Here is a 112,797-nt window from a genome sequence, read left to right on the forward strand (position 1 = left end):
AGGCGATCCGCGAACTCTGTCAGCGGGTACTCTGGATCGAGCGGGGCAAATCGATCATCTGCAGCGATGCAGAAACCGTGATCAGCGGCTACCACGAGACTGTTCGCCAGGCGGTACGTGAAATGCACAAGGCCGAACGAGAGCGCAAGGCCGCTCAGCAAACGCTCGAAGTCCAGCAGTAAAAGCCGGCGGGCTCAGTGATGCCCGCCGCCGTTCTGCTCGAAAGTCTCGATCAGCGCCACCTGCATCCGCGAATGCACGCGGATGAACCAGCGCCAGAACACCGCGATCACCAGCGCGGCGATCAGCGCCACCACCACCAATAGCTCGCCCGGCGGCAGGATGCTCGAACTGAGCGCCGCCAGCAGCAACATCATGCCGCCCAGCGACAGCAGCGGGATCAGCTCGGAAATCACCCGGCGCACGCGGGCCGTGTGGCGTCCGGCGCTCTCCGCCTTCACTCCCATCTCCGCCAGCAGCATCGCCAGCGCCTTGAGCTTGCGGTAGGCCGCGATCAGGAACGGCAGCGAGAGCAGCAGTGCAGCGCCCCAGATCAGCGCCTTGTGCAGCGCTTCGGGCTCGACGAACTGCGCCAGCCATTGGCCGATCTGGCCGGCGAAGAACGCCAGGGCGAAGAAGATCGCGATCACCAGGGTGAGGTTGACCCCGACCTGCAGCAGGATGCGCCGGATCATCCCGGCGAGGATCGCCTTGTCGCCGCGCGGCTTGATGCTGCGCAGCCACTCACCGTACAGGCTGAACACCCGCACCATGGGCGAAGGCAGGCTGCGACCCAGGTACAGCGCCAGCGGGTCGGCGGAACGGATCAGGTAGGGCGTCAGCAGGGTGGTGATGGCCGACACACCAACCACCACCGGGTAGAGGAAGTCGCTGGTCACACCCAGGCTCATGCCCAGCGCCGCGATGATGAAGGAGAACTCTCCGATCTGCGAAAGGCCCATGCCCACGCGCATCGAAGTGCGCCCGTCGTTACCGGCGATGAAGGCGCCAGCGCCACAGGAAATCAGCTTGCCGGCCACGACCACGAAGGTGATCACCAGGATCGGCGCGGCGTAGTCCACCAGGACCTTGGGGTCGATGGTCAGGCCGATGGCGACGAAGAAGATCGCGCTGAACATGTCGCGCACCGGCTCCATCAGGCGTTCGATCTGGATCAGCTGACGCGACTCAGCCATGATCGCGCCGATCAGGAAGGCGCCCAGGATCATGCTGTACTCCAGCTTCACCACCAGCAGGCAGAAGCCGAAGCACAACCCCAGCACCGTCACCAGCAACATCTCGTTGCTTTCGAATTTCGCCACGTAGGCCAGCAGGCGCGGCACCAGCAGGATACCGACGACCAGCGCGACGACCATGAACAGGCTGAGCTTGCCGACCGTGGAGAACACCTGGTCGGCCTCCACCGTGCCGCTCACGGCGATGCCGGAAAATAGCGCGATGATGCCGATGCCGAGGATGTCCTCGATGATCAGCACGCCGAAGATCAGCTGGGCGAAGCGCTCGTTCTTCATCTTCAGGTCGCCCAGGACCTTGATGATGATGGTGGTGGAGGACATCGCCAGGATTGCGCCGAGGAACAGCGAGTCCATGGTGCTCCAGTCGAACAGGCGGCCGATCTCGAAGCCGGCCCAGATCATCAGGGTGATTTCCAGGAACGCGGCGATGAACGCCGTGGCGCCGACCTGGAACAGCTTGCGCAGGGAGAACTCCAGCCCCAGGCAGAACATCAGGAAGATCACCCCCAGCTCGGCGAGGGTCTTGATCGTTTCCTCGTCGTGCACCAGGGCGAACGGCGGGGTGTGCGGACCGATGATCACCCCGGCAATGATGTAGCCCAGCACCACCGGCTGCTTGAAGCGATGGCAGAGGATGGTGACGAAACCGGCGATCAGCATGATCACCGCGAGGTCCTGGATGAAGTCGATGGCATGCATGGTCGGCGGTCCTCGCGGCGTGGGGTCAGGGGATCGCGCGGCTGACGGCCTCGCTCAGCGAAGCCTACCATCCGAGTCCTCCGACAGGCGGCTCTGAAAAAATCAGTAACAGACTGATTTGGAAAGGGATTCAATCGCCCCCATATCAAGGATCGGCCCGCAACCTGTGGGCAACAGCACGAAACAAAATCTGGCTGGCCCTCATGCAGCGCCGCCTGCAACATGACGTGCGTCGTATACCAACCAAGAGAATGACAACGATGAAGCGCTTTCTCAGCCTTGCCATGGCCTTCTGTGTCGCCGTGACGCTCAGCCTCGACGTCAACGCCGCCAAGCGTTTCGGTGGCGGCAAGAGCATGGGCTCGGCGCCGAGCCACCAGACCCGCCAGGCGCAACCCGCCGCCACCCCGAATTCCCCCGCCGCCGCAGGCCCGGCTGCAACCGGTGCCGCCGCTGGCGCTGCCGGCGCGGCTGCCAAGAGCGGCGCTTCGCGCTGGCTCGGCCCGCTGGCCGGCCTCGCCGCCGGTGGCCTGCTCGCCTCCATGTTCATGGGCGACGGCTTCCAGGGCATGCAATTCCTCGACATCCTGATCATCGCGCTGATCGCGTTCATCGCCTTCCGCTTCATCGCCTCCCGTCGCCGCCAGCAGCAGGGCAACCAGCCCGCCATGGCCGGTGGTCATGCGCCGATGCAGCGTGAAATGCCGGCCGCTCCGCCGTCGATCTTCGGCGGTGCCTCGCGCCCGGTGATGGACAGCCGCCCGGTGATCAACGCACCGAGCTGGTTCGACGAGACCCGTTTCGTCGGCGCCGCCCGCGAGCACTTCATGTCCCTGCAGCAGCACTGGGACGCCAACGAGATGGACAAGATCGCCGAGTTCGTCACCCCGCAGATGCTGCAGTTCCTCAAGCAGGAACGCGCTGACCTGGGCGACGGCTACCAGTCCACCTACATCGACAACCTCGACGTGCAACTCGAGGGCGTGGACGACCAGGCCGAGAAGACCATCGCCACCCTGACCTTCAGCGGCGTGTCGAAGTCCTCGCGCTTTGACCAGGGCGAGCCCTTCAGCGAAAGCTGGCGCATGGAGCGTGCCCAGGGCGAGAACCAGCCCTGGCTGGTCGCTGGCATCCGCCAGAACTGATCCTGCGCGTGAAGAAAAAGCCCGGCGATTGCCGGGCTTTTTCGTTTCCGTCGCCCACCTCGGCGGCGCAGTACAGCACTTCCCTCGGGCCCGCCGCTCGTCCGGACGACGCCCACGCAGTGGTCTTGCGCGGATGGCCGGCTACTACTGTATAAAGCGCGCCAACCGTCGAATGTAGAGAGGCCCCGCCTGTGGAAGATGTGATCGAGAAGTTGCGTGAAGTGAACGAGCCGGTGCCGGTCCCGCTGGAGTTGCCGGACGAAGAACTGCTGGTGGAGATCGAGGAAGAGCTGCTGATCGGCATTCCGTCGGAATTCCGCGAATTCCTCCTGCAGGTCAGCGACGTGATCTACGGCCGCCTGGAGCCGGTCACCGTGACCGATCCGCAGTCCCATACCTACCTGCCGGAAGTGGCCGCCGTAGCCTGGGCCAGTGGCCTGCCGCGCGAGCTGATCCCGCTCTGCGCCGATGGTGACGACTACTACGCGGTTGCCGAGGACGGCGAGGTGATCCTCTGGGCCGACGGCGAGCTCACCGAGGAAACCTGGGACTCCGTCTGGACCTGGGCACGCGACGTATGGCTGGATACTTGAAGCCCGGTGTCGGAATTTCCTGAAACTTCCATGGTCACACAGGCAACCCAGCGTACCTCCAGCCCTTGCTGCCCGGGCGGGTACGATGCCCCGTGGAGAAACTATGAAGTTGAAAGCCTTGTTCACCTGCCTGTTGCTGCTCGGCCTCGCCGGATGCGCCGACAAGGCCGTGGTGACGCTGCAGGACGGCAGCGAAATCCTGGTGAAGGATCACTCCGACTACGACAAATACAATGACTACTACGAATTCGAACAGCTCAACGGCGAGACGATCCTGATCAAGAAGGACAACGTCCGCTTCATCAAGACCCCGTGAAGGGCGCCCTAGCGCGCCCCGAGCCTTCCCCCGCTTTCCAGCTCCAGCAGGTTGAGCAGGTACTGGCCGCAGTAGCCCAGGTCCTGTTCGATGGCTTTGCGCGCGCCCGTGCCATCGCCTCGCTCCAGCGCCTGCAGGGTGTCTTCGTGGAAGTCGTTCAGGCGCAGCGACAGGTCGGCCTCGGTGAACAACCGGTTGAAGAAGGGCCCGACCTGCAGCCACAGCGCCTCGATCATGCGCAGCAGCGTGGGGTTGCCGCAGGCACGGTAGAGCGTCAGGTGGAACAGGCTGTTGGCTTCCAGGTAGCCGTGGACATCGCGGGCGTTCAGCGCGGTTTCCATGCGTTCGGTGCAATCGCGCAGCACCGCCATGTCGGCGGGCTTCAGGTGCCTGGCTGCGTCCTCCACCGCCAGTCCCTCCAGGGATTGCCGCACCTGCAGGATCTGCAGGTAGCGCTCGCGGGTCATCACCGGCACCCGTAGCGATCGCTGCGGCTCGCCTTCCAGCGCGCCCTCGGCCACCAGGCGTTGCAGGGCGGCGCGAACCGGCATCGGGCTGGTGCCCCACTCATCGGCCAGGTCGCGGATCTTGAGCCGCTCGCCGGGCTGGAAGCGCCCGCTCAGCAGGGCCTGGCGCAGGTTCTGGTACAGCTGTTCCTGAAGGTTGTCGGCCATCGTGAATCACTCCCGGCCGGCCGGCGGTGCCGGCAGTTGGGCGAAGGTCAGGCTGCAGTCGTGCTTCATCTTGCTTATCCCTTGTTCTCGATCAGACAGTTGCCGCCATCCACCACCAGCACTTCGCCGGTGATGTAGCTGGCTTCGGGCGAGGCCAGGAAGGCGATGGCGGCCGCCACCTCCTCCGGTCGCCCGGAACGGCCGAGCGGCGTGCGCCGTCCGGCCTGTATTTCTTCTTCGCTGCTGGAGCCGGTGGCGATCCAGCCCGGCGCCACGCTGTTCACCGTCACCCCGCGACGCGCGACTTCCAGCGCCAGGCCCATGCTCATGCCGAGCATTCCGGCCTTCGCCGCACTGTAGGCGGACTCGCCTGGATTGCTGGCGCGAACGCCGGTGGTAGAGCTGACATTGACGATGCGCCCGTAGCCGCGCTCGAGCATCCCCGGCAGCAGCGCGCGGGTGAGCAGGAAGGCGCTGGTCAGGTTGCGCGCCAGCGACAGGTTCCAGGTCGCGAGGTCCATCGCGGCCAGTTCGGCGAAAGGTTCCGGGCTGCCCTGCATGGCCATGCCGGCGTTGTTCACCAGCACGTCTACCCTTCCCCATTGCTCCTGGGCCCATTCGGCCAGGGCCCGAACGTCGTTCTCGTTGGTCAGGTCGGCGAGCAGCGCGCGGGCCTCGAAGCCCTCGGCGCGCAGCTCGTTCGCCCGCTGCAGGACGCGCTCGCTGCTGGCCGTCAGCAGCAGTTTCACGCCATTGCGCGCCAACCGGCGGGCGCTGGCGAAACCGATGCCGGACTCGCTGCCGGCGCCGCTGACCAGGGCAACCTGGCCGGCCCAAGCGGACTCATTCGTGACATCTTTCATGGGCATCTTCTCGTTCTGTGATCACAGAATTCGTTACAGGGCAGATTATCAGGCAGTTGATCCGCTGTATTGACATTTTTGTGATCACAAATGGAAGATGTGCGAAATAACAAACGAGGTGTGCAACATGACCGCCAGCGGAATCGCCCAACAGGCCGTGGATCTCTTCACCGCCCGCGAGCGCCAGCGCTTCCTGGAACAGAATCCCAAGTCCGTCGCCCTCGCCAAGCGTGCGCACCAGTCGCTGTACGCCGGTGTGCCGATGCACTGGATGGCCGACTGGTCCACGCCCTGCTCGCTGTTCGTCGAACGCGCCCAGGGCGCCCGTTTCTACGACGTGGATGGCCATGACTACGTGGACTTCTGCCTGGGCGACACCGGCAGCATGTTCGGCCATTCGCCGGCGCCGATCGCCCGCGCGCTCGCCGAACAAGGCGCCCGCGGCCTGACCACCATGCTCCCCGGCGAAGATGCCGTGGTCTGCGGCGAACTGCTCGCCGCGCGCTTCGGCCTGCCTTACTGGCAGGTGACTGCCACCGCCACCGACTCCAACCGCTACGTGCTGCGCTGGGCTCGCGCGGTGACCAAGCGCAAGACCCTGCTGGTGTTCGACGGCTGCTACCACGGCACCGTCGACGACGTGATGGTGCGCTACCGCGATGGCGAGACCGTGCACCGCTCCGGCCTGGTCGGCCAGGCCTATGACCTGACCCAGCACAGCCGCTCCATCCCCTTCAACGACGTCGAGGCGCTGGAAGCCGCGCTGGCCCAGGGCGACGTCTGCGCCCTGCTGTGCGAGCCGGCGATGACCAACATCGGCATGGTCCTGCCCGATCCGGGCTTCATGCAGAAGTGCCGCGAGCTGACGCGTAAGTACGGCGCGCTGCTGATCATCGACGAAACCCACACCATCTCCACCAATATCGGTGGCTGCACCCAGCTGTGGAACCTTGAGCCGGACTTCTTCGTGGTCGGCAAGCCGATCGCGGGTGGCGTGCCCTGCGGCATCTTCGGTTGCAGCGCAGAGATGGCCGAGCGCATGGCCGCCTCGCGCAAGAGTGCCCAGGAAGACAGCCACGGGCACGGCCACAGCGGTATGGGCACCACGCTCTCGGCCAACGCCCTGGCCATGCACTGCATGCGCGCCAACCTGGAGCAGGTCATGACCCAGGCGGCCTACGACCACATGCTGCCGCTGGCCAAGCGCCTGGCCGACGGCTTCCGCCGGCTGATCGCCAAGCACGACCTGAAGTGGTCGGTGACCGAGCTGGGCGCGCGCAGCGAGTTCCAGTTCTGCCCCGTCTCCCCGCGCACCGGCGCCGAGGCTGAAGCAGCCTTCCATGACGAGCTGCAGATGGCACTGCACCTGTACCTGATCAACCGCGGCATCCTGATCACGCCGTTCCACAACATGACGCTGTGCTGTCCGGACACCACCGCCGAAGACGTGGATCGCCTGATCGCGACGCTGGATGCCGGCATCACCGAGCTGCTGGCGATTCCCGGCGCACGCGGGGCCTAAGCGCATAGAACCGTAGGGCGGATAACCTGGAACAGGTTATCCGCCGTCCGTTGTGTTGGCGGATAACGCTGACGCGTTATGCGCCCTACGTGAAACCCTAGCGCTGGCGAAACGAATCGCGGACAAACTCCGCTCTCGCAGTAAAGAGATTACGGCGCCCCGCGCCACCGAGGACCACCATGCAATTCGCCGATCGTCAGGAAGCCGAAGCCTTCCTCGCCGCCCACCCGGACGTGCGCAGCATCGAACTGTTCATCATCGACTCCAACGGCATCCCGCGCGGCAAGCTGCTGCACCGCGACGAGCTGCTGGCGATCTACGACAACGGCCGTCCGCTGCCCAGCTCGATCCTCGCGCTGACCGTGCAGGGCGAAGACGTCGAAGGCACCGGGCTGGTCTGGGAAGTGGCCGACGCCGATTGCTGGACCTACCCGCTGCCCGGCAGCCTGACCCTGCAACCCTGGCGCGCCAGCCCCACCGGCCAGTTGCAGGTCAGCATGCACCCGACCCAGGGCCTGCCCGCCACACCCGCCGACCCGCGCCAGGCGCTGAGCCGCGTGGTCGACCGGCTGAAAGCCGAAGGCTTCCACCCGGTGATGGCGGTGGAGCTGGAGTTCTACCTGCTGGACAAGCAGCGCGACGCCAATGGCCGCCCGCAGCCGGCGGTGCAGATGAACGGCATCCGCCCTGAGGCGCCGCAGGTCTATGGCGTCTATGAGCTGGAGCAGCTGCAGCCGTTCCTCGACGACCTCTACGCCGCCTGCGAAGTCCAGGGCCTGCCGGTACGCACGGCGATTTCCGAATACGCGCCGGGCCAGGTCGAGCTGACCCTGGAGCACCGCTTCGACGTCATGCAGGCCATCGACGAAGGCGTGCGCTACAAGCGCCTGGTGAAGGGCGTGGCGAACAAGCACGGGCTGCAGGCCTGCTTCATGGCCAAGCCGTTCGGCGACCGCGCGGGCTCCGGCATGCACCTGCACGTCAGCCTGGCGGATGCCGAGGGCAACAACCTCTACGCCAGCGAAGACATTCACGGCACCCCGCTGCTGCGCCACTCCATCGGCGGCATGATGGCGCGTCTGCTGGACTCCCTGGCGATCTTCTGCCCCAACGCCAACTCCTTCCGCCGCTTCCAGGCCAACAGCTACGCGCCACTGGCCAAGAGCTGGGGCGTGAACAACCGCACCGTGTCGTTCCGCGTGCCCGGCGGCCCGGCCAAGAGCCGGCACATCGAGCACCGCATCTGCGGCGCCGACGCCAACCCGTACCTCGCCGCGGCGGCGATCCTCGCGGCCATCCACGAAGGCATCCGCGAGCAGATCGATCCGGGCGCGCCCATCGTCGGCAACGGCTACGAGCAGGCCACCGAGTTCCTCCCCACCGACTGGCTCACTGCGCTGCGCGCGCTGGAGTCTTCCACCTGGGCGCGCGAAGCACTGGGCGAGGAGTTCCTCAAGGTGTTCCTGGCGATCAAGTGGGAAGAGTTCCGCCAGTTCATGGGCGAAGTCGGCGAGCAGGACTGGCGCTGGTACCTGCACCACGCGTGATCGCAGGCCGTATCGGCAAAGACGAAACGGCTCTTGTAGGAGCGAGCTTGCTCGCGAACAAGCTCCAACGCTGATGCGTTCGCGAGCAAGCTCGCTCCCACAGGGACAGCAACCCTCGATGCCTCCGATCCGCTCACCCGCCGACACGCAAAAGACTTACGAAAAATTTACCCTGCCAGAGTGAAGATTCTGGTCTTTTCTTGGTCAGTAGTTCCACGGGGCGCGGCTGAGCGTTTCCGTGGTCAAAGCGGCGCCGCCGGTCTGCCTGCCGGCCGCCGTTCCCTCTCAGGCAGGGAGAACCCGTAGACAATGAGCACTCCTGTCGTACTGATCACCGGCGCCGCCGGTGGCCTCGGAAAAGCCATCGCCAAACGTTTCGCCCAAAGCCACTGGCGCATCGCCGCCACCGACGTGGACAAAGCCGGCCTGCATGCCCTCAATGCCCAGGTCCCGCTGGACGCCAGCGCCGTTGCCGACCTGCGACGCTCCGACAACTGCCACAGCCTGGTCTCCGACATTCTCGCCCGCACCGGTCGCCTCGACGCCCTGGTGAACGCCGCCGGTGTCTGGCGCGAAGGCCCGGTAGAAGACTTCAACGAGGACGACTTCGACCTGGTCATGGGCGTGAACCTCAAGGCCGCGTTCTACATGTGCCAGGCCGCCACGCCGTACCTCAAGGAAAACCACGGCTGCATCGTCAACATCTCCAGCGATTCCGGCCGCCAGGCCTATCGCGGCTCGGCGGCCTACTGCGCAAGCAAGGCGGCGCTGACCATGCTGACCCGCACCCTGGCGCTGGAACTGGCCGAGCAGAAAGTCCGAGTCAACGCCATCTCCCCGGCCGACATTGCCACGCCGATGCTCGACTACCAGGCCGAGCGCTACGGGCAGGGCAATCCGGACGGCTACAAGCGAGCCCTGCTGAAGGATTATCCACAGGGCAAGGTGGCGCGCTTCATCCGTCCCGAGGAAGTCGCCGAACTGGTCTGGTACCTGTGCAAGCCGGAATCCGAGGCCATCACCGGCGCGGACCTGGCCATCGACTTCGGCCTTTCCGCCGGGCGCTGAACCGGCCAACAAACGAACGGGCGACCAGGGGTCGCCCGTTTTCGTTCGAAGCGTTGATCGAACGGCGGATGCACCGCTGGCGAAGGGTCCACTGGCGCCGCTGGCCAATCAGGGATATAGAAAAAACTGTGTCGCCAGCCGCACTCCGGTTGTCCAGAGTGAGGCCCTTTCCTTTTCCCAAGATGATTCCGAAGAGAATTCCATGGAACCTGGCAACCACCAGCTCAGCATGACCGTCCTGATGACCCCCGACATGGCCAACTTCTCCGGCAATGTCCACGGAGGCACCCTGCTCAAGTACCTCGACGAGGTCGCCTACGCCTGCGCCAGCCGCTATGCCGGCTACTACGTGGTGACACTGTCGGTGGACCAGGTGATCTTCCGCCAGCCGATCCACGTCGGCGAACTGGTCACCTTCCTTGCCTCGGTGAACTACACCGGCCGCACCTCCATGGAGATCGGCGTGAAAGTGGTCACCGAGAACATCCGCGAGAAATCCGTGCGCCACACCAACAGCTGCTTCTTCACCATGGTGGCGCTGGACGACGACCGCAAGCCGATCGAGGTGCCACAACTCGACCCACAGACCAAGGACGAGAAACGTCGCTTCGCCCAGGCCCAGCAACGCCGACAGATTCGCCAGGAGCTGGAACAGCGCTACCAGGAGCTTCGCGACGAATAAGCGACGTTCACGACATTTCCTGAAAAGAAATCCCGCGTGTCGCGGAAATTTCCCAATGCGTCAACAGGTTACCCTTGCGTGAAAGCAAGGTAGGAATTCATTACTACGCCTAAACTTTTCACACGCGGGTTTGCCCCCGTGACCCACCGTCGAGCGACCCGGTGCTGATACGCAGTCCGGTCGCTCCCTGAGTGCCCGGAGCCCAGACCATGCATCACACCCCGCTACTGACCACCCTCGCCGTCGGCTTCGTGCTGGCCTTCGTCCTCGGCGCCCTGGCCAACCGCCTGCGCATCTCGCCACTGGTGGGCTACCTGCTCGCCGGCGTACTGGCCGGCCCCTTCACCCCCGGTTATGTCGCCGACCAGGCGCTGTCCACGGAGATCGCCGAACTGGGCGTGATCCTGCTGATGTTCGGCGTCGGCCTGCACTTCTCGCTCAAGGACCTGTTGTCGGTAAAAGCCATCGCCATTCCCGGCGCGGTGGTGCAGATCGGCGTCGCCACCCTGCTCGGCCTGGGCCTGGCCTGGATGATGGGTTGGAACTTCGGCGGTGGTCTGGTCTTCGGCCTCGCGCTGTCGGTGGCCAGCACCGTGGTCCTGCTGCGAGCGCTGGAGCAGCGCCAGCTGATCGACACCAAGCGCGGGCGCATCGCCATCGGCTGGCTGATCGTCGAGGACCTCGCCATGGTCCTCACCCTGGTCCTGCTGCCGGCGCTGGCTGGCTCGTTGGGCGGCACCTCCGACGGTGGCGACGGCGGCCTGCTGATGCCGATCCTGCTGACCCTGGGCAAGGTCGCCGCCTTCGTTGCGGTGATGATCCTGGGCGGCCGCCGCTTCGTACCCTGGGTACTGGAGCGTGTCGCGAAAACCGGCTCGCGCGAACTGTTCACCCTCGCCGTGCTGGCCATCGCGCTGGGCATCGCCTATGGCTCGGCGGTGATCTTCGGCGTGTCCTTCGCCCTGGGCGCCTTCTTCGCCGGGATGATCCTCAACGAATCCGAGCTCAGCCACGAGGCGGCGGAAAACTCGCTGCCGCTGCGCGACGCCTTCGCCGTCCTGTTCTTCGTCTCCGTCGGCATGCTGTTCAACCCGGCGATCCTGATCCACGAGCCGCTGCCGGTGCTGGCCACCTTCCTGGTGATCGTCTTCGGCAAGTCGGTGGCGGCCTACGTCATCGTGCGCATGTTCGGCCACCCCAACAGCACCGCGCTGACCATCGCCGCGAGCCTGGCGCAGATCGGCGAGTTCTCCTTCATCCTGGTCGGTCTGGGCGTGACCCTGAACCTGCTGCCCGAAGCCGGCCGCGACCTGGTGCTGGCCGGGGCAATCCTGTCGATCCTGGTCAACCCGCTGCTGTTCATCGCCATCGACCGCCTGCAGGCGCGCCAGGAGCAGAAGGCCGAGAACGACCCCGGCGTGGTCCAGGTGGAGGCGCCGGATCTGCCGCCACCGGTGCTGGAAGAGAACCACGCCATCCTCATTGGCCACGGCCGCGTTGGTGCGCTGGTCAGCGAGCGCCTGCGCAAGGACAAGGTCCCGGTGGTGGTGATCGAGGACAAGCGCGAGAAGGCCGCCGAACTGCGCGAGCACGGTCTCTGCGTGGTGGTCGGCAATGCCGCCAATCCCGACGTCCTGAACCAGGCCAACATCACCTCGGCGCGCTGGCTGCTGATCGCCATCCCCAACGGCTTCGAGGCCGGGACGATCTCCAGCCATGCGCGGGCGATCAACCCGAACCTGGATATCATCGCCCGCGCCCACTTCGACGCCGAGGTGGACTACCTGGAGCAGAACGGTGCCAACCTGGTGATCATGGGCGAGCGGGAAATCGCCCGCGGCATGGTCGAGCGGGTCGAGCGCGAGGACGCCACCACGGCGCCCAGCGACGACCACCTGCCGCAGTCGGCCTGACGCCATGCTGCGCCGGCTCTATGACTGGACCATGCGCCTGGCGGGACATCCGCGGGCAGAGCTGGCGCTGGGCGGGGTGACCTTCGCCGAGAGTTCGTTCTTCCCCATCCCACCGGACGCGCTGCTGGTGCCGATGGTCCTGGCCAACCGCGCCAAGGCCTGGCGCTATGCGGCGATCTGCATCGTCAGTTCGGTGCTGGGCGGTATCGCCGGCTACTTCATCGGCCTGCTGCTGTTCGAAACGGTGGGCCAGGCGATCCTCGTCTTCTACGGCCTGCAGGAGAACTTCGCCGAGGTCGCCGAGCGCTACAACGAGCTCGGCTGGCTGATGGTGCTGCTGGGCGGCGGCTTCACGCCGCTGCCCTACAAGCTGATCACCCTGACCAGCGGGGTGACCCAGCTGGACCTGGTGCTGTTCATCGCCTTGAGCGTGGTGGCGCGCACCCTGCGCTTCGCCGCCACCTGCGCGCTGCTGTTCTGGGCCGGCCCGGCACTGCGCGAAGCCATCGAGAAGCGCCTGGGGCTGGCGTTCGGGCTGCTGACGGCGATGGTGGTGGGCGGGTTGCTGCTGGGCAAGTACATGCTCTGAACCGCTCTTCGTAGGAGCGAGCTTGCTCGCGAACCGCCCAACGCCCAGAGCCACCGGTAAATCAATTCGCGAGCAAGCTCGCTCCTACAGGGGAAGTACGGCGAGCTGGACATGCCCTCACCCCAGCTTCACCGCCTCGAACTTCACCCGCGGGTGGGCGATGCGATCCTGCGCGCGCACCAGCTCCAGCTCGTAGCTGCCGCAGGCCTGGGTTTCCAGCAGCACCTCGTGCACGGCGGCGGCGCAGAACTCGAAGGCAGTGCGCAGATCATCGCCCAGCAGCAGGCGGGCGAGGAACAGCCCGGATGTCAGGTCGCCCACGCCCACCGGCTGGCGCGGGAAGGCCAGCAGCGGGCGGCGCAGGTGCCAGGTCTCGTCCAGGGTCACCAGCAGCATTTCGAAGGCGTCCGCCGGCTTGCCGGGGTAGTTCAGGTGCTTCACCAGGATCGCCTTCGGGCCACGCACCAGCAGGCCACGGGCCATCGCCGCGCAGTCCTCCAGGGAGGTCGGCTGGCGGTCGCAGAAGCTGTCCAGCTCCAGTTGGTTGGGGCACAGGTAGTCGGCCACGGCAGCAGCCTCGTGGAGCAGGAACTCGCCGACTTCCGGGGCGACGATGCAGCCCTTCTCCGGATGGCCCATCACCGGGTCGCACAGATAAACGGCGCGCGGGTTCACTTCGCGGATGCGGCGCACCACTTCGAGGATCGAGCGGCCCTGCGCCGCGCTGCCCAGGTAACCCGAGAGCACCGCGTCGCAGTTGCCCAGTTCACCGATGGCGGCGATGCCATCCACCAGCGCGGGAATCTGCTCCGGCGGCAGCACCTGGCCGGTCCAGTGGCCATACTGGGTATGGTTGGAGAACTGCACGGTGTTCAGCGGCCAGACGTTCACCCCGACGCGTCGCATGGGGAACTCGGCAGCGCTGTTGCCTGCATGGCCGAAGACGACGTGGGACTGGATGGCGAGAACGTGGGGAGTGCGCGGCATAACGGTGTCCTGCTACAGAATGGGGCAGTATGGGGCGCAATTCACACGCTGTGAACATCCGCCCCTCGCCGCCCGACGGCGGAGTGAGTAAGCTGGTGCGCCGATTCCGAGGAAGCCGAAGTGGACCTGGGCAATCTTTTCATCTTCATGCTGGTCATTGCCGGCGCCGCCTGGTGGTGGCGTGCCCATGGCATCCGCGAGCGCGCCCTGGCCCTGGCCAAGCAGCACTGCGCGCGCGAGGGGGTGGAGCTGCTCGATGACGCCATGGCCCTGCAGCGCTTCCGCTTCCAGCGCGACGGCCGGGGCAACCTGCGCCTGGCCCGCGAGTACGCGTTCGAATTCACCGCCACCGGGCAGGAACGCTACGCCGGCACCATTGCGATGTTCGGCCAGCACCTGGGCCGCGTAGAGCTGGCGCCGTTCCGCATGGAGCCCGAGCCGCGCATGCCGGTTTCCCCCGTCGCCACCTTCCATCCCGCCGCGGCTCCGGTGGATGAAGAGATCATCGATGCGGTGTTCGACGACACCCCGCCGCCAGCGCGCCCCAAGGGTGAGGTCATCCGCCTGGACGAATGGCGCCGCGCGCACCAGGACAAGAAAGTCGGCGACTAGAGCTGCACGCGGATCTTCTGCCAGTGGTCCTCGGTGGCATAGGTCATCGCACGCCGCAGAACCCGGCAGCGCAACCGATGCCAGAGCCCTCGGCGGCGCCGCTGGTTGCGCCGGCAGGCCTCGAACAGCCAGTCCGGATCGAAGCCGTCCCACACTCCCGCCGTCGTCCAGGCGTTGCTCCAGACCACCGGCGCCACTTCCAGCCGGTAGATCGCCTCCAGCTCTTCCACGGTCAGGCCGCTGATCGCCAGGGTGCCGGCGATGGCTGCGAGGTCTGCTGCATCCAGCTCGGTGTCCAGCCACAACTCGGACAGCGCCAGCCAGACGGACTCGCGGGCCGGGTCGTTCATTCGTGGCCCAGCAGGAAGCGCGAGACTCGCTCGGCGCTCTCCTCGGGGAATTCCTGCATGAAGCAGTGGCCGCCGTCGACGCACTGGCCGCTCACCACGGTGTTCGAAGCACACCAGCGCGCCACGGACTTGGGCACGAAGGGATAGGTGCGCTCGCCGAACAGTACCTGGGTCGGCGTCACCACCTTGTTCAGCGTCGGCCACAGGCGCTTGGGGAAGGAACTGAAGATTTCCGCCTCGCGGCTGGGCCGGCATTTCAGCTCGACACCGGCCTCGGTACGCTTCATCGCGTTCTCCACGTAGGCCCAGAGCGCATCGTCGGTCCAACCCTTGAAGATGCCGCGACCGTGCAGGCCGGCGTAGGCCGCTTCGCGGTCCGCCCACTGGCTGCGCCGCGAGCGCGCCTTCTGCACCATGGTGCGGCGCTTGTGCAGGCCGAGCACTTCGGAGAGCGCCATCACACCGATCATCGCCGGGGTGAAGAGCACCGGGTCGAGCAGCACGGCGCGACGGAACAACTCGGGATGGCGACCGAGGATCAGGCTGCTGAGCACGCCGCCAAAGCTGTGCCCTGCAGCGTAATGCGGCACGTCGCCGAATACCGGGTTGCCGGCCTGGAAGGCCTCCACCGCCATCTCGGCGTTACGGTTCCAGCCGTGGAAACGCCCGCCATGGTCACTGTCGCCATGGCCCTGGACGTCGCACAGCCAGAGGTCGAAATCCTTGGCCAGCACCTTGAGCATCGGCTCGTAGGCGCGGCCGCAGAAGCCATTGCCATGCAGGAAGTGCAGCAGCGGCTTGCCACTGGGCTCGCTGCGCCAACCGCGCAGGGTGAAACCGGCGGACCCTTCGTGGGTCCAGGACGACAACTGCATCGAAGCTCTCCATCGGGATGCGGCAGTTTAGCGAGGCAGCGGGGCGCCGGACCAGCGCGTGGTCATGCTATTGTCGCCGACCGTTGGTCGAACACCGTCGAACATGTCGCCTGCCCGCCCTCTTCGCCTGCTGCTGATCTGCCTGCTCCTGCTGGCCGGGCTGGTGCTGTCGGTATTCTGGGCCGGCGAAAAGGCGCGGCACCGCGCGCTATTGGCCGAGGCAGAAGCCGCCCACGAACAGCTCGGCCTCTATGCCAACTCCCTGCACACCCTGATCGAGCGCTTCCGCAGCATCCCCGCCGTGCTGGCGCTGGACCCGGAACTACGCGCGGCCATGCGCGGCCCGGTGACCGGCGAGCTGCAGCACCGGCTCAACCTCAAGCTGCAGGAAATCAACGGCGCGGCACGCTCCTCGACCCTGGAGCTGCTGGACCACACCGGCCTCGCCGTGGCCGCCAGCAACTGGAACCTGCCGGTCAGCTACGTCGGCCACAACTACGGCTTCCGCCCCTACTTCCGCCAGACCATTGCCCAGGGCGCCGGGCGCTTCTACGCCGTCGGCGTGACCAGCGGGATTCCCGGCTACTTCCTGTCCAACGCCCTGCGCGACGACGACGGCCGCTTCCTCGGCGCCATCGTGGTCAAGCTGGAGTTCCCCGACCTGGAGCGGCAGTGGAGCCAGACCCCGGACGTGGTACTGGTGAGTGACAGCAAGGGCGTGGTGTTCCTCGCCAACCACCCGCGCTGGCGCTACCGCGAACTGATGCCGCTGGACGCCGTGGCCCGCGCCGAGATGGCCGACACCCGCCAGTACCACAAGCAGCCACTCAGCGCGCTGCCGCACCGGACGCTGGAAACCCTCGGCGAACACGCGCGCATGGTCCGCGTCGACGGCCAGGACATCAGCGGCGACTACCTCTGGCAATCGGTCGGTCTGCCGGAAGACGAGTGGACCCTGCACCTGCTGCGCAATCCCCACGGCGTGCAGTCCGACGTCACCAGTGCGCGGCTGGCCGCCGCCGGCGTCTGGCTGGCGCTGGTGTTCCTCGTGCTCTGGCTGCAACAGCGCCGCCGCCTCGCCCGCCTGCGCCAGCGCAATCAGGAAGAGCTGGAGCGTCTGGTCGAACAGCGCACCGCCGCCCTGCGCACCGCCCAGGATGGCCTGGTACAGGCCGCCAAGCTGGCCGCGCTGGGGCAGATGTCCGCCGCGCTGGCCCATGAGATCAACCAGCCGCTCACCGCCCAGCGCATGCAGCTGGCCAGCGTACGCCTGCTGCTCGACGCCGGCCGCCAGGACGACGCCCGCGCCGCGCTGGTGCGCGTGGATGAACTGCTCGAACGCATGGCCGCGCTCACCGGCCACCTGAAGACCTTCGCCCGCAAGACACCCGGCGGCCTGCGCGAGCGCATCGAGCTGGGCCACGTCATCGAACAGGCGCTGCAGCTGCTGGCCGTGCGCATCCGCAGCGAGGGCGTGGAGATCCATCAGCACCTCGACCTGCCCGCCTGTGTGCTGGGCGACGCGATCCGCCTGGAACAGGTGCTGGTCAACCTGATCCGTAATGCCCTGGACGCGGTGGCCAGCAGTGACCGGCCACGCATCGAGCTGACCCTGCGCCGCGAAGACGACCAATGGTGCCTGGAGGTGGCCGACAACGGCCCGGGCATCGACGACGAACACCTGGCCAGCGTCTTCGACCCCTTCTTCACCACCAAGCCGGTGGGCGAAGGACTGGGCCTGGGGCTGGCGGTATCCTATGGCATCGTCCACGAACTCGGCGGGCGCCTCGGCGCCGCCAACCAGCCCACCGGCGGCGCGGTGTTCCGCCTGAACCTGCCGGCCGCCAGCGAAGAAAGAAGACCATGAGCGAGACCATCCTCTTCGTCGACGACGAAGCCGCCATCCGCGACGCCGTGCAGCAGTGGCTGCAACTTTCAGGCTTCGAAGTGCGCCTGTGCAGCAGCGCCGACGAGTGCCTGAAAAGTGTCTCCCGCGAGCTGCCCGGCGTAGTCATCAGCGATGTGCGCATGCCCGGCACCGACGGCCTGGCCCTGCTCGAACGCCTGCAGCAGATCGACCGCGACCTGCCGGTGATCATGGTCACCGGCCATGGTGACGTACCCATGGCGGTACAGGCGATGCGCCAGGGTGCCTACGACTTCATCGAGAAACCCTTCACCCCCGAACGCCTGCTCGACAGCCTGCGCCGCGCCCTGGAGAAACGCCGGCTGGTGCAGGAGAACCGCCAGTTGCGCGAACAGGCGGCGCTCAAGGACCAGATCGAATCGCGGCTGCTCGGCGTCTCGCGGCCCGTGGAAACCCTGCGCCGGCAGATCATGGCGCTGGCCGGTACGCCGGTGAACGTGCTGATCCGTGGCGACACCGGCAGCGGCAAGGAGCTGGTCGCACGCTGCCTGCACGACTTCGGCCCGCGCGCCGGCAAGCCCTTCGTCGCGCTGAACTGCGCGGCGATCCCCGAGCAGTTGTTCGAGACCGAGCTGTTCGGCCACGAAAGCGGCGCCTTTACCGGCGCCCAGGGCAAGCGCATCGGCAAGCTGGAGCACGCCAACGGTGGCAGCCTGTTCCTCGACGAGATCGAGAGCATGCCGCTGGCCCAGCAGGTGAAGCTGCTGCGCGTGCTGCAGGAGCAGCAGCTGGAGCGCCTGGGCTCGAACCAGAGCATCAAGGTCGACCTGCGGGTCATCGCCGCGACCAAGCCGGACCTGCTCGAAGAAGCCCGCGCCGGACGCTTCCGCGAGGACCTGGTGTATCGCCTGAACGTCGCCGAACTGCGCCTGCCGCCGCTACGCGAGCGCCGCGAGGACATCCCGCTGCTGTTCGAGCACTACGCGCTGCTGGCCAGCGAGAAGTTCGGCCGCGAGGCCGCGCCGTTATCGGCCAGCGAACTGGCGCGCCTGCTCGCCCACGACTGGCCGGGCAACGTGCGTGAACTGGCCAACGCCGCCGAGCGCCACGTGCTCGGCCTGGACCGCGCCGAGCTGCCGATCGAGCCCGCCGGCAACGGTCTGTTCGAACGCATGGAAGCCTACGAGGCCGAGTGCATCCGCCAGGCACTGGGCCAGTGCAAGGGCGACATCAAGGCGGTGATGGAGCTGCTCGGTCTGCCGCGCCGCACCCTCAACGAGAAGATGCAGCGCCATGGGCTGAGCCGCGGGGATTACCTAGGCGAGGACTGAACCAGCTGCTCGGCGAAGAACCAGCCGGTGCACCAGCGCGCCAACGGCCAGAGTAGAGCCAGCAGCAGGATCGACGGCGGCAGCAGGTAAAGCGGCAGGCTGCTGGCGTTCAGCGAGTTGTAGGCGGCAAGCGCCACCAGGACCGATACCAGCCCGATAGCCACCCCCCACATCGCCAACAGCACTAGCGCGCAGGCCAGCACGCGACCGGCGGCGAAGCGCGAGACATTTGCCGGCAAGCGCTGGCGGATGGCCGTGAAAACAATCCCGAAGGGCAGCGCGCAACCAACCAGCAGGAAGACCGGAACCCAGCCGGTAGCACCAATATATCCCCAGCGCGAACTGTAACTGAGGGTCGAGACCAGCTTATAGGTCAGCGCGATAAAGCACAGCGCAACACCCAGTGCCACCTGCCAGGAAGGCAATGTCAGCGACTGGCCCGGCTCCAGCAGATCCGAATGTCGACCGGCCCGGCGCAACAGCAGCCACAGTGGAAGAAGGCAACCCAGCAGCAGGCTGGCCAGCCCGGAGACCTGGCCATAGGCGAGCATCCAGAAATTGCCTGTGATGGACTGCTCGGCCCATTGAATGTACGACTGACTTGCGTAGGCAATGATAATGCTCACGATCAGCGAGCAGAGCAGGTAAAGCCCCACGAACCCCACCAGCAAACCTGCCTGCGGCCGAAAGCGTGCTACCCCCTGGCGCTCACGCTGATGCTGCACCAACAGCAGGACCGCCGCCGTAGGGACGAGCATGCCGCCCATCCAACTGGACAGGCGGAAGGGCAGGAGCTCCAGCAACTGGTCTCCCATACTGCCCATGACACCCATCAACTGAACGGCATTGCTGCCGAAGAAGATAATCGCCGCCGCCACGACCATCGCGGCGACAAAGTGGAACGGCTGGTTCGTCGCCGACTTGACGGGGGCGGAAGGCGCGGCCAGGTCGGCTTGAGGGGTGGCGAAGGGGTTATCAGTGGTCATCTCGGCATCCTTGTCGAATCCGGCCCTGGGCACGGAGTGCGCCCAGCCTACCAGCCCGCCTGCGCTTTTCCAGCGGCATAAAAAAAGGCCGCTGGAAACAGCGGCCTTGAGACGGACGTCGATCTGGAGCAATCAAGAATCGGCGTCGGGAAGCTTGCCGGCGGTGAGGCCGGTAACGGCGCTGCTCGAAAGCCGCGCTGTTGGGTCAAGTATATTGACCGATAAGACAGGAATACAGCTCACCCGCAGCGAAAGACTGTTACAGCTTCTGTAATAGTCCTTGTCCCGGTAGCGGAAACGCAGGCAAAAAAACGCCGCATATCTTATGCGGCGCAAGGTGTTGAGAAGCCCGGCTCACGCTCCGGACCTCCCGGGGGAAGCGGCCGATCAGGAATCGGCGTTGCTGCCAGCGGCGGCCTTGGCGGTCTGCTCGGCGGACTGGGCCTGCTGCTGGGCAATCACGGCTTCGTTGGCCTTGACCATCTTGTCGGTCATCAGGCGCGATTCTTCGGCGAAGCTCAGCTGAGTGAAGGACAGCGAGCAGAGGGACAGCAGGGCAGCAACATAAAGAGAACGGGACATGACGGTGATCCTTTCTGAACACCCGGTTGGTCGGGGTTGTTGAAAGGTTACGGCGCAACAGTGGATCGAAAAATAGCTAGCTAACCAACAAAGCATTGCCTAAAAAGCAACAATCCGCGCCGATCGTCCGAGAATGCCGACATAGAGCGGCTGCGACGACCCGCCACGCTAGCCCTTTGCCTTATGCCCAGTTGACGGGATCGTTGAGCGCTGCTTCGTCGTCCTCGAAGACCCGCGGCAGCTCCGCCTTGAGAAACTCGACCCAGGTGCGGATCTTCGCGTCGAGGAAGCGCCGCGACGGATACAGCGCATAGATCTGCCGCACGTGCAGGCTGTGCCGGGGCAGCACGCGCACCAGTGAGCGGCGACGCAGCGCGGGCGCGGCGACGTAGCTGGGTAGCAGGCAGATACCCATGCCGGCGGCCGCAGCACCGGTCAGCGCTTCGGCGACGTTGACCATGAAGGTGTCGCGCGGGCGGATCACGCTTTCCTCGTTGCCCTCCTCGAAGGCCCAGCCCTCGGGGAAGGTCGGGTCCTGCAGGCGCAGGCACTGGTGCTGGTGCAGGTCTGCGACACTGGTCGGGGTACCGCGCCGCTTGAGGTATTCGGGGCTGGCACAGAGCACGCTGTAGATCGTGCCCAGGGTCTGGGCGACGAACTCGGAGTCGGGCAGCTCGCGGTCGCGGGTGATCACCACGTCCTGGCCCTCTTCGAGAATGTCCGGCTGGCGCTGGGCCAGGGTCAGCTCGATGTAGACCTCGGGGAAGGACTCGCAGTAGCGCGAGATCAGGGGGATCAGATGCTGCTGGCCGAGGCCGGTGAGCGAATGCACGCGCAGGCGGCCGCGCGGCTTGAGATGCGCACCGCTGGCTTCGGCCTGGGCTTCATCGACATCGGCGAGAATTTCCCGGCAGCGCAGCAGGTAGCGCTCGCCGGTTTCGGTCAGCGCCAGGCGCCTTGTGGTGCGGTGCAGCAGACGTGCTTCAAGCTGGGCTTCGAGGTCGGAGACCACGCGGGAGACCTGGGCTGTGGATAGCCCCAGGGCGTTGGCGGCGGCGGTGAAACTGCCGGCATCCACCACCCGGACGAATGCCCGCATCGCGTGAAGTACGTCCATGCTTCCCCCTGCCTGTTGATCTTGTCGTAGGCGCCTGTAGGAGATGACAACCATTGTTGTCCGCGCCGCAAAACTGAATCGCAGTATAGGGTCGTTTTTTGCCGATTGTTACCACGTATAGTGCCGGACAAGTCGCTGCAGCAACGTTGGGCATACCAGGCTCATCGTACGGCCGCCGATACACCAATCGACGGCCCTCTCCCCCGCGCATACCTGGCTGCAGCGACTGACTCTTTCTCCAGGGGCGGCCATCTTCGGATGACCGCCCTTTTTCGTTGCTGGCCAGAGCAACGGAGCCGAGCCGGATGGTGTAGGAGCGAGCTTGCTCGCGAACAGGTCAAACGGCGGCGCCAAAGTTGAGCGGTTCGCGAGCAAGGGCTGGGCGCCCCCTCGGTCCTACAGAAAGCCGATCAGCGCGGCAGCGGGTAGAGGCGCTCGTCGAACTGATCCAGGCGCACGAACTCCAGCGGCGTATCACTCTCCAGGTTCTGCAGACGGTCCTGGTACTGGCGCAGGAAGTCCTGGCGCGCCTCGTTGCTGATGTAGGGCACATGCCAGGCCACGAAAGGCGGCAGCACGCTCATGCCGGTGTAGGCCAGGGTGCCACGCAGGATCGGCCGCAGCATGTCCTCCAGCGGGCCGTGGATAGCGCCGTCGCCGAACATGTGATCGCGCCCGCCGAGGGTCACGCTCACCAGCGCCTTCTTGCCGGCCAGGCCACCCTGGTCGTAGAAGCGCTTGCCGCCGTAGCAGATGCCCGAGACCAGCACGCGGTCGAACCAGCCCTTGAGGATGGCCGGCGCGGAGAACCAGTAGATCGGGAAGTTGAAGATCACCAGGTCCGCCCAGAGCAGTTTTTCCAGCTCGGCCTGGATGTCGGCGGCGATGGTCTTGGCCTTGGCGCCTTCGCGCTGTTCCAGGGCATAGACCAGGTACTCGGGGTTGGCGCGGGCGCCGAAGTCGGCGGCGCTGGCCACCGGGTTCCAGTTCATCGCGTAGAGGTCGGAGACCTGCACCTCGTGGCCCTGGCCGCGCAGGGTTTCCTCGGCGAGCTGGTACAGCGCGGTGCTGAAGGATTGCGGCTCGTTGTGGGCGTGGACGATCAGTACGTTCATGTCGGGTCCTGAATGGTCGGGTATTGGCGCTGGGCGTTGCCCTCTCCCTAACCCTCTCCCTGAAGGGAGAGGGGACTGGCCGGTACGAACGGGAATTCCCGTGCTCGCCGGCCAACTCCCTTCCATCCGGAAACTCCGAACGGCTCCCTCTCCCGCTGGCGGGAGAGGGCTGGGGAGAGGGTGCTCTTCAGTCGCTCAGAGTTGAATGGCCTTGAGCTCGACGAACTCGTGCAAGCCCTGCTCGCCCCATTCGCGGCCGTTGCCGGACTGCTTGTAGCCACCGAAGGGCGCACGATAGTTGAAGGCACCACCGTTGACGAAACATTGGCCGGCGCGTATCTGCCGGGCGAGGCGCAGGCCATCTTCGCGGTCGCCTGCCCACACGGCGCTGGACAGGCCAAACGGCGAGTCGTTGGCGATGGCAATCGCCTCGGCCTCGTCGGCGTAGGGAATCAGGCAGAGCACCGGGCCGAAGATTTCCTCTCGGGCGATGCGCATCTGGTTGGTCACGCCGGCGAAGATCGTCGGTTGCACATAGTGCCCGCGCTCCAGGTGAGCCGGGCGCTCGGCGCCACCGCAGACCCGCTGCGCGCCCTCATCCTGGCCGACGCGGATGTAGTCGAGCACGGTGCGGCGCTGGCCAGCCGAGCACATCGGGCCAAGGAAGCTGTCTGCGTCCAGCGGGTCGCCCATCTTCAGCACGAGGGCTTCGACGCGGGCGATTTCCACGGCTTCGGCATAGCGATGGGCCGGCAGCAGCATGCGCGTGAGCGCGGTGCAGGTCTGCCCGGAGTTGATCATCACGTCCTGCACGCCGTGGCGCACGGCGGCGGCCAGATCAGCGTCGGCGGTGATCAGGAACGGCGACTTGCCGCCCAGCTCCAGGCACACGCGCTTGACCGTCGGTGCTGCCGCTTCGGAGACCTTCACACCCGCGCCGGTGGAACCGGTGAACGACACCATGTCCACATCCGGATGCCGCGCCAGCGCTTCGCCGACCTTGGAGCCGGGGCCGCTGACCAGGTTGAACACACCGGCCGGCAGACCGATGGCGTGGACCATGTCGGCGAGCAGGAAGGCGTGCAGCGGGGTGTCCTGGCTCGGCTTGACCACCACGGTGCAGCCGGCGGCGAGGGCCGGGGCGAGCTTGCCGATAAGCTGGTGCAGCGGGTAGTTCCAGGGGTTGATGAAGGCGCAGACGCCCACCGCTTCCTTCACCACCAGCGAGTTGCCGACCTCGCGTACTTCGTCCATGTGCGCGGCCATGGCGGCGTAGCTTTCCAGGCCCTCGATGGGCCCGTCGACCTGCACCATGCGGCACCACTGCACGGGCATGCCCAGCTCGGCGGTGATCAGCCCGGCCATCTCATCGGCGCGGCTTTTCAGTTGTTCGGCGAGGGCACGGATGTAGCCGGCGCGGACGTGGGAAGGCGTCTGCGACCAGGCCGGGAAAGCCCGGCGCGCGGCGTCCACCGCGCGGTTCACGTCACCTTCGCCACCCAGGGGAACGCGGCCGACGCATTCCTCGGTGGCCGGGTTCTGCACCTCGGCCATGCCCTGCCCTTGCGGCACCACCCAGGCGCCGTCGATGTAGAGCTGCGTACGATCATGCATAGCGTTTTTCCTTGAGCAATTCGGCAGCGCACAAGGCGATGCGGCGGCAGGCTTCGCGCAGCGGCTCGGCGCCGAGCACCAGGCCCAGGCGGATGTGCCCGGCGGCGCTGGGGCCGAAGGCTTCGCCGGCCAGTACGGAAACGCCGTGGCGGTCCAGCAGCACATCGGCGAAGTCCTGGGCGGAGAGCCCGGTGGCGCGGATATCCACCATCACGAACATGCCGCCGTCCGGGCGCAGGGCGCGCACGCCGACGCAATCAGCGAGGCAGTCGAGCACCAGGTCGCGGCGCTGGCGATAGGCCTCGCGCATGGCTTCCAGTTCCGGCAGCTTCGCTTCCAGCGCGGTGCAGGCGGCGTCCTGGATGAAGTCCGGTGAGCCGTAGAGCATGCACAGGGCGAGGTTTTCCAGGTGCGCGCAGAGTTCCTGCGGGCCGACCACCCAGCCTACTCGCCAACCGGTCATCGCATGGGATTTCGACAGGCTGTTGAGGGTCGCAGTGCGCTCGGCCATACCCGGCAGGCTGGCGGGGCTGATGTGCTCGCCGTCGAACAGCAGCTCGCTGTAGACCTCGTCGGAGATCATCCACAGGTCATGCTTCACGCACAGCTCGGCGAGCTTTTCCCAGGTGCCCCGGGGCAGGCTGGCGCCGGAGGGGTTGTGCGGGCTGTTGATCGCCAGCGCGCGGGTGCGCGGGGTGATCAGTGCGGCGACATCCTCGGCCTGCACGCGGAAGCCGTGCTCGGAGCGCACCGACACCGGGATGACCTTGGCGCCACAGGCACCGAACACCGCTTCGTAGGTGACGTACATCGGCTCGGCGACGATCACCTCGTCGCCCGGATTGAGCACGCACTGCGCCACGGCATACAGCGCACACTGGGCGCCGGCCAGCACGACCACGTCATCGGCGGTGACCGCCTGGCCACTGCGCTCGCTGTGACGACGGGCGATGGCTTCGCGCAGCGAACGCTTGCCACGCACATCGGCGTAATGGGTGTTGCCGGCCAGCAGGCTGTCGATGGCCGACTGCACGATGGGCACCGGGGTATCGAAGTCCGGGTCGCCTACCGACAGCAACAGGATGTCGTCACCCTGCTCCATTCGCGCCAGGGCACGGTAGTGGATGTCCCAGGCGGCGGCGCCGTCGCCGGCGATGCGTTGGGTGAAATTCGAATAGCGCATGGGGAACTCCTTGCGGCGCCGGGACCTGTGCGGCCCCGGCGAGTACGACGGGCCTACTTCGCGCAGGCGTGTTTCAGCTCGATCAGGGTCACGCCCGGATGGGCGAAGCCTTCGCGCAGGTCGCGCTCCAGTTCGTCCAGGCTCTGCGGCTGGCGCATCTCGCAGCCGTAGGCACGGCCGAGCAAGGCGAAGTCCGGATTGCGCGGCAGGACGCCGATGGGCTCGATGTCCAGGCCGATCATGTCGTCGCGGATCTGCCCCAGCGCATCGTTGTTCCACAGCAGCACCACCAGCGGGCTGTCCAGCTCTTCGGTGGCGGTGGCCAGTTCCTGCGCGGTGTAGAGGAAGCCACCGTCGCCGACCAGCACCAGGCCGGGGCGCTCCGGCGCGCCGAACTTGGCGCCGATGCCGGCGGGCACGCCGTAGCCGAGGGTGCCGTAGCCGGTGGGGTGCAACCAGCCGCGCGGGGCCTTGCTCGGGTAGAGGTAGTTGGCGGTGTAGGCCAGCTGGGTCATGTCGCTGGCGATGAAGGCGTTGTCCGGCAGGACCTTGGCGATGCGCTGCAGGATCGACTGGTGGATGCGTTGCAGCGGCGCGTGGCCGGCTTCGATCTGCGCACGCAGTTCGGCGATGCGCGACTGCGCTTTCGCCGCGTCGCGGGTCGCGCTGGGCAGCGCAGCTAGCAGCGCCTGCGCGGTGGCCTTCGAATCGCCCAGCAGCGCCACGGCACTCGGGTAGAAGTCGTTGAACTTGCGCGAGTCGATATCGACGCGGATCACTTCGCCGCTGACCGGCAAGCGGTCGCGCCAGAAGTCGGTGTCGGCCATCTCGGTGCCGATGGCGAGGACCACGTCGGCCTCGGCGATCGTGTCCCAGCCGGCCTGGGTGCACAGGGTGGCGCCGGCGGACAGCGGCGCTTCCGGCGCCAGCAGGCCCTTGCCGGCAACGCTGGTGAACAGCGGCGCGGCCAGGCGCTCGCTCAGCGCGGCCAGGGCATCGGCGGCGTGCAGCGCACCGCCGCCGGCGATGATCATCGGACGCTGGGCAGCCTGGAGTTTATCCACAGCCTGCTTGAGCGCATCGGCGCTGGGCTGGCCACGGCCGGCACGGCGTACCACTTCATTGGTCCAGTCGCGAGCGACGGGGTTGGCGAGCACATCCAGCGGCACGGAGATGTGCACCGGGCGCGGGCGCTCGCTGTCGAACACGGCGTAAGCACGGGCGATCAGCTCGGGCAGGTCCTCGGCGCTCAGAGCGACGGCCGAGAACGCGGTGATCGGCGCGGTCATGGCGCGCTGGTCCTGGGTCTCGTGCAGGCAGCCCCAGCCCTTGCCCAGGCTGGCGGTGTGGTTGACGCTGGAGATCACCAGCATCGGAATCGAGTCGGCGTAGGCCTGGCCGATGGCGGTGGCGGCGTTGGTCACCCCCGGGCCGGTGATGATGAAGGCCACGCCCGGCTTGCCGCTGACGCGCGCATAGCCGTCGGCCATGAAGCCGGCGCCCTGTTCGTGGCGGGTCAGCACATGGCGGATGCCGCTGCCGGGCAGGCCGCGGTACAGCTCCAGGGTGTGTACACCGGGAATGCCGAACACGGTGTCGACGCCATAGTTGGCCAGCAGGCGTACCAGGGCCTGGCCGCCGGTGAGGTTCTTGTTGTTTTGCATGAACGATCTCCCGAACTGTTCTTCGGCGGATAACCGCAAGCGGTTATTCGCCCTACTCGTTGGGGCCTACGCCGAGTGTCCGGCGTGCGCCGCTTTTGCTCCCTCTCCCTTCAGGGAGAGGGGGACGTTCGTGTACTTTCTTCAACGCCCAGCACTGAAGTTCTTTTCGTAGGACCGAGGGGGGCGCCTAGCCCTTGCTCGCGAACAAACCCCGCTGCGGGGCATGGTTCGCGAGCAAGCTCGCTCCTACAGGTACGGTCATTCAGCGGTGCGGATCAGTGCATCCACCGCCACGGCGCCTTCGGCGTCCGCCAGCAGCGGGTTCACGTCCAGTTCCAGCAGGGTGTCCACGTGCTCGCAGGCGTAGTCGGCGACGGCGCGGATGGCTTCCACCAGCGCTTCCAGGTTCACCGGTGCGCGACCTCGGAAGCCGGTGAGCAACGGCGCGCTGCGCAGGCTCAGCAAGGCGTCGCGGATCGCCGCGTCGGTGGTCGGCAGCAGCAGGCTGCGGCTGTCCTTGAGCAGCTCGACGAGGATGCCGCCGGCCCCCAGCACCAGTGCCAGGCCGAAGCCGTTCTCGCGCTTGATGCCGACGATCAGCTCGGCCAGTGGCGGATTGGCCATGCGCTCCAGCAGCACCTGGTCGAAGGGCACGCCAGGTGCGTGACGGGCGATGTTCTCGCGCATGTCGAACAGCGCGGCTTCCAGCGCCGCCTCGTTGCGCAGGTTGAGTGCCACACCACCGGCCTCGGTCTTGTGCGGCAGCTGCGCACTGACGACTTTCAGCGCCAGCGGGAAGCCGACATCGGCAGCCGCTTCGCGGGCCTGGGTCGGGGTGCTCAGCGCGGCGCGCGGCAGCGGCAGGCCGAAGGGTTTCAGCGCCTGCTTGGACTGCCACTCGTCCAGCAGCCGGCCTGCACCTTCCAGGGCCTGCGGGCAGAGCGGTACCAGCGCGGCTTCGCCACGGGCCAGCAGCGCTTCGCGGCGCTGACGGTAATGGGCGATGCGGCCCCAGGCGGCGAGTCCGTCTTCCACGCCTTGCAGCGCGGCGACGCCGTGGGAGTGCAGCAGTTCGCGGGCATGTTTGGGCAGCAGCTCCGGCAGCGCGGAGGCGATGAAGCCGACTTTGCCGTGACGCTCCAGCGCGGCGCAGTACAGCTCCAGCAGCAGGTCGCACTGCGGGCGCTCGCCGGTTTCCTCGCCGGGGTAGTCCAGCACCAGCAGGGCGGCGTCGGCTTCGGTCTGCAGGGCGCTGTCGAGCATGCGTTGCAGAGCTGGGCCGTCGCCCCAGATGGCGGTGGTGAAGTCCAGCGGGTTAGCGATGTTCGCGTAGTCCGGCAGCACCTGCGCCAGCTCGGTACGTTGCACGTCGACCAGCTTGGGCAGGCTCAGGCCGTTGCGCTCGGCGTAGTCGGCGATCAGCCCGGCGTCACCGCCGGAGCAGGCCAGCGCAGCCAGGCTCGGCCCGGCCGGCAGGTTGCCGCAGGCGGCCGCCTTGAGGGTTTCGATGAAGCTCACCGGGCCGCTGACGCGGATCACCCCGAGGCGATCGAACAGCGCGTCGTACAGCGCATCGGAGCCAGCCAGGGAGCTGGTGTGGCTGAGCGCGAGTTCCGCACCGATCTCGGAGACGCCGGTCTTCAGCGCGATCACCGGGATGCCTTTCTGCAGTGCCTTGAAGGCGGCGCGGGCGAAGCCGGGAACGTTCTTCAGGCCTTCCAGGTGCAGGCCGATGGCGGTGACGCGCGGCTCGTCGAGCAGCACGTCCATCAGTTCGGCCACGCCCAGTTGCGCCTGGTTGCCCACCGAGGCCATGTAGGCGATGGGCAGCGAGCGGTCGCTCATGGACAGGTTGTAGGCAAAGTTGCCGCTCTGGGTGAGAACGGCCACGCCCTTCTCGACGATGTGCCCGCCATGGGCCACCGGCCACAGCGCGGAGCCATGCAGGTAGTCGAGCAGGCCGTAGCAGTTGGGGCCGAGCAGGGCCATGTCACCGGCGCTGGCGAGCAGGCGGCGCTGCAGCACTTCACCCTCGGCACCGGTTTCGGCAAAGCCGGAGGCGTAGCAGATGGCGCCGCCGGCATCCTTGGCGGCCAGCTCGGCGACGGCCTGCAGGGTCAGGTCGCGGTTGGTGGCGACGAATACCGCATCCGGCCCTTCGGGCAGCTCAGCAACGCTGCGCACACAGGGCACGCCTTCGAGTTCATCGTATTGCGGGTTGACCAGCCACATCGGCCCGGCGAAGCCACCTTCGGCGCAGCGCTTGAGCGCGCGCGCCATGCTGCGGCCACCGATGAAGGCGACGTGACGGGGGGCCAACAGGCGCTGGAGGTTTTCTCTTTTCATGTCGGGTCTCGATACGGGGCTATGCCCTTTCCCCCAGCCCCTCTGACTGGGCGCCCCCCGTGACGGGAGAGGGGAGCTTCCGGGGTCATCCTTTGGCGCACGGTGTCTGCCCGCGTGCCGAATCGCTCTTGCCCCCTCTCCCTTCAGGGAGAGGGCTGGGGAGAGGGGCTTTCAACACCAGCCGGCCTTCCCCGAAAAGCGCCGAGAATCAGCGCAGCAGTGGACGTAGCAGTTCGCGGGAAATGATGTGGCGCTGGATTTCCGAGGTGCCTTCCCAGATGCGCTCGATGCGCGCGTTGCGCCAGATGCGCTCCACCGGGCCTTCGTCCATCAGGCCCATGCCGCCGAAGATCTGCACGGTTTCGTCGGCAACCTTGCCCAGCACTTCGCTGGCGAACAGCTTGGCCATGCCGGCTTCGCCGTCGGTCATGCTGCCGCGGTCCATCTTCCAGGCGGTGTGCAGGGTCATCAGCTCGGCGGCGCGAATCTGCGTGGCCATGTCGGCGAGCTTGAAGGAGATGCCCTGGTAGCTGCCGATGGCCTGACCGAACTGCTTGCGGTCGGCCGACCATTGCAGTGCCAGGTCCAGCGCGCGCTGGGCCTGGCCCACGCAGTTGGCGGCGACCATCACACGGCCGGCGGTGAGCCAGGCGTTGGCCACTTCCCAACCCTTGTCGACTTCGCCCAGGACCTGGGAGGCCGGCACGCGGCAGTCGTCGAAGAAGATTTCGTAGGTGTGGTAGCCCTTGTTGCTCACGCATTTCGGGCCGCGGCGCACGGTCATGCCGGCGGTGCCCTTGTCGACCAGGAAGGCGGTCACGGCGTTGCGCTTCTTGCCGTTGCGCTCGAAGGTGTCGGTCACCGCGAAGACGATGGCGAAGTCGGCGTGGCCGGCGTGGCTGATGAAGTGCTTGGAACCGTTGATCACGAAGTCCTCGCCGTCACGCACGGCGCGGGTCTTGATCGAGTTGGCGTCGGAGCCGGCGCCCGGCTCGGTGAGGGCGAAGCAGTCGATCTTCTCGCCCTGCACCACCGGCAGCAGGTAGTTCTGAATCTGCTCGCCCTTGCAGGCCATGAGGATCTTCGAGGGGCGCGCGACGAACACGTGCAGGGCCCAGGAGACCTTGGACAGTTCGCGCTCGACCAGCGCCTGGGACAGGTAGTCCAGGCCGCCACCGCCGACTTCCTCGGGCATGTTGAAGGCGTAGAAGCCGGCCGCCAGGGCCTTGCCGCGAATCTTCGCGGCCAGCTCCGGAGACACCGCGTCGGCGCGGTCCACTTCTTCCTCGTAGGGCAGCAGCTCTTTCTCGACGAAAGCCTTGACCGCCTCGACGAGCATTTCCTGTTCTTGGGTCAGTTGGAAATCCATCACATCACCTGCAGCCGTCAGCGGCCTTTGAATTGGGGGGAGCGTTTCTCGGCCACGGCGCACAGCGCCTCGGCGGCATCTTCACTGCGGCCGCAGAGCAGGCCGGCAGCCTGTTCGGCTTCCAGCTGCTGGGCCAGGGTGCGGCTGGCGCCTTCGCGGATCAGGCGCTTGGTGTGGCCGAAGGCGTAGGTCGGGCCGGCAGCCAGACGCGCGGCGAATTCACCGACGTGGGCCTGCAGCTGATCGTCGGCGACCACTTCGCCGACCAGGCCTGCGTTCAGCGCGCGTTCGGCGCTCCACAGCTCGTCGAGGAACAGCAGGCGCTTGGCCGCTTCGCCGCCGATCAGACGCGGCAGGTGCCAGCTGGCGCCGGCATCCGGGCAGTAGGCCATGCCGGTGTAGCCGGCCTTGAAGCGCGCGGAGGCGCCGGCAATGCGGAAGTCGCAGCACAGGGTCAGGTCCATCCCGGCGCCGACAGCGGTGCCGTTGACGGCGGCGATGGTCGGCTTGTCCAGGCTGTGCAGGCGACGCATCAGGGCGTGGGCGGTTTCGGTCCAGCCGTAGGTTTCCAGCTCGCCACGCGCTTCGGCCTCGGCCCATTCGGCGAGGTCGGCGCCGGCGCAGAAGCTGCGGCCTTCACCGGTCAGCACGATGACGCGTACGACCGCATCGGCCTCGTAGGCATCGAGCAGGGCCAGCAGGTTCTTGAGCGTGGGGACGTCGAGCGCGTTGCGCTGCTCGGGGCGGTTCAGGGTGATCCAGGCGATACCGTCCTGGACCCGGCTGAGCGGGGATGGCTGAGTCATGCTGCCCTCGTTCTTGTAGTCGTTTGCTGAGGCGGATGAAGCGTTGGAGCCAATACTAAACACTTGTTCAGCAAGCCGGCAATCCACCCGAATGGGTGGCTTGTAACGCCCTGCCTATCGACGGGAAGGCCGCGCGGCGCGGGGCTGAGGGGTTTTGCAGGGAATCACGGGCGGGTTTGTTACAACTTCGAACAATCGTTCAGCAGTATTGGCGTGAGGCAATGCTCGCCAATGCAGGAACCGTAGGATGGTGTGAAGCGAATCGATACCCATCCTACAAAGCTCGCTCCTACGCAAAGCGAAAAGCCCCGCGAGGCGGGGCTTCTCCGGAGCGGAAGGGCTCAGCCGATGCTCGGCACTGCCTCATCCATCAACACTTGCCCACGCTTGCGCTTGAGCACGTAGTACGCCAGGTAGCAGGCCGCCATGAAGCCGAAGCCCCAGTACAGCGACGGACGCTGGGTCGGGTCCAGGGCGAGGAAGACGAACAGCGAACAGCAGATCGCGATGCACGCCAGCGGGATCAGTGGGAACAGCGGCGCTGCGTATTTCAGGTCGGCCACAGTGCCGCCCTTGGCCATGTGCTCGCGGCGGAAGCGGTACTGGGCGTAGGCGATGACGATCCAGGTAACGGTGCCGGACATCCCGCTCACCGCCATCAGCACCATGAACAGGGTGTCGGCGGCGACGATGCTGGTCAGCAGCGACAGCAGGGCGAAGGCGAGGCTGATCAGCAGCGCATAGAGCGGCACGCCGCGGGCGCTGAGTTTCGACAGCTTGCGTGGCGCCATGCCGGTCTTGGACATGGCCCAGAGGATACGCGTGGAGGCGTACAGGCCGGAATTGCCCACGGACAGGATGGCGGTGAGGATCACGAAGTTCATCAGGTCGGCGGCATAGGGAATGCCAACCCTGTCGAATACCTGCACGAACGGGCTTTCCATCAGGCCGGCCTGCTTCCACGGCACGATGCAGGACAGCACGACAATCGCCAGCACGTAGAAGATCAGCACGCGGAACACCACGTTGCGCACGGCGCGCGGGATGCTCTTTTCCGGCTGGTCGGTCTCGCCGGCGGCGACGCCCATGATCTCGCAGCCCTGGAAGGCGTAGACCACCGTCATCATCACCGCGAACACCGCGGACAGACCGTTGGGGAACAGGCCGTCGCTGACCAGGTTGGACAGCCCCGGCGCGGCCGCGCCGTCGTTCAGCGGAATGGCGCCGAAGATCACCAGCACCCCGACCACGATGAAGCCGAGGATGGCCGCCACCTTGATCCCGGAGAACCAGTACTCGGCCTCGCCGAAGGCGCGGGTGGCCAGGGCATTGAGGGAGAACAGCACAACCACGAAGAAGCCCGACCAGAGCCAGATCGGCACCTCGGGGAACCAGCGGGTCATCAGCATGCCGGCGGCGGTGAATTCCAGGCCGACGGTGGAAGCCCAGCTCATCCAGTAGACCCAGCCGATCATGAACCCGGTGGCCGGGCCGATAAAGCGCGTGGCGTGGGCCTGGAAGGAACCGGAGACCGGCATCTGCACCGACAGCTCGCCCAGGCAGACCATCACCAGGTACATCAGCAGGCCGGCGACCAGGTAGGCGAGGATGGCGCCCATCGGGCCGCCGGAGCCAATGGTGACGCCCGAGCCCATGAACAGGCCGGTGCCGATGACACCGCCCAGCGACAGCATGAAGATGTGGCGGCTCTTGAGCGCGCGGGTGAGCTGTATCTTCTCGCCGCTACCGGCGTGATGGGTCTCAGACATGGCGCACCTCCAGGGAACGGCGGGCGCGGCTGAGCGGAACTCTACGTTGGATCATTATTGTTATCTCCAATCAATCAGAGGCCGTGGCTCGGGCACGGATGCCACCGGATTATTGGAAGACGATGTAAGACGGGGTTGTTCGCCAGGATCGAAGTTGTAGAAAGATGTAAGGATTTTGTGCAGACCGCGTGGGACGCTGCTTTCAGCACTTATGACTCTCGTAGGGCGCATAACGCGCCAGCGTTATCCGCCGCCGCAGATGGCGGATAACCTGTTCCAGGTTATGCGCCCTACGGCTGTTTACTCTTCAAGAGTTCAGCGGCAACCGCCCTCTCTTGCTTCAGCTTTTCCGTCCAATCAGCCAGCGAAGCCCCTGCCAGCGCCGCCGCCTCCAGCTCACCCAGGCAATCCCCCAACCCGCGCAGGCCCATGGACCGGCAGCTCCCCGCCAGCCGGTGCGCCAGGCTGGCGGCCTCCACCGCATCGTCCTGGCGCAGTGCATCCAGCAGCAATGGCCATTGCTCATCCAGCAGCTTCCATAGGCTGGCGAGCAGCTCGTTCAGCTTGTGCTCGCCCAGCAGACGACGGTGGGTCTCCAGAACCTGATGATCCAGCGGTCCCTTTTCCACCGCCTCGGACGGCGGCTCCCAGGCCACGCCGGCCAGCGCAAGGCGCAGGTCGTCGAGGCGCAGGGGCTTGCCCAGTACGCCCTGCATGCCGGCCTCGAAGTAGCGGCGGACCATGCCCGGCTGCACGCTGGCGGTGAAGGCATGGATCGGTGTGGTCGCATTCAGTCCATCGGACTGCGAACGGATTGCGCGACACAGGTCGAGGCCGGTCATCCCTGGCAGGTGCATGTCCAGCAGGATCAGGTCGAAGCGCCGCGCCGCAGTCAGCGTCAGCGCAGGCTCGGCGTCATCGGCGAGCTGCACGCGATGGCCGTCGCGCTCCAGCAACGCCTGGGCGACTTCGCGGTTGAGGGCGACGTCCTCCACCACCAGCACGTCCAGGGCCGGCGCCTGCTCGACGACCATGCTGGAGTGCGCCACCACGCCCGGCGCCAGCACGATCTCGAACCAGAAGGTGCTGCCCTCGCCCTCCAGGCTTTCCACGCCGATCTCGCCGCCCATGGCTTGCACCAGCCGCTTGCTGATCGCCAGCCCCAGCCCGGTGCCACCGTAGCGCCGCGCCACCTCGTCGCTGGCCTGGGTGAAGCGCTGGAAGATCCTCTCCTGCTGCTCGGCGGAAAGGCCGATACCGTCGTCGGTCACGCTGAAGCGCAGACGCTGCCCGGCCTCGCTGCTCTGCAGTAGCGCGACCTCCAGCAGCACCTCGCCCTCCTCGGTGAACTTCACCGCGTTGGCCAGCAGGTTGCTCAGCACCTGGCGCAGGAACTGCTCAGCGCCCCGGCAGGCGTCCTGCACCTCTGAATCGACGCGCAGGCGCAGGCAGGTGCCGTTGTCCTCGGCACGCGGCTCCAGCAGGGTCACCACGTCGTCGAGCAGGCGGCGCAGGGAGAAGTCCACCGGCTCGGGCTGGCTGGCGCCGTCTTCCAGCTTGGCGAAGTGCAGCACCTCGTTGAGGATCGCCAGCAGCCCTTCACCGGCGGTGGACAGTGCTTGCAGACGGCGCCGGTCCTGCTCGCCCATAGGCGCGGCGCGCAGCAGTTCGGCCATGCCGAGGATGCCGTTGAGTGGCGTGCGGATCTCGTGGCTCATGGTGGCGAGGAAGCGGCTCTTGGCGCGGTTGGCGGCCTCGGCTTCCTCCTTGGCGCGGCGCAGGCTGGCGGTGCGCCGCTCGACCCGCCGCTGCAGTTCGTCGCGCTTGCTCTGCAGGGCCGCGCGGTCGGCTTCGCGCCGGCGCAACTCGGCGCGCAGGGCTCGTCGCAAGCCGTCGAGGGCATCGGCCACGGTGTCGATTTCGTCCTCTTCGCCTGAGCGTTTTTTAGCCAGCACCAGCTCGGTGCCCAGGTCGCCGCCGGTGAGCCCGCGGACGAAATCGGCCATGGCCCGCAGGTGGCGGGTGACCAGGCTATGGAACAGCCAGCTCAGCGCCACCGCCAGGCCGCAGAGGAACACCCCCATCCACAACAGGCTGGCGAGCCCGCCATGGAGCAGGCGCAGATAGACGGCGCCGAGGTCGATGCTGATTTCCAGCTCGCCCAGCTCGCGGCGCTCGCCATCCGGTGGCTGGAAGGCCAGGGAGTAACGCTCGATGCGGAAGGGCCCGCGCGGGTCGTCGGCGTCCTGCACCAGGTTGAAGTCGGCGCTGCGCAGGCGCACCTGGGCGATGTCGGGGAAGTCGGCCAGGCCGTGCAGCTGCACGTTCAGCTGTTCCTGGTTGAGGTCCCATAGGCTGCGCTCGAAGCTGGCGAGGTATCCGACACGGATCAGCTCCAGGCGCGTATCGATGTCGCGCATCTCGCGGCGATACTCGAAGTACAACTGCACGGCGCTGGCCAACACGGTGAAGCACAGGCTGAACAGCAGCACCCGCAACAGCAGGCGCCGGGCCAGGCCGCCGGGCAGCCTCAACGCGGCACCCCGTCGCCGGCGTGCATGGCGCGGTAGTCGTGCTCGCTCTGTTCCAGCCAGCGGGCGACGCTGCCGTCGTCCACGCGTTTCTTCAGCAGCGCGTCGATCTCGTCCATCCGCGCGGCCAGCGGCGAATGGCGGGAGACGGCAATGCGCAGGTAGTCCACGGTGAGCGGCCTGGACAGCGCGAAGATGTCCTGCCCACCGGCCAGTTGCTCGGCGAACAGCGTGCCGGTGCGCCGTTCGTGGGCGATGAAGTCGATGCGCTGGCGGATCAGCTTGCCGAAGTTCTGGCGACTGTCGGAGACCCATTCGACGTTGCCGTGCTCGGCGACGAAGCGGTCGAATTCCGGCCCGTAGCTCTCGCCGAACAGCAGTCCACCGCGGTAATGGCCTAGGTCGCCCAACTGGTCGAAACGCACTGGCTTGTGGCGGTTGTAGAAGATCGCTACTTCTTCGCGCAGCACCGGCACACGGGAGAACAGCAGGCCGTCGTCGCGCTGCGGGGTCTGGTAGGCGAGCACCACGTCGACGCGGCCTTCGGCAGCGTCCAGCAGGCAGCGCTTCCAGTTGCCCAGCACCACGGTCTTCACTTCATAGCCCAGCTCGCCGAGCACGCTGCGCACGGTTTGTGGCGCCAGACCGCGCACTTCGTGGCCGTCGCTCCAGGAGATGGGTGGGTAGACGGGGTAGTCGCAGTAGCGGATGGGCTGGGCGGCCTGAACAGCTGTGCAGAAGATCAACGTGAGCAGGGCAAGTACATGCTGCAAAGATCTGTGCGGCGATTGCCCTCTCCCCAGCCCTCTCCCTGAAGGGAGAGGGGGCAAAAGCCGTTCCCGCGCGAGGCTGAAGAATCGTTGCAACACGCTCACGGCAAGATGCATTCAGGCGTCGGCGGGCGTGGCGGTGAACAGGTATCCCGCGCCGTGAATGGTGATGATCAGCTCCGGCTCGGCCGGGTCATCGCGCAGCTTGCGGCGCAGGCGGCCGACCAGCACGTCGATGGAGCGATCGTTGGGCAGCCACTCGCGGTTGCGGATCTGGTCCATCAACTGGTCACGGCTCAGGGTGTGGCCGGTGTTGCGCAGGAACACGCCGAGCAGCTGGAATTCACCGTGGGTCAGCGGGGTTTCGCTGCCATCGCGGTCGATCAGGCGGCGGCGGTCCGGGTCCAGCGTCCAGTGGGCGAAGCGCTTGTGGTGCTGCCGGCTGCCCGGCGCGGCTGTGGCGGCAGGTTGGCGCGCGTGGCGCACGCGGCGAATCAGGTTCTTCGCGCGGGATACCAGTTCACGCGGGTTGAGCGGCTTGATCACGTAATCGTCGGCGCCGCATTCCAGGCCGACGATACGGTCGATGTCATCGTTGCGCCCGGTGATCAGGATGATGCCGACCTCCGAGCGCACGCGCAGCTCGCGGGTCAGGGTCAGGCCGTCCTTGCCGGGCAGGCGGATGTCGAGCATCACCAGGTCGACGGGCTGCTCGGCCTGCTCGGCTTCGACGAGCGTTGCCTCGGCCTGTTCGGCGGTGCCGGCGCAAAGCACGTCATAGCCTTCCTCGCCGAGGTAAGCCTGGAGGAGCTCGCGAATCACCGGATCGTCGTCGACGATCAGTACACGGGAAGTCATCGCAATACCCTGCTGAGGCCACCGCTCGTGGCGGGGCCATTCTTGTTATGCGTGGAGGTAGAGCTGTAGGAACTGTCCTGCAGATGGCGGCAGGTTACCGCCCGCTGAACAATCGATCAACAGACTCCCGACGCCCGACAGAAGCGCTGCCGACCGCCGTACTGGAGGCCATCCACCCAGGCTTCGCAGATCTGCACGCCCTGCTCCGGGGTGAAGGTATTGGGATTCAGACCGGACTCCAGCCACAGGCCGTCGAGCAAGGCGCTAAGGGCGATGGCGGCCAGCTCGGCATCGAAGTCGGCCCAATCCTGCTCCGTCGCCAGCTCGTTCAGCGCCTGCGCCAGCAACGCGCGGTACTCGCCGTAGGAATGGTCGTGGGCCTTGTTGATTTCCTCGGCCGTCTTCACCGCGCCCCAGAACGCCAGCCAGGCATCCAGCAGTTGCGGGTCGAGCAGTTCGGCGCAGAACGAGGCGCGAAAGAACGCCGACAGTCGCGCACGCGCGTCGGGCGCCGCTTCGGCGATGGACTCGCGCAACAACTGCATGACCCGCCCAGTGACAGTCAGGTACGCCTCGGCGACCAGTTCGTCCTTGCCCGAATAGTGGTGGTTGATCAGCCCCACCGAAACCCCGGCCTCGGCGCAGATCTTGCGTATGGAGGCTCCCTGGAAGCCATGGCGTTTCAGGCACGCGAGGGTGGCCTCGATCAGCAACGCCTTGCGCTGCTCCGGCTCCAGCCGGGTAAAGCGGACTTCCTCGTTCATGCCTGGCTCCTCAGGTTTCAGGTGGCCAATCTGAACGATTGTTCGATTAGGCGCCAGTACCTACCCGTTCGGGGAATGGTCCGGGCACCGCCCCTGGTCGAGAGTGGCTTCATCCGCGACAACTCCAATTCATAAGAAAACCAAAGGTGGGACTGACATGCAGAAAACGCTCGCAGCAGTACTCAGCGCGGCGCTGGCGACCTTGCCGGCACTGGGTCACGGGGAGGAAGCCGAAGGTGCGAAGACGCTGCGGCTGTACAACTGGACCGACTACATCGGCGAACACACCATCGCCGATTTCGAGAAGGAAACCGGAATCAAGGTGGTCTACGACACCTTCGATTCCTACGAGACCGTGCAGGGCAAACTGCTGCCCGGCCGCTCGGGCTACGACCTGGTGGTGCTCAACGCCGCCCTGGTGCCGCCGCTGCTCAAGGCGGGCGTATTCCAGCCGCTGGACAAGACCAAGCTGCCCAGCTGGAACAACCTCGATGCGGACGTGCTCAAGCACCTGGACCACTACGATCCGGGTGTGAAGTATTCGGCGCCCTACACCTGGGGCAGCAACGGCATCACCTACAACATCGACAAGATCAAGCAGCGCATGCCCGACGCGCCCATCGGCTCGCTGGCGATGCTGTTCGATCCGAAGATCGTGTCGAAATTCGCCGATTGCGGGGTGACCATCATCGACTCCCCAACCGACGTGATCCCGCTGGCCCTGACCTACCTCAAGCGCGACCCCAACAGCGCGCTGCCCGAGGACCTGAAGGCCGCTCAGGACCTGCTGCAATCGATCCGCCCGTACATCCGCAAGTTCGACTCCACCAGCTACCTGAACGGCCTGGCCAACGGCGACCAGTGCATGGCGATGACCTGGTCCGGCGACTACGCCACCGCCCAGGCCCGCGCCGACGAAGCCGGCGCCAAGGTCAAGCTGGGCTACTTCGTGCCCAAGGAAGGCTCGCTGATCTGGTTCGACGACTTCTACATCCCGGCCGACGCGCCGCACGTGGCAAACGCCCACAAGTTCATCGAATACATGCTGCAGCCGAAGGTCGCCGCCGGCGTCGCCGACTACATCCGCTACGCCTCGAGCAACGCCGCCGCCACCCCGCTGCTGGCCGCCGAGGTACGCAACGACCCGGCGATCTACCCCGACGCCGAAACCCGCGCCCGGCTGTTCACCCAGAAAGTGCAGAACCCCAAGGCAACCCGCCTGATCACCCGTACCTGGAACGCGGTGAAGACCGGGACCTGATGGATCGCCAACCACATGCCCCGGTCTGAGCGCCGGGGCACGGGGAGAAGGCTCTCCCCACCACGAATAACCGAAAGTCCGAGGTACAGACGATGACCACCACCACCCCAGCCTACTTCGCCCAGTTCAACGACGAGCAGCTGGTCGCCGCCGACAAAGCCCACTACATGCACGGCTACCACGTGTTCGACGACCACCGGGTCAACGGTGCGCTGAACATCGCCGCCGGCGAGGGCGCCTACATCTACGACACCAAGGGCAATCGCTACCTGGACGCCGTGGGCGGCATGTGGTGCACCAACATCGGCCTGGGCCGCGCGGAAATGGCTGACGCCATCGCGGAGCAGGTGCGCCAGCTGGCCTACTCCAATCCCTTCTGCGACATGGCCAACGTCACCGCCATCCAGCTCTGCGAGAAGCTCGCGGAACTGGCGCCGGGCGACCTCGACCACGTGTTCCTCACCACCGGCGGCTCCACCGCAGTGGACACCGCCTACCGCCTGATCCAGTACTACCAGAACTGCCGCGGCAAGCATGAGAAGAAGCACATCATCAGCCGCGTCAACGCCTACCACGGCTCGACCTTCCTCACCATGTCCCTGGGCGGCAAGGTCGCCGACCACCCGGCCGAGTTCGACTTCCTCAAGGACGTCATCCACCACATTTCCTGCCCCAACCCCTACCGCGCCCCGGAAGGGATGACAGAAGGAGACTTCCTCGATTTCCTGGTGAAGGAATTCGAAGACAAGATTCTCGAACTGGGCGAAGACAAGGTCGCCGCCTTCTTCGCCGAGCCGATCATGGGCTCGGGCGGCGTGATCATTCCGCCCAAGGGCTACCACCAGCGCATGTGGCAGGTCTGCCAGCAATACGACGTGCTCTACGTCGCCGACGAGGTGGTGACCTCGTTTGGCCGTCTCGGCGCCTTCTTCGCCTCCGAAGACGTGTTCGGTATGCAGCCGGACATCATCACCACCGCCAAGGGCCTGACCTCCGGCTACCTGCCGCTGGGCGCGTGCATCTTCTCCGACCGCATCTGGAAGGTGATCGGCGAGGCCGACAAGGGCCGCTGCTTCGCCCACGGCTTCACCTACAGCGGGCACCCGGTGAGCTGCGTCTCGGCGCTGAAGAACATCGAGATCATCGAGCGTGAGAACCTTCTTGAGCACGTGAAGGACGTCGGCGGCTACCTGGAGCAGCGTCTGCAGGAACTGGCCGGCCTGCCGCTGGTAGGCAGCGTGCGTTGCCAGAAGCTGATGGCCTGCGTCGAGTTCGTCGCCGACAAGCGCAGCAAGGCGCTCTTCCCCGAGGAGCTGAACATCGGCGAAAAGATTCACCTGCGTGCCCAGGCCAAGGGCCTGCTGGTGCGGCCGATCGTGCACCTGAACGTGATGTCGCCGCCGTTGACCATCACCCGTGAGCAGGTCGACGAGATCGTCGACAAGCTGCGCGAGTCGATCCTGGAGGCTGCCGAAGACCTTCAGCGCAGCGGTGATTACGCGGGGCACTGATGATCGATCCGAGGATTTTGCCTACACCCCGGCAGCCCTTTATGCTGCCGGACATGAGCGAATCTCAGGCACTGAGCGAAACGTCCGACGCACCGGCCCTGCATGCCTGGCATGCAGGGCTGGCGCGCGCCTTGGCCAGCGTCGGCGAAGTCGTCTTCGTCGAACGCCTGGCCGACGCCCTGGGCTGCCTGGTGCCGGTGGAGTCGGTGATGCTCGGCCTGGAACAGCGCGGCCAGCCGCCGCAACCGCTGTACCAGCGCGGCGTCCACCCGGAACACCACGAAGCGCTGGTCGACCGCTACTACGCCCGCGGCTACCTGCTGGACCCCTTCTGCCTGGCCATGGAAGACGGCCTCACCGAAGGTTTCTATCCGCTGGCCGACATCGCCCCGGACGACTTCTTCGCCAGCGAGTACTACAAGACCTACTACCTCAAGTTCGGCTGCACCGAGGACTGCCACTTCATCATCGACCTGGGCGAAGCGCGCAAGGTCTCGCTGTGCCTGTACCAGGGCGAGAGCGGCGCGCGCTTCAGCGAAACCCAGCTGGACCTGCTGGCCACCGCCCTGCCGCTGGTGCGTGAGCTGTTCCGCCAGTTCGAGCGCAATGGCGGGCTGGACCTGCTGCTGGCCGGGCGCGGCGTGAAAGTCAGCGTGCAGGACGACCAGGCGCCGCTGAACCGGCACATCCGCGCCGCCTTCATGAATTTCGGCGCCGACCGGCTCACCGAGCGCGAACGGGAAATCGCCCACCTGCTGCTACGCGGGCATTCGGTGAAGTCCAGTGCGCGGGTGCTGGATATCTCCCCTGAAACCGTGCGCATGCACCGCAAGCACCTCTACACCAAGCTGGCGATCAACTCCCAGGCGGAGCTGTTCTCGCTGTTCATCGACTGGCTGACCGGCGACGCCAGCGCTGCCTGACCCTTGCTTTGCAGGATGGGTGGAGCGCAGCGATACCCATGCAGCTGGTGTCCGCAATCGATGGGTATCGCTACGCTCCACGCCATCCTACGATTCCAGCTTGTCGACGGTGCCTTCCCCCCTCGCTCCTACAATCTCGATACCGTTGCATGCGGCAGCGCGTCCGGAAATCTGCCAACCTATGGCGTTTCCCGCAGTCTGACCCGTGCCCCACCACCAGGAGAGCTCCCCGATGTCCCGACGCTGGCTACCCGCCTTGCTGTTGGCCGCCGCCCTGCCACTGCACGCCGCCGAATCCAAACCCACCTACGGCCCGGAACTGGAGCGCTTCAACTACTCCTACCCGGTCGGTCACTACAGCTTCGCGTCCCAGGGCCACCACATGCACATGGCCTACATCGACGTGAAGCCCAAGAAGCAGCCCAACGGCCGCACCGTGGTGCTGCTGCACGGCAAGAATTTCTGCGCCGGCACCTGGGAAACCACCATCGCTGCCCTGAGCGACGCCGGCTACCGCGTGGTCGCGCCGGACCAGATCGGTTTCTGCAAATCCACCAAGCCCGAGCGCTACCAGTACAGCTTCCAGCAGCTGGCGACCAACACCCATGCCCTGCTGGAGCACCTGAAGATCGGCAAGATCACCCTGCTGGGCCACTCCACCGGCGGCATGCTCGCCACCCGCTACGCACTGATGTACCCGCAACAGGTCGAGCAGCTGGCGATGGTCAACCCCATCGGCCTGGAAGACTGGAAAGCCCTCGGCGTGCCCTACCGCACCCCCGACCAGTGGTACGAGCGCGAGCTGAAGACCAGCGCCGAGAGCATCCGCCAGTACGAGCAGGCGACCTACTACGCCGGCCAGTGGAAACCCGAGTACGACAAGTGGGTGAACATGCTCGCCGGCCTGTTCAACGGTGCCGGTCACGAGCGCGTGGCGTGGAACTCGGCGCTGCTCTACGACATGATCTTCACCCAGCCGGTGGTCTACGAATTCGGCCAGCTGAAGATGCCGACCCTGCTGCTGATCGGCACCAAGGACAACACCGCGATCGGCAAGGACATCGCCCCGGCCGAGCTCAAACCCAAGCTGGGCAACTACGCCGAACTGGGCAAGGCGACTGCCAAGGCCATCCCCAACGCCACCCTGGTGGAGTTCGACGACATGGGCCACGCGCCGCAGATCCAGGACCCGAAGCGCTTCCACGAGGCGCTGCTCAAGGGGCTGGCGGACCTCAAGCACTGACAGCCCCGAGCCATCCGGGTAGTCCGTAGGATGGCGTGGAGCGCAGCGATACCCATCAATTGGCGTGCAACCACCGCATGGGTATCGCTGCGCTCCACCCATCCAACAAGTGCGCTCCAGCGCGGACGCAGCCCCAACAAAAACGCCGGCTCCCCTCACAGGGAGCCGGCGTTCTTGATTCAGGCGAGAATCAGCCCAGGTTCTTGCCCAGCAGCGCGTGGTACAGCTCGCTGTCGCCGAGCACGCCGACCACGCGGCTCTGCTCCTGCAGCACCAGCTTGTGGCCGGTCTGGTAGCGAATCTGCAGCGCGTCGCGCATGCGGATGTTGACGTCCACCAGGGTCGGCTCGTGCTTGAGCTTCTCCACCGGGTCGCCCGGGCGCCATTGCTGCAGGTCGATGATGTTGCTGCCCTGGCGCGCGGTCTTGATCTGGTTCGATTCGGTCAGGCCCAGCCAGCAGTCGCGGCCCTGGTCGAAGCACACCTCGTCGGCCTGGCGGCGGCACTGGTCCAGGCCACGCATCAGGCTGGAGCCGCACAGCACGTTGAGCGGGTTGGTGTGAGCGACGAAGGTGCGCACGTAGTCGTCCGCCGGGCTGAGCACGATTTCCTCGGGCTTGCCGTGCTGGATGATGCGGCCGTCCTTCATGATCGCGATGCGCGTGCCGATCTTCAGCGCCTCGTCCAGGTCATGGCTGACGAAGACGATGGTCTTGTGCAGCTGCCGTTGCAGCACCAGCAGCTCGTCCTGCAGCTGCTGGCGGATCAGCGGGTCCAGCGCGGAGAAGGGTTCGTCCATCAGCAGGATGTCGCCATCCATTGCCAGCGCGCGGGCCAGGCCGACGCGCTGCTGCATGCCGCCAGAAAGTGAATCCGGACGCTTGTCGCGCCATTGCGACAGGCCGACCAGTTCCAGCTTCTCGTCGATCACCTTCTTCCGTTCGTTGGCCGGGCGGCCCTGCATTTCCAGGCCGAAGCCGATGTTCTCGGCCACGGTCAGCCAGGGCATCAGCGCGAACTTCTGGAACACCATGGCGATGCGCTTGGTACGCATGGTCTTGAGCGCCGCCGGCGAGCAGTTGGCGATGTCCACCTGCTGGCCTTCGTGCTCGATCAGCAGCTTGCCGCGGCTGACCCGGTTGAGGCCGTTGATGCAGCGCAGCAGGCTGGACTTGCCCGAGCCCGACAGGCCCATCATCACGCAGATTTCGCCGCGGTCGACGTCCAGGCAGGCATCCTCGACACCCAGCACCTGGCCGGTGCGCTTGAGGATTTCCTCGCGACCCAGGCCCTGGTCCAGCAGCTTGAGCGCTTCCTTGGTGTGGGTGCCGAAAATCACATCCACATGTTCGAATCGAATCGCCGACATAGTGCTTACCTCCCCCGCAGCGAACGTTGCTTGCACACCCGGTCAAGCAGGATGGCGAGCAGGACGATGGCCAGACCGGCCTCGAAGCCGAGGGAAATATCCGCGGTGTTGAGCGCGTTGACCACCGGCTTGCCGAGGCCGTCCGCACCCACCAGCGCGGCGATAACCACCATCGACAGCGACAACATGATGCATTGGGTGATCCCCGCACCGATGCTCGGCATGGCGTGCGGCAGCTCGATGCGCGTCAGCAGTTGCCAGCGCGAGCAGCCGAAGGCCTTGCCGGCGTCCATCAGCTCCGCCGGCACGTCCTGGATACCCAGGCAGGTCAGGCGGATGGGCGCGGCGATGGCGAAGATCACCGTGGAGATCAGGCCTGGAACCACACCCAGGCCGAACAGCGTCAGGGTGGGGATCAGGTAGACGAAGGTGGGCACCGTCTGCATCAGGTCCAGCAGCGGCCTGAGTCCTGTGTAGAACCAGGGCTTGTGCGCCGCCAGGATGCCCAGCGGCACCCCGATGGCGATACACACCACCGTGGCGAAGATCACCTGCGCCAGGGTCTCCATGGTCTCCTGCCAGTACCCCAGGTTGAGGATCAGCAGCAGCGAGGCCAGGGCGAATGCCGCCAGGCCCCAGCTGCGCTGGATGTAGAACACCAGGAAGACCATCAGCGCGATCAGCGCCAGCGGGTTGAACCAGAGCAGGCTGTTGGTGACGCCGTGGATGAGGAACTCGAGAGTGTCGGAAATCTTGTCGAACACCGACGCGCCATGTTGCGTGAGCCAGTCGACGAAGGCGGCGATATGCTCGCCCAGCGGTAGCTTGTGGTCAGTCAGAAACATAATGCGGGCCCATCAGAAGCTTGAGGAATCGGCCAACGGCAATTACTTCGCGAATGCCACCTTGGCTGCCGCCAAGGCCGGTTTGCCGTCACGGGTGGTCACGCCGGCGAGCCAGGCGTCGAGCAGTTCCGGATGGTCCTTCAACCAGGCTTTGGCCGCCTCTTCGGGCTTCTTGCCCCCGTTGAGCACGGCGTCCATGAGTTTGTTTTCCATGTCCAGGGTGAAGGTCTGATTGCTCAGCAGCTTGCCGACGTTCGGACATTCCTGGGTGTAACCCTTGCGCACGTTGGTGTAGATGGTCGCGCCGCCGTAGTTGGGGCCGAACACGTCATCACCACCTTCGAGGTACTTCATCTTGAAGCGGGTGTTCATCGGATGCGGTTCCCAACCCAGGAACACGATCCACTGGTTGCGGCGGTCGGCGCGGCCAACCTGCGAGAGCATGCCGGCTTCGCTGGACTCCACCAGCTTGAACTTGCCCAGGTCGAACTGGTTCTTGTCCAGCATGCCCTGGACCAGGCGATTGCCGTCGTTGCCCGGCTCGATGCCGTAGATCTTGTTGCCCAGCTTGTCGGCGTACTTGGCGATGTCGGCGAAGGACTTCAGCCCGCCGTCGTAAGCGGCCTGGGTGACGGCCAGGGTGTACTTGGCGCCCTCGAGGTTGGCTTTCACCGTCTCCACCGAACCGTTGTCGGCGTAGGGCTTGATGTCGTTGGCCATGCTCGGCATCCAGTTGCCGAGGAACACGTCGAGGTCCTTGTTCGCCAGCGACTTGTAGGTCACCGGCACGGACAACATGGTGACCTTGGTGGTGTAGCCAAGCGACTCGAGCACCTGACGGGTAGTAGCGGTGGTCACGGTGATGTCGGTCCAGCCGACGTCGGAGAAGCGTACCGTGCCGCACGACTCAGGTTCAGCGGCCTGAACCGCCAGCGGTGCGCAAACGGACACAGCAGCCAGCAGCAAAGACTTGCAACCATTCATGAGCGTACTCCTCTGCGGGGTGGGGCGCCGGCGCTGCCCACAGTGGGGCGCGGCGGTCTGAATTATGAGTGGGACCTCGGGGCGCAGGTCCTTTTGTTGTCATTTCGTAAACGATCATGGAGCAGGAAAATTTCGTCGCCTACCGGGTGGGTCGCATCCAGTGCAGGCGAAGTCGTATTCAGCACCAGCCATGTCGCATCCAGTGGAAAGGCCCGGTTCCAGCGACTTCCAGAGGCCCGGATCATTCCATGGCGGCGGTTTTCTGGCCCCCTGGCGCCACGCCCGATGTGCTGGGAGCGACACCCTGCAGCCAGCCGTCGAGCACCTGCGGGTTGGCCTTCAGCCAACTCTTGGCGGCCTGGCGGGGATTGCGTCGCTCGTTGAGCACCGCATCCATCAGCTGGTTCTCCATCGCCAGGTCGAATTTCAGGTTCTTCAGCAGCCGCGCGACATTCGGGCACTCCTGAAGATAGCCTGCTCTGACGTTGGTGAAGACCGTCGCACCGCCATAATTGGGACCGAAGTAGGAATCCCCTCCCTCCAGATAGTTCATTTGGATTCGGGTATTCATCGGATGCGGCTCCCAGCCCAGGAACACGATGGGTTGCTTCAAGGCCCCGGCTCGCTTGACGTAGGCCAGCATGTCCGCCTCGCTGGATTCCACCAGTTTGAAGTCGCCCAGGCCGAAGGCTTTTTCCTTGATCATCTTCTGGATCAGCTGGTTGCCGTCGTTGCCCGGCTCGATGCCGTAGAGGCGTCCACCCAGCTGTTCCTTGAATTTTGCGATATCGGCAAAAGTCTTCAGGCCCGCCTCATACGCGTAGCGCGGTACCGCGAGGGTGTACTTGGCGCCCTCGAGGTTGGCACCCACCGTTTCCACCTGGCCCTTGTCGGCGAAAGGCTTGATGTCGTTCGCCATGCTCGGCATCCAGTTGCCGAGGAACACATCGACCTTCTTCTCCGACATCGCCTTGTAGGTGTCCGGCACCGACAGCCGGACCACTTGCGTGCGGTAGCCCTGGTGACTGAGCACCAGGCGGGTCACCGCGGTGGTCACGGTGATGTCGGTCCAGCCGACATCGGCGAAGCGCACCACGGTGCAGGATTCAGGTTCGGCGGCGCGCACGGCGCCCGGTAGTACCACGGATAACGCCAACAGCGACGACACAAGACTCTTCATGAGACCAGCCTCTGACTGCGGAGAATGGGGGTGGATACGGGCGAACGTGGCCGTTCGTCGGTGGCGGATCATGGAACAGCGCAACCGCCTGCGCCTATCGACCGGTCGTGGTTCGCAGCGCTCGCGTCGTAAAGAGGCAAGCTTTCGTCGGCCCCGGAACAGGAGGCCTGGCGCCCTGCACCGACGGGATGCGCAGGCGGCGTTATTGGATACGGCTGCGTCGCCGATGGACGCAGCCGGCGCCGAACTTGAGTCGATGATGGCCGGGCATCGCGGGCACAGGGACGTGCCTATCCCCCTCCCCATGGACGTGCAGCTCGCCCGGAGTCCGGCATGGCAATCAGTGTGTTCGACCTGTTCAAGATCGGTATCGGCCCTTCCAGTTCGCACACGGTCGGCCCCATGCGCGCCGCCGCGCTGTTCGTCGGCGCCCTGCGCGAACGGCAGATGCTCGAACGTACACACCGCGTGGAAGTGCGCCTGTACGGCTCGCTGTCCGCCACCGGCGTCGGCCACGGCACTGACCGTGCCGTGATCATGGGCCTGATGGGCGAATGGCCGGACCGCATCGACCCGCGCCAGATCGAACCGCGCATGGCCGCGCTGCGTGAGTCCGGCGAACTGCTGCTGGCCGGCAGCCGTGCGATCCCCTTCGACTGGGTCCGCGACATGCGCCTGCTCGAGGAGAACCTGCCCTACCACCCCAACGCCATGCGCCTGACCGCCATCGAAGGCGACCACGTGCTGCACAGCGACACCTACTACTCCATCGGCGGCGGCTTCGTGGTCGACGAGGAACAGGCCGCCTCCGGCAGCCTCGATACCGACAGCACCGTGCTGCCCTACGACTTCGCCAGCGCCGCCGAACTGCTCATGCTCTGCCGCCGCCACAACCTGCGCGTGTCCGAGCTGATGTTGGCCAACGAGCGCATGTGGCGCAGCGAAACCGACATCCGCGAAGGCCTCAAGGTCATCTGGCAGGCCATGCGCGACTGCGTGAACAACGGCCTGAGCCAGGAAGGCATCCTCCCCGGCGGCCTCAACGTGCAACGCCGCGCCGCACGCCTGCACCGCAGCCTGCAGGACATCGGCAAGCCCAACGTCATCGGCTCGACCCTCTCCGCCATGGAATGGGTCAACCTCTTCGCCCTCGCGGTGAACGAGGAAAACGCCGCCGGCGGGCGCATGGTCACCGCGCCCACCAACGGCGCGGCCGGCATCATCCCGGCGGTGTTGCACTACTACATGCGCTTCAACCCCGATGCCAGCGACGACGACGTCACCCGCTACTTCCTGGCTGCCGCCGCCGTCGGCATCCTGTGCAAGAAGAACGCCTCTATCTCTGGCGCCGAGGTCGGCTGCCAGGGCGAAGTCGGCTCAGCCTGCGCGATGGCCGCCGCGGGCCTCGCCGAAGTGCTCGGTGCCTCCCCCGAACAGGTGGAGAACGCCGCGGAGATCGGCCTGGAGCACAACCTCGGGCTGACCTGCGACCCGGTCGGCGGTCTCGTCCAGGTGCCCTGCATCGAGCGCAACGCCATCGCCGCGGTGAAGGCCATCAACGCCGCGCAAATGGCCCTGCGCGGTGACGGCCAGCATTTCATCAGCCTCGACCAGGTGATCCGCACCATGCGCAACACCGGTGCCGACATGCACGACAAGTACAAGGAAACCTCGCGCGGCGGATTGGCCGTCAGCATCATCGAGTGCTGACCCGCAATCGACCACGCGCCTTTCGGCGCGCCCCCCGATGGCGCAAACGGAACACCCGTCCCGACGACACACAGGGCGTTACCGTTCCGGGCACAGCACCGCCAGTCGCGTGACCGGCGAGTGCTACCAAAAACCCCAGGCCACGATCCATGCGTATTTGCGACCTTCGAGGCGTCGCAATCCGGGCCTGCAAAAACGGCATTCCCATGCCGTTTTCTTTTTTAATTGAACGCCCATTCAACCTAGGCACGGCATTTGCCTTGCTATTGGGTAGCGAGCAATCAGAGGAATAGCCCCGGGCGATCCCGGAGCGAATTTCCCGACAGAAGAACAAGCATAAGAAACGCCTCCAGCGAGGCGACTGTGACTAGCGTGAGGTGACTGAATGAACGCGTTCAACCCCGGAGTTCCCCCGCAAAACCGAGCTCCGCAGTCCATCGGCTTCCTGCTGCTGGACAACTTCACCCTGATCTCCCTGGCCTCCGCGGTGGAACCGCTGCGCATGGCCAACCAGCTCTCCGGACGCGAACTCTACCGCTGGCACACCCTGAGCCTCGACGGCCGCCAGGTCTGGGCCAGCGACGGCTTGCAGATCACCCCTGACGCGGCCTGCGACAGCGCCCCGCAAATGGACACGCTGATCGTGGTCGGCGGCGTCGGTATCCAGCGCAGCGTCACCCGCGAACACACCACCTTCCTCCAGGCCCAGGCGCGCCTGGGTCGCAAGCTCGGCGCCGTGTGCACCGGCAGCTGGGCCCTGGCCCGCGCCGGCCTGCTCGACGGCTACGACTGCTCGGTGCACTGGGAATGCCTGGCCGCCATGCAGGAAGCCTTCCCCCGCGTCGCCATGAGCACCCGCCTGTTCTCCATCGACCGCAACCGCTTCACCTCCTCCGGCGGCACCGCGCCGATGGACATGATGCTGCACCTGATCGGCCGCGAGCACGGCCGCGAGCTGTCGGCGGCAATCTCCGAGATGTTCATCTACGAGCGCATCCGCAACGAGCAGGACCACCAGCGCGTGCCCCTCAAGCACATGCTCGGCACCAACCAGCCCAAGCTGCAGGAAATCGTCGCGCTGATGGAAGCCAACCTCGAGGAGCCCATCGACCTCGACGAACTGGCGGTCTACGTCAACGTCTCGCGCCGCCAGCTCGAGCGCCTGTTCCAGAAGTACCTGCACTGCTCGCCGTCGCGCTACTACCTGAAGCTGCGCCTGATCCGCGCGCGCCAGTTGCTCAAGCAGACGTCGATGTCGATCATCGAGGTCGCCTCGGTCTGCGGCTTCGTCTCCACGCCGCACTTCTCCAAGTGCTACCGCGAATACTTCGGCATCCCACCGCGCGACGAGCGCCAGGGCCAGCCCATCGGCCAGCCGGTCATGGTCATGCCTATCCCGCAGGACCTCGCCCTCATGCCCAACTCCTCGGCCATCTCGGCCCTCAGCCAGGCCCAGGGTGAATCCACCTTCGCCAGCGTACGGGTGCTCTGAGCCCGAGTTGCCGGGAAACGAAAAGGGAGGCCCGTGGCCTCCCTTTTTCATGCCTGTGACGCATGACTCCCCATCATTCAGATTCGTCTGAATCGCAAACCGTCCCGAATCCCGCAGTCTCCGAAGGGCTCGCCAGCATCCTTCGGAATCACGGGACACATGGACACCGCCCTCGACTACCTGGCCCAGCAAACGCGGGAGCTGTACCGCACGGCCATCGAACTGGACTACTCGCGCCTGACCGGCATCCAGTTGCTGCGCCAACTCGAACGCCTGCGCCCACAGATCTTCGACGTCAGCCGCCACCTCACCGAACTCTTCGGCGAGCACTCCAGTGCCCTTGAACAGGCGCGGGCGGACAAGGCGGAAAAGCTCATCCTTGCCCTCCACCGACGGCTGCTCAGCGGCTACTGGTACCTGTTGCGCACCCGCCGCGCCGAGCGCAAGACCGCTGCCCTGCTGATGCAACGCATGGTGCGCAGCCTGCAGGAAATCCACTGCAACTGCCTGCAGAACCATCACTCCGCCCCGCCAGGACTGTGGAGCCTGCTGCACCAGGTCTACGGGCGCGCCCTGAAGCTCGAAGTCCAGCACCTGCCCATCGATGACGGCGAAGCTTTCGAACCCCAGAGCCAGACCATTGCCGGCGGCTACCTGCACTGCCTGCTCATCGCCGGCTCCCGGCCGCTGGAGATTCCCGCGCAATACCTGCCGGCGCTGATCGAATCGACCCAGGTGTTCGCCTCCGTCGTGCATGTCCAACCGGAACGACCTGGAAGTCGCTGGCGACTGGAGCGAGAAGACGACCATCCGTTTCTTGATCCCGACGTCGCCGGCCGTGAGGGCGGGCTCGCCCTGGTGCTTGATGAACTGCGGGACATGCTCAAGCGCTTCACCGCCAGCAGCGAGGGTGGCGCAGCCTTCGACCTCAATGCCCACCTGCTTGCCTGCTGGAGTGAGGCGGAGCCCGACGCCGAGCCCTGGCAAATCTGCCTGGGCTTCCCGGCACTGCTTGCGCACCTTGGCATCACGGACGACACCCAACTCGACGCACGCCACTTCGAACGCCAGCAAGAAGCGAGCGATGTCTGGTCCCAGCACTCCGGCGGCCGTGGCGGGTTGGACGAAGTGGTCGCGCACTCGCAGGACATCGAATTCAGCCGCCCCGCACTCAAACCCAATCTTCCACCCGTCCTGCCACTGGTACAGCCTCGTACGACAGGCCAGCACTTCAGTGGACGCTGGGAAGACTCCCCCCCGCCTGCGGTCGGCGAACTGCTCGGCATCCGCCTTTCTCCCAGGAGTTCCTGGCAGCTGGCAAAAGTGGAAAGCCTCCACCTGCTCGGCGGCGATCACTATGAGTTGCGCGGTCGCTGGCTATCCTCGCAGCCGCGTCCCTGCCGCCTCAGCCTGCGCAGCAAGCTGCAGGAAAGTGCTCCCCGCCATGCCCTGCTGCTGCCCGAGGCGAACGAGCTACGCGTGCTTTGTCCGACCCTGCCGCTGGACGCGGGCCGAAAGGTCACGGTGGAAGACCAGGGCCGACGCTACCTGGCCCTGCTGGGCGACCCCATTGGCGACAGCTTCCCGCTCATCCCGCTGGAAGTAGCCGCCGACCTGCACTGAGCGATCACAAGGGCTTGGGCACCAACGCCGGCAGCAACTGCCGGGAGATCGCCTCGCGCACGGCGGGCAGCAGGGTCGCGTTTCCAGCGAGCATTTCCTCCACCAGGTGGCGCAGCGCCAGCGAACGCTCCGGCGTCAGGCCGCGCACAGCGTACTCGCAGGCCTGCTCGGCGGTGATGCCCGGCGGCACGGCGAAACCCAGCGCTTGCAGGCGTTCGCGGAAATCGTCCTGGTCGATCAGGTCGGCGTGCATCATCGCGGGTCTCCTTGGGAGCGGCAGGGGTCTGCATCGATTCTGGTAAGCCCCGAGGAGCGCGGCAAGCACCTGTCCGACAGAATGTCCGCGGCGGGCAAGCGCAGGTCGTTTTCGGCTAACCGAGACGGCGGCACGACGCGCAGACTGGATTCCATACCCCGCAACCGGCACCGGCGCCGGTTGCAGGGCCTCGCACACTGAGAGCCCGAATCGGCTCGATTTGTCCCCTGCCGCGCGTCGGGCGCCGCAGGGGATTTTTTTGTCCAGGTGAAAGCGAAAGGGTAGGAGCGAGCTTGCTCGCGAACAGGCTATCCGGCGACTCCATCGCTGGGCGGTTCGCGAGCAGCTCGCTCCTACAACGCCTGGCCCAGACCGGAAAGGTCAACGCCCGCGCTGCAACACCAGGATGCGCGACAGCAGTTCGTCGCGGTCGATGTAGCAACCCTGCAGGTGCCGTTCGCCGCTGGCCGGGTCGAACGCGGTGCGGGCGTGCAGGGTGCGGCGGTTGTCGAAGCACCACATCTGCCCGGCACGCAGCTTCTGTTGCAGGCGGAAGCGCGGATCGCGGGTCAGCGAGAGGAAGGCGCGCCACGCGTGGTACAGCGCCTCCATGCGCTCGGCCGGTGCGTCGAAGGGGCCGCGCAGGAAGTTGGCGATGCGGATTTCGCTGATCTCGCCCCGCGCGTCCAGCGCAATCACCGGCGCCAGGCAACGGTAGTCGCTGCGGCGGTCCTTGTTGCGGAATTCGATGGGCATCTCGCAGAGCGTGCGGAAGTCTTCCGGCGCTTCGTCGCGCAGCGCCTGGGCGATGGCAAAACCGTCGACGAACACGCTGTCGCCGCCGTCGGCGTTGTTCACCAGGCAGTGCAGGAATTGCAGGCCCGGTTGCAGCTCGCGGGTCGGCAGGTCGGTGTGCAGCGGCAGGTTGAAGGCGGTATAGGCGTTGCTGTCGGCGGCGGCGGCCTTGGACTTCACGTCGAACAACACGCCGAAGTTGGTCTCGCGGATGAAGGCGATGCGCTGGGCGATGCGGTGCAGCGAGCCGGGTGCGGTGGGCACGCCATCCACGCGACTGAGGCCGAGGTCGCGCAGCGCGAGCATCCACTCCAGCAGCGCCGAGTCGTCCTCCATCAGCTGGTCGTGCTGGAACACCGGCACTTCGAAGTCGCGGCGCCAGACGCGAGTGGTCTGATGTGCGGCCAGGCGTTCGGCGCGGGAGTCATCGTCATAGGCATGGGCACGCAGCCAGCCCGGGTCGAATTGGCTGCGGTGTCCATCGCTCCAGTGCACACACAGGTAGCCCAGTTCGATGGCGGCCCGCTCGGGGGCGAGGTCGGCGGGCACGTCGATGATCTCCAGCACCTGCTCACGGGTAACCGCGTAGACGCATTCGCCGCACGGGCAGTTGTCGCGCAGCCATTGGTGATGGAAGGGGCTGACCCGGCCGTCGTCCCAGACCAGGTCGAGGCGGTCTGCCTGCGGACGCAGCGAGGTCAGCGCGGCGGTCTGTGGATAAGTGCGCCAGTCGGCGATGGTGGGACGTTCCAGCGTCGTTTCCATGCTCTTCTCCTTGTCAGCTCAGGCTGCGGCGCAGGGCCGCGATCAAGGCGCCGCGCAGGGCATCCACTTCCGCCACGCGACGAGCGCGCAGGCAGCCATGGACGAGGCCGGCTCCGGGGAAGTAATCCACGGCCACGCCCGCTTCACGCAGGCGGTCGCGGTACAGCGCGCCGTCGTCGCGCAACGGGTCGAACTGGGCGACGGCGATGAAGGCCGGCGGCAGGCCGCCGAGGTCCTCGGCCAACAGTGGCAGCGCCAGCGGGTCACGCCAGTCGGCAGGGCGCGAAAGGTAAGCGGCGAGGTAGTCGTCGACGGCGGCGCTGGTCATCAGCGGCGCGTCGGCGCAGGTGGTGCGCGAGGGGGTGTCGAGGTTACCCAGCGCGGGGTAGATCAGCGCCTGGCTCAGTGGCAGTGCTTCACCACTGCCGCGCAGGGCCAGGCAAAGCGCGGCGGCGAGGTTGGCGCCGCCGCTGTCGCCGGCCACAGCGATGCGGGACTTGTCCACAGGCTCACCGAGGCCGTCCTGGTGAATGCGTCGCCAGGTGTCGAGGCAATCGTTGAGGGCGGCGGGATAAGGGTGCTCGGGCGCCAGCCGGTAGCTGATGGCGACCACCAGTGCGCCCAGCTCGGCAGCCAGGGGAATGCAGATCATGTCGTGGCTGCGGGCGCTGCCCAGCACCCAGCCGCCACCATGGATGTAGAACACCGTGGGCCAGCCTTTCGCCGGCGGCGCGCCTTCAGGCCCGTACAGACGCAGCTCGACCAGACCTTCGGGGCGAATGTCGCGGACCCGCAGGCCCGGCGGAACCGATGGCGCAAACGCCGCCGCCATGCGCTCGTAGTTTTCCCGCTGGGCATCGAGCGTCGGGCCAGCCAGTGGGTGAGCCTCCGTCTCGGCGACGAAGGCCTGCATCGCATCCGACAGCGGATAGCGCCGGTTCATGCCGCTCAGCCCGGCAGGCCGATGACGCGGCCAACGTAGTCTGGACGCGGCAGTGGACGATGGGCTTCGGCCAGCGCCAGCACGCGCTCGAGCACCACGCCTTCGAAGGGTGCCGAACGCGCACCACCCTCGAGATTCACGTGCAGCAGCATCTGCTCGCTGGCGGCCAGGGCGAGGTCTTCGCCGGCGCGGTGCAGGCTGTGGAAAACGTGCAGGCGCTTGCGGTCGTGGGCGATCAACTGGGTGCGCACTTCGACCTTCTCGCCCTCCTTCACCTCGTGCAGGTAGTTGAGATGCACTTCGAGGGTGAACAGGGAGTCGTGCGTCGCGGCGCGATGCTCAGCGTCGAGGCCCAGATGGTCCATCAGGGCGTCGGTGGCGTAGCTGAACAGCAGCAGGTAGAAGGCGTCGCGCAGGTGGCCGTTGTAGTCGGTCCACTCGGCGAGGATGGGGGTTTCGCAGGTTTTCAGGGCGTGCATGGTTTCGCGTCCGTGATGCCCTCACCCCAACCCTCTCCCAGGGGGAGAGGGGGTGGTTCGGAGCAGGTGGTGAACCGTGAGGTTAGTCGGCGAAGGCGAAGCCGTGTTTCGACTTGGTTTCCTTGATGGCGCCGAGCACTGCCAGCAGGCAATCGTCGCGGTAGCGCTCCAGCTCGGCGATGCTGCGGCTGCCCTGCTGTTCGCTGGTGCCTTCTACCACGCGGTCGATCAGGGTCTCGGTCAGTTCCGGGGCCGGCAGGTAGGTCCAGGGCAATTGCAGCGCCGGGCCGAACTGGGCCATGAAGTGACGCATCCCGGCGTTGCCGCCGGCCAGGGTGTAGGTGAGGAAGGTGCCCATGAAGGACCAGCGCAGGCCGGCGCCGAAGCGAATCGCATCGTCGATCTCGCCGGTGCTGGCGACGCCGTCGTTGACCAGGTGCAGCGCCTCGCGCCAGAGGGCTTCGAGCAGGCGGTCGGCGATGAAGCCGGGGACTTCCTTGCGCACGTGCAACGGCCGCATGCCGAGGGATTCGTAGACCCGGATCGCGGCCTGCACGGCTTCGGGCGCGGTCTTCGCACCGCCCACCACTTCCACCAGCGGCAGCAGGTACACCGGGTTGAACGGGTGTCCGACCACGCAGCGCTCGGGGTGCGTGGCGTCGGCGTAGAACTCGCTGGGCAGCAGGCCCGAGGTGCTGGAGCCGATCAGGGCGTTGGGCTTGGCGGCGGCGCTGATCTTGGCGTGCAGTTCGCATTTCAGATCCAGGCGCTCGGGGGCGCTTTCCTGGATGAAGTCGGCATCACGCACGCACTCCTCGATGGTGGCGACGAAGCGCAGGCGATCCTGCGCAGCGCCAGGGGCGAGGCCGGCCTTTTCCAGCGCCGGCCAGGCATTGGCGATGCGCGCGCGCAGCGCGGCTTCGGCGCCGGGTGCCGGGTCCCAGGCCACGACGTCGAGGCCATGGGCCAGGGCGCGGGCGACCCAGCCGCTGCCGATGACGCCGCTGCCGAGGGCGGCAAAGGTTTTGATTTGGGTAATGAAGGACATGGATGGCTCCAGCAGGAATGGGGGATTACCTGTAGGAGCGAGCTTGCTCGCGAACCCGCCCAGCTCTTGAGCGGCCGGTTGACTCTGTTCGCGAGCAAGCTCGCTCCTACGAAGGGCGTGGCGGTCAGTTCGTACGGTGAAATCAGCGCGGCTTGAGGTTCATCTTCCTGCGCCCCTCGGCCGGGGTCAGGGCACGGCCGCCCAGGCGCTCGATGATCTCGATGGCGCGTTCGACCAGTTGGCCGTTCGTGGCATGCACGCCGCGGTCGAGCCAGATGTTGTCTTCCAGGCCGACCCGCACGTTGCCGCCCAGCAGCATCGCCTGGGCGACCATGGGCATCTGCGAGCGGCCGATGCCGAAGCCGGCCCAGGTCAGGCCGTCGGGGATGTTGTCGGCCATGGCCTTCATGGTGGTGGTGTCCGCCGGGGCGCCCCACGGGATGCCCAGGCAGATCTGGATCAGGGGGTCTTCCAGCAGGCCTTCCTTGAGCATCTGTTTGGCAAACCAGAGGTGGCCGGTGTCGAAGATCTCCAGCTCGGCCTTCACACCCAGCTCGGTGATGCGCTTGGCGCCAGCGCGCAGCTGGGCGGGGGTGGAGACGTAGATGAAGTCGCCGTCGCCGAAGTTCAGGGTGCCGCAGTCCAGGGTGCAGATTTCCGGCAGCAGTTCCTCGACGTGCTTCAAGCGCTCCAGGGGGCCGACCAGGTCGGTGCCGGCACCGAACTCCAGGGGTTGCTCGCCCTGGCCGATCTGCAGGTCGCCGCCCATGCCGGCGGTGAGGTTGATGATGACGTCGGTGTCGCTCTCGCGGATGCGCTCGACCACTTCGCGGTAGAGGTTCACGTCGCGGCTGGGCTTGCCGGTCTGCGGGTCGCGGACGTGGCAGTGGGCGACGGTGGCGCCGGCCTTGGCAGCCTCGATGGCGGCGGCGGCGATTTCCTTGGGGGTGACGGGAATGGCCGGGTGCTTGCCGACGGTGTCGCCGGCGCCGGTCACCGCGCAGGTGACAATGACTTCGTAATTCACGGTGGCAGTCCTTCTTCGGGTCGAACGAACCCACTGCGCGCCGGGCGACGCGCAGGGAGTTGCTGGGAGAGGGTTACTTGAGCGAAGCCTGGACGGCGGCGAAGCCGTCCTTGCCATCAAAGGTGGTCACGCCGTCAAGCCAGGCCTTGAGCGGCTCGGGGTTCTGTTTCAGCCAGGCCTTGGCGGCGTCCACCGGCTGGCTGCGGTCGAGGATCGGCACCATCACCTGGCTGACCTGCTCGCTGCTGAACTTGAGGTTGTGCAGCAGCTTGGCGACGTTGCCGCACTGCGCCTGGTAGCCGCCGGCAGTCATGATGGAGACGGTGGCGGAGCCTTCGTCGGGGCCGAACACGTCGTCGCTGCCGGTGAGGTACTTCATGTCGATCTGCAGGTTCATCGGGTGCGGCTTCCAGCCGAAGAACACCACCCACTGCTTGCGCTTGATCGCGCGCTTGACCGCGGTGAGCATGCCGGCCTCGCTGGACTCGACGATCTGGAAGCCCTTCAGGCCGAACTTGTCGTCGGCGATCATCTTCGCGGTGATGCGGTTGGAGCCGCTGCCGGGCTCGATCAGGTAGATCTTGTTGCCCAGCTTGTCCTTGAACTTGGCGATGTCGGCGAAGGTCTTCAGACCGCCGTCGTAGACGTAGGTCGGCACGGCGTAGGTGGACTGCGCGTCGGGCAGGGTCGGCGGGGTGATGACGTCGATCTGCTGCTTGTCGAGGTAGGGTTTGGCCACCGGCTGCATGGTGGGCTGCCAGTAGCCGAGGAAGACGTCGAGCTGCTTGTCGGCCATGCCGGCGAGGATGATCTGCTGCGAGGCGCTGGTCTGCTTGACCTTGTAGCCCAGGCCGTCGAGCACGGCTTCGGCCACGGCGCTGCTGGCCACGACGTCGGTCCAGTTCACCGTGCCCATGCGCACGTTCTGGCACTGGGCGGGCTCGGCGGCCCAGCTGGTACTGGCGACGAGCATCAGCGCGGCACAGCCGAGCGCTTGGATCGATAGCTTCATGACTTCTCCCTCAAGGCCTTTGCGGCGTTGGTTATCGTTTTTGTAGGTCATGGCCCTCACGGGGGCTGAAGAACAAATTACCCAGGCGGCGCCCCGGAGAATCGCACAGCGGCGACCAGCTCTTGCACAGCAGCGACCTCCCCGATTGCCAGGGCGACATCCATGGTTCATAAGCAAGGGCAGGCTGCCACGACGCCGCCCTCCCATCGCACGGTACTCGCCATGTCCCAAGACTTCTGGTTCCTGCTGTTGCCCGGTTTTTCCGTGATGGGCTTCGTCTCCGCGGTGGAGCCGCTGCGGGTAGCCAACCGCTTTCGCAGCGAGCTGTACCGCTGGCACCTGATGAGCCTGGACGGCGGGCCGGTGCTGGCCAGCAACGGCATGTCAATGAACGCCGACAGCGGCCTGGAGGCCTTGCGCGAAGGCGACACGCTGCTCGTGGTGGCCGGCTTCGAACCGCTGCGCGCCTGCACCCCGGCACTGCTGCACTGGCTCAAGCGCCTGGACCGCGACGGCGTGACCCTGGGCGGCATCGACACCGGCAGCTTCGTGCTGGCCGAGGCCGGCCTGCTGCAGCGCCAGCGCTGCACAGTGCACTGGGAGGCGCTGGACGCCTTCCGGGAGACTTATCCACAGGTGCAGGCGACCCAGGAACTGTTCGAGATCGACGGACCGCGCATCACCTCCGCCGGCGGCACCGCATCCATCGACCTGATGCTCGACCTGATCGCCCAGGCCCACGGGCCGGAACTGGCGGTGCAGGTATCGGAGCAATTCGTGGTCGGGCGCATCCGCACCCGCCAGGATCACCAGCGCCTGCAGGTCGCCAGTCGCTATGGCGTTTCCAACCGCAAGCTGGTGCAGGTGATCGGCGAAATGGAGCGGCATACCGAGCCGCCGCTAACCACGCTGGAGCTGGCCGAGCGCATCCAGGTGACCCGGCGCCAGCTCGAACGGCTGTTCCGCCTGCACCTGAACGACACGCCATCGAACTTCTACCTGGGCCTGCGCCTGGACAAGGCCCGGCAACTGCTGCGTCAGACCGACATGAGCGTGCTGGAGATCGGCGTGGCCTGCGGCTTCGAGACGCCCTCGTATCTGTCACGCAGCTATCGGGCGAAGTTCGGCGTATGTCCGAGCCAGGATCGGGTGGGGTTGCGCAAGGTGGCGGGCAATTCTGGAGCTGTGGCCAAGAGCCCCTTTCCCCAGCCCTCTCCCTGAAGGGAGAGGGAGTAGTCCCAGCCGGCTGACACCCAGGTTTCATCCTGCACCGAACGGTCCCCTCTCCCTTCAGGGGGAGGGATCGGCGTAACACCGGCAGCAGGAGCGTTCTCAGGAGCACTTGGCAATATCTGTGGGATCACCGTCATTTACCCATCCGCCGGCCGGGTGGAGGATGGGCATCAGGTTCCTCACCCGCTAATCCAGGAGACCACCATGAGCGAAGCCCGCCCCCCTCTGCCGCCCTTCACCCGCGACACCGCCATTCAGAAAGTCCGTCTCGCCGAGGACGGCTGGAACAGCCGCGATCCCCACCGCGTCTCGCTGGCCTATACGCCGGAGAGCCGCTGGCGCAACCGCGCGACCTTCGTCCAGGGCCGCGAGCAGATCGTGCAGTTCCTCACCGCCAAGTGGGTGCGCGAGCAGGAATACCGACTGATCAAGGAGCTCTGGGCTTTCACCGACAACCGCATCGCCGTGCGCTTCGCCTATGAATGGCACGACGACTCGGGCAACTGGTTCCGCTCCTACGGCAACGAGAACTGGGCGTTCGACGAGAACGGCCTGATGTTCGAGCGCCACGCCAGCATCAACGACCTGCCGATCAGCGCGGACGAGCGCCTGTTCCATTGGCCGCAGGGGCGCCGGCCGGACGATCATCCGTCGCTCAGCGACCTGGGCCTGTAGGGGCAGATATCCACAGGAGTACGCCTGTGGCACACCGTAGGATGGCGTGGAGCTTGCGATACCCATCGATTGCCGGTTGGGCCGTTGATGGGTATCGCAAGCTCCACCCATCCTACGAATGAGTTTCCCGGTGGCTGTGGGAGCGAGATTGCTCCTACGAAGAGCCGTAGGACGCATAACGCGCCAGCGTTATCCGCCGCAAAGAGCCGGCGGATAACCTGTTCCAGGTTATTCGCCCTACGACTTCGCTATCAGGCTGGCACGGCGTGGGCGGGAGCCGCTGCATGCTCGCGGCTGTCCTCCAGGATCATCGCCGCCGCGCGCTCGCCGAGCATGATGCAGGGCGCGTTGGTGTTGCCGCTGATCAGTGTCGGCATGATCGACGCGTCCACTACGCGCAGGCCCTTCAGGCCGTGCACGCGCAGGCGCAGGTCGACCACTGCCATCGCATCCTCACCCATCTTGCAGGTACCCACCGGGTGGAACACGGTGGAGGCGTATTCGCGCAGGTGCTCCAGCAGTTGCTCATCGGTCTGTACCTGCGGGCCGGGGAGCATCTCGGCACCACGGATACTGTCGAATTCCGGCTGGGCAAGGATCTTGCGCGCCAGCTTGACGCCCTCCACCAGCACGCGGCCATCCTCCTCGTTGGCGAGGAAGTTGTAGTCGATCTCGATGTCGCCACCCGGCTTCACACGCAGTTCGCCGATGCTTTTCGGACGCAGTACGCACGTGTGCACGGCATAGCCATGGCCCCACTCGAACAGGCGGCCACGGTGGCTGCGATAGCCGGGCACGAAGTGGAACTGCACGTCGGCCAGCGAATCGGCCAACGGCGTACGCGCGAATCCACCGGCCTCGACGTAGTTGGTGGTCAGCCAGCCCTTCTTCGCCAGCAGGTACTTGAACGGCGAGAGCAGGATCTGCGGCAGCGAGCCGAGGGAGAAGCCCAGGCTCAGCGGGCTCGGCGAGCGCACGGTGACCAAGCCATCGAGATGGTCCTGGAGGTTCTTGCCCACGCCCGGCAGGTCGTGTTTCACCGGGATGCCGGCGGCCTTCAGCTCGGCAGCCGGGCCGATGCCGGAAGCCAGCAGGATCTGCGGCGAGCCGAGGGCGCCGGCGGTGAGGATCACCTCGCGGCGCGCCAGCAGGCGTTCGCCGCTGCGCAGTTCGAGGCCGGTGATGCGCTCGCCTTCGAGCAGCAGGTGGCCGACCTGGCGGTCGGTCAGTACGGTGAGGTTGGGGCGCTGCAACGGCGCGACGAAGGCGCGGTAGCTGCTCAGGCGCTTGGCATCCTTCTGGGTCACGTTGTAGATGCCCACGCCCTCGAATTCGCGGCCGTTGAAGTCATCGTTGCGGCGCAGGCCCAAGTGGGCGGCAGCCTTGATGAACAGGTGCGACAGCGGGTTGGGGTCGCGCGGCTTGTCCACCACCAGCTCACCGAGGGTGCCGTGCAGCGCCGGGTCCTGGCCGAGCAGGTTGCGTTCGGATTTCTTGAAGAACGGCAGCACGTCCTTCCAGCCCCAACCGGGGCAGCCTTCGGCCTCCCAACGGTCGTAGTCGGAGGCGTGGCCGCGGATGTAGATCATGCTGTTCATCGAGCTGGAGCCGCCCAGGGCCTTGCCACGCGGGCAATGCAGCGAGCGGTTGTTCAGGCGCTGCTGCGGCGCGGAGTAGAAGTTCCAGCTGAACACCTTGCTCTTGTACAGCGTGATGGTGCCGGCCGGGGTCTGCACGCGCGGGCTGGCGTCGCTGCCACCGGCTTCCAGCAGGCAGACGCGCACGGCCGGGTCGGCGCTCAGGCGGTTGGCCAGTACGCAGCCGGCAGAACCGGCGCCGACAATGAGATAGTCGTAGGTGGAGTCGTTGGACATGGGGTTTCCTTTGGTCCTTGCGTGAATGGCAGAACCCCTCACCCCAACCCTCTCCCGATGGGAAAGGGGGCCGAACGGTGCTGCAGCGAATCACCGCATCGGCCGGCGCCCTGCAGGAGGCGCCAACCGGCGGCAGGTCAGTGCGCTTCTTCCAGGTCGTCGTGGAGCAGCCCGAGGATTTCGCGCTTCATCTCGATGAACTGGCGGTCCATGACCATGTCCAGCGAGCGCGGGCGCTCGATGGGCACGTCGAGGATGCGTTTGATGCAGCCCGGCCGCGCGCCCATGACGTAGACGCGGTCGCCCAGCAGGATGGCCTCGTCGATGTCGTGGGTGACGAACACCACGGTCTTCTTGCTGTGGTCCCACACGCGCAGCAGCAATTGCTGCATCTGCATGCGGGTCTGGCTGTCGAGGGCGCCGAAGGGCTCGTCCATCAGCAGGATCTGCGGGTCGTTGGCCAGCGCGCGAGCGATCGCCACGCGCTGCATCATTCCGCCGGAGAGCTGCTTGGGATAGTTGTTCTCGAAGCGGCGCAGGCCGACTTCGTCGAGGTAGTAATCGACGATCTCGCGGCGCTCGGCCGCCGGCATGCCGCGGCGCTTGAGGCCGAATTCGACGTTCTGCCGCACGGTGAGCCAGGGGAACAGGGTGTAGCTCTGGAACACCATGCCGCGATCGGCGCCGGGGCCGTCGACCAGCTGGCCGCCGACGTAGATGTCGCCTTCGGTGGGTTCGGCCAGGCCGGCGGTGAGGTAGAGCAGGCTCGACTTGCCGCAGCCGGAGGGGCCGACGATGACGGCAAACTGCTGGTCCGGCACCTCGAAGGAGACGTTCTCCAGCGCGCTGAAGGTGCCGCCCTCAGGCGTGCGGTAGCGCAGGCTGACGTTCTCCACCCGCAGGCGGGGCGGAGTACCGGGTTGCTGACCGGTCACGGCTGGTTCTTCCTGCTTGATCGCTACTGCGCCCATGACGCCACCTTCAGTCGGATGAATCGGAACAGTTGGTCGGTGATCAGGCCCAGCAGGCCGATGATGGCGATCGCCAGGAAGATCACGTCGACCTGGAAGCCGCGCATGGCCTTGAGGCTGATGTAGCCCAGGCCGCTGGAGGCGGCTACCAGCTCGGCAACCACCAGGTAGGTCCAGGCCCAGCCCATGGTCACGCGCAGGGTGTCGAGTACGCCGGGCAGCGAGGCCGGGCCGAGTACGTGGAGGACCACGTCGCGGCGGTTGCAACCCAGGGTGTAGGACGCGTTGACCAGGTCCTTGGCGACGCCGCGGGAGACGTCGGCGATCATCACCAGTTGCTGGAAGAACACGCCGAAGATGATCACGGTGACGCGCTGTTCCAGGCCGATACCGATCCACAGGATGAACAGCGGTACAAAGGAGGTCACCGGCAGGTAGCGGATGAAGTTCACCAGCGGTTCGAGGAAGGCCTGGACGATGCGGAAGCTGCCCATCAGCAGCCCCAGCGGCACCGCCACCAGCGAGGAGATGATGAAGCCGATCATCACCACCTTGACGCTGGCCATCACGTGGGTGGCGAGGGTGCCGTCACTGGCCAGGCGCACGCCGGCCGCGAGCACCGCGTCCGGGGTGGGCAGGAACATCGCCGGCACCACACCGCCGTAGGAAAGCCCGGCCCACAGGCCGAACACGAGCAGCCAGCACAAGGTGCCGGCGGACCAGACCAGTTTCAACGGCAGGTCGACCTTGGGCGTCAGGCAACGGCTGAGCCAGGATTGCGAACGACGAGGCATCGCGGATTCCTCCAGGCGAGCGGCGCCAGGCCGCCCGCGGGGACATAGAGTGAGACGGTTACTCGGAAACGAAGCGCGGATCGACCAGGTCGTCGTAGCTGACTTCCAGGCGCTTGCCCTGCAGGCCGCTCCAGGTCTCGTTGGCGAGACGGATCAGACCCTTGATGTCGCCGGGCTTTCCGGGGGTACCGATGAGCTGCTCGCTCATGGCCTTGTCGTAGAAGCGAACGCCCTTGGCGGCTTCGGCCAGGGCCTTGGGATCGGAGAGGTAGCCGCCGACGCCCTTGGCCATGATCGCGTAGGCCTCGTCCGGGTGCTCCTTGGTGTACTGCACGGCCTTGTACAGGCCTTTCACCAGGGCCTTCACGTCCTCGGGCTGCTTCTCGATGACGTCACAGTTGAGGGCGACCACGTCGACGATCACGCCGGGGGTAGTGGAGCTGTCCACCAGCACCTTGCCCTGCTGTTTTTCGCGTACCAGGGAGAGGTGCGGCTCCCAGGTCACGGCGGCGGGTACACGGCCGGCAATGAAGGCGCTGGCCGCGTCATCGGCGGTCATGTTCTGCACCTTGATGTCGCTCATGTTCATGCCAGCGTGCTTGAGCAGGTAGGCCAGCCAGAACTGCGAGACGGAGCCTTCGTTCACCGCCACCTCCTGGCCCTTGAGCTGCGCCAGGCTGGTGACGTCCTTGCCTACCAGCACGCCGTCGCCGCCATGGCTGTCGTCCAGCGCAGCCACCGCCTTGAAGCAGAACTTGGGCCGGTACTTGAGGATTTCGTCGATGGTGGAAGCGGAGCCGGAGAGCTGGCCGGAAGCCTGGGCTGCCATGTACATCGAGGCTTCCTCGATGGTGGTCAGCTGCAGGTCCAGGCCCTGTTCCTTGAAGTAGCCCAGGTCACGGGCGAGGTAGAGGGTGCCGTAGCCGACCCAGGTGGTGTGGCCGATGGACAGGGTGCCGGCCTGCGCGCCGGAAACGGCGGCGAGAGCCAGGGCAGAACACGCGATGGAACGCACGAGCAAGGACTTGATCATGAAGCACTCCCACAGCCGTTTGGCTTTGTTGTTGATTTACTGCGGCAGTGGCCAGGAGGCCGGTAAAACCGGGACATGCGCGGCATCGAGCTCTATGGCTCAGCGCCTGAAGGCTTTGTCTCGCGACATGTCTGACAGACCGATGGTGGCCGAAGCGGGAGGCTCGGAAAATTATTAAATATGTCGTTGCGCCATAAGAAAAAGCTGCCTTGCGGGCGAAAGTGCACCAGCATGGCGCAAGAGAGAACTCGAACACGCGCGAGGCCCTTCCGGCTGCACTATCGTTGATCGCAGCTCTCTTCCAGGAAGGTCCCATCATGGCTCTACGCCCCACCCTGTCTGCCCTGGCACTCGCCATCGGGCTGTCGCTGCTACCGACTTACCCACAGGCCGCCGACGTCCAACCGCCCGCCACCGCCGCCCAATTGACCTGGCCCCGTGATTTCGCCCTGGGTGAACAGCATGTGCAGATCTTCCAGCCGCAGATCGAGGACTGGGACGGCACTCGCATGAGCGGCCGTGCGGCCATCGCCGTCGGCGCCGCGAAGGACGCTCCCACCTATGGCGTGGCGCAGTTCTCCGCTGCGGCGGCCATCGACAAGGCCAGTGGCCTGGTGCAGCTCACCGACCTACGCATCGACAAGGTCGAAGTTCCCACCTCCCCGGACAGCGCCGGCAAGGTGCGCGATGCCCTGGTGGCGCGCTTGCCCAAGGATGGCCTGACGGTCTCCCTCGACCAGTTGCAGGCCAGCTACGCGGTGAACCAGCAGTTGGACAAGCTGCGCCACGTCGAAGTGAAGAACGATGCGCCACAGATCCTCTTCGCCAGCACCCCAACCGTGCTGGTGATGATCGATGGCCAACCACAGTGGCAAGCCCTGACGGGCAGCGACTTCGAGCGGGTTATCAACAGCCGTGTGCTGCTCCTGCGCGACGCCCAGGGCAATCACTACCTGAACGCCGCCGGCAACTGGTACACGTCCCAGGCGCTGGACGGCAGCTGGCTGGTGCTGAGCCAGCCGCCGAAGGCACTGGTCAGCGCGCAGCAACTGGCGCAGAAAGCCGGGCCGGTGGACGCGCTGCTGCCCAAGGATGGCAAGCAGCCGGCGAAGGCGCCGGCGGTGCTGGTCGCGACACAGCCCACCGAGCTCATCGTCAGCGACGGTACCGCGCAGATGCAGCCCGTGGACGGCGTCAGCCTGCTGACGATGCAGAACGCCGATCACGCGGTGTTCGTCGACCCGACCCACAACACCTGGTACGTACTGGTGTCCGGCCGCTGGTTCAGCGGCCCCGGCGAGAAAGGCCCATGGACCTACGTGCCGGGCAAGGACCTGCCCGCCGACTTCGCGAAGATCTCGGCCAAGGACCCGAAGGCCAACGTACTGGTTTCGGTCCCCGGCACACCGCAAGCCAAGGAGGCCGCCATTGCCGCGAGCATCCCGCAGACCGCCAGCGTCTCGCGCAGCAAGACGACGCTGAAGGTGAACTACGACGGCGCACCGAGCTTCCAACCCATTTCCGGCACTGCCCTCAACTACGCGGTGAACACGCCGACACCCGTGATCGAGGTCGCGGCCAATCAGTTCTTCGCCGTGAGCAACGGCGTCTGGTTCGTCGCCCCCAGCGCCAACGGCCCCTGGCAGGTAGCGACCGAAGTACCGGCGGCGATCTACGGCATCCCGCCCAGCTCGCCGGTCTACTACGTGACCTACGTGCACATCTACTCGGTCACCCCGCAAACCATCGTGGTCGGCTACACGCCGGGCTACCTGGGTGTGGTGGTCAACAGCGACGGCACAGTGGTCTACGGCACCGGCTACACCTATCCCGCCTACGTCAGCAGCACCGTTTACTATGGTTATCCACCGACCTACGGCTACGGAGCGGGCTTTGCGGTGGGCGCGCTGACCGGTTTCGCCTTCGGCTATGCCGCCGGAGCCTGGTGGGGCTCGCCGGAACCCTACTGGGGTCCGTACTGGGGCCCTTACCCGGCCGGAGGCTGGAGCTACACCAACATCAACCAGGCCAACTTCTACGGGCGCTGGGGTCAGGGCACCGTCACCCACGCCTATGGCTACAACGGCTGGACCGGCACGCAATGGCAAGGCAGCTCCGCCGCCGGCTACAACCCGCGCACCGGCGCCCGGTTCGCCGGCAGCCAGGGAGCGGCGTTCAACCCCTATACCGACCAGGGAGTGGCCGGTCGGCGTGGCGCCTACGCCAATCCGTCCACCGGCATGTCTGGAGCTGGGCGCAGCGGCGTGGCGTACAACACGGACAGCGGTGACTTCAAGGCCGGCCAGCAAGGCATCCAGCACAACGCCCAGACCGGTCGCACCACCATCGCCGAGCGCGGTGTCTCCGGCGACGTGGATGATGGTCGCGGCAGCTACGACCACAACAACCAGGGTGTCAGCTACAACCGCCGCACCGGGAACGCCGTGGCCTGGAAGAACGGCGACGTCTACGCCGGACACGACGGCAACGTCTACCAGCACACCCAGGATGGGGGTTGGCAGCAGCACACTGACAATGGCTGGCAACCGGTGCAGCAGGACCGCAGCGAAATGCGCAGCCAACTCGACCAGCAGTGGCAATCGCGCCAGACAGGTCAGCAGCGCTTCGGCGAGACCCAGCGCCAGTGGGGTGGCGGCGGCTTCGGCGGCGGTCATTTCGGCGGTGGTCACTTCGGCGGAGGCGGCTTCCGCCGCTGACGCTGTGGACAAGGTTTTCCACAGCGCTGGTCGTTGTGGAAAACCGCTGCAAGTCGGGCAATAAACTTATCCACACGCCTTGCCCTTCCCCGCACGCGCTCGGCAAGATGCCCGCTCCCACCACCATCGCGGGGTTGCCGTGACCGCTCTGTTCCAGGCCCTCTGGCCGTTGTTCGCGCTGATCGTCGGCGGCTTCGTGCTGCGCCGCAAAGGCTTTCCCGGTGACGCCTTCTGGCCGGCGGCAGAGCGACTCAACTACTTCATCCTGTTCCCCGCTCTGCTCGCCAGCAGCTTGGCCAGCGCCCCGCTGAACGACCCCGGCCTGGCCCGCCAGGCGCTGGCGGTGATGCTGGGCCTGGGCATCGCCTGGATCGCCCTGTTGCTCGTCAAGCGCCTGCGAGGCTGGAACGCCGCGCGCTTCGGCGCCATCGCCCAGGGCGTACTGCGCTTCAACACCTACCTCGGACTCGCCGCGGTCGGTAGCCTTTACGGCAAGCCGGGGCTGACCTTGGCCGCGCTAATGCTGGCACTGATGGTACCGACGGTGAACGTGATGTCGGTATGGGCACTGACCGCCGAGCGCGGCATCAGCCTGCGCTCGCTGCTGCTGCCCATCGTGAAGAATCCGCTGATCCTTGCCTGCGTGGCCGGCGCCCTGCTCAACGTGACGGGTATCGGCCTGCCGGGCGGCACGGACCGGCTGTTCAACCTGCTGGCCGTGGCCAGCCTGCCACTGGGCCTGCTCTGCGTGGGCGCGGCACTGCAGCCACAGGAATTGCGTGCGGAAGTGTCGGCGCTGGGCTGGAACTGTGCGGTCCGCCTGCTGGCCATGCCGCTATTGGCCTTCGCCATCGCCCGCCTGCTGGCCCTGCCGGCGCTGGAAAGCGCGCTGCTGGTGCTGTTCTTCGCTTTACCCACAGCTCCGACCGCCTATGTGTTGACCCGCCAACTGGGCGGCGAGAGCGGGCTGATGGCCGGGATCATCACCCTGCAGACGCTGCTGGCCGGCGCCAGCCTGCTGCTGGTGATGGGCCTCATCCAGATGCTCGGGTGATCGTCCGCATAACCACCGTCCGGTCCTTGAATACCGGCAATGCACTCAGGACTGTCACCGCCTTTCTCAGATGACTGATGCCACGGGCAGCGCGGCCAGCAATGGCGAGATCAATGGCCCCTGCCTGGAAGCGGCGCTCAGGCAATCACGCCAGCAGTCCCCCATCGCCAATACAGTGATCCACAATGGGTACAGGCGATCCTGATGTGGTCGATCAACTGACCCGACGCCAGCGTTTTTCTCCCACGACGAGGCAACACCGTGCGTAGATGGCTGATCCTGCTGGCTCTGGTCGCTCCTCTGTCGTGGGCCGCGAGCGTGACGAAGGAATTTATCTTTGCCGGTAGCGACTACTTCCATCGCTGGTCCCAGGAGGATCAGCATGAATTCACGCCACAAGGCCAGGAGGACCTGGCGAAGTGGCAGGACATGGTCACCCTGCACCGCTATGAGGCGGCCAGGAACGCCGAGCAGATGGCGGCAGTGGCCAACGCTGTACTGGACAACTACCAGCAGCGTGGCGCGATCATCCTCAAGGTCGACGCCAGCCCCGCCCGGGGCAGCCAGCCCGCGGTCTACTTCATTGCGGCCGTGTTCCCGCAACCGAGCTTCATCGAAGCAGTGTTCACCCGCCTCAAGCTGGAGAACGGCACGGGTACGGGGGTGATCTACTCCCACAGGCTCTACGGCAAGGCAACTGGCGACAGCATGAGCGCCTGGCTCAAGGTCAACGCCACCGCGAGGGAGAACGACCTGATGGACTGGCAGCCGCCAGCCAAGGCTTTCCAGCGTCGCTGAGCCCGGGTCCCCCCGGTGTCGCATCGATGGGTATCGCTGCGCTCCACACCATCCTGCAATGCACCCCCGCTGCCAGCCCGGCGATGATCGGAAGACGGTTATTCACACCGCTGGCCTGGGCTTCACGACTTACCCACATGACCCTGTCATCCGTTCGCGAGCAAGCTTGCTTCTACAGCAAAGTCCCGTCGATCAGCGGAAATCCTGCCGAAAGCCTGCTGAAAGCTTGACCCCCTAGCATCGCCGCCTCGGTCCTCCCGGCCGGACCTGCGTTCGCGCAGCGTACAAAAACAACAATCGGTGATCGCTCATGCCCCGCTTCCTGTCTCTACCCGCCCCGACTCCGTCCGCACCACGCGTGCTTATCCACAGCCGCTGCTGAATCCCCCGCGCCGACCCGGAGTTATCCCCATGCTGACTTTCCTCGCCTTCGCCATGGTGGCGACCTTCATGTTCCTGATCATGACCAAGCGTCTGTCGGCGCTGATCGCGCTGATCCTGGTCCCGATCGCCTTCGCCCTGCTCGGCGGCTTCGCCAAGGGGCTGGGGCCGATGATGCTGGACGGCATCCGCACCCTGGCGCCGACCGGCGTGATGCTGATGTTCGCCATCCTCTACTTCGCCATCATGATCGACTCCGGGCTCTTCGACCCGGCGGTGCGGCGCATCCTCAGGCTGGTGAAGGGCGACCCGCTGAAGGTGTCGATGGGCACCGCCGCGCTGGCGATGATCGTCTCGCTGGACGGTGACGGCTCGACCACCTACATGATCTGCGTGGCCGCCGTACTGCCGCTGTACAGCCGCCTGGGCATGAGTCCGCTGTTGATGGCCTGCCTGATCATGCTCTCCAGTGGCGTGCTGAACATGACGCCCTGGGGCGGCCCCACAGCCCGCGCGGCCAGTGCGCTGCATGTGGACCCGGCAGACATCTTCGTGCCGATGATCCCGGCCATGCTCGCCGGCATCGCGGCGATCTTCGGCCTGGCCTGGGTCTACGGCAAACGCGAGCGCGCACGCCTGGGTGAGCTGCACTTGCCCACCGACCACGAGGCCATGGCAGAGGTCAGCGTCTCGCAGTTCCCTGAGGCGCGTCGACCGAAGCTGCTGTGGTTCAACGCCGTGCTCACCGTGATCCTGATGGGCACCCTGATCGCCGGACTCCTGCCGATGCCGGTTCTCTTCATGATCGCCTTCGGTATTGCGATGATCGTGAATTATCCCTGCATCCTGGAGCAGAAGAAGCGTATCGGCGCCCACGCCGAGAACGTCCTCGCGGTGGTTTCACTGATCTTCGCCGCCGGGGTGTTCACCGGAATTCTCTCGGGAACGGGGATGGTCGAAGCCATGTCCAAGAGCCTGCTGGCGGTGATCCCGCCGGCGCTGGGACCGTACCTGGCGACCATCACCGCGCTGGTGAGCATGCCGTTCACCTTCTTCATGTCGAATGATGCTTTCTACTACGGCGTGCTCCCGGTACTCTCCCAGGCCGCCGCGCAGTACGGCATCACGCCGGTGGAAATGGCCCGCGCCTCCATCGTCGGCCAACCGGTGCACCTGCTCAGCCCGCTGGTGCCCTCCACCTACCTGCTGGTGGGCCTGGCCAAGGTGGATTTCGGCGACCACCAGCGCTTCACCCTCAAGTGGGCCGTGCTGGTGTGCCTGGCGATCCTCGCCGCCGCGCTGCTGCTGGGCCTGTTCCCCCTCTTCAACGACTGACCTCGAGACCCAAGTAAATGGAATGGCTGACCAGCCCTGAAATCTGGATTGCGTTCTTCACCCTGACTGCCCTGGAGATCGTCCTGGGTATCGACAACATCATCATGATTTCCATCCTGGTCGGCCGCATGCCCAAGCACATGCAACCGCGCACGCGCTTCTTCGGGCTGGCGCTGGCGATGGTCACGCGCATCCTGCTGCTGCTCTCGATCACCTGGGTCATGCGCCTGACCGCCGACCTGTTCCACGTGTTCGGCCAGGGCATCTCCGGGCGCGACCTGATCCTGTTCTTCGGTGGCCTGTTCCTCCTGTGGAAAAGCAGTACCGAGATCTTCCATGGCCTGGAAGGCGAGGACGAAACCGAGGGCGAACCCAAGAGCGTGATGGGCGGCTTCATCGGCACCATCATCCAGATCGCCATCATCGACATCGTGTTCTCGCTGGACTCGGTGATCACCGCCGTGGGCATGGTCTCCAACGTGCCGGTGATGGTCGCGGCCATCGTCGTCGCGGTCATGGTGATGATGCTGGCGGCCGGCGCCATCAGCGACTTCATCGACCAGCACCCGTCGCTGAAGATGCTTGCGCTGTCCTTCCTCATCGTGGTCGGCACCGTGCTCATCGCCGAAGCCTTCGAAGTCCACGTGCCCAAGGGCTATGTCTACTTCGCCATGGCCTTCTCGCTGGCGGTGGAAGCGCTGAACATCCGCATGCGCACCGCACGTGGGAAGAAGGACGCGGACCCGGTAAAACTGCGCAAGGACATTCCGGGCCAATAGTCCACAAGCGCTACCCACAGGCGCACTGTGGAAAAACAAAAGCCGGGCTTTCACTGCCCGGCTTTTTATTCACAGCCCTTTTTATTCACCATTGATCGGTTTCAAGGCCGTGCGACTGGCTCCGGCCAGTTCAGCACGCCCTTGTCGCTGAAGCGCACCGTGCCGAACAGACCACCCGCCAGCTTGCCGTTGATCTCGTAGGGCATACCCTGGCGCGGCGGGCCCCCCGACAGACCCCAGGCCTGGCGGAAGGCGGAGAACGCCGAGATGCTCACCGGAACACTGATCACTTTTTCGCCAAAACGCGGCACCTGCCCGCTGGCGTCGCTCACTCCGCTGGCCAGCGGCTGGCCGTTCACCGACAGGTCCAGGGCGATGCCGTTGTAGTCGATGGCCTGATCATTGGGATTCTGCACCCGCAGTTTGACCGTGAAACGCGCCTCCATGCCCTGCCCGGTCGCAGGCTCCAGGCCGACCAGATCAATGCGCAGCGGGTCGCGTGTGCCGAACAGGCTGCTGCAGGCGCCAAGCGCCAGCAACAGGGCTATCAGGGTGATACGGCGGGCCAGGGCCATGGCTTCTCCTCGTCGATTCACTTCAGGGTAGCCGGGCGCAGGCGCCACACGGTGTTACCCACATCGTCGGCCACCAGCAGGCCGCCGAACTTATCCACAGCGACACCGACCGGCCGGCCCATGGCTTCGTCCTGGTCGTTGACGAAGCCGTCGAGCACCGTCACTGGCTGGCCATTGGGCTTGCCGCCGCCGAAGGGGATGAACACCACCTGGTAGCCGCTGCGCGGCTTGCGGTTCCACGAGCCGTGCTGGCCGATGAACACTCCGCCACGATAGCGCTCCGGCAGCAGGCTGCCCTGATAGAAGGCAAGGCCCAGCGAGGCGGTGTGCGAACCGAGGGCGTAATCGGGCACCAGCGCCTTCTCCACCATCTCCGGACGCGCCGGCTCGACGCGTTTATCCACATGCTGGCCAAAGTAGCTCCAGGGCCAACCGTAGAAGCCACCATCTTTCACCGAGGTCATGTAATCGGGCACCAGGTCATTGCCCAGTTCGTCCCGCTCGTTCACGGCTGTCCACAGCGCGCCCGTGTTCGGCTCCCAGTCCAGACCGTTGGGATTGCGCAGGCCGGAGGCGAAGACGCGCACACTGCGGTTGGAGAGATCGATCTGCAGGATCGCCGCGCGGTTCTTCTCGGCATCCAGGCCGTTTTCGCCGACATTGCTGTTCGACCCGACCGTGGCGTAGAGGTAGCGGCCATCGGGGCTGGCAAGGATGTTCTTGGTCCAGTGATGGTTGATCGGGCCACCCGGCAGATCGACGACCCTTTCCGCCGGTGCACTGATGGTCGTTTCACCGACCTTGTACGGGAAGCGCACCACCGCGTCGGCATTGGCGACGTACAACCAGTTATCCACAAGGGCCATGCCGAAGGGCGAGAACAAGCCTTCGAGCAGCACGCTGCGCTGCTCCGGCACGCCATCACCGTCGGCATCGCGCAGCAGGGTGATGCGGTTGGCGCTGGGCACCGACGCCCCTGCCTTGGCCATGACCTTGCCGGCGACCCAGTCCTTCAGTCCGCCGGATTCCTCCTTCGGCGGTGCCGAGCTTTCCGCCACCAGCACATCGCCGTTGGGCAGTACGTAGAGCCAGCGCGGATGTTCTAGCTGGTCGGCGAAGCGCTGCACTTCCAGGCCTTCGGCCGGGCGCGGCATCTGCCCCGCAGGCCAGCCAGTGGCGGTGGCAATGTTGACGGTGGGCAGAACGCTGCTCTGGGGTTCCGGCAGCTGTGGTTGCGGCCCGGTGCCGGCAGTGAACGGCAGCGCCGACTTGTCACCGCAACCGGCGACCGCCAGTGCAATCAGGAGGGGGAACGACCCACGCATACGACTTCTCCTCGGCCTGTGATGCATTTATGTCGGTGACCGCTTCTTTCAGCGAATGGTTAGGCAGTCTAGACATATCCGCCTGCGATTCCGTGCGAAATAACCGATGCGAAGGCTCTCGCGACCGCTGTTGATCGGCTTTACTCACAGACAGGAATCCCGGCAAATCAGAGATTTGGCGAACCCTCAGGGAAGAACGAGGGTCTACCATGACAGTCTTGTGACAATCGCCTGAATGCTGCCGTGTCCTTCTCGGCCCTCCGCGCTGTCTGTACGGAGCCGCGGGCGAGGTCGTTACAGGGTCCGTCGACGGACGCTCCGCCCACGGACCCGTTTGCGTGCAAGGGGGCCCGACATGCTCAAACTGCTCGATCTGCTCTCTGCCGTAGCCCTGTTGGTGTGGGGCACACACATCGTCCGCACCGGTATCCTCAGGGTCTACGGCAGTAACCTGCGAAAAATCCTCAGCCGCAGCGTGGAAAAACGCCCGCTGGCCTTCGCCGCCGGCATCGGTGTCACCGCCCTGGTGCAGAGCAGCAACGCCACGGCGCTTCTGGCGACGTCCTTCGTTGCCACCGGGCTGATGGCCCTGGCGCCGGCGCTCGCGATCATGCTTGGCGCGGACGTCGGAACGGCGCTGATGGCGCGAGTACTGACCCTGGACCTGTCCTGGCTGTCACCGCTGCTGATCTTCTTCGGGGTGATCTTCTTCCTGGGCCGGCAGAAGTCGCGCCTGGGCCAGCTCGGCCGGGTATTCATCGGCCTGGGGCTGATCATCCTCGCGCTGCAGCTGATCGTCGCCGCCGCCGAGCCGATGACCCAGGCCAAAGGCGTGAAGGTGCTGTTCTCCAGCCTCACCGGCGACGTGATGCTGGACGCCCTCACCGGCGCGCTGTTCGCGATGATTTCCTACTCCAGCCTGGCCGCCGTGCTGCTCACCGCGACGCTGGCGGCCTCCAAGGTGATCTCGCTGAAGGTGGCGCTATGCCTGGTCATTGGTGCAAACCTGGGCAGCGGCATCCTGGCGATGATCAGCGCTTCCTCGCAGAATGCCGCCGGCCGCCGCGTGGCACTGGGCAGCCTGCTGTTCAAGGTTGCCGGCTGTGCCCTGGTGCTGCCGCTGGTGGGCCCGCTGGCCGACTGGATCGACCACTGGCAGTTCAGTACCGCAGAATTGGTGATTGCCTTCCACGTGCTCTACAACACCACCCGCTGCCTCGCCTGCCTGCCACTGACCGGGCAGATGGCAGCCTTCTGTACCCGCGTCATGCCAGACCGCCATTCGCCCGAAGACATAGTGCGGCCGCGACACCTCGACCCGGCGGCGCTGGACACACCCAGCCTGGCGCTGGTCAACGCGGTGCGCGAAACCCTGCGCATGGGCGATATCGTCGAGCAGATGCTGAATAACCTGATGCAGGTTATCCACAGCGGCGACCCGCTACTGGGCAAGGAGATCCGCAAGCAGGATGACGACGTCGACGCGCTCTACACAGCGATCAAACTGTACCTGGCGCGGATGCCCCGCGAGGACCTGAGCGAAGCCGACAGCCGCCGCTGGGCGGAGATCATCGAGCTGGCGATCAACCTCGAGCAGGCCGGCGACATCATCGAACACATGCTCGGCGCCGTGCAGGACAAGAAGACATCGCGCAGCCGTTCCTTCTCCGACAATGGCCTGGAAGAGATCACCGTGCTCCACGGCCAGCTGGTGGCCAACCTGCGCCTGTCCCTCTCGGTGTTCCTCAACGGCGATCAGGAAGGCGCCAAGCGCTTGCGCCGCGCCAAGCAGCGCTTCCGCCTGCAGGAGCGGCGGTTCGCCCACTCCCACGTCGACCGCCTGCGCCAGCAGGTGGTGCAGAGCATCGAGACCAGCTCGCTGCACCTGGATCTGATCAGCGACATGAAGCGCTTGAACTCGTTGTTCTGCGCCATCGCCTATGCTGTTCTGGACAACCCGGATGCCAGCGGTTCGGCAATCGGTGAGCCTGTGGAAGACGAGGACTTCGTCGAGCGCGAAGTCGAGGCGGTACGGGATCACCAGCGGCCGGCTTCGCCCGGCTCCAGCGCGACGGGTTGATGGCCGAAGGGCCTGAGCGAAGGTTCCATCAGAACGTTCGCTCAGGCCCTACAAAGTCCTGATATCACGACGCCCAGGGTTCGGGCAGAATCCGCCGCCATGGAAGCATGCACTCAATCCCAACGCCCCCCCTCGGTCAGCGCCAGCCTGACCCAGGCCATCCTGCTGGCGGCTGTGCGTCTCGGTCTGAACCGCGACGCGCTGCTCGCTGCCAGCGGCATTCAGGAATCCCAGCTCAGCGACCCGGACGCGCGCATCGACTTCGCGCTGCAGGAGCGGATGTGGCAGGTGATCCAGACCGACCTCAAGCATGACGAACCCGGCCTGGCCATGGGCCGTGCTCTGTCGCCGGCATCCTTCAGCGCGCTGGGTTACCTGCTGCAGTCGAGCACCACGATGGGCGACGCTCTCGAATCGGCCATGCGCTACCAGCGCCTGGTCGGCGAAGGCGGCCAGGTCGCCATCGAGGCACAAGCCGAGGTCATCTGGGTGGCCTACCGACCGCTGAACCCCGAACGGCCCGCCACCCGCGCCCGTGCGCTGGCGCTGCTGGGTTTCTGGGCACGCCAGCTCAAGGCCCTGCTCAGCGGACTGCAGCTGGCCGGTTGCCGCTTCATGCACCGCCAGCCGGAAAGCCTCGCGGACTACGAAAAGGCCTTCGACTGCCCGCTGCAATTCGACGCGCCGGACTATGCCCTGGGTCTACCCCGGGCGCTTATCGACGCTCCGCTGCCACAGGCCAACCCACCGCTGCGCGACCTGCTGCGCCAGCACGCAGAAGGATTGCTCGCCCGGCTGCCCAGCGCCAGCATCAGCGGCCGGGTCGTCGCCCTGCTCGGCGAGCAGCTGACCCGTGGCGAACCCGGGCGCGCCGCCGTGGCCAGTGAACTGGGCCTGAGCGAACGCACACTACAGCGCCGGTTGGCGGAGGAAGGCAGCAGTTATCAACAGTTGCTGGCCGATACTCGCCGGCAACTGGCGGAACGCTACCTGGGGGAAGGCAACCTGCCAGCCACGGACATCGCCGCCCTGCTCGGTTACTCCGAGCCCAGCGTATTCTTCCGCGCCTTCCGGCACTGGACAGGACTGACACCGGGCGAGTATCGCCAACGGCGGCGCCAGTCCGAGAACTGACGGGCACTGCCAGGAGCCTGTCACAGGCTTTTCAACAGACTTGTCTACAGGATTTCCACAGTGTTGGAATCAGCCGTGCGGGCCCCGCGCGGCAAGGTAGGCCAGGAACGCCTCGCGGCTGGAATAACGCGGCTCATAGCCGAATTCTTCCTTCAGTCGGCGGTTGTCCAGCACCGGCCGGTAGCGCAGGTAGTCCACCTGCTCGGGTCCGAAACGCGACAATCCGAGCGGCTTGAGCAGCCCCAACCCTACGCGCATCAGGCTTGCCGGCATGGGCCGGTAGGGTTTGTTGAGCAGGCCGGCGATCTCGCGCATGGACAATGCGCCATCGCCGGCGAGGTTGTAGATGCCCTCGCTACCGCGCTCCAGTCCCTGGCGAATCACGTTCACGACGTCCTGGTCCCAGATGAATACGAAGCGGCTACGGTGCCCTAATACCCCCATCAGTGTGGGGCGGGCGAAAAGTTCGGCCAGCGGGTTATGCACACGTCGGCCAAGGATGGTGCCGGGCCGCAGAATAAGTTGCTTGAGTTGTGGATAACGCTCCCGAGCATTGGCCAGCAGCTGCTCGATTTCCTGCTTGCAGCGAGCGTGGAGCAGATGTGGATGGCCACGCAGCGGGTGCGATTCGTCGATCCATTCGGCATTGTCGCGGTGAAACCCGTAGGCGGCGCCGGAACTGGTCACTATCAGTTGCTGAACGCCAGTGTCCCGCGCTGCTTCGATCAGTGCGCGGGTACCGCCGACTTCGATGGCGTGGCGCTTCTGTGGCGTCATCTCCCGTGGCGGATTCACGACTGCGGCCAGGTGCACGATCGCATCGGGCTTCCAGTGCTCCACACAGGCCCGCGTATTGGCGGCCACGCTCAGGTCCAGCGTCACCGGTTCGATGTTCGGCCGCAGGCCCTGGGACTTGATCCGTTGCATATCGGCGGCGATGAGCGTCCAGTCCAGGTGCTGGACGGCAAGCTCGTTGAGCAGGCTCTGACCGAGAAATCCCGCCGCGCCTGTGATCAGGACACGCATGTGGCCTCCAGATCGCTCGGCATGGAGCGAACGACGGGTCCGTTGATCGGGGTGATGAATGGAGCGTAGTTCCACTGCGCCAGCACCGACAGTGACCACACAAGCCAGCTCCGTGACCAAAGATGCCACCCGACCAAGGTTGAACGCGGTGGGTTCGTGCCGGTCAATCCGTTATCCTCACGGCTTTGCGTTCAGGCACACCGCTCATGCGTTGGTTGTTCGTCCCCCTGTTGTCCCTGCTGCTCAGCGCCTGGTCCCATGCCGACCAGCGACAGACGGTCGAGGCCTACCAGCTGGCGAACGGCATGGGCGTGCTGTTCAAGCCCACCCGCGAGAAGGGGCACGTGTCGATCCGCCTGATCGTCGGCGTCGGCTTCAGCGATTTCAGCTGCCGCGACCGCCAGCTTCCGCACCTGATGGAACACCTGTTCTTCAGCGGCCTGGACGGCGGCGACGAAGCTGATCTGGAAGCGCGCATGCAGGCCCTGGGCGGTCAGTGGAACGCGTACACCAGCGAAGGCGACACCGCTTTCGTGGTCGAATCTCCCGCCGCCACCCAGCGTCAGGTGCTGGACCTGCTACTGGAAATCATCACCCGCACCCAACTCGACCAGCGCAAGATCGACTCCGCCAAGCAAGTCCTGGTACGCGAGGACGGGGGCCATTACTCGCACCTGCAACGCTGGCTGGACCACCAGAACGTCAGCCGCGCCGGACAGGAGCAGTTGGCGGTTGAACTGGGGCTGTCCTGCGATGAGCGCGCACCTGTGGACAACCTCACCCAGGCGCAGTTGGAGCAGCTACGCAAGGACTGGTACGTCCCCGGCAATATGACCCTGATCATCGTCGGCGACCTCGATCCGCGCCTGCCGGTCTACCTGGGCCGCACTTATGGCGCCCTGGTCGATCACGACACCCCGGAACGCCGCGACCTGCCGCAGATGAAGAACACCGCGGAGCGCCAGCGCAACCTGACCACCGGGTTGTTCGGCGAAAGCGCGGTACTGCACTGGATATTCCCGGAGCCCGAGGATGCCGATGGCGCCACGCTGGACCTGCTGCAGGCCTACCTGAACGACGCACTCTACACCGAGCTGCGAGTACGCCGAGAGCTGTCATACGGCCCCTGGAGCGAACGCACTGCCTGGGCCAATCAGGGCTTCATGAGCCTGAACGCGAATGTCGAGCGGGATGAACAGAAGGAGGCGCAACAGGCCCTGAGGGAACTGGTGGAGAAGATCCGTCACGAAGGCCTGGACCCGCAGCGCTTTGCCCGCATCCAGCGCGTGGCGCGTGCGCAACTGGCCTGGAGCACGCCGGGCAATTCAACCCTGGCGGATTACTACTGGGGCGCGCTGGCGGACTTCGACGACGGCAAGTTCCCCGACGAGGACAAGCGCCTGGCAAAGGTCAACCTGGCCCACGCCAACGAAGTGGCGAAGCAACTGTTCAAGGACGAGGGGTATCTGCGCATCGAGAAGCCGCTACTGGATGACGACATGGTCTATCCGCTGGCGGCTCTGGGCGCGTTATTGCTGGCGGGGCTGCTGGGGCTGGCGCTGTGGCGCCGACGGAGCTGAAGCTCCGTCGGAACACCTTCAGGCTTCAGAGCGCGAGGCGGCGGATGACCTGGCAGGAATCGTCCGGATCGATCTGGGCGCGGAAGCCCAGCTCGCGGGCCATGTCACGCATGTCGCGGTCCATGGACGAATCGATCGAGTACATCTGGTGGAAGCCATTGCGCTTGGCCACGTCGATCAGGTGGCGCATCAGCGCAAGACCGAGACCCAGTTGCTTGAAGTCGTCGGCGACGGTCACCGCGCATTCGCACTGTTGCTTATCCACAGCTGCGTAACGGCTGATGCCGACTTCGCGCAGTTCGCCATCCACATGGGTCAGAGCGATGAAGGCCATGGTGGTCTGGTAGTCGACGTCCATGAGGCGGTCGAGCAGCCTGTCATCGATCTTCACTTCGCCATGGAAGCGGAACTTGCGGGTCATGGGGGACAGGCGCTCGAGGAACAGGCGTTCGCGCTCGCGGTCTTCGGCGCGCAACGGACGGATCAGCACATGGCTGCCATCCTCGAGGGTTTCTATCCAGTGATCGGCGCCTACAGCCCCGAGGGCTGCGAGCTCGGCGGTGGTGTGGGTGATCATGACGCGTTCTCCGCTGGCGAAGAGGGATTGGGTTGACCCTATCCTTCTCCTGCCGGCCCCGGGCAGGCCTGACCTAAGTCAATGCCACCCGGAACCGTGCTGGGGCAGAACGTCGCAGAGCGCCTCAGGCCCCAGCGACCAGCGCCCCCTCTCTCGTCCGCGCGCCCTTGCGGAACAGCACCAGGGTAGCGAGCAGGCCGAGGGCTGCTGCGCCGCTGAGCCAGATGCCCGGCGCGGCCTTGTTGTCCAGGGTGTGGATAAGCCAGGTGCAAACCGCCGGGGTGAAGCCGCCGAACGTCGCGGTCGCCAGGCTGTAGGCCAGGGAGAACCCGGTGGTGCGCACGTCCGCCGGCATGATCTCGGTGAGCGCAACGACCATCGCGCCGTTGTAACTGCCATAGAGGAAGGACAGCCACAGCTCCACTTCCAGCAGGCGCGCGAAGCTCGGCTCGGCCACCAGCCAGGACAGCATTGGATAGGCGGTGACCAGCGCCAGCACGGTGGCGGCCAGCAGCAGCGGCTTGCGCCCGATGCGGTCGGACACCGCGCCCATCAACGGCAGCCAGATGAAGTTGGACAGGCCCACGCACATGGTTACCAGCAGGCTGTCGAAGTCCGACAAGTGCAGCTCGTTCTTGCCGAAGGTCGGCGTGTAGGCGGTGATCAGGTAGAAGGACACCGTAGTCATCACCACCATGGCGGTACCGGCCAGTACCAGGCCGAAATTCTGGCCAATGGAGCGCAGCACCTGGCCGAGGGTCGGGCGATGCTTGCGCTGCTGGAATTCGGGAGTCTCTTCCAGCGAGCGGCGGATGATGAACAGCGCCGGGACGATCAGGCAGCCGACGAAGAAGGGCACGCGCCAACCCCACTCGCCCATGTCCTGCGGACTCAGCCAGTGGTTGAGGATCACGCCCAGCAGGCCGGCGAAGACCACCGCGACCTGTTGGCTCGCCGACTGCCAGCTGACGAAGAAGCCGCGTTTGCCGGGAGTGGCGATCTCCGCCAGGTACACCGACACGCCACCCAGTTCCACACCCGCGGAGAAGCCCTGCAGCAGGCGCCCGAACAACACCAGCAACGGCGCTGCCACACCGAGCGTGGCGTAGCCCGGGACGAAGGCGATCAGCAGAGTGCCCATGGCCATCAGGCCGAGGGTGATGATCAGTCCCTGGCGGCGGCCGTGGCGGTCGATGTAGGCACCGAGGAAGATGGCGCCGAGCGGGCGCATCAGGAAGCCGGCACCGAAGGTCGCCAGCGACAGCATCAGGGAGGCGAAGGGGTCATCACCGGGGAAGAAGGTCTTGGCAATGGCGGTGGCATAGAAGCCATACACCATGAAGTCATACATCTCGAGGAAATTGCCACTCACCACACGGAAGACGGCTTTGGCTTTGGAGTTGTTCGAGGCCATAAGAACATCACTCAGGGCTGTTACACGGGGGACTTCCCAGAAGGGAAATCGATGATCCCCATCCGCGGCAGGCAGGCCCTGGATGGGTGATTTATTTGTAACCCTATGTGTAAAGACGTCGACTCGACAATCAGAAAATGGCTGAAAGGCCCATATTTACTGGAATTGAAAGCTTGGCGAAAGCTTCGCAACCGTTCGTCGGAAGACCGAGTTTAGCGATCAACCTCTCATTCATATAAATATATATAAATTTATATTCAACATATTTGACACCCTGGATAAATTAATTCCTACAGAATCAAATGTAGGAATCTTTCATCATCCAAGATAATTCCGGACGAAATATCCAAATTAAGAATCTTATTTTTATATAAGAAATTTCTCTTATTAATAGTTAGCTTTTCCCACAAAAAAGGGAGAGCTTTCATATGAAAAATATCTGGGGAATTTTCTTGCTGTTTTCCCTGGCCGGCTGCAACGGCTGGGTCTCACCAGAAACCGATGACCGTCTGACGGATCGCTACTTCACCGTCCTCTCCGGCCCGCCGATTCCGGGCTTCATCGTTGCCTCCGCGGTGCAATGGAACGCCGACTATGCCGTGACCGCCGCCCATACGCCTTTCCTGCGCCACCAGGCCTATCACTGCAGCACCGGCTGCGACCTGCTGTTCATCGTGCACAAGGCCGATGGTGCCCTGCCGCAATGGCGTCAGTTTCGCGCGGGCGAGACGGTCACAGCGTTGGGCAGCAGTTCATTGCTCATCCCGATGAGCAGCAAGGGCAAGGTCTGGCCGGTGCCTTTCGTCGATGACGGCTCCGCCAGTGGCGAACGCTATGGCGTGCACGACGCGGCCATCGCCAAAGGGATGTCCGGCGGGCCGCTGATCGGCAGTGACGGCAGCGTGGTGGGGATCAACATCGGCTTCCAGGCGGGCTTCCGGCCGCCGGCGAACCGCCCGGAACTGGCCGCCATGTCACGCCTGAGCGTGTTCGTACCCTACAGCGTGATTCAGCGCGAGTGGCTGCTGTTCCAGGCCCAGTCGGCGCGCAAGGCCGCTCAAGCTCTTCAGGCAAAGAACCAGTAACAGACACCGATGGAAGCCAGCACGCCGGCCAGGTCCGCCAGCAGCGCGCAGCCCACGGCGTGGCGGGCGCGCTGGATACCGACGGCGCCGAAGTACACGGCGAGCACATAGAAGGTGGTCTCGGTGCTGCCCTGCACAGTGGCGGCTACCAGGGCCGGGAAGCTGTCCACGCCATGGGATTGCATGGTCTCCAGCAGCATCGCACGCGCGGCGCTGCCGGAGAATGGCTTGACCAGCGCGGTGGGCAGCGCATCGACGAAGCGGGTGTCCCAGCCCACGCCTTCGACCACCCAGCGGATGCCGTCCAGCGCCATCTCCAGTGCACCGGAGGCGCGCAGCACGCCCACCGCACAGAGCATGGCCACCAGGTACGGCAGCAGGCTCTTGGCGACATCGAAGCCTTCCTTCGCGCCTTCGACGAAGGTTTCGTACACCGGCACCTTCTTCAGCCAGCCGACGACGAGGAACAGCATGATGATGCCGAACAGGGTGAGGTTGCCCAGCAGCGAGGAGAGCTGCGCCAGCGCTGTCGCGGAAAGCCCGGCCAGCAGCGCCATGAACGCGCCCAGCGCCAGTGCGCCGGGAATGAGGTAGGCCAGCACCACTGGGTCCCACAGGCGCAGGCGCTGCATCACCGCCACGCTGAGCAGGCCCACCAACGAGGAGGCACTGGTGGCCAGCAGGATGGGCAGGAACACCAGGGTCGGGTCCACTGCGCCCTGCTGGGCGCGGTACATGAAGATGGTCACCGGCAGCAGGGTCAGCGACGAGGCGTTGAGCACCAGGAAGAGTATCTGCGCGTTGCTCGCGGTGGTGCTGCTGGGGTTGAGTTCCTGCAGCGCCTTCATGGCCTTGAGGCCGATGGGCGTGGCGGCGTTGTCCAGGCCCAGGCCGTTGGCGGCGAAGTTCAGGGTAATCAGGCCGATGGCCGGGTGGCCGGCGGGCACTTCCGGCATCAGGCGACGGAACAGCGGGCCGAGCAGCACCGCAAGCTTCTCCACCAGACCGGCTTTCTCGGCAATGCGCAGGAAACCCAGCCAGAGGGTCAGGGTGCCGAACAGCAGCACCATGACCTCCACCGACAGCTTGGCCATGGCGAACAGACTTTCCACCATGGCGGCGAACACGGTGGCCTCGCCACCCAGCAGCCAGCGGGAAAGTGCAGTGACCGCCGCAACGATGAAGAAGCTCAGCCACAGGCCGTTGAGCATGAAGAGTCCCCCTTGGAATGGCCGCGATGATAGCGGCACAGGCACTTCGGGCGCCAGAAACGACAAGGCCCCGGACATTGCCAGGGCCTTGTGGATAACCCTTTCGGGTCAGTGAGTGATGGGGCTCTGCTTGCCGTCCGGGCTCTCCCCTTCGAGGAAGGCTTCGACACGGCCGTTGCGCATGGCTTCCCAGTAGCGGGCGCCTTTCTGCGCGTCGTACACGCCTTCCCACTTGGAGATCACCAGTACCGCGAGGGCATTGCCGATCACGTTCAGCGCGGTGCGCGCCATGTCCATGATGCGGTCGACACCGGCGATGAAGGCTAGGCCTTCCAGCGGAATGCCCACGCTGCCCAGCGTTGCCAGCAGCACCACGAAGGAAACACCCGGCACACCGGCAATCCCCTTGGAGGTGACCATCAGGGTCAGCACCAGCATCAATTGCTGGCCGATGGACAGGTCGATGCCGTAAAGCTGGGCGATGAAGATCGCCGCGATGCTCTGGTACAGGGTCGAGCCATCGAGGTTGAACGAGTAGCCAGTGGGCACCACGAAGCTGCTCACCGCCTTGGGCGCGCCGTAGGCCTCCATCTTCTCGATGATGCGCGGCAGCACGGTCTCGGAGCTGGCGGTGGAATACGCCAGGACCAGCTCATCCTTGAAGATGCGCATCAGCTTGATGATCGAGAAGCCAAACAGGCGTGCAGCCAGGCCCAGCACCATGAAGGCAAAGAAGGCGATGGCGAAGTACACCAGCACCACCAGCTTGGCCAGCGGCAGCAGCGAAGCGAAGCCGAAGTTGGCGACCGTCACGGCGATCAGCGCGAACACGCCGATGGGGGCGTAGCGCATGATCATGTGGGTGACGCGGAACATGGCCTCGGCCACGCCCTGGAACATCTTCACCAGCGGCTCGCGGGTCGGCGCCGGCAGTGAGGACAGCCCTAGGCCGAACATCACCGAGAAGAAGATGATCGGCAGCATCTCGCCACGGGCCATGGCCGCGAAGATGTTCGACGGGATCAGGTTGAGGATGGTTTCGATGAACGCGTGGTGGTGCTCGACTTCCTTGGCGGTCTGAGCGTACTGGGAGATATCCACAGTGCCCAGGGTGCTCATGTCGATGCCGGCGCCGGGCTGGAAGATGTTCGCCAGCAGCAGGCCGACCACGATGGCGACCGTGGTGATGATTTCGAAGTAGATGATGGTCTTCAGACCGATCCGCCCGAGCTTCTTCGCATCACCCATGCCGGCGATGCCGACGATCAGCGAGGAGATCACGATCGGTACGACGATCATCTTGATCAGGCGGATGAAGATGTCGCCCGCCGGCTGGAGGATGTTGCTGATCCACCAGGCCTTTTCCGCGCTGAAATGGTTGAGCGCGGCGCCCAGTGCAATTCCGAGTACCAGGCCGATGAGGATCTGCCAGGCGAGGCTGAGCTTGGCTTTGCCCATAGTGAGTCACCCTTGATTCTTGTGGAAGTCGGGGTTCGCCGGATCATCGGGATGCCGATGCCTGCGAAAAAAGGGGCGCATGATTCCGACCCACCCCTCCTCCGTCTAATGCCGGAAACGCCTACCCCATGCACAATCGGCATAGGAAAAGGCATCTGAAACCTTGGTTCCAGGTCGTAAGACCCTTGATTTTCTGCATGACGCAGGTTCCTGAACCCCTGCCACGCAGCGCTCTTCAAAGCCGTCTAGGCTTGATGCAATTCGGCCATCAATGGCCCGGATTGATCGGATCAGAAGTCCGCGCGCGCTCACGGGCGGGTTCTTGTTACCGGATGTACGGTCGCCGCGAGGGGACCGTCATGGATGGCCGAGGGCGAGACAAAGGGCCCTTCGACTAAGAGGCTGGCAGGAAAGCAGGCACTGTGGATAAGTACCGGATTCCGCTCTTCATTATTGAGGTGCCGGAGGGCCGTTGATGCGGCCGACGGGAATCGGCGAGGCATTGTAGGACGAATCTGCCTGGGTCCGAATTGACCGACATCAGTGAAGTTCGACCGGGTTCGAGCAGGGCTGCGGATACCCTGCGGCCGCCGCGACAGCCGGGTCAGCAACGGGTTGTTCAATGTGGTGAAAGCACAACGCGGTGACACTCTGAATAAGGATGCTCCATGACGCGACGCTACGTAGTACCCACTCTGCTCTTCACTGGCGCCCTGGCGCTGGCCGGCTGCTCCAGCCAGAAACCAGACGCCTCGCAATACTCCGGCTTCCTCGGCGACTACTCGCAACTCAAGCCCGCCACGTCACCCAGTGGCCAGCCGGTGCTGCGCTGGGTCGACCCGAACCTGAAACTGGCGAACTACAGCTCAGTGCTGGTCGAGCGGCCGGTCTACTACCCGCCGCCGAAACCAAACGAAACCATCGATCAGACCACCCTCAACGCAATCCCCGACTACCTGAAGAAGCAGGTCGAGCTGCAACTGGGCAGCCGCTACCGCATCGTCCAGCAGGCTGATCGCGACACCCTGGTGCTACGCACCGCAATCAGCGGCGTGGAAGTCTCCAACGAAGGCCTGCATGCCTACGAGGTCATCCCGATCGCGCTGGTGGTAGCGGCAACGTCGACCGCCATCGGCACGCGTGATCAGGACACCGAGGTCTTCGTGGAATTCGAGGCATTGGATGGTGCAACCAGCAAGCCGGTCGCCAAGGTGGTACGCAAGGGTGCAGGCAAGACGCTGGAGAACTCCAGCACCCACCTGACCCTCGACGACCTGAAGCCCGTGCTCGATGGCTGGGCGCGCGACGCGGCCAACTTCAAGCCCTGACCTTTGATGGCGCTCCGGAACCGGTGCGAAGTTGTCGCCCCGGTTCCGCACGCCTTGCCTGCCCTCGCCCGCTGGCGCGGAGGTACTCCCTGTACCCCTGGGTCGCTCAGGACATGACGCATCCCGAACATCCCGGCTCCCTGGCCATGCGTACGCCGCAACGGCTACGCAGTGTTCGAAATCGGTGGATCAATACCAGTTGGGATCGCTCTTGAGCTGGTCGTCGAGGATCCGCTTCACCGAATCGTCCGGCTCGCCCAGCCAGCGGAAACTGGCGTGCTTGCTCGGTGACTTGTCCGTGGGAAGGTTCTCGGGAACCTTCACGTACAACGCATAGGCCTTGTCCTTGTCCCAGGTGAACGCCACGTACAACCGATGGGCAGCACAGTTGTGCGCCTCGCACAGTTCGCCTACCAGGTACTTGTCGCCCTGCTCGTCCACCGCCTGCATCGGCGTCGCGGTGCCACTGAGGTTCATCACCCAGTCCGGCAGGCGGCTCTCGTCCTTGACCACCGATTGCCAGGTATCGCGGTACTGCGGATCACTGGCCACCAACTCGTTCAAGCGGTACTGCGCATCCTTGTCCGCCTCGGCGGCCAGGGCTTGAGCCCCGGCGCCGAGCAGGAGGGTCGACAGCAGCAGATTGCGGGTAAAGCTCATCGCTACGCTCCTTGTTCAACGTCCATCCGATCTCGGGGTATCACCCCCGGCGACGGCCCATGAAGAAGGACACGATGAACAGCACCAGGAAGATCACGAACAGGATCTTGGCGATGCTGGTCGCGGCGCCGGCGATACCACCGAAGCCCAGGACCGCGGCGATGATGGCGATGATCAGGAATGTCAGTGCCCAGCTAAGCATGGGGTCTCTCCTCTTCTCGTTGTCGGTTCGGTACCGCGTCGGGTACCTGCTCCGGAGCGATCGCAAGGCAGTCTCCGGAAGGGGTGTCCGCCCGGGTGCTCCCGGGCACAGCGGACCTGTCGGGCAAGCCAGCGGCCTACCAGCGATTCAGAAATCCGGGATCAGAACACCCAGCCGCCCTGGGATCGGGCCATCGGCTGGACCTGAGCCTGGGTTTGGGCCTGTGGGGCTTGCAGCACCTGATCCGGGTTGCGGGCAGGAGCGACCTGTGGATAACGCGAAGCTTCGCGGTACAGTCCGGGCGTGCTGGAAGCAGTCGGAACGTAGGCGACCGGTGCACTGGCGGCCTGAGCCTGTGAGACCTGCATCTGCAGTTGCACCTGGTTGACCAGCAACAGCAGGAGGGCGCCGGCAAAGAAGATCCGACTCCACACATCGATACGCGCGACTTGCACTTGGCTGTTGGTTCCGCTGTTCATCCCGTTTCTCCTGCCCGTCGCCGATCTGTCTATCGAACCTTGAGACTGTTTCCTTGGGCCTTTCAGGTTCTTTCCGTCGCGGGTGGTATTGTTGACTGTCTTGCAGTTGAAATTGCACGCCGCATGCCAGTCTGATGAATTCTATTTTTACCTTATAAATCAATAAGTTAAATATGATAGCAAGGTCCCTTTCTACCGCATCCTGCACGATGGACCGGGATAGTTCGTGCGTTTTGCAATCCCGGCGTCAGGCACTTCCTTGTGCCTGTGTGAACGGCATCACTTCAGCGAGTGCTTGAGCTGACTCATCTGGTCATGGCATGCCCGCACCTTGGGCAGTTCGGCGCGAAGCAGGGCCTGGGTTTCCGGTGTGCCTTTCTCCAGGGCATCCTCGAAGGCATGCAGGATGCGGTCTTCGGTTTCCTCCAGCTGGGCGACATAGGTGGCACCCTCGTCGCTGGCGAGGGTCGCGCGGGTATCGGCGTAGACCTGGCGCAACTTGCCCAGCAGGGTGCCCCCGGTGGCAGGGTCCTCGTGGTTGGCAGCCACCTTGCCGGCCAGGGCATTGATCACGTCGGTCTTGGCCTGCGCCATGGACTGGAACAGCCGCTGCAGCCGGGCATCCTTCACTTCCTGGATGGCGTGCTGGTAGAAACGCTGGCCGTCACGGGTAATCTCGATAAGCTCATTGAGCTGACTGGTCGTGCGAGTCATGACAGGTTCTCCTGCATAGGAAAGGGTGGAAGAGTCAGGCGGCCTGGCCGGCCACCATCAGCGCAGTGGCGTCCACCTCACGCACACCACGGGTCTTGCGGGCGGAATCGATCAATTGCTGGCGCTCGTCGGCACTGGGCACCTGGCCACTGAGGGTCACCACGCCGTCACGGGTGGACACACCAATGGACAGGCCATTCAGGGCATGGGCGGCGAGGATGCCGGCCTTGATCTGACTGGTGATCCAGGCATCGCTCACGGCGGCCTGGGCATCGCCGACGGATTTCTCAAGTTTCTGGGTGGAAGCGGCATCCGGATCGACCTTCAGGCGGTTATCCACAGCAGTGACGCCTTCGGTCTGCGCCGCCAGGTGGCCGGCCTGCTGGCTGGCCTCCTCACTGACGACCGTGCCCTCGAGAATGACTGCGCCGGACTTGCTGGTGACCTTGATATCCAGGCCTTCACCACGTTTTTCCAGCAGCAGCTTGGATTTCACCCTGGCCGCCAGCGTGGCGTCGTCCCACTTCTGCACCACACCTTCGCCCTGGGTGGTATCGGCCTTCTGTGCATCCGCCAGGGACGCGTCGACACCCAACTGGTTATCCACGGCGGTGACGCCTTCGACGCTGCCGGCGATCTGTCCGGCCAGCGCCTTCTGTTCTTCACTGGCCACGGCGCCGGTCAGCTGCGCGCGGCCGTTCTCCACATCCACCTTGATCGCGTATGGCTTGAGTTCTCGATTGAGGTTGATGGCCGTCCAGATCGAACCTTCCTGTCGCGCTTCGGCCAACTGTGCGGTCAGCCCAGCCTCGGCGGCGTGGCTGGCCAGTGGCTGCAAGGCGAGCAGGGCGGAACCCAGGGCGAGAGCAAGGATCTTCGGGTTAGGCATGGCGGTCTCCGTCAAACGATGGTGCGAGATTGGATTCGCAAGCGCCGTGCCAGTGCCTTTTGTGGATAAAATTCTTGTAATTCAATGTGTTGAATGGATCCCTCTCCCTCCGGACTGTGCACCCTGCCCGAAGGACCAGAAAGATTCTTGCAACTTGCACGAAAAACCCTGGACTAAGAAAAATCACACCCCTTACAACAACGAATCACACAACGAGGAAATCGCTGAATGGACGCAACGCCTGAACAGCAAGGCCGGATCCTGCTGGTCGATGACGAGTCCGCCATCCTGCGCTCGTTCCGCTACTGCCTGGAGGACGAGGGCTACAGCGTGGCCACCGCCAGCAGCGCGCAGCAGGCCGAGAACCTGTTGCAGCGCCAGGTGTTCGACCTGTGCTTCCTCGACCTGCGCCTGGGCGACGACAACGGCCTGGATGTGCTGGCGCAGATGCGTGTGCAGGCCCCCTGGATGCGCGTGGTGATCGTCACCGCCCATTCAGCCGTGGATACCGCCGTCGACGCCATGCAGACCGGCGCTGCCGATTACCTGGTGAAGCCCTGCAGCCCCGACCAGCTGCGCCTCGCCGCCGCCAAGCAGTTGGAAGTGCGCCAGCTCACCGCGCGCATCGAGGCACTGGAAGGCGAGGTGCGCAAGCAGGGCGACGTACTCGAATCCCACAGCCCGGCCATGGCCGCCGTGCTGGAGACCGCCCGCCAGGTGGCGGCCACGGATGCCAACATCCTTATCCTGGGCGAGTCCGGTTCAGGAAAGGGAGAGTTGGCCCGGGCGATTCACCACTGGAGCAAACGCGCGAAGAAATCCTGCGTGACGATCAACTGCCCTTCCCTGACTGCCGAACTGATGGAAAGCGAGCTGTTCGGCCACAGCCGCGGCGCTTTCACCGGCGCCACGGAGAACACCCTCGGGCGTATAAGCCAGGCGGATGGCGGTACGCTATTTCTCGACGAGATCGGCGATTTTCCTCTTACTTTGCAGCCAAAGTTATTGCGATTCATCCAGGACAAGGAGTACGAGCGGGTCGGCGATCCGGTTACTCGCAATGCCGACGTCCGTATCCTCGCAGCCACTAACCGGGATCTCGCCGGCATGGTCGCCCAGGGCACGTTCCGTGAAGACCTGCTCTACCGTCTGAACGTCATCGTGCTGAATCTGCCGCCGCTGCGCGAACGCGCCGAGGACATCATCGGCCTGGCCGAACGCTTCCTCGCCCGTTTCGTGAAGGACTACGGTCGCCCCGCTCGCGGATTCACCGACGACGCGCGGGCGTTGCTGCGCCGCTACAACTGGCCGGGGAATGTGCGGGAGCTGCGCAACGTTATCGAACGTGCAAGCATCATCTGCAATTTCGATCTGATCGGTGTCGAACAGCTGGCCATCGGTGAACAGACCACCAACTCGGCGCCACGCATTGGCGAAGCCATGAGCCTGGAAGCGCTGGAGAAAGCCCACATCGCCGCCGTCATGGCTTCCAGCGCCACACTCGACCAGGCGGCCAAGACCCTGGGGATCGACGCTTCCACCCTGTATCGCAAGCGCAAGCAGTACAGCCTGTGAACCTGCCCATTCCGATGACGCTGCGCACGAGGCTGTTCCTGAGCATATCGGCGCTCATTACGGTCGCGCTCATCGGTCTGCTCCTGGGTCTTTTCAGCGTGATCATCACCGGGCGCGAGCAGGCTCGGCTGATCCAGCACAACTTCGATGCCATCGAGGTCAGCCAGCATCTGCGCCAGGCCTTGGGTGACGAACTGGTCCAGGTGCTCAGCGCCCAACCCAACCCTGGGCGCCTTGAACAGGCCCGGACGAATTTTGCCCTGGCCATCGAACGCGGCCGTGCGATGGCCAGGAACAATGGTGACCGCCAGGCCATGACGGACATCGCCGACGCGCACCGCCTGTTCGTCAATGCCATCGACACCCCCGGTCCCGGCCGCCCGGAACTGCTGGAGGACAGCGATCTCAGCCGCACCCTCGACGTCCTGCGCAACCGCCTGCTGGCGCTGCATCAGGGAGCCATGGAAAACATCAGCGCCGACGAGCGCTCGGCCCGCGACCGCACCCTGCTGATCAGCGGCCTGCTCGGACTCATCGGCATCGCCATCCTGGTGGTCGGTTTCATCACCGCCCACAGCATCGCCCGCCGCTTCGGCGCGCCCATCGAGACACTGGCAAAGGCCGCGGACAAGATCGGCCAGGGCGAATTCGACGTGACCCTGCCGGTTTCCGGGGTCGCCGAGATGTCCTCCCTCAGCCGCCGTTTCGGCCTGATGGCGGAAGCCCTGCGGCTTTACCGCGCGAGCAATACCGAGGCGCTGGGTTCAGGCCGCAAGCGCCTGCTGGCAGTGCTCGACAGCATCGACGACGGCCTGGTGATCCTCGACCGCCACGGTCGTATCGAACACGCCAATCCGGTCGCCACGCGCCAGCTGTTCTCCCACAGCGATCCCCAGGGCCAGGAATTGGGCACCATGCTGAACAACCCTGCGCTGAACCAGGCGGCGCAGCGCGTCCTGAGCGGCAATCTGCTGGAGGAAACCCCGCAGGACCTGGTGGTGGAAGTGAGCGGCGAAAGCCGGTTGCTGACCTGGGGCATGTCGCCAGTCAGCCATGACGACGGGCGCAACATCGGCGCGGTGATGGTCGTGCGCGACGTCACCGAGCAGCGCGCCTTCGAGCGTGTGCGCAATGACTTCGTGCTGCGTGCGTCACATGAGCTGCGTACGCCCATGACAGGTATGCACATGGCCTTCGGTCTGCTCGCCGAGCGCTTGAAGTTCCCCGAGGAGTCCCGCGAGCGCGACCTGGTGCGTACCGTGGACGAGGAGATGCACCGCCTGGTGAGACTGATCAACGACCTGCTGAATTTCTCCCGCTACCAGAGCGGCACCCAGAAGCTCGAGCTGCAGCTTTGCGATGTCGGCGACCTGCTGCGCCAGGCTCACCAACGCTTTATCGGGCCGGCCGAAGACAAGCGCATCGAACTGGACCTGGAGATCGCCGAGGATCTACCGCCGATCAATATCGATCGCACCCAGATCGAGCGGGTGCTGGATAACCTGATCGGCAACGCACTGCGCCATACGCCCGAAGGCGGCACCATTCGCCTGCAGGCGCGCTGCCAGGAAGAGCGCGTGGCGATTGCCGTGGAAGACAGCGGCGACGGCATCCCGCTCAGCCAACAGGGACGCATCTTCGAACCCTTCGTGCAGGTGGGCCGCAAGAAAGGCGGCGTAGGTCTCGGCCTGGCGCTGTGTCGAGAAATCGTACAACTGCACGGCGGACGCATCGCCCTGCGCTCGCAACAGGGCAAGGGCTCGCGCTTTTACCTGCTGTTGCCGGTTTAAGAGGTCGGAACCGCCAGCAATAGCGCGGCGGTTTCCAGGTCCGGTTCGCCATCGAAGCGCTCCGGGCGGAAGCGCATCTGGAACGCCGCGATCACGTTGCGGGTTTCCTCATCCATCACCCCATTGAGCGGCACCGCGTAGCCGTGTCGCGCCAGCTGCTGCTGGAACCAGCCAGGAACCGGCAGTTGGCCGTTCAGTTCGGTCAGTCGACGCGCCAGCTCGCCCGGTTTCGGCCAGGGGATCAGGCCGGCTTCGGCAAGTTTCTTCCAGGGGAACAGCGGGCCTGGGTCGACCTTGCGTTGCGGGGCGATATCGCTGTGACCAAGGATATGTTCCGGGGTGATGCCCTGGCGCCGGGTGATATCCCGCAGCAGGGCGATCAGCGCGTCTATCTGCGCATCCGGGTAGGGATACCAGATCTTGCCGCTGGGAGTATCGCGGTAGCCGGGGTTCACCAGCTCGATGCCGATGGAGGTGGAATTGAGCCAGGTCCGGCCCTGCCATTCGCTGGCGCCGGCGTGCCAGGCACGGCGGTTCTCATCCACCAACTGGTAGATGGTCGCCGGGTTATCGCCTATCAGGTAGTGCGCGCTCACCTCGCCGTGGGTCAACAGCGCCAGCGAGCGCGGCAGGTCAGCCGAGGTGTAGTGGACGATGACGTACTGGATGCGGCTGTCCTGATTCTTCGACACATGTTCGCGATCGATCTGCAGGCCCTTGTCCGCGCAGCCGGCGAGCAGTGTGGTGAGCAAGGCGAAGGTCAGGACACGCAGGATCATGGCGGTTCTCAGAGGGAGGGCATCAGGCAGCGATGTGCAGGAAGCTGCGCACGTTCTGCAGGAGCATGTTCACGCTGAGCATGATCAGCAGCATGCCGGCCAGGCGCTCCACGGCCATCAGCCCGCGTGGGCCGAGGAAGCGCTGGAGGAACGCCGCCTGCATCAGGATGAAGGCGGTCGCCGCCCAGGCGAGGATCACTGCGAGATACAACTCCCACAACGGACCAGTGTAGGTGCTGCGCAGGGTGATCAGCATTGCCAGCGCAGAGGGCCCGGCCACCGCCGGAGTGGCCAACGGCACGAACAGCGGCTCGTTGTCGGGCATGTCGCCCAACACGCCCTGAGGCGTGGGGAAGATCAGGCGCATGGCGACCACGAAGAGGATGATGCCCCCGGCGATACCAGTCGCTTCCTTGGACAAGCCCAGCCCGGTAAGGATGTGCTCGCCCAGGGTAAGGAAAAGCAGCAGCAGGCCGAGGGCAAACAGCAGCTCGCGCAGCGCCACCTTCAGACGGCGTTCGGCGGGGACTGACTTGAGGGCGGCGAGGAAGACCGCGATATTGCCGAACGGGTCGGTGATCAGAAAGATCAGGATGGCGACGCCAAGCATGACCGGGACAACTCCAGCGAGAACGAGCCACTCCGCGGTTTCCGGGATGGCCTGTGAATAACGGAATGAGCAAATCGCCCTGTGGATAACAACTTACCCACAGGTCGAGGGCTTGTGTATCAGGACTTCTTGATCTTTTCCGGGCGCTTCCAGCCTTCGATCACCCGTTGCTTGGCGCGACCGACGCCGAGGGTGCCGGCAGGAACCTCGGCGGTAATGGTGGAACCCGCGCCAGTCGTGGCGCCGGCACCGATATCCACAGGTGCCACCAGCGAGTTGTTGGAGCCGATGAAGACGTCCTCGCCAATGGTGGTGCGCCACTTGTTCGCGCCATCATAGTTACAGGTGATGGTACCGGCGCCGATGTTGCTGCGTGCACCGACTTCGCTGTCGCCCAGGTAGGTCAGGTGACCGACCTTCACGCTGTCCTGCAGATGAGCGTTCTTCAGCTCGACAAAGTTGCCCACATGCACCTGGCGCTCCAGCACGCTGCCCGGACGCAGGCGAGCGAACGGGCCGACGTCGCTGTCCGGGCCAACGTGGGCGCCGTCCAGGTGCGAGTTGGCCTTGATGATGGCGCCACGGCGCAGGGTGCTGTCCTTGATGTAGCAGTTCGGACCGATCTGCACGTCGTCCTCGATCTCCACCTGGCCCTCGAGGATCACGTTGATGTCGATGCTGACGTCACGGCCGACGCTGACTTCGCCACGCACATCGAAGCGCGCTGGATCGATCAGGGTCACGCCCTGGGCCATCAGGCGACGCGCCACACGCAGCTGGAAGAAACGCTCCAGTTCGGAGAGCTGCAGGCGATCGTTGGCGCCCTGGGTCTCCATCGCCACCTTGGGTTGGGCGGTGGCCACGCGCAGGCCATCGCCGACTGCCATGGCAATGACGTCGGTAAGGTAGTACTCGCCCTGGGCGTTGGAGTTGGACAGGCGCGACAGCCAGCCCAGCAGGCGCTCACGCGGCGCGGCGAGGATACCGGTGTTGCCTTCGCGGATGGCGCGCTGCTCGGCAGTGGCGTCCTTCTGCTCGACGATGGCCTGAACCTCTCCAGCGCTGTCGCGAATGATACGGCCATAGCCGGTGGGGTCCTCCAGCTCGACGGTCAGCAGCGCCAGTTGCTCCGCAGTGGCCTGGGCCATCAGGCGCTCCAGGGTCGGCTGCTCGATCAGCGGCACATCGCCGTAGAGAATCAGCACCTTGTCCGCACTCAGGAACGGGGCCGCCTGCGCTACGGCATGACCGGTGCCCAACTGCTGTTCCTGGATCACGAAATTCAGGTCATCCGCCTGCAGGCGCTCGCGCACCAGGTCGGCACCATGGCCAATCACCACATGGATACGCGACGGGCTGAGGCCGCGGGCGGTATCGATCACGTGGGCAAGCATGGGTTTGCCAGCCACCGGATGCAGGACTTTCGGCAGGGCCGAGCGCATGCGGGTGCCCTGGCCAGCGGCAAGAATGACGATTTCGAGAGACATGAGTGAGGGACCGTCCTGGTGAGCGGGGAAACCCCGGGTGTAGAAAAAGAAAAAGGGTAGCCAAGGCTACCCTTTTCCTATTTGTCGCTGAAGTCCCGGAGGACTTCGCGGCTTAGCCGCCGTACTTCTTGCGAACCTGCTGGACCGTGCGCAGTTGCGCTGCGGCTTCGGCCAGGCGGGCTGCGGCGGAGCTGTAGTCGAACTCTGCACCTTTACCTTGCAGAGCCTTCTCAGCTTCCTTCAGTGCGGTCTGGGCAGCCGCTTCGTCGAGGTCGCCTGCGCGAATCACGGTGTCGGCGAGAACCTTGACCATGTTCGGCTGTACTTCGAGGAAGCCACCGGAGATGTAGTACACCTCCTGCTCGCCACCCTGCTTCACCAGGCGGATCGGACCCGGCTTGAGCTCGGTGATCAGCGGCGCGTGGCCCGGAGCGATACCCAGATCGCCCAGGGAGCCGTGCGCTACGACCAGCTCAACCAGACCGGAGAAGATCTCCGCTTCGGCGCTGACGATGTCGCAGTGGACAGTAATAGCCATACCCTTGCCTCACGTAAGCGCCCGTTGCCGGGCGCACGGATTACAGCTTCTTCGCTTTCTCGATGGCTTCTTCGATGCCGCCGACCATGTAGAACGCCTGCTCGGGCAGGTGATCGTAGTCGCCGTTGAGGATGCCTTTGAAGCCAGCGATGGTGTCCTTCAGGGAGACGTATTTGCCCGGCGAGCCGGTGAATACTTCAGCCACGAAGAACGGCTGGGACAGGAAGCGCTGGATCTTACGAGCACGGGCCACCAGCAGCTTGTCGGACTCGGACAGTTCGTCCATGCCGAGGATCGCGATGATGTCCTTCAGCTCCTTGTAGCGCTGCAGAACGTACTGCACGCCACGAGCGGTGTCGTAGTGATCCTGGCCGATGACCAGCGGGTCCAGCTGACGGGAAGTCGAGTCCAGCGGATCAACTGCGGGGTAGATACCCAGCGAGGCGATGTCACGGGACAGTACGACGGTGGCGTCCAGGTGGGCGAAGGTGGTCGCCGGGCTCGGGTCGGTCAGGTCGTCCGCGGGAACGTAGACGGCCTGGATCGAGGTGATCGAGCCTTTCTTGGTGGAGGTGATGCGTTCTTGCAGAACGCCCATCTCTTCGGCCAGGGTCGGCTGGTAACCTACTGCGGAAGGCATACGGCCCAGCAGTGCGGATACTTCGGTACCGGCGAGGGTGTAACGGTAGATGTTGTCGATGAACAGCAGTACGTCACGGCCTTCGTCACGGAACTTCTCAGCCATGGTCAGGCCGGTCAGTGCAACGCGCAGACGGTTGCCCGGCGGCTCGTTCATCTGGCCGTAAACCAGGGCTACCTTGTCCAGTACGCCGGAATCCTTCATCTCGTGGTAGAAGTCGTTACCCTCACGAGTACGCTCACCCACACCAGCGAACACAGAGTAACCGCTGTGCTCCATGGCGATGTTACGGATCAGTTCCATCATGTTTACGGTCTTGCCGACACCGGCACCACCGAACAGACCGACTTTACCGCCCTTGGCGAACGGGCAGACCAGGTCGATAACCTTGATGCCGGTTTCGAGCAGGTCGTTGCCGCCAGCCTGGTCAGCGTAGGACGGAGCGTCGCGGTGAATACCCCAGCGCTCTTCTTCGCCGATAGGACCGGCTTCGTCGATCGGGTTGCCCAGCACGTCCATGATACGGCCCAGGGTCTTGGTGCCGACCGGGACGGAGATGGCTGCGCCGGTGCTTTCCACGTTCAGGCCACGCTTGAGGCCTTCGGTGGAACCCATCGCAATGGAACGAACCACGCCGTCGCCCAGCTGCTGCTGAACTTCCAGGGTGGTCTCGACGCCCTGAACTTTCAGGGCCTCGTAGATGCTCGGCACGGCATCGCGCGGGAATTCCACGTCGATCACGGCGCCGATGATTTGAACGATACGTCCGCTACTCATGTCTGGTTCCTCTGAATTTTGAACCTGTTCTTACACCGCGGCAGCGCCGCCGACGATTTCCGAGATTTCCTGGGTGATCGCCGCCTGACGTGCCTTGTTGTAGATCAGCTGCAAACCACTGATCAGATCACCGGCGTTGTCGGTAGCGTTCTTCATTGCAATCATCCGGGCCGCCTGCTCACAGGCGTTGTTCTCAACCACGGCCTGGTACACCTGGGATTCCACGTAGCGCACCAGCAAGCCGTCGAGGAGGGCCTTGGCGTCGGGTTCGTAGAGGTAGTCCCAGTGGTGTTTCAGCTCGGCATTGTCCTCGGCCACCAGCGGAATCAGCTGTTCCACGGTCGGCTTCTGGGTCATGGTGTTGACGAACTTGTTGGAAACCACGTACAGGCGATCGATACGACCTTCCAGGTAGGCATCCAGCATGACCTTGACGCTGCCGATCAGATCATTGATCGACGGCTCTTCGCCCAGGTGGCTGATAGCTGCAACTACGTTGCCGCCATAGCTCTTGAAGAAGGATGCACCCTTGGAGCCGATCACGCAGAGGTCGATCTCCGCGCCACGATCGCGCTGCCCGCTCATGTCCTTGACGAGAGCCTTGAACAGGTTGATGTTCAGGCCGCCAGCCAGGCCACGGTCGGAGCTCACCACGATGTAGCCGACGCGTTTAACTTCACGCTCGACCATGAACGGGTGACGGTATTCCGGGTTGGCGTTGGCCAGATGGCCGATCACCTGGCGAATGCGCTCCGCGTAGGGACGGCCGGCCGCCATGCGCATTTGTGCCTTGCGCATCTTGCTCACCGCCACCTTTTCCATGGCATTGGTGATTTTTTGCGTGCTTTTGATGCTCGCAATCTTGCTGCGAATCTCTTTTGCGCCTGCCATTTCACACCTATCGGTTTAGCAGGCGGGGGCCGTTAACGACCCCCGCTGCGGCTTACCAGGTTTGGGTGGCCTTGAACTTCTCGATGCCGGCCTTGATGCCCGCGTCGATTTCGTCGTTGAAGTCACCCTTCTCGTTGATCTTCGCCAGCAGAGCGGCGTTCTCACGTTGGAAGTAGGCGATCAGCGCTTGTTCGAAGGCGCCCACCTTGGCGATCTCGACGTCCTGCAGGAAGCCACGCTCGGCGGCATACAGGGACAGCGACATCTCGGCGATGGACATCGGCGCGTATTGCTTCTGCTTCATCAGCTCGGTAACGCGCTGACCATGTTCCAGCTGCTTGCGGGTCGCGTCGTCCAGGTCCGAGGCGAACTGGGCGAAGGCCGCCAGTTCACGGTACTGGGCCAGCGCGGTACGGATGCCACCGGACAGCTTCTTGATGATCTTGGTCTGGGCCGCGCCACCAACACGAGATACCGAGATACCGGCGTTGACGGCCGGACGGATACCCGAGTTGAACATGGCGGATTCCAGGAAGATCTGACCGTCGGTGATGGAGATCACGTTGGTCGGAACGAACGCAGAAACGTCGCCAGCCTGGGTTTCGATGATCGGCAGGGCGGTCAGGGAACCGGTCTTGCCTTTCACTTCGCCGTTGGTGAACTTCTCTACGTACTCTTCGGAAACGCGGGAAGCGCGCTCCAGCAGACGGCTGTGGAGATAGAACACGTCGCCCGGGTAAGCTTCGCGGCCCGGCGGACGGCGCAGCAGCAGGGAGATCTGGCGGTAGGCTACGGCCTGCTTGGACAGGTCATCGTACACGATCAGGGCATCTTCACCGCGGTCGCGGAAGAATTCGCCCATGGTGCAACCGGAGTACGGAGCCAGGTATTGCAGAGCTGCGGATTCCGATGCACTGGCAACGACCACGATGGTGTTGGCCAGGGCGCCGTTTTCTTCCAGCTTGCGAACGACGTTGGCGATGGTCGATTGCTTCTGACCAATAGCTACGTAGACGCAACGGATGCCGCTGTTCTTCTGGTTGATGATGGCGTCGATGGCCAGAGCGGTTTTACCGATCTGACGGTCACCGATGATCAGCTCGCGCTGGCCACGGCCAACCGGGATCATGGCGTCGACCGACTTGTAACCGGTCTGAACCGGCTGGTCTACCGACTTACGCCAGATCACGCCCGGTGCCACTTTCTCGACTGCGTCGGTCAGCTTGGCATCGATCGGGCCTTTGCCATCGATCGGGTTACCCAGGGCGTCGACAACGCGACCCAGCAGTTCCGGACCAACCGGTACTTCCAGGATGCGACCGGTGCACTTGGCGTTCATGCCTTCTTTGAGGTCCTGGTATTCACCCAGTACCACAGCACCGACGGAGTCTTGCTCCAGGTTCAGCGCCATACCGTAGACGCCGCCCGGGAATTCGATCATCTCGCCGTACATGACGTCGGCCAGACCGAAGATGCGCACGATGCCATCGGAAACACTGACGATGGTGCCTTCGTTGCGCGCTTGCGAGGCGACGTCGAGTTTCTCGATGCGCCCCTTGATGATTTCACTAATTTCGGAAGGATTGAGTTGCTGCATGCCGCTGCCCCTTCAAACTCAAGATTTCAACGCTTCGGCCAGTTTCGCGATTTTGCCGCGCACCGAGCCATCGATTACCAAGTCACCGGCGCGAATGACCACGCCGCCGATCAAGCTCGCGTCTTCCGACGCATGAAGTCGCACTTCGCGACTGAGCCGGGCGCTGAGAGCCTTGGCGAGTTTGTCCTGCTGTTCCTGGTCCAGGGCGAAGGCACTAGTGACCTCGACCTCGACCAGCTTTTCCTGCTCGGCCTTGAGCTGCTCGAACATCACGAAGATGGTCGGCAGCAGGTCGAGCCGCTTGTTTTCAGCCACAGTCCGGACGAAGTTCTGGGCCGGAGCATTGAGCTTGTCGCCACACACGTCGATCAGCGCGTCAGCCTTGGCTGCCGCGGTCAGCTGGGGCTCTTTGAGCAGCTGGCGCACGGTGTCGTCCCGCGACACTGCAGCCAGCACACCCAGAGCAGCGGACCAGTCGGCCAGTTGCTGATGAGCCTGGGCGTACTCGAAAGCCGCCTTCGCGTATGGACGAGCCAATGTGGTCAGTTCTGCCATATCGCCCTCTGCTTAGATCTCGGCGGCCAGTTGATCAACCAGCTGCTTTTGCGCGTTGGCATCGATCGAAGCACCCAGGATCTTCTCGGCGCCGGAGACAGCCAGGGCACCCACTTGGGCACGCAGGGCGTCTTTGACGCTGTTGAGTTCCTGTTCGATCTGGGCCTTGGCCTGGGCGATCATGCGATCACCTTCGGCACGGGCCTGATCACGGGCTTCGTCAACGATCTGGTTAGCGCTCTTCTTCGCCTGCTCGATGATTTCGGCTGCCTGAGCCTTGGCTTCGCGCAGTTGCTGACCCGCTTTCTCGTGAGCCAGTTCCAGGTCACGAGCCGCGCGGTTGGCAGCGTCCAGGCCGTCGGCGATCTTCTTCTGACGCTCGTGCAGAGCCGCGATGACCGGAGGCCATACGAACTTCATGCAGAACAGGACGAAGATGGCGAACGCGATGGCCTGGCCGATCAGAGTTGCATTAATGTTCACGCCAATACCTCGCTCGTTCGTTGTTCAGTCACAGATTTCCGCGTTGCGGAAATTACTGGGCAACCTGAGCAATGAACGGGTTAGCGAAGGTGAAGAACAGAGCGATACCAACGCCGATCATGGTCACGGCGTCGAGCAGGCCGGCGACGATGAACATTTTGACCTGCAGCATCGGAACCATTTCCGGCTGACGCGCAGCGCCTTCCAGGAACTTGCCGCCCAGCAGGCCGAAGCCGATGGCGGTACCCAGAGCGCCCAGACCGATCAGCAGAGCAACGGCGATAGCAGTGAGTCCAACTACAGTTTCCATTTTTCCTCCCGACTTTTTTGTCGTGTTGGTTAAAGGTTGAAGCAAGTTAAGGTGGTGAAGCTCTTCTTACGCCCACTCCCGAAGGAGAGTGGGCGCATAGAATCTTTGGATCAGTGGCTGTCTTCGTGGGCCATCGACAGGTAGACGATGGTCAGCATCATGAAGATGAAGGCCTGCAGGGTGATGATCAGGATGTGGAACACGGCCCACGCCCAGTTCAGCACGACGCCCATGCCGCCCAGCCAGAGGATGCCGGAACCGAACATCACGGCGATCAGGATGAAGATCAGCTCGCCGGCATACATGTTGCCGAACAGACGCAGTGCCAGGGATACCGGCTTGGCGATCAGGGTCACGAACTCCAGCAGGAAGTTCACGGGGATCAGGATGATCTGAACCACCATGTTGCTGCTGTGGAACGGATGCAGGGTCAGTTCGCCGAGGAAGCCGCCGATGCCCTTGACCTTGATGCTGTAGAAGATGATCAGCGCGAAGACCGCGATCGACATGCCGAAGGTGGCGTTCGGATCGGTGGTGGCTACGGCGCGGAAGAACAGGTGCTCGTTGCCGGTGACTGCCTGAGCCGCGAGCGGCAGGAAGTCCACGGGTACCAGGTCGATCAGGTTCATCAGGAAGATCCAGACGAACACGGTCAACGCCAGCGGTGCGATGAGCGGGTTACGGCCGTGGAAGGTGTCCTTCACGCTGCCGTCGACGAACTCCACGAGAACTTCGACGAAGTTCTGCAGGCCGCCAGGTTGACCGCTGGTGGCCTTCTTGGCTGCCATGCGGAAGATAAGGATGAACACCAGGCCGAGGAATACGGACCAACCCAGGGTATCAACGTGGAATGCCCAGAAGCCCATTTCCTTGGCTTGTTCGGCGGTGTGGGCGAACCCCCAGGAACCATCCGGCAGACGACCCAGGGTCAGGTTCTGCAAGTGGTGCTGGATGTAACCCGAAGCGCTTTCTGCTGCCATGTTTGCCTCAATCGCTCTAAGGTCTTGTAAATGTGTTTCGCATCAGCAGGGGTGCAAACCAGCTGACCGCGAGGGTCAGCAGGTAGAGGCCGAACAGCGCCAGCGGCGCCAGGGGCTTCACACCTGCAAACGTCAGTGCGAAGAGCACTGCCGTCAAAATCAGTTTTCCCGCTTCACCGGCATAAAAGGACCGGACTATCAGCTGGGCAGAACGCGCACCGCTGTAACGGAACGCCTTGCGAGCAAAGTACAGATTCGGCAACCACGCAATCAGGCCCCCGAGCAATCCGGAATAGCCTGCGACCGATCCCTGGGCAAACCACAGGGTTGCTGCACCGATAAGCAGCACCACCAGCTGGACGAGCAACAGGCGAAACGCCGGTTGATGATGGACGGGCAAACGTTCGGGCTTGCGGGGTTCCATCTCTAGCTCACAGTCCTCTGGTGTCGGCTTCACAAATCAACAACTTGGCATACTTTGTGCCGACAAAATTGCGCGCAGAGTATAGGGGGCGCTGCATACCCATTCAACCGTCAGGTAGTGATTTCCGACGACCCCTACATGCTACGTTCGTATCAGCGTATGTGGGCGAGGACGCCCTGGAGCTCATCGAGGGAGTTGTAGCGGATTACCAACTGGCCCTTGCCCTTCTGCCCATGGCGAATCTGCACCGGAGCGCCCAGGCGCTCGGCCAGGCGCTGTTCCAGGCGGCTGATGTCCGGATCGGTCCTGACCGCTTTGACAGGTTCCTCGGGGGCGTTGAGCCACTGGCGCACCAGTGCTTCGGTCTGACGCACCGTGAAGCCGCGTGCGACAACATGTCGCGCACCTTCAACCTGCCGATTCTCGGGCAATCCGAGCAGGGCACGGGCGTGGCCCATTTCCAGGTCGCCGTGCGAAAGCAGCGTCTTGATCTCGTCCGGCAGGGCGATCAGGCGCAGCAGGTTGGCCACGGTCACGCGGGATTTGCCCACGGCGTCGGCGACCTGTTGCTGGGTCAGCTGGAATTCCTGCTGCAGGCGCTGCAGCGCGGCCGCTTCCTCGATGGGGTTGAGGTCCTCGCGCTGGATGTTCTCGATCAGCGCCATGGCAATGGCGGCTTCGTCCGGCACTTCGCGGACCATGGCCGGGATCTTGTCCAGGCCGGCCTGCTGGCTTGCACGCCAGCGGCGCTCGCCGGCGATGATCTCGTAGCGACCCTTGTCGATCGGGCGCACCACAATCGGCTGCATCACGCCCTGGACCTTGATCGACTGGGCGAGTTCTTCGAGGGCCTGCGGGTCCATGTCGCGGCGGGGCTGGTACTTGCCGCGCTGGATCAGGTCCAGCGGCAGGTGTTGCAGCTCCTTGCTGTCCACCTGAACGGCTTCTTCCTGCAGCGTAGCGGCGCTGGAGCCACTGAGCAGGGCGTCCAGCCCGCGTCCGAGACCTCGTTTCTTGGCGGCCATGCGGGTTCCTTAATCTCTTAGGCGGGGGCGGTGGTGCGAGCGGCGCGCTGACGGCGCACCAGCTCGCCGGCCAGCGCCAGGTAGGCGAGGGCACCGCGCGATTGCTTGTCGTAGACCAGCGCCGGCATGCCGAAGCTGGGTGCCTCGGCCAATCGCACGTTGCGCGGGATCACGGTGGTGTAGAGCTTGTCGCCGAAGTGTTCCTGCAACTGCGCGCTGACGTCGTTGGTCAGGCTGATGCGCGGGTCGTACATGGTGCGCAGCAGGCCTTCGATCTTCAGCGCCGGGTTCAGTCGCTCGGCGATGCGCTGGATGCTGTTCATCAGGTCGGTCAGTCCTTCCAGCGCGTAGTACTCGCACTGCATGGGGATGATCACGCCGTCCGAGGCGGACAGGGCGTTGACCGTCAGCATCGACAGGGACGGCGGGCAGTCGATGAGGATGAAGTCGTAGTTCTCTCGGATCGGCGCCAGCGCGTGGCGCAGCCGGTGTTCCTTCATGTCCATTTCCAGCAGCACCACTTCCGCCGCGGTGAGGTCGCGGTTGGCGGGCAGCAGCTGGTAGCCGCCATGCTCGGAGAACTGCATGGCCTGGGCCAGGTCGCATTCGCCGGTGAGCACGTCGTAGATGGAATGGTCCAGGGACAACTTATCCACACCGCTGCCGGTGGTGGCGTTGCCCTGTGGATCGAGATCGATCAGCAGCACGCGTCGCTTGGTGGCGACCAGCGATGCCGCGAGGTTGATACAGGTCGTGGTCTTGCCGACGCCACCCTTCTGGTTGGCGATCGCGAATACCTTAGCCATGGTTTTCCCCACTCCCCGTCATGCAGTGCGGCGCAGTATCAGCAGATGGCGCTGGCCTTGGCAACCCGGCACCGCCAGAGCGCGTTCGGCTTCGACCCGGAAATCTTCCGGGAGTGCCGCGAGCTCGTCGCTGGGGTGTATGCCTTTCATGGCCAGCCAGTTGGTCTGGGTGTCTCCCAGGTGACGCGTCCAGTTGGTGAAGTCTTCGAGGCTGCTGAAAGCTCGGGAAACGATGCCATTGAACGGCAGCTCGGGTTGGAAGGCTTCCACCCGGCTGTGGATAACCTGCAGGTTGTCGAGCTTGAGTTCCAGCTTCACCTGGGTGAGGAAGCGGGTCTTCTTGCCGTTGCTATCCAGCAGAGTCAGAGACTTGCCAGGGAACAGGATCGCCAGCGGAATGCCAGGCATACCGCCACCGCTGCCCACGTCCAGCCAGCGATCGCCGCCCGCGGCTTCGAACGGCGGAACGATGCTCAGGCTGTCGAGCAGGTGGCGGGAGACCATTTCATCCACATCACGCACGGCGGTGAGGTTGTAGGCCTTGTTCCACTTGGCCAGCAAGGCCAGATAGTCCAGCAGGCGCTGCTGGGTGGCAGCGTCGATATCCAGGCCGAGCGTCTGGATGCCATGCGCGAGCTCTTCGGCGTGGCGGGAAGAGATCAGGGACATCAGGCGCTCTGCTCCAGCTGACGGCCGGAGGTGCGTTTCTTCAGATGGATCAGCAGCAGGGAGATCGCCGCCGGGGTCACACCCGGAATGCGTCCCGCCTGGCCTAAGGTTTCCGGCCGGGCGTTACCGAGCTTGAGCTGGATTTCCTTCGACAGCCCGGAAATCGACTGGTAGTCGATATCCACAGGCAGACGGGTGTCTTCGCTGGCGCGCAGGCGCGCAATCTCGTCCTGCTGGCGATCGATGTAGCCGGCGTACTTGGTGCGGATTTCGACCTGCTCGGCCACCTGCGGGTCTTCCACGCCGGCGCCGGTCACCTCGGCCAGGCTGATGTAATCGATTTCCGGACGCGCCAACAGGTTCAGCAGGTTGTATTCGTGGGCCAGCGGCGTACCGAAACGCTCGGCGATGGCATCGCCCTGTGGCGTGTTCGGGCGAACCCAGGTGCTCTTCAGGCGCTGCTCTTCACGCTCGATGCCTTCGCGCTTGGCTTCGAACACCGCCCAGCGCTCGTCGTCGATCAGGCCCAGTTCGCGACCTTTCTCGGTCAGGCGCAGGTCGGCGTTGTCCTCGCGCAGGATCAGCCGGTATTCGGCGCGCGAAGTGAACATGCGGTACGGCTCCTGGGTGCCGAGGGTAATCAGGTCGTCGACCAGTACACCGATGTACGCCTCGTCGCGGCGCGGGCACCAGCTGTCACGGCCCTGCGAACGCAAAGCGGCGTTGGCGCCGGCGAGCAGCCCCTGGGCGCCGGCTTCTTCGTAGCCGGTAGTGCCGTTGATCTGGCCGGCGAAGAACAGCCCGCCGATGACCTTGGTCTCCAGGCTGTACTTCAGGTCGCGCGGGTCGAAGTAGTCGTACTCGATGGCATAACCCGGGCGAACGATGTGCGCGTTCTCCATGCCGCGGATCGAGCGGACGATATCCAGCTGAACATCGAAGGGCAGCGAAGTGGAGATGCCGTTCGGGTACAGCTCATGGGTGGTCAGGCCTTCCGGCTCGAGGAAGACCTGATGGCTATCCTTGTCGGCAAAACGATGAATCTTGTCTTCGATCGACGGGCAGTAGCGCGGGCCGACCCCTTCGATCACGCCGGAGTACATGGGCGAGCGATCGAGGTTGGAGGCGATGATCTCGTGGGTCCGCGCGTTGGTGTGGGTGATCCAGCAACTGACCTGGCGCGGGTGCATTTCCTTGTTGCCAAGGAAGGACATCACCGGGATCGGTGTATCGCCGGGCTGCTCGGTCATCACGCTGAAGTCGACACTGCGGCCATCGATGCGCGGTGGAGTACCGGTCTTCAGGCGACCCACACGCAGCGGCAGTTCACGCAGGCGTCGCGCCAGGGCGATCGAGGGCGGATCACCGGCACGGCCACCGGAGTAGTTCTGCAGGCCGATGTGGATAAGTCCACCGAGGAAAGTGCCCGCGGTAAGGACGACGTTATCCGCGTGGAATTTCAGACCCATCTGAGTCACCACGCCGCGCACCTGATCCTGCTCGACGATCAGGTCATCGCAGGCTTGCTGGAATATCCACAGGTTCGGCTGGTTCTCCAGGATCTCGCGCACAGCGGCCTTGTAGAGGACACGGTCTGCCTGGGCTCGGGTCGCACGGACTGCCGGGCCTTTGCGGCTGTTCAACACACGGAACTGGATGCCGCCCTTATCGGTGGCCAGTGCCATGGCACCACCCAGCGCATCAATTTCCTTCACCAGATGGCTTTTGCCGATCCCACCGATGGCGGGGTTGCAGCTCATCTGGCCAAGGGTTTCCACATTGTGGGTGAGCAGCAGCGTCTTCACGCCCATGCGTGCAGCCGCTAGTGCGGCCTCTGTGCCGGCATGGCCGCCGCCGATCACGATCACGTCAAAACGGGAAGGGAAATCCACCACGCACCTCGTGCCTGTTGATCAAGGAGAAAGAAGAGAGCCGGACAGTATAGGGCTTAAGGGCTCTCGATTGAAGGCACCTGAACAAAAAATAGCCAATGGCGACTGTGCGCTTCTATAGAAAATAAAAGAGAGGAACTTTTTTAAATCTTTTTAGAGCTTGTGTTTATGTATGGTGAAGCCGTTTTCTGTGGATAACCACTCCTAAGGCAGACCCAGCTTGGGTTTCAGCGACTAACAAACCTGTGTCGATTCTGTAGGGTGACGGGGGATCTCCCGTGTTCAGCTTGTGGATTAAGTGAGCTGTTATCAACAGGCATCTTTATCAACAGGCTGATGCAGGTGTTGTTAACCTAGCTGTACGCGACTTTTCCACAGGGTTCAAGAATGCCTGTGGAGCCTCTGATTAATGGCCAGTAGGCCGCGTATATTGGGCATCTTGTTTAAATTCTGGCTGTGGATAGTTGTACAGAGCAAAGAATGCCGGACAGCAGGCGGCGCGGTGACGAGACAGACCCGTCACCGGTAGGGGAAAGCAGTGTTGTGGATTACTTGCCGATGCAGAAGCTGGAGAAGATGCGTCCCAGTAGGTCGTCCGGCGTGAAGGCCCCGGTAATCTCGCCCAAGGCTTGCTGGGCCTGCCGCAGGTCTTCGGCGAGCAGCTCGCCCGCGCCGCTCAGGGTGAGCTGTGCGCGTCCGTGCTCGAGGCTGTCTCCCGCCAGGCGCAGGGCCTCCAGATGACGCCGGCGGGCGCTGAAGCTGCTCTCGGAGGTCTGTTCGAAGCCCATGCAGGCCTTGAGGTGTTCGCGCAGCAGGTCCAGGCCATTGCCGGAACGGGCGGACAGAGTGATCGTGACGTGGCCGTCAGCGCTTTCTTCCAGCCCGATGTTCTCTGTGGATAAATCCGCTTTGTTGCGAATCAGCGTCACGTGTGCCGGGTCGGGTCGGCTGTCGAGGAATTCAGGCCACAGCGCGAAGGGATCGCTGGCCTCCGGCGCAGTGGAGTCGACTACCAGGAGGACTCGATCCGCCTCGTTGATGGCTTTCAGCGCGCGCTCCACGCCTATCTTTTCCACATGGTCATCGGTACTGCGCAGGCCGGCGGTATCGATGATATGCAGTGGCATTCCGTCGATGTGGATATGTTCGCGCAGTACATCACGGGTGGTGCCGGCGATGTCGGTGACGATGGCGGCTTCACGCCCCGCGAGGGCGTTCAGCAGGCTGGATTTGCCGGCGTTGGGACGCCCGGCAATGACCACGGTCATACCGTCGCGCAGCAGCGCGCCCTGACCAGCTTCGCGCAGTACGGAAGCGAGTTCCTCGCGTACCGCATCAAGCTGCGAAAGGACATGGCCATCGGCGAGGAAGTCAATTTCCTCTTCGGGGAAGTCGATGGCAGCCTCGACGTACATGCGCAGCCCGATCAACTGGTCAGTCAGGCTATGTACACGACGCGAGAACTCGCCCTGCAGCGAGCGGACTGCGTTGCGAGCGGCCTGGGCCGAGCTGGCTTCGATGAGGTCGGCAATGGCTTCGGCCTGGGCCAGGTCGAGCTTGTCGTTGAGGAAGGCGCGTTCGCTGAACTCGCCAGGGCGAGCCTGGCGTGCGCCAAGCTCCAGGCAACGCTGCAGCAGCATGTCCATGACCACGGGCCCACCATGCCCCTGCAGTTCGAGCACATCTTCGCCGGTGAAGGAGTTCGGGCCGGGGAAGTACAGCAGCAGGCCTTCGTCGATGACATCACCGTCGTCGGCGTGGAACGGCCCGTAGTGGGCGTAACGCGGTTGTGGCTCGCGGCCGCTGAGGGTGATGGCCATGGCGCGAGCACGGGGACCGGAGACGCGGACGATGCCTACACCGCCACGACCCTGGGCGGTGGCGACGGCGGCGATGGTTTCACGGGCTGCATTCATGGCGACGGTCTCGCGGTGGTTGTCGTGGCTCGCGGGGAAGCAAGGTTATCCACATAGCAAAACGCCCCACGAGGGGGCGTCTTGTCGATCGTCTGCGGGGACGGAATCAGGCAGAAGCCTTCTTCGTCGCCGCTTCGATCCGGCGGGTAATGTACCACTGCTGCGCGATGGACAGGCAGTTGTTCACAACCCAGTAGAGGACCAGGCCAGCCGGGAACCACAGGAAGAAGAAGGTGAAGATGATCGGCATCAGCTTCATCACCTTGGCCTGCATGGGGTCCGGCGGAGTTGGGTTGAGCATCTGCTGAACCAGCATGGTAGCGCCCATGATGATCGGCAGGATGAAGAACGGATCCTTCACCGAGAGGTCGACGATCCAGCCCAGCCACGGAGCCTGGCGCATCTCGACGCTTTCCAGCAGTACCCAGTACAGCGAAAGGAAGACCGGCATCTGCACCAGGATCGGCAGGCAGCCGCCCAGCGGATTGATCTTCTCCTTCTTGTACAGCTCCATCATCGCCTGGGACATCTTCTGGCGATCGTCGCCATGCTGTTCCTTCAGTGCTGCCAGTTTCGGCGACACGGCGCGCATGCGGGCCATGGAACGGTAGCTGGCGGCGGACAGCGGGAAGAAGGCCAGTTTGATGACGATGGTCAGGAAGATGATCGACCAGCCCCAGTTACCCACCAGGTTGTGGATATGTTGCAACAGCCAGAAGATCGGCTGGGCGATGAACCACAGCGGACCGTAGTCGACGGTCAGTTCCAGGCCCGGAGACAGCTCCTTCAAGTACGCCTGCAGTTTCGGGCCGGCGTACAGGGTCATGCTGGTTTCGCCCTTGGCACCCGGCGCAACGGTCAGGTTGGGACCGGTGTAGCCGACGATGTAGTTGCCCTGGGCGTCCTTGCGGGTCATCACGCTGTGGGTATCGCCCTTGGCGGGAACCCAGGCGGTGACGAAGTAGTGCTGCAGCCAGGCTACCCAGCCACCCTGGACGGTTTCCTTGAACTGCTCCTTGTCCATGTCCTTCATGGACACTTTCACGTAGGGCTTTTCAGGGGTCCAGACCGCAGCGCCGAGGTAGGTCGATACGCCGGTAGCGGTGGTGGAGGACGGGTCGACGCTGGCATCACGCTTGAGCTGGGCGAACAGCGAGGCGTTCCACGGTTTGTCGCTCTGGTTGTCGATCAGGTAGGTCACGCCGACCTGATAGGCATTGGGGTTGATGCACTCGAGCTTCTTCTGCGCCTTTTCCTTCTCGGTGCAGTCGTTTTTCAGACCGCGGTGGAAGGTGAAGCGCTTGATGTAGCTCACGCCATCCTGTGCATAAGTCAGGTCGACGACCATCTGGTCCTGGCCGTCGGCCAGTTCGTAGACGGGTTTGGCCGAGGCGTAGAGCGGGCGACCACTGGCAGCGGCATCCGGACCATTGGCGCCGGTCAGGCCGCTCTGGGCCAGATAGGTGCGCTGGTTGTCACGCTCGAACAGCGGGAACGGCACGTCCGGGCGGTCCTGGCGCAGCGGGTACTGGGTCAGGCCAAGCTTGATCACGTCGCCGCCGCGCGGGTCGATGGTCAGGTCCAGGACATCGGTCTTCACGCGGATCAGCTGGTCGCTGGTTGCCGCCGGCTTCTGCTCATTGGGCAGGCTGGCCTGGGCGTTCTGCGTGGTGGGTACGTCGGCATTGGCCGCATTGCCGGCAGGCACGGAGGTGTCCGGCAGGCCTTCAGTCTGATTGAAGGTCGCGGTCTGCGCCGGCAGTTCGGGCTGGCCGTAGTCCTTGTTCCACTGGAGAACCAGCGCGTAGGACACGATTGCCAGGGCGACGAATAGGATTGAACGTTTGATGTCCATGGTTACTCGGCCGTCGAGGAAGGGGCGGGCTTGGAAGGATCTGGCGGTACCGGATCGTAGCCACCGGGATGCCAGGGGTGGCAGCGGCCTAGGCGACGAGCGGCCAGCCAGCCACCACGCAGGAAACCATGGGTTTCAATGGCTTCCTGCGCGTAGCAGGAACAGCTGGGGTAGAAACGACAGTGCCTGCCCATCATGGGACTGATGGCGTAGCGGTAAAACTGGATCAGTAACAGCGCCAGTCTACGCATGGGAACTGTCGGCCACTCCCGGAGATTCTGTCGAAGGTTCCGGGCTGGGCCGGTTGCGCAACAGGCGTTTCCAGAGCTTGCCGAACTGCTGGTGCAGTTCTTCATTCTCCAGATCACCAAGGCCTTTGCGCGCAATCACCACGATATCCAGGCCAGCCAGCTTTTGCTGGTGATGGCGGAAGGATTCACGGAGAAGGCGTTTGAGGCGGTTGCGCTCGACGGCGAGCTTGACGTTCTTCTTGCCGATCACCAGGCCCAGACGGGGGTGATCGAGACCGTTTTCGCGCGCCAGCAGCAGGATGTGCTTGCCGGGAACCTTGGAGGTGGGGGAGTCGAAGACTGCTGTGAATTGCCGGGCTGTCAGAAGACGCTTATCCCGGCTGAAATCTCGACTCACCACCTGTGTCAGACAAATCAGACGGTCAGACGCTTGCGGCCCTTGGCGCGACGACGCGACAGAACCTGACGACCGTTCTTGGTGGCCATGCGAGCGCGGAAGCCGTGCACGCGAGCGCGCTTGAGGGTGCTGGGTTGGAAAGTACGTTTCATGATTCGGTACCTGGGTTTGACGACATGAGGTCGCAGTGACCCCGTTTAAAGAGACCGGCGATTCTAGTGAAATCGGGCGGTCAGGTCAATTTCCAACCAGGCCCGGATACAAAATCTATAGAAAGAAGGGAAATCTCTTTTTTAAAGATTGAAGCGATGATTATGTTTATGCAGGCGGATGCCTGTGC

The 112,797-nt window shown here is 64.8% G+C and carries 105 protein-coding genes (1 of these 105 only partly in view); 36 read left to right on the forward strand and 69 right to left on the reverse strand.

Features of this window, described 5'->3' with window-relative positions:
• Positions 1-182: the end of an ABC transporter ATP-binding protein gene (locus ACKI1H_RS04410; protein WP_440467749.1), read on the forward strand. It extends 589 nt beyond the left edge of the window; 182 of the gene's 771 nt are visible here — the last part of the coding sequence; its start codon lies beyond the left edge, outside the window; its stop codon occupies positions 180-182.
• Positions 183-194: 12 nt separating this feature from the next.
• On the opposite strand, the gene ACKI1H_RS04415 is transcribed toward ACKI1H_RS04410, so the two are convergent.
• Positions 195-1,955 carry a cation:proton antiporter gene (locus tag ACKI1H_RS04415; protein WP_138523307.1) on the reverse strand — a complete coding sequence of 587 codons (1,761 nt, stop codon included), beginning with the start codon at positions 1,953-1,955 and terminating at the stop codon, positions 195-197.
• A gap of 260 nt (positions 1,956-2,215) precedes the next feature.
• Here ACKI1H_RS04415 and ACKI1H_RS04420 point away from each other — a divergent pair, with 260 nt between their 5' ends.
• From ACKI1H_RS04420 to ACKI1H_RS04430, 3 genes are all read left to right on the forward strand, one after another.
• Positions 2,216-3,100 (forward strand): Tim44 domain-containing protein, encoded by an 885-nt coding sequence (locus ACKI1H_RS04420; protein WP_138523309.1) that lies wholly within the window; start codon positions 2,216-2,218, stop codon positions 3,098-3,100.
• Between the two features lie 191 nt (positions 3,101-3,291).
• On the forward strand, positions 3,292-3,693 hold the full coding sequence (locus ACKI1H_RS04425; RefSeq protein ID WP_138523311.1) for an SMI1/KNR4 family protein: 402 nt from the start codon (positions 3,292-3,294) through the stop codon (positions 3,691-3,693).
• A gap of 103 nt (positions 3,694-3,796) precedes the next feature.
• Positions 3,797-4,009 carry a YgdI/YgdR family lipoprotein gene (locus ACKI1H_RS04430; RefSeq protein ID WP_017521498.1) on the forward strand — a complete coding sequence of 71 codons (213 nt, stop codon included), beginning with the start codon at positions 3,797-3,799 and terminating at the stop codon, positions 4,007-4,009.
• A gap of 8 nt (positions 4,010-4,017) precedes the next feature.
• Here ACKI1H_RS04430 and ACKI1H_RS04435 read toward each other — a convergent pair whose 3' ends face one another.
• Together ACKI1H_RS04435 and ACKI1H_RS04440 are read right to left on the reverse strand one after the other, a co-directional pair.
• Positions 4,018-4,683 carry a GntR family transcriptional regulator gene (locus ACKI1H_RS04435; protein WP_440467750.1) on the reverse strand — a complete coding sequence of 222 codons (666 nt, stop codon included), beginning with the start codon at positions 4,681-4,683 and terminating at the stop codon, positions 4,018-4,020.
• A 74-nt stretch (positions 4,684-4,757) separates the two neighbouring features.
• Entirely contained in the window at positions 4,758-5,546 is a 789-nt protein-coding gene (locus ACKI1H_RS04440; protein WP_440467751.1) for an SDR family NAD(P)-dependent oxidoreductase, read from the reverse strand.
• A 127-nt stretch (positions 5,547-5,673) separates the two neighbouring features.
• Here ACKI1H_RS04440 and ACKI1H_RS04445 point away from each other — a divergent pair, with 127 nt between their 5' ends.
• From ACKI1H_RS04445 to ACKI1H_RS04470, 6 genes are all read left to right on the forward strand, one after another.
• Positions 5,674-7,068 (forward strand): aspartate aminotransferase family protein, encoded by a 1,395-nt coding sequence (locus ACKI1H_RS04445; RefSeq protein WP_440467752.1) that lies wholly within the window; start codon positions 5,674-5,676, stop codon positions 7,066-7,068.
• 179 nt (positions 7,069-7,247) lie between these two features.
• Entirely contained in the window at positions 7,248-8,615 is a 1,368-nt protein-coding gene (locus tag ACKI1H_RS04450; protein ID WP_440467753.1) for a glutamine synthetase family protein, read from the forward strand.
• 309 nt (positions 8,616-8,924) lie between these two features.
• Positions 8,925-9,683: an SDR family NAD(P)-dependent oxidoreductase gene (locus ACKI1H_RS04455; protein ID WP_138523321.1), complete on the forward strand. Its 759-nt coding sequence runs from the start codon at positions 8,925-8,927 to the stop codon at positions 9,681-9,683.
• Positions 9,684-9,885: 202 nt separating this feature from the next.
• Positions 9,886-10,365: an acyl-CoA thioesterase gene (locus ACKI1H_RS04460; RefSeq protein WP_138523323.1), complete on the forward strand. Its 480-nt coding sequence runs from the start codon at positions 9,886-9,888 to the stop codon at positions 10,363-10,365.
• Positions 10,366-10,574: 209 nt separating this feature from the next.
• Complete coding sequence (ybaL, locus tag ACKI1H_RS04465) at positions 10,575-12,278, forward strand: YbaL family putative K(+) efflux transporter (protein ID WP_138523325.1); 1,704 nt, start codon at positions 10,575-10,577, stop codon at positions 12,276-12,278.
• Between the two features lie 4 nt (positions 12,279-12,282).
• A complete protein-coding gene (locus tag ACKI1H_RS04470) occupies positions 12,283-12,867 on the forward strand; it encodes a YqaA family protein (RefSeq protein ID WP_440467754.1) in 585 nt (194 codons plus the stop codon).
• A gap of 117 nt (positions 12,868-12,984) precedes the next feature.
• Here ACKI1H_RS04470 and pdxY read toward each other — a convergent pair whose 3' ends face one another.
• Positions 12,985-13,854 (reverse strand): pyridoxal kinase PdxY, encoded by an 870-nt coding sequence (pdxY, locus tag ACKI1H_RS04475; RefSeq protein WP_045213929.1) that lies wholly within the window; start codon positions 13,852-13,854, stop codon positions 12,985-12,987.
• A 147-nt stretch (positions 13,855-14,001) separates the two neighbouring features.
• Between pdxY and ACKI1H_RS04480 the strand changes: the two genes are divergently transcribed.
• Entirely contained in the window at positions 14,002-14,466 is a 465-nt protein-coding gene (locus tag ACKI1H_RS04480) for a DUF3301 domain-containing protein (RefSeq protein ID WP_425049006.1), read from the forward strand.
• Here the strand turns inward: ACKI1H_RS04480 and ACKI1H_RS04485 are convergent.
• Both ACKI1H_RS04485 and ACKI1H_RS04490 read right to left on the reverse strand, forming a co-directional pair.
• Positions 14,463-14,816, reverse strand: a complete 354-nt coding sequence (locus ACKI1H_RS04485) for a DUF7079 family protein (protein ID WP_088420778.1) — start codon at positions 14,814-14,816, stop codon at positions 14,463-14,465. The genes ACKI1H_RS04480 and ACKI1H_RS04485 overlap by 4 nt on opposite strands.
• Positions 14,813-15,691 (reverse strand): alpha/beta fold hydrolase, encoded by an 879-nt coding sequence (locus ACKI1H_RS04490; RefSeq protein ID WP_138523333.1) that lies wholly within the window; start codon positions 15,689-15,691, stop codon positions 14,813-14,815. Before ACKI1H_RS04490 ends, ACKI1H_RS04485 begins: the two co-directional genes overlap by 4 nt.
• A 103-nt stretch (positions 15,692-15,794) precedes the next feature.
• Here ACKI1H_RS04490 and ACKI1H_RS04495 point away from each other — a divergent pair, with 103 nt between their 5' ends.
• Both ACKI1H_RS04495 and ACKI1H_RS04500 read left to right on the forward strand, forming a co-directional pair.
• Entirely contained in the window at positions 15,795-17,558 is a 1,764-nt protein-coding gene (locus tag ACKI1H_RS04495) for a sensor histidine kinase (protein ID WP_280055593.1), read from the forward strand.
• A complete protein-coding gene (locus tag ACKI1H_RS04500; RefSeq protein ID WP_440467755.1) occupies positions 17,555-18,889 on the forward strand; it encodes a sigma-54-dependent transcriptional regulator in 1,335 nt (444 codons plus the stop codon). The genes ACKI1H_RS04495 and ACKI1H_RS04500 overlap by 4 nt, the downstream gene beginning before the upstream one ends.
• Here ACKI1H_RS04500 and ACKI1H_RS04505 read toward each other — a convergent pair.
• The 15 genes from ACKI1H_RS04505 to ACKI1H_RS04575 all read right to left on the reverse strand — a co-directional run bounded on the left by ACKI1H_RS04505 (position 18,871) and on the right by ACKI1H_RS04575 (position 38,363).
• On the reverse strand, positions 18,871-20,007 hold the full coding sequence (locus ACKI1H_RS04505) for a hypothetical protein (protein ID WP_440467756.1): 1,137 nt from the start codon (positions 20,005-20,007) through the stop codon (positions 18,871-18,873). The genes ACKI1H_RS04500 and ACKI1H_RS04505 overlap by 19 nt on opposite strands.
• Positions 20,008-20,262: 255 nt before the next feature.
• The gene (locus ACKI1H_RS04510) at positions 20,263-20,457 is read right to left on the reverse strand and encodes a hypothetical protein (protein WP_138523341.1); all 195 of its coding nucleotides are present in this window, start codon (positions 20,455-20,457) and stop codon (positions 20,263-20,265) included.
• A gap of 181 nt (positions 20,458-20,638) precedes the next feature.
• Positions 20,639-21,574 carry a LysR family transcriptional regulator gene (locus ACKI1H_RS04515; protein ID WP_138523343.1) on the reverse strand — a complete coding sequence of 312 codons (936 nt, stop codon included), beginning with the start codon at positions 21,572-21,574 and terminating at the stop codon, positions 20,639-20,641.
• A 410-nt stretch (positions 21,575-21,984) separates the two neighbouring features.
• Positions 21,985-22,689 carry an NAD(P)H-dependent oxidoreductase gene (locus ACKI1H_RS04520; RefSeq protein WP_440467757.1) on the reverse strand — a complete coding sequence of 235 codons (705 nt, stop codon included), beginning with the start codon at positions 22,687-22,689 and terminating at the stop codon, positions 21,985-21,987.
• Between the two features lie 195 nt (positions 22,690-22,884).
• Positions 22,885-24,303 carry an aldehyde dehydrogenase family protein gene (locus tag ACKI1H_RS04525; protein ID WP_440467758.1) on the reverse strand — a complete coding sequence of 473 codons (1,419 nt, stop codon included), beginning with the start codon at positions 24,301-24,303 and terminating at the stop codon, positions 22,885-22,887.
• The gene (locus ACKI1H_RS04530) at positions 24,296-25,486 is read right to left on the reverse strand and encodes a pyridoxal phosphate-dependent aminotransferase (protein WP_440467759.1); all 1,191 of its coding nucleotides are present in this window, start codon (positions 25,484-25,486) and stop codon (positions 24,296-24,298) included. The genes ACKI1H_RS04525 and ACKI1H_RS04530 overlap by 8 nt, the downstream gene beginning before the upstream one ends.
• A 53-nt stretch (positions 25,487-25,539) precedes the next feature.
• Positions 25,540-27,150 (reverse strand): 5-guanidino-2-oxopentanoate decarboxylase, encoded by a 1,611-nt coding sequence (locus tag ACKI1H_RS04535; protein WP_440467760.1) that lies wholly within the window; start codon positions 27,148-27,150, stop codon positions 25,540-25,542.
• A gap of 258 nt (positions 27,151-27,408) precedes the next feature.
• Complete coding sequence (locus tag ACKI1H_RS04540) at positions 27,409-29,496, reverse strand: acetate--CoA ligase family protein (RefSeq protein ID WP_138523353.1); 2,088 nt, start codon at positions 29,494-29,496, stop codon at positions 27,409-27,411.
• 208 nt (positions 29,497-29,704) lie between these two features.
• On the reverse strand, positions 29,705-30,865 hold the full coding sequence (locus ACKI1H_RS04545; RefSeq protein WP_138523355.1) for an acyl-CoA dehydrogenase family protein: 1,161 nt from the start codon (positions 30,863-30,865) through the stop codon (positions 29,705-29,707).
• Positions 30,866-30,882: 17 nt separating this feature from the next.
• Positions 30,883-31,671, reverse strand: a complete 789-nt coding sequence (locus ACKI1H_RS04550) for an enoyl-CoA hydratase/isomerase family protein (protein WP_440467761.1) — start codon at positions 31,669-31,671, stop codon at positions 30,883-30,885.
• 341 nt (positions 31,672-32,012) lie between these two features.
• Positions 32,013-33,440 (reverse strand): amino acid permease, encoded by a 1,428-nt coding sequence (locus ACKI1H_RS04555; protein ID WP_440467762.1) that lies wholly within the window; start codon positions 33,438-33,440, stop codon positions 32,013-32,015.
• A gap of 290 nt (positions 33,441-33,730) precedes the next feature.
• Positions 33,731-35,974, reverse strand: a complete 2,244-nt coding sequence (locus ACKI1H_RS04560) for an ATP-binding protein (RefSeq protein WP_440467763.1) — start codon at positions 35,972-35,974, stop codon at positions 33,731-33,733.
• Positions 35,971-36,744, reverse strand: a complete 774-nt coding sequence (locus ACKI1H_RS04565; RefSeq protein ID WP_138523363.1) for a substrate-binding periplasmic protein — start codon at positions 36,742-36,744, stop codon at positions 35,971-35,973. Before ACKI1H_RS04565 ends, ACKI1H_RS04560 begins: the two co-directional genes overlap by 4 nt.
• Positions 36,745-36,858: 114 nt before the next feature.
• Positions 36,859-37,605 (reverse strand): response regulator, encoded by a 747-nt coding sequence (locus ACKI1H_RS04570; protein ID WP_138523365.1) that lies wholly within the window; start codon positions 37,603-37,605, stop codon positions 36,859-36,861.
• 110 nt (positions 37,606-37,715) lie between these two features.
• Entirely contained in the window at positions 37,716-38,363 is a 648-nt protein-coding gene (locus tag ACKI1H_RS04575; RefSeq protein ID WP_138523367.1) for a TetR family transcriptional regulator C-terminal domain-containing protein, read from the reverse strand.
• 157 nt (positions 38,364-38,520) lie between these two features.
• On the opposite strand from ACKI1H_RS04575, the gene ACKI1H_RS04580 reads away from it, so the two are divergent.
• The 4 genes from ACKI1H_RS04580 (at position 38,521) to ACKI1H_RS04595 (ending at position 43,301) form a co-directional block, all read left to right on the forward strand.
• The gene (locus tag ACKI1H_RS04580) at positions 38,521-39,624 is read left to right on the forward strand and encodes a polyamine ABC transporter substrate-binding protein (RefSeq protein ID WP_440467764.1); all 1,104 of its coding nucleotides are present in this window, start codon (positions 38,521-38,523) and stop codon (positions 39,622-39,624) included.
• A 92-nt stretch (positions 39,625-39,716) separates the two neighbouring features.
• Complete coding sequence (locus tag ACKI1H_RS04585) at positions 39,717-41,135, forward strand: aminotransferase (protein ID WP_440467765.1); 1,419 nt, start codon at positions 39,717-39,719, stop codon at positions 41,133-41,135.
• 53 nt (positions 41,136-41,188) lie between these two features.
• The gene (locus ACKI1H_RS04590; protein ID WP_138523373.1) at positions 41,189-42,058 is read left to right on the forward strand and encodes a helix-turn-helix transcriptional regulator; all 870 of its coding nucleotides are present in this window, start codon (positions 41,189-41,191) and stop codon (positions 42,056-42,058) included.
• Between the two features lie 232 nt (positions 42,059-42,290).
• Complete coding sequence (locus ACKI1H_RS04595) at positions 42,291-43,301, forward strand: alpha/beta fold hydrolase (RefSeq protein ID WP_138523375.1); 1,011 nt, start codon at positions 42,291-42,293, stop codon at positions 43,299-43,301.
• 190 nt (positions 43,302-43,491) lie between these two features.
• On the opposite strand, the gene choV is transcribed toward ACKI1H_RS04595, so the two are convergent.
• From choV to ACKI1H_RS04615, 4 genes are all read right to left on the reverse strand, one after another.
• Positions 43,492-44,670 carry a choline ABC transporter ATP-binding protein gene (gene choV, locus ACKI1H_RS04600; protein ID WP_138523377.1) on the reverse strand — a complete coding sequence of 393 codons (1,179 nt, stop codon included), beginning with the start codon at positions 44,668-44,670 and terminating at the stop codon, positions 43,492-43,494.
• A gap of 5 nt (positions 44,671-44,675) precedes the next feature.
• Positions 44,676-45,515 carry a choline ABC transporter permease subunit gene (gene choW / locus ACKI1H_RS04605; RefSeq protein ID WP_138523379.1) on the reverse strand — a complete coding sequence of 280 codons (840 nt, stop codon included), beginning with the start codon at positions 45,513-45,515 and terminating at the stop codon, positions 44,676-44,678.
• Positions 45,516-45,557: 42 nt separating this feature from the next.
• Complete coding sequence (locus tag ACKI1H_RS04610) at positions 45,558-46,499, reverse strand: choline ABC transporter substrate-binding protein (RefSeq protein ID WP_440467766.1); 942 nt, start codon at positions 46,497-46,499, stop codon at positions 45,558-45,560.
• Positions 46,500-46,740: 241 nt separating this feature from the next.
• A complete protein-coding gene (locus tag ACKI1H_RS04615; RefSeq protein ID WP_440467767.1) occupies positions 46,741-47,679 on the reverse strand; it encodes a choline ABC transporter substrate-binding protein in 939 nt (312 codons plus the stop codon).
• A 333-nt stretch (positions 47,680-48,012) separates the two neighbouring features.
• On the opposite strand from ACKI1H_RS04615, the gene ACKI1H_RS04620 reads away from it, so the two are divergent.
• From ACKI1H_RS04620 to ACKI1H_RS04630, 3 genes are all read left to right on the forward strand, one after another.
• Positions 48,013-49,389: an L-serine ammonia-lyase gene (locus tag ACKI1H_RS04620; RefSeq protein ID WP_440467768.1), complete on the forward strand. Its 1,377-nt coding sequence runs from the start codon at positions 48,013-48,015 to the stop codon at positions 49,387-49,389.
• 385 nt (positions 49,390-49,774) lie between these two features.
• On the forward strand, positions 49,775-50,881 hold the full coding sequence (locus ACKI1H_RS04625; protein ID WP_024766695.1) for a GlxA family transcriptional regulator: 1,107 nt from the start codon (positions 49,775-49,777) through the stop codon (positions 50,879-50,881).
• Positions 50,882-51,040: 159 nt separating this feature from the next.
• The gene (locus tag ACKI1H_RS04630; RefSeq protein ID WP_440467769.1) at positions 51,041-52,504 is read left to right on the forward strand and encodes a hypothetical protein; all 1,464 of its coding nucleotides are present in this window, start codon (positions 51,041-51,043) and stop codon (positions 52,502-52,504) included.
• A gap of 4 nt (positions 52,505-52,508) precedes the next feature.
• On the opposite strand, the gene ACKI1H_RS04635 is transcribed toward ACKI1H_RS04630, so the two are convergent.
• The 7 genes from ACKI1H_RS04635 to ACKI1H_RS04665 all read right to left on the reverse strand — a co-directional run bounded on the left by ACKI1H_RS04635 (position 52,509) and on the right by ACKI1H_RS04665 (position 58,829).
• Positions 52,509-52,760, reverse strand: coding sequence for a hypothetical protein (locus ACKI1H_RS04635; RefSeq protein WP_138523389.1), 252 nt, complete (start codon positions 52,758-52,760; stop codon positions 52,509-52,511).
• A 381-nt stretch (positions 52,761-53,141) separates the two neighbouring features.
• Positions 53,142-54,320 (reverse strand): gamma-butyrobetaine dioxygenase, encoded by a 1,179-nt coding sequence (locus ACKI1H_RS04640; protein WP_138523391.1) that lies wholly within the window; start codon positions 54,318-54,320, stop codon positions 53,142-53,144.
• 13 nt (positions 54,321-54,333) lie between these two features.
• Positions 54,334-55,263 (reverse strand): alpha/beta hydrolase fold domain-containing protein, encoded by a 930-nt coding sequence (locus ACKI1H_RS04645; RefSeq protein ID WP_440467770.1) that lies wholly within the window; start codon positions 55,261-55,263, stop codon positions 54,334-54,336.
• A 5-nt stretch (positions 55,264-55,268) separates the two neighbouring features.
• Complete coding sequence (locus ACKI1H_RS04650) at positions 55,269-55,742, reverse strand: thioesterase family protein (RefSeq protein WP_138523395.1); 474 nt, start codon at positions 55,740-55,742, stop codon at positions 55,269-55,271.
• A gap of 82 nt (positions 55,743-55,824) precedes the next feature.
• The gene (locus ACKI1H_RS04655) at positions 55,825-56,790 is read right to left on the reverse strand and encodes an L-carnitine dehydrogenase (RefSeq protein ID WP_440467771.1); all 966 of its coding nucleotides are present in this window, start codon (positions 56,788-56,790) and stop codon (positions 55,825-55,827) included.
• A gap of 142 nt (positions 56,791-56,932) precedes the next feature.
• The gene (locus ACKI1H_RS04660; RefSeq protein ID WP_440467772.1) at positions 56,933-57,817 is read right to left on the reverse strand and encodes a 3-keto-5-aminohexanoate cleavage protein; all 885 of its coding nucleotides are present in this window, start codon (positions 57,815-57,817) and stop codon (positions 56,933-56,935) included.
• 73 nt (positions 57,818-57,890) lie between these two features.
• A complete protein-coding gene (locus ACKI1H_RS04665; RefSeq protein ID WP_440467773.1) occupies positions 57,891-58,829 on the reverse strand; it encodes a choline ABC transporter substrate-binding protein in 939 nt (312 codons plus the stop codon).
• A gap of 222 nt (positions 58,830-59,051) precedes the next feature.
• Between ACKI1H_RS04665 and ACKI1H_RS04670 the strand changes: the two genes are divergently transcribed.
• Positions 59,052-60,050 (forward strand): GlxA family transcriptional regulator, encoded by a 999-nt coding sequence (locus tag ACKI1H_RS04670; RefSeq protein WP_440467774.1) that lies wholly within the window; start codon positions 59,052-59,054, stop codon positions 60,048-60,050.
• A gap of 216 nt (positions 60,051-60,266) precedes the next feature.
• The gene (locus tag ACKI1H_RS04675; RefSeq protein ID WP_440467775.1) at positions 60,267-60,737 is read left to right on the forward strand and encodes a nuclear transport factor 2 family protein; all 471 of its coding nucleotides are present in this window, start codon (positions 60,267-60,269) and stop codon (positions 60,735-60,737) included.
• A 251-nt stretch (positions 60,738-60,988) separates the two neighbouring features.
• Here ACKI1H_RS04675 and ACKI1H_RS04680 read toward each other — a convergent pair whose 3' ends face one another.
• From ACKI1H_RS04680 to ACKI1H_RS04695, 4 genes are all read right to left on the reverse strand, one after another.
• The gene (locus ACKI1H_RS04680; RefSeq protein WP_440467776.1) at positions 60,989-62,611 is read right to left on the reverse strand and encodes a GMC family oxidoreductase; all 1,623 of its coding nucleotides are present in this window, start codon (positions 62,609-62,611) and stop codon (positions 60,989-60,991) included.
• Between the two features lie 137 nt (positions 62,612-62,748).
• Positions 62,749-63,582 carry an ABC transporter ATP-binding protein gene (locus ACKI1H_RS04685; RefSeq protein ID WP_440467777.1) on the reverse strand — a complete coding sequence of 278 codons (834 nt, stop codon included), beginning with the start codon at positions 63,580-63,582 and terminating at the stop codon, positions 62,749-62,751.
• Entirely contained in the window at positions 63,570-64,376 is an 807-nt protein-coding gene (locus ACKI1H_RS04690; protein ID WP_024764976.1) for an ABC transporter permease, read from the reverse strand. The genes ACKI1H_RS04685 and ACKI1H_RS04690 overlap by 13 nt, the downstream gene beginning before the upstream one ends.
• A gap of 58 nt (positions 64,377-64,434) precedes the next feature.
• Positions 64,435-65,409, reverse strand: coding sequence for an ABC transporter substrate-binding protein (locus ACKI1H_RS04695; RefSeq protein ID WP_138523411.1), 975 nt, complete (start codon positions 65,407-65,409; stop codon positions 64,435-64,437).
• Here ACKI1H_RS04695 and ACKI1H_RS04700 point away from each other — a divergent pair.
• The 7 genes from ACKI1H_RS04700 to ACKI1H_RS04730 all read left to right on the forward strand — a co-directional run bounded on the left by ACKI1H_RS04700 (position 65,408) and on the right by ACKI1H_RS04730 (position 72,473).
• Positions 65,408-65,587: a hypothetical protein gene (locus ACKI1H_RS04700; protein ID WP_138523413.1), complete on the forward strand. Its 180-nt coding sequence runs from the start codon at positions 65,408-65,410 to the stop codon at positions 65,585-65,587. The genes ACKI1H_RS04695 and ACKI1H_RS04700 overlap by 2 nt on opposite strands.
• A gap of 139 nt (positions 65,588-65,726) precedes the next feature.
• Positions 65,727-68,126: a carbohydrate-binding family V/XII gene (locus ACKI1H_RS04705; protein WP_440467778.1), complete on the forward strand. Its 2,400-nt coding sequence runs from the start codon at positions 65,727-65,729 to the stop codon at positions 68,124-68,126.
• A 79-nt stretch (positions 68,127-68,205) separates the two neighbouring features.
• Entirely contained in the window at positions 68,206-69,180 is a 975-nt protein-coding gene (locus tag ACKI1H_RS04710) for an AEC family transporter (RefSeq protein ID WP_440467779.1), read from the forward strand.
• Positions 69,181-69,250: 70 nt separating this feature from the next.
• Positions 69,251-69,385 carry a DUF2388 domain-containing protein gene (locus ACKI1H_RS04715; RefSeq protein WP_138523419.1) on the forward strand — a complete coding sequence of 45 codons (135 nt, stop codon included), beginning with the start codon at positions 69,251-69,253 and terminating at the stop codon, positions 69,383-69,385.
• A gap of 56 nt (positions 69,386-69,441) precedes the next feature.
• Positions 69,442-69,978 (forward strand): hypothetical protein, encoded by a 537-nt coding sequence (locus ACKI1H_RS04720; RefSeq protein WP_440467780.1) that lies wholly within the window; start codon positions 69,442-69,444, stop codon positions 69,976-69,978.
• 411 nt (positions 69,979-70,389) lie between these two features.
• On the forward strand, positions 70,390-71,694 hold the full coding sequence (locus ACKI1H_RS04725) for a CitMHS family transporter (RefSeq protein WP_138523421.1): 1,305 nt from the start codon (positions 70,390-70,392) through the stop codon (positions 71,692-71,694).
• A 17-nt stretch (positions 71,695-71,711) separates the two neighbouring features.
• Entirely contained in the window at positions 71,712-72,473 is a 762-nt protein-coding gene (locus tag ACKI1H_RS04730; protein ID WP_138523423.1) for a TerC family protein, read from the forward strand.
• Between the two features lie 101 nt (positions 72,474-72,574).
• On the opposite strand, the gene ACKI1H_RS04735 is transcribed toward ACKI1H_RS04730, so the two are convergent.
• Both ACKI1H_RS04735 and ACKI1H_RS04740 read right to left on the reverse strand, forming a co-directional pair.
• Positions 72,575-73,048 carry an LEA type 2 family protein gene (locus ACKI1H_RS04735; RefSeq protein ID WP_138523425.1) on the reverse strand — a complete coding sequence of 158 codons (474 nt, stop codon included), beginning with the start codon at positions 73,046-73,048 and terminating at the stop codon, positions 72,575-72,577.
• A gap of 17 nt (positions 73,049-73,065) precedes the next feature.
• A complete protein-coding gene (locus tag ACKI1H_RS04740) occupies positions 73,066-74,373 on the reverse strand; it encodes a PQQ-dependent sugar dehydrogenase (protein ID WP_440467781.1) in 1,308 nt (435 codons plus the stop codon).
• 355 nt (positions 74,374-74,728) lie between these two features.
• On the opposite strand from ACKI1H_RS04740, the gene ACKI1H_RS04745 reads away from it, so the two are divergent.
• Positions 74,729-76,453 (forward strand): Na/Pi cotransporter family protein, encoded by a 1,725-nt coding sequence (locus tag ACKI1H_RS04745; protein WP_138523429.1) that lies wholly within the window; start codon positions 74,729-74,731, stop codon positions 76,451-76,453.
• Positions 76,454-76,552: 99 nt separating this feature from the next.
• Complete coding sequence (locus ACKI1H_RS04750; RefSeq protein ID WP_440467782.1) at positions 76,553-77,587, forward strand: AraC family transcriptional regulator; 1,035 nt, start codon at positions 76,553-76,555, stop codon at positions 77,585-77,587.
• A 69-nt stretch (positions 77,588-77,656) separates the two neighbouring features.
• Here ACKI1H_RS04750 and ACKI1H_RS04755 read toward each other — a convergent pair whose 3' ends face one another.
• A complete protein-coding gene (locus ACKI1H_RS04755; protein WP_440467783.1) occupies positions 77,657-78,613 on the reverse strand; it encodes an NAD-dependent epimerase/dehydratase family protein in 957 nt (318 codons plus the stop codon).
• A 206-nt stretch (positions 78,614-78,819) separates the two neighbouring features.
• Between ACKI1H_RS04755 and ACKI1H_RS04760 the strand changes: the two genes are divergently transcribed.
• The gene (locus ACKI1H_RS04760) at positions 78,820-80,193 is read left to right on the forward strand and encodes a M16 family metallopeptidase (protein WP_138523435.1); all 1,374 of its coding nucleotides are present in this window, start codon (positions 78,820-78,822) and stop codon (positions 80,191-80,193) included.
• 25 nt (positions 80,194-80,218) lie between these two features.
• On the opposite strand, the gene ACKI1H_RS04765 is transcribed toward ACKI1H_RS04760, so the two are convergent.
• Entirely contained in the window at positions 80,219-80,770 is a 552-nt protein-coding gene (locus ACKI1H_RS04765; RefSeq protein ID WP_138523437.1) for a GNAT family N-acetyltransferase, read from the reverse strand.
• Positions 80,771-80,894: 124 nt separating this feature from the next.
• Complete coding sequence (locus ACKI1H_RS04770) at positions 80,895-82,184, reverse strand: MFS transporter (protein WP_138523439.1); 1,290 nt, start codon at positions 82,182-82,184, stop codon at positions 80,895-80,897.
• 452 nt (positions 82,185-82,636) lie between these two features.
• Between ACKI1H_RS04770 and ACKI1H_RS04775 the strand changes: the two genes are divergently transcribed.
• On the forward strand, positions 82,637-83,269 hold the full coding sequence (locus tag ACKI1H_RS04775) for a serine protease (RefSeq protein ID WP_440467784.1): 633 nt from the start codon (positions 82,637-82,639) through the stop codon (positions 83,267-83,269).
• Here the strand turns inward: ACKI1H_RS04775 and ACKI1H_RS04780 are convergent.
• Together ACKI1H_RS04780 and gltP are read right to left on the reverse strand one after the other, a co-directional pair.
• Positions 83,251-84,480, reverse strand: coding sequence for a nucleoside recognition domain-containing protein (locus ACKI1H_RS04780; protein ID WP_440467785.1), 1,230 nt, complete (start codon positions 84,478-84,480; stop codon positions 83,251-83,253). The two genes, ACKI1H_RS04775 and ACKI1H_RS04780, sit on opposite strands and share 19 nt — an antisense overlap.
• A gap of 108 nt (positions 84,481-84,588) precedes the next feature.
• Complete coding sequence (gene gltP, locus ACKI1H_RS04785; protein ID WP_440467786.1) at positions 84,589-85,938, reverse strand: glutamate/aspartate:proton symporter GltP; 1,350 nt, start codon at positions 85,936-85,938, stop codon at positions 84,589-84,591.
• A 668-nt stretch (positions 85,939-86,606) separates the two neighbouring features.
• On the opposite strand from gltP, the gene ACKI1H_RS04790 reads away from it, so the two are divergent.
• Positions 86,607-87,266 carry a DUF3313 domain-containing protein gene (locus ACKI1H_RS04790; RefSeq protein ID WP_440467787.1) on the forward strand — a complete coding sequence of 220 codons (660 nt, stop codon included), beginning with the start codon at positions 86,607-86,609 and terminating at the stop codon, positions 87,264-87,266.
• Positions 87,267-87,455: 189 nt separating this feature from the next.
• Here ACKI1H_RS04790 and ACKI1H_RS04795 read toward each other — a convergent pair whose 3' ends face one another.
• The 5 genes from ACKI1H_RS04795 to ACKI1H_RS04815 form a co-directional block, all read right to left on the reverse strand.
• A complete protein-coding gene (locus ACKI1H_RS04795) occupies positions 87,456-87,926 on the reverse strand; it encodes an inhibitor of vertebrate lysozyme family protein (protein WP_440467788.1) in 471 nt (156 codons plus the stop codon).
• 40 nt (positions 87,927-87,966) lie between these two features.
• Positions 87,967-88,128 carry a DUF1328 domain-containing protein gene (locus tag ACKI1H_RS04800; RefSeq protein WP_017518828.1) on the reverse strand — a complete coding sequence of 54 codons (162 nt, stop codon included), beginning with the start codon at positions 88,126-88,128 and terminating at the stop codon, positions 87,967-87,969.
• 161 nt (positions 88,129-88,289) lie between these two features.
• Positions 88,290-88,607 carry a hypothetical protein gene (locus ACKI1H_RS04805; protein ID WP_138526708.1) on the reverse strand — a complete coding sequence of 106 codons (318 nt, stop codon included), beginning with the start codon at positions 88,605-88,607 and terminating at the stop codon, positions 88,290-88,292.
• A 279-nt stretch (positions 88,608-88,886) separates the two neighbouring features.
• Complete coding sequence (locus tag ACKI1H_RS04810) at positions 88,887-89,321, reverse strand: ferritin-like domain-containing protein (protein ID WP_440467789.1); 435 nt, start codon at positions 89,319-89,321, stop codon at positions 88,887-88,889.
• Between the two features lie 34 nt (positions 89,322-89,355).
• Complete coding sequence (locus tag ACKI1H_RS04815; RefSeq protein WP_440467790.1) at positions 89,356-90,210, reverse strand: BON domain-containing protein; 855 nt, start codon at positions 90,208-90,210, stop codon at positions 89,356-89,358.
• A 228-nt stretch (positions 90,211-90,438) separates the two neighbouring features.
• On the opposite strand from ACKI1H_RS04815, the gene algB reads away from it, so the two are divergent.
• On the forward strand, positions 90,439-91,785 hold the full coding sequence (algB, locus tag ACKI1H_RS04820; RefSeq protein WP_138526705.1) for a sigma-54-dependent response regulator transcription factor AlgB: 1,347 nt from the start codon (positions 90,439-90,441) through the stop codon (positions 91,783-91,785).
• Between the two features lie 2 nt (positions 91,786-91,787).
• Positions 91,788-93,575 carry a KinB sensor domain-containing domain gene (locus ACKI1H_RS04825; RefSeq protein WP_440468822.1) on the forward strand — a complete coding sequence of 596 codons (1,788 nt, stop codon included), beginning with the start codon at positions 91,788-91,790 and terminating at the stop codon, positions 93,573-93,575.
• Here ACKI1H_RS04825 and ACKI1H_RS04830 read toward each other — a convergent pair.
• The 21 genes from ACKI1H_RS04830 to rpmH all read right to left on the reverse strand — a co-directional run bounded on the left by ACKI1H_RS04830 (position 93,572) and on the right by rpmH (position 112,609).
• The gene (locus ACKI1H_RS04830; protein WP_440467791.1) at positions 93,572-94,354 is read right to left on the reverse strand and encodes an N-acetylmuramoyl-L-alanine amidase; all 783 of its coding nucleotides are present in this window, start codon (positions 94,352-94,354) and stop codon (positions 93,572-93,574) included. The genes ACKI1H_RS04825 and ACKI1H_RS04830 overlap by 4 nt on opposite strands.
• A gap of 22 nt (positions 94,355-94,376) precedes the next feature.
• A complete protein-coding gene (locus tag ACKI1H_RS04835) occupies positions 94,377-94,964 on the reverse strand; it encodes a MarC family protein (protein ID WP_017518835.1) in 588 nt (195 codons plus the stop codon).
• Between the two features lie 119 nt (positions 94,965-95,083).
• Positions 95,084-96,451: a bifunctional UDP-N-acetylglucosamine diphosphorylase/glucosamine-1-phosphate N-acetyltransferase GlmU gene (gene glmU, locus ACKI1H_RS04840; protein ID WP_440467792.1), complete on the reverse strand. Its 1,368-nt coding sequence runs from the start codon at positions 96,449-96,451 to the stop codon at positions 95,084-95,086.
• A gap of 112 nt (positions 96,452-96,563) precedes the next feature.
• A complete protein-coding gene (locus tag ACKI1H_RS04845) occupies positions 96,564-96,989 on the reverse strand; it encodes a F0F1 ATP synthase subunit epsilon (RefSeq protein WP_017518837.1) in 426 nt (141 codons plus the stop codon).
• 40 nt (positions 96,990-97,029) lie between these two features.
• The gene (gene atpD, locus ACKI1H_RS04850; protein WP_045213787.1) at positions 97,030-98,406 is read right to left on the reverse strand and encodes a F0F1 ATP synthase subunit beta; all 1,377 of its coding nucleotides are present in this window, start codon (positions 98,404-98,406) and stop codon (positions 97,030-97,032) included.
• Positions 98,407-98,436: 30 nt separating this feature from the next.
• Positions 98,437-99,297 carry a F0F1 ATP synthase subunit gamma gene (atpG, locus tag ACKI1H_RS04855; RefSeq protein ID WP_017518839.1) on the reverse strand — a complete coding sequence of 287 codons (861 nt, stop codon included), beginning with the start codon at positions 99,295-99,297 and terminating at the stop codon, positions 98,437-98,439.
• A 52-nt stretch (positions 99,298-99,349) separates the two neighbouring features.
• Complete coding sequence (atpA, locus tag ACKI1H_RS04860) at positions 99,350-100,894, reverse strand: F0F1 ATP synthase subunit alpha (RefSeq protein WP_045213785.1); 1,545 nt, start codon at positions 100,892-100,894, stop codon at positions 99,350-99,352.
• Positions 100,895-100,912: 18 nt separating this feature from the next.
• A complete protein-coding gene (locus ACKI1H_RS04865) occupies positions 100,913-101,449 on the reverse strand; it encodes a F0F1 ATP synthase subunit delta (protein ID WP_017518841.1) in 537 nt (178 codons plus the stop codon).
• A 12-nt stretch (positions 101,450-101,461) separates the two neighbouring features.
• Positions 101,462-101,932, reverse strand: coding sequence for a F0F1 ATP synthase subunit B (locus tag ACKI1H_RS04870; protein ID WP_017518842.1), 471 nt, complete (start codon positions 101,930-101,932; stop codon positions 101,462-101,464).
• A 52-nt stretch (positions 101,933-101,984) separates the two neighbouring features.
• Positions 101,985-102,242, reverse strand: a complete 258-nt coding sequence (atpE, locus tag ACKI1H_RS04875) for a F0F1 ATP synthase subunit C (RefSeq protein WP_003457994.1) — start codon at positions 102,240-102,242, stop codon at positions 101,985-101,987.
• Positions 102,243-102,352: 110 nt separating this feature from the next.
• Complete coding sequence (gene atpB / locus ACKI1H_RS04880) at positions 102,353-103,222, reverse strand: F0F1 ATP synthase subunit A (protein WP_017518843.1); 870 nt, start codon at positions 103,220-103,222, stop codon at positions 102,353-102,355.
• Positions 103,223-103,238: 16 nt separating this feature from the next.
• Positions 103,239-103,646: a F0F1 ATP synthase subunit I gene (locus tag ACKI1H_RS04885; RefSeq protein WP_138526701.1), complete on the reverse strand. Its 408-nt coding sequence runs from the start codon at positions 103,644-103,646 to the stop codon at positions 103,239-103,241.
• A 152-nt stretch (positions 103,647-103,798) separates the two neighbouring features.
• Positions 103,799-104,671: a ParB/RepB/Spo0J family partition protein gene (locus ACKI1H_RS04890; RefSeq protein WP_138526700.1), complete on the reverse strand. Its 873-nt coding sequence runs from the start codon at positions 104,669-104,671 to the stop codon at positions 103,799-103,801.
• Positions 104,672-104,688: 17 nt separating this feature from the next.
• Positions 104,689-105,477 carry a ParA family protein gene (locus tag ACKI1H_RS04895; protein WP_024765005.1) on the reverse strand — a complete coding sequence of 263 codons (789 nt, stop codon included), beginning with the start codon at positions 105,475-105,477 and terminating at the stop codon, positions 104,689-104,691.
• 18 nt (positions 105,478-105,495) lie between these two features.
• Positions 105,496-106,146: a 16S rRNA (guanine(527)-N(7))-methyltransferase RsmG gene (gene rsmG / locus ACKI1H_RS04900; RefSeq protein WP_440467793.1), complete on the reverse strand. Its 651-nt coding sequence runs from the start codon at positions 106,144-106,146 to the stop codon at positions 105,496-105,498.
• Positions 106,146-108,038: a tRNA uridine-5-carboxymethylaminomethyl(34) synthesis enzyme MnmG gene (gene mnmG / locus ACKI1H_RS04905; RefSeq protein ID WP_440467794.1), complete on the reverse strand. Its 1,893-nt coding sequence runs from the start codon at positions 108,036-108,038 to the stop codon at positions 106,146-106,148. Before mnmG ends, rsmG begins: the two co-directional genes overlap by 1 nt.
• A gap of 548 nt (positions 108,039-108,586) precedes the next feature.
• On the reverse strand, positions 108,587-109,954 hold the full coding sequence (gene mnmE, locus ACKI1H_RS04910) for a tRNA uridine-5-carboxymethylaminomethyl(34) synthesis GTPase MnmE (RefSeq protein WP_138520023.1): 1,368 nt from the start codon (positions 109,952-109,954) through the stop codon (positions 108,587-108,589).
• A gap of 106 nt (positions 109,955-110,060) precedes the next feature.
• Entirely contained in the window at positions 110,061-111,809 is a 1,749-nt protein-coding gene (gene yidC, locus ACKI1H_RS04915; protein WP_138520022.1) for a membrane protein insertase YidC, read from the reverse strand.
• A gap of 2 nt (positions 111,810-111,811) precedes the next feature.
• Complete coding sequence (gene yidD, locus ACKI1H_RS04920; RefSeq protein WP_015479779.1) at positions 111,812-112,060, reverse strand: membrane protein insertion efficiency factor YidD; 249 nt, start codon at positions 112,058-112,060, stop codon at positions 111,812-111,814.
• Positions 112,053-112,460, reverse strand: a complete 408-nt coding sequence (rnpA, locus tag ACKI1H_RS04925) for a ribonuclease P protein component (protein WP_081518987.1) — start codon at positions 112,458-112,460, stop codon at positions 112,053-112,055. The genes yidD and rnpA overlap by 8 nt, the downstream gene beginning before the upstream one ends.
• Before the next feature lie 14 nt (positions 112,461-112,474).
• A complete protein-coding gene (gene rpmH / locus ACKI1H_RS04930) occupies positions 112,475-112,609 on the reverse strand; it encodes a 50S ribosomal protein L34 (protein WP_003100258.1) in 135 nt (44 codons plus the stop codon).
• Positions 112,610-112,797 lie beyond the last annotated feature (188 nt).

Source organism: Pseudomonas sp. YH-1 (assembly GCF_051990045.1).
Classification (GTDB): domain Bacteria; phylum Pseudomonadota; class Gammaproteobacteria; order Pseudomonadales; family Pseudomonadaceae; genus Pseudomonas; species Pseudomonas nicosulfuronedens.

Coding starts and splice junctions, on each gene's coding strand:
- ACKI1H_RS04415 (WP_138523307.1), bottom strand. CDS start 1,955: ATGCATGCCATCGACTTCATCCAGGACCTCGCGGTGATCATGCTGATC.
- ACKI1H_RS04420 (WP_138523309.1), top strand. CDS start 2,216: ATGAAGCGCTTTCTCAGCCTTGCCATGGCCTTCTGTGTCGCCGTGACG.
- ACKI1H_RS04430 (WP_017521498.1), top strand. CDS start 3,797: ATGAAGTTGAAAGCCTTGTTCACCTGCCTGTTGCTGCTCGGCCTCGCC.
- ACKI1H_RS04435 (WP_440467750.1), bottom strand. CDS start 4,683: ATGGCCGACAACCTTCAGGAACAGCTGTACCAGAACCTGCGCCAGGCC.
- ACKI1H_RS04440 (WP_440467751.1), bottom strand. CDS start 5,546: ATGAAAGATGTCACGAATGAGTCCGCTTGGGCCGGCCAGGTTGCCCTG.
- ACKI1H_RS04445 (WP_440467752.1), top strand. CDS start 5,674: ATGACCGCCAGCGGAATCGCCCAACAGGCCGTGGATCTCTTCACCGCC.
- ACKI1H_RS04450 (WP_440467753.1), top strand. CDS start 7,248: ATGCAATTCGCCGATCGTCAGGAAGCCGAAGCCTTCCTCGCCGCCCAC.
- ACKI1H_RS04455 (WP_138523321.1), top strand. CDS start 8,925: ATGAGCACTCCTGTCGTACTGATCACCGGCGCCGCCGGTGGCCTCGGA.
- ACKI1H_RS04460 (WP_138523323.1), top strand. CDS start 9,886: ATGGAACCTGGCAACCACCAGCTCAGCATGACCGTCCTGATGACCCCC.
- ybaL (WP_138523325.1), top strand. CDS start 10,575: ATGCATCACACCCCGCTACTGACCACCCTCGCCGTCGGCTTCGTGCTG.
- ACKI1H_RS04470 (WP_440467754.1), top strand. CDS start 12,283: ATGCTGCGCCGGCTCTATGACTGGACCATGCGCCTGGCGGGACATCCG.
- pdxY (WP_045213929.1), bottom strand. CDS start 13,854: ATGCCGCGCACTCCCCACGTTCTCGCCATCCAGTCCCACGTCGTCTTC.
- ACKI1H_RS04480 (WP_425049006.1), top strand. CDS start 14,002: ATGCTGGTCATTGCCGGCGCCGCCTGGTGGTGGCGTGCCCATGGCATC.
- ACKI1H_RS04485 (WP_088420778.1), bottom strand. CDS start 14,816: ATGAACGACCCGGCCCGCGAGTCCGTCTGGCTGGCGCTGTCCGAGTTG.
- ACKI1H_RS04490 (WP_138523333.1), bottom strand. CDS start 15,691: ATGCAGTTGTCGTCCTGGACCCACGAAGGGTCCGCCGGTTTCACCCTG.
- ACKI1H_RS04495 (WP_280055593.1), top strand. CDS start 15,795: ATGTCGCCTGCCCGCCCTCTTCGCCTGCTGCTGATCTGCCTGCTCCTG.
- ACKI1H_RS04500 (WP_440467755.1), top strand. CDS start 17,555: ATGAGCGAGACCATCCTCTTCGTCGACGACGAAGCCGCCATCCGCGAC.
- ACKI1H_RS04510 (WP_138523341.1), bottom strand. CDS start 20,457: ATGTCCCGTTCTCTTTATGTTGCTGCCCTGCTGTCCCTCTGCTCGCTG.
- ACKI1H_RS04515 (WP_138523343.1), bottom strand. CDS start 21,574: ATGGACGTACTTCACGCGATGCGGGCATTCGTCCGGGTGGTGGATGCC.
- ACKI1H_RS04520 (WP_440467757.1), bottom strand. CDS start 22,689: ATGAACGTACTGATCGTCCACGCCCACAACGAGCCGCAATCCTTCAGC.
- ACKI1H_RS04525 (WP_440467758.1), bottom strand. CDS start 24,303: ATGCATGATCGTACGCAGCTCTACATCGACGGCGCCTGGGTGGTGCCG.
- ACKI1H_RS04530 (WP_440467759.1), bottom strand. CDS start 25,486: ATGCGCTATTCGAATTTCACCCAACGCATCGCCGGCGACGGCGCCGCC.
- ACKI1H_RS04535 (WP_440467760.1), bottom strand. CDS start 27,150: ATGCAAAACAACAAGAACCTCACCGGCGGCCAGGCCCTGGTACGCCTG.
- ACKI1H_RS04540 (WP_138523353.1), bottom strand. CDS start 29,496: ATGAAAAGAGAAAACCTCCAGCGCCTGTTGGCCCCCCGTCACGTCGCC.
- ACKI1H_RS04545 (WP_138523355.1), bottom strand. CDS start 30,865: ATGGATTTCCAACTGACCCAAGAACAGGAAATGCTCGTCGAGGCGGTC.
- ACKI1H_RS04550 (WP_440467761.1), bottom strand. CDS start 31,671: ATGACTCAGCCATCCCCGCTCAGCCGGGTCCAGGACGGTATCGCCTGG.
- ACKI1H_RS04555 (WP_440467762.1), bottom strand. CDS start 33,440: ATGTCTGAGACCCATCACGCCGGTAGCGGCGAGAAGATACAGCTCACC.
- ACKI1H_RS04575 (WP_138523367.1), bottom strand. CDS start 38,363: ATGAACGAGGAAGTCCGCTTTACCCGGCTGGAGCCGGAGCAGCGCAAG.
- ACKI1H_RS04580 (WP_440467764.1), top strand. CDS start 38,521: ATGCAGAAAACGCTCGCAGCAGTACTCAGCGCGGCGCTGGCGACCTTG.
- ACKI1H_RS04585 (WP_440467765.1), top strand. CDS start 39,717: ATGACCACCACCACCCCAGCCTACTTCGCCCAGTTCAACGACGAGCAG.
- ACKI1H_RS04590 (WP_138523373.1), top strand. CDS start 41,189: ATGAGCGAATCTCAGGCACTGAGCGAAACGTCCGACGCACCGGCCCTG.
- ACKI1H_RS04595 (WP_138523375.1), top strand. CDS start 42,291: ATGTCCCGACGCTGGCTACCCGCCTTGCTGTTGGCCGCCGCCCTGCCA.
- choV (WP_138523377.1), bottom strand. CDS start 44,670: ATGTCGGCGATTCGATTCGAACATGTGGATGTGATTTTCGGCACCCAC.
- choW (WP_138523379.1), bottom strand. CDS start 45,515: ATGTTTCTGACTGACCACAAGCTACCGCTGGGCGAGCATATCGCCGCC.
- ACKI1H_RS04610 (WP_440467766.1), bottom strand. CDS start 46,499: ATGAATGGTTGCAAGTCTTTGCTGCTGGCTGCTGTGTCCGTTTGCGCA.
- ACKI1H_RS04615 (WP_440467767.1), bottom strand. CDS start 47,679: ATGAAGAGTCTTGTGTCGTCGCTGTTGGCGTTATCCGTGGTACTACCG.
- ACKI1H_RS04620 (WP_440467768.1), top strand. CDS start 48,013: ATGGCAATCAGTGTGTTCGACCTGTTCAAGATCGGTATCGGCCCTTCC.
- ACKI1H_RS04625 (WP_024766695.1), top strand. CDS start 49,775: ATGAACGCGTTCAACCCCGGAGTTCCCCCGCAAAACCGAGCTCCGCAG.
- ACKI1H_RS04630 (WP_440467769.1), top strand. CDS start 51,041: ATGGACACCGCCCTCGACTACCTGGCCCAGCAAACGCGGGAGCTGTAC.
- ACKI1H_RS04635 (WP_138523389.1), bottom strand. CDS start 52,760: ATGATGCACGCCGACCTGATCGACCAGGACGATTTCCGCGAACGCCTG.
- ACKI1H_RS04640 (WP_138523391.1), bottom strand. CDS start 54,320: ATGGAAACGACGCTGGAACGTCCCACCATCGCCGACTGGCGCACTTAT.
- ACKI1H_RS04645 (WP_440467770.1), bottom strand. CDS start 55,263: ATGAACCGGCGCTATCCGCTGTCGGATGCGATGCAGGCCTTCGTCGCC.
- ACKI1H_RS04650 (WP_138523395.1), bottom strand. CDS start 55,742: ATGCACGCCCTGAAAACCTGCGAAACCCCCATCCTCGCCGAGTGGACC.
- ACKI1H_RS04655 (WP_440467771.1), bottom strand. CDS start 56,790: ATGTCCTTCATTACCCAAATCAAAACCTTTGCCGCCCTCGGCAGCGGC.
- ACKI1H_RS04665 (WP_440467773.1), bottom strand. CDS start 58,829: ATGAAGCTATCGATCCAAGCGCTCGGCTGTGCCGCGCTGATGCTCGTC.
- ACKI1H_RS04670 (WP_440467774.1), top strand. CDS start 59,052: ATGTCCCAAGACTTCTGGTTCCTGCTGTTGCCCGGTTTTTCCGTGATG.
- ACKI1H_RS04675 (WP_440467775.1), top strand. CDS start 60,267: ATGAGCGAAGCCCGCCCCCCTCTGCCGCCCTTCACCCGCGACACCGCC.
- ACKI1H_RS04680 (WP_440467776.1), bottom strand. CDS start 62,611: ATGTCCAACGACTCCACCTACGACTATCTCATTGTCGGCGCCGGTTCT.
- ACKI1H_RS04685 (WP_440467777.1), bottom strand. CDS start 63,582: ATGGGCGCAGTAGCGATCAAGCAGGAAGAACCAGCCGTGACCGGTCAG.
- ACKI1H_RS04690 (WP_024764976.1), bottom strand. CDS start 64,376: ATGCCTCGTCGTTCGCAATCCTGGCTCAGCCGTTGCCTGACGCCCAAG.
- ACKI1H_RS04700 (WP_138523413.1), top strand. CDS start 65,408: ATGAAGCACTCCCACAGCCGTTTGGCTTTGTTGTTGATTTACTGCGGC.
- ACKI1H_RS04695 (WP_138523411.1), bottom strand. CDS start 65,409: ATGATCAAGTCCTTGCTCGTGCGTTCCATCGCGTGTTCTGCCCTGGCT.
- ACKI1H_RS04705 (WP_440467778.1), top strand. CDS start 65,727: ATGGCTCTACGCCCCACCCTGTCTGCCCTGGCACTCGCCATCGGGCTG.
- ACKI1H_RS04715 (WP_138523419.1), top strand. CDS start 69,251: ATGACTGATGCCACGGGCAGCGCGGCCAGCAATGGCGAGATCAATGGC.
- ACKI1H_RS04725 (WP_138523421.1), top strand. CDS start 70,390: ATGCTGACTTTCCTCGCCTTCGCCATGGTGGCGACCTTCATGTTCCTG.
- ACKI1H_RS04730 (WP_138523423.1), top strand. CDS start 71,712: ATGGAATGGCTGACCAGCCCTGAAATCTGGATTGCGTTCTTCACCCTG.
- ACKI1H_RS04735 (WP_138523425.1), bottom strand. CDS start 73,048: ATGGCCCTGGCCCGCCGTATCACCCTGATAGCCCTGTTGCTGGCGCTT.
- ACKI1H_RS04740 (WP_440467781.1), bottom strand. CDS start 74,373: ATGCGTGGGTCGTTCCCCCTCCTGATTGCACTGGCGGTCGCCGGTTGC.
- ACKI1H_RS04745 (WP_138523429.1), top strand. CDS start 74,729: ATGCTCAAACTGCTCGATCTGCTCTCTGCCGTAGCCCTGTTGGTGTGG.
- ACKI1H_RS04750 (WP_440467782.1), top strand. CDS start 76,553: ATGGAAGCATGCACTCAATCCCAACGCCCCCCCTCGGTCAGCGCCAGC.
- ACKI1H_RS04755 (WP_440467783.1), bottom strand. CDS start 78,613: ATGCGTGTCCTGATCACAGGCGCGGCGGGATTTCTCGGTCAGAGCCTG.
- ACKI1H_RS04760 (WP_138523435.1), top strand. CDS start 78,820: ATGCGTTGGTTGTTCGTCCCCCTGTTGTCCCTGCTGCTCAGCGCCTGG.
- ACKI1H_RS04765 (WP_138523437.1), bottom strand. CDS start 80,770: ATGATCACCCACACCACCGCCGAGCTCGCAGCCCTCGGGGCTGTAGGC.
- ACKI1H_RS04770 (WP_138523439.1), bottom strand. CDS start 82,184: ATGGCCTCGAACAACTCCAAAGCCAAAGCCGTCTTCCGTGTGGTGAGT.
- ACKI1H_RS04780 (WP_440467785.1), bottom strand. CDS start 84,480: ATGCTCAACGGCCTGTGGCTGAGCTTCTTCATCGTTGCGGCGGTCACT.
- gltP (WP_440467786.1), bottom strand. CDS start 85,938: ATGGGCAAAGCCAAGCTCAGCCTCGCCTGGCAGATCCTCATCGGCCTG.
- ACKI1H_RS04790 (WP_440467787.1), top strand. CDS start 86,607: ATGACGCGACGCTACGTAGTACCCACTCTGCTCTTCACTGGCGCCCTG.
- ACKI1H_RS04795 (WP_440467788.1), bottom strand. CDS start 87,926: ATGAGCTTTACCCGCAATCTGCTGCTGTCGACCCTCCTGCTCGGCGCC.
- ACKI1H_RS04800 (WP_017518828.1), bottom strand. CDS start 88,128: ATGCTTAGCTGGGCACTGACATTCCTGATCATCGCCATCATCGCCGCG.
- ACKI1H_RS04805 (WP_138526708.1), bottom strand. CDS start 88,607: ATGAACAGCGGAACCAACAGCCAAGTGCAAGTCGCGCGTATCGATGTG.
- ACKI1H_RS04810 (WP_440467789.1), bottom strand. CDS start 89,321: ATGACTCGCACGACCAGTCAGCTCAATGAGCTTATCGAGATTACCCGT.
- ACKI1H_RS04815 (WP_440467790.1), bottom strand. CDS start 90,210: ATGCCTAACCCGAAGATCCTTGCTCTCGCCCTGGGTTCCGCCCTGCTC.
- algB (WP_138526705.1), top strand. CDS start 90,439: ATGGACGCAACGCCTGAACAGCAAGGCCGGATCCTGCTGGTCGATGAC.
- ACKI1H_RS04830 (WP_440467791.1), bottom strand. CDS start 94,354: ATGATCCTGCGTGTCCTGACCTTCGCCTTGCTCACCACACTGCTCGCC.
- ACKI1H_RS04835 (WP_017518835.1), bottom strand. CDS start 94,964: ATGCTTGGCGTCGCCATCCTGATCTTTCTGATCACCGACCCGTTCGGC.
- glmU (WP_440467792.1), bottom strand. CDS start 96,451: ATGTCTCTCGAAATCGTCATTCTTGCCGCTGGCCAGGGCACCCGCATG.
- ACKI1H_RS04845 (WP_017518837.1), bottom strand. CDS start 96,989: ATGGCTATTACTGTCCACTGCGACATCGTCAGCGCCGAAGCGGAGATC.
- atpD (WP_045213787.1), bottom strand. CDS start 98,406: ATGAGTAGCGGACGTATCGTTCAAATCATCGGCGCCGTGATCGACGTG.
- atpG (WP_017518839.1), bottom strand. CDS start 99,297: ATGGCAGGCGCAAAAGAGATTCGCAGCAAGATTGCGAGCATCAAAAGC.
- atpA (WP_045213785.1), bottom strand. CDS start 100,894: ATGCAGCAACTCAATCCTTCCGAAATTAGTGAAATCATCAAGGGGCGC.
- ACKI1H_RS04865 (WP_017518841.1), bottom strand. CDS start 101,449: ATGGCAGAACTGACCACATTGGCTCGTCCATACGCGAAGGCGGCTTTC.
- atpE (WP_003457994.1), bottom strand. CDS start 102,242: ATGGAAACTGTAGTTGGACTCACTGCTATCGCCGTTGCTCTGCTGATC.
- atpB (WP_017518843.1), bottom strand. CDS start 103,222: ATGGCAGCAGAAAGCGCTTCGGGTTACATCCAGCACCACTTGCAGAAC.
- ACKI1H_RS04885 (WP_138526701.1), bottom strand. CDS start 103,646: ATGGAACCCCGCAAGCCCGAACGTTTGCCCGTCCATCATCAACCGGCG.
- ACKI1H_RS04890 (WP_138526700.1), bottom strand. CDS start 104,671: ATGGCCGCCAAGAAACGAGGTCTCGGACGCGGGCTGGACGCCCTGCTC.
- ACKI1H_RS04895 (WP_024765005.1), bottom strand. CDS start 105,477: ATGGCTAAGGTATTCGCGATCGCCAACCAGAAGGGTGGCGTCGGCAAG.
- rsmG (WP_440467793.1), bottom strand. CDS start 106,146: ATGTCCCTGATCTCTTCCCGCCACGCCGAAGAGCTCGCGCATGGCATC.
- mnmE (WP_138520023.1), bottom strand. CDS start 109,954: ATGAATGCAGCCCGTGAAACCATCGCCGCCGTCGCCACCGCCCAGGGT.
- yidC (WP_138520022.1), bottom strand. CDS start 111,809: ATGGACATCAAACGTTCAATCCTATTCGTCGCCCTGGCAATCGTGTCC.
- yidD (WP_015479779.1), bottom strand. CDS start 112,060: ATGCGTAGACTGGCGCTGTTACTGATCCAGTTTTACCGCTACGCCATC.
- rpmH (WP_003100258.1), bottom strand. CDS start 112,609: ATGAAACGTACTTTCCAACCCAGCACCCTCAAGCGCGCTCGCGTGCAC.